Here is a 115,343-nt window from a genome sequence, read left to right as displayed (position 1 = left end):
GTCTGCCCTGGCTCCGGGCTGAGGTCTAGGGTTGATGGACATGATCTGACTGGAGTTTTCGATCCTTCACATGACAGGAGGTGACCGATGGCCGAAGAGACGCCTGGTTCTCTGACGCAGGCCCCGACCGGCGACAGCGTCGCCCCCGTGGCACCCCCGGCTGCGGACGTCGCCCCGGTCAAAGGGTCGAACGGTGCTGTCTCGACGTCGGCCTCCCGCCGTGTCAGGGCTCGCCTGGCCCGGCGGATGACCGCGACCAAGAGTTCGATCCGGCCGGTGCTCGAGCCCCTCGTCGCTCTTCACCGCGACGGCTACCCCAAAGCAGACGTCACCGTTCTCCAACGCGCCTATGACACCGCGGAGGCCAAACACAGCGGGCAGTTCCGCAAGTCCGGCGACCCGTACATCACGCACCCGCTCGCGGTTGCCACGATCCTCGCCGACCTCGGAATGGACACCACCACGCTGGTGGCGGCGCTGCTGCACGACACCGTCGAGGACACGGGGTACTCCCTGGAACAGCTGTCCGAGGACTTCGGGCAAGAGGTCGCCCACCTCGTCGACGGTGTGACCAAACTCGACAAGGTCGCTCTGGGCAACGCCGCCGAGGCCGAGACCATCCGCAAGATGATCATCGCGATGGCCCGTGATCCGCGGGTCCTGGTGATCAAGGTCGCCGACCGCCTGCACAACATGCGCACCATGCGGTTCCTGCCGCCGGAGAAGCAGGCGCGCAAAGCCCGCGAGACCCTGGAAGTCATTGCCCCACTTGCTCATCGACTGGGCATGGCGACCGTCAAGTGGGAACTCGAAGATCTCGCCTTCGCCATCCTGCATCCCAAGCGTTACGAGGAGATCGTCCGTCTCGTCGCCGACCGGGCCCCCTCCAGAGACACCTACCTGGCCAGGGTTCGTGCCGACATCATCAACGCGCTCACCGGATCTCGCATCACGGCGACCGTCGAAGGTCGCCCCAAGCACTATTGGTCGATCTATCAGAAGATGATCGTCAAGGGGCGCGAGTTCGACGACATCCACGACCTCGTGGGTATGCGCATCCTGTGCGACGACCTGCGGGACTGCTATGCCGCTGTGGGCGTGGTGCATTCACTCTGGCAACCGATGGCCGGCCGCTTCAAGGACTACATCGCCCAGCCCCGTTTCGGGGTTTACCAGTCGCTGCACACCACCGTGATCGGTCCCGAGGGCAAGCCCCTCGAGGTCCAGATCCGCACCCGCGACATGCACCGCACGGCGGAGTTCGGGATCGCGGCCCACTGGCGATACAAGGAGACGAAAGGCAAGCACAGCTCCGACTCCGCCGAGATCGACGACATGGCGTGGATGCGGCAGTTGCTCGATTGGCAGAGAGAGGCCGCCGATCCCGGCGAGTTCCTCGAGTCGCTGCGGTATGACCTCGCAGTCAAGGAGATCTTCGTCTTCACGCCCAAGGGCGACGTGATCACACTGCCCACCGGATCGACGCCGGTGGACTTCGCCTACGCGGTCCACACCGAGGTCGGCCACCGCTGTATCGGGGCGCGGGTCAACGGCCGTCTTGTCGCCCTCGAACGCACACTCGAGAACGGGGAAGTCGTAGAGGTCTTCACCTCGAAAGCTGCCACCGCGGGGCCATCGCGGGACTGGCAGTCGTTTGTGGTCAGTCCGCGCGCGAAGGCGAAGATCCGGCAGTGGTTCGCCAAGGAACGCCGAGAGGAAGCTCTCGAATCCGGCAAGGATGCCATCGCCAAAGAGGTTCGGCGGGGCGGACTTCCGATTCAGAGGCTGCTGAACAGCGACTCCATGGGTGCGATAGCCCATGAGCTGCGTTTCACGGATGTCTCGGCGCTCTACGCCGCTGTCGGTGAGGGGCATGTCTCCGCACGCCACGTGGTCAGTCGTCTCGTGGCCCAGCTCGGTGGACTCGAAGACGCCGAAGAAGAATTGGCCGAGCGGTCCACCCCGTCGACGATGCCATCTCCGGCCCGTCAGACGGGTGATGCCGGTGTGGTGGTCCCCGGCGCGGACGGCGTCCTGGCCAAGCTGGCGAAGTGCTGCACTCCCGTTCCGGGCGACGAGATCATGGGATTCGTGACCCGCGGTGGGGGAGTGAGCGTGCATCGCACCGATTGCACCAACGCCGGAGCACTGCGCGAGCAGTCCGAACGGATCATCGAGGTCAAATGGGCGCCGTCACCGTCGTCGGTGTTCCTGGTCGCCATCCAGGTCGAGGCCCTCGACCGGTCGCGTCTGCTGTCGGACGTCACCCGAGTCCTCGCAGACGAGCGGGTGAACATTCTGTCGGCGTCGGTGACCACATCACGTGATCGCGTGGCCATCAGCAAGTTCACCTTCGAGATGGGTGACCCGAAGCATCTCGGCCACGTCCTCAACGTGGTCCGCAATGTCGAAGGTGTCTACGACGTCTACCGGGTCACCTCGGCCGCGTAGTCGAACCCTGGTCGCTCTCCGGGTCGAGACGGCCGAGGTGGCTCTCAGCTTCCGATCGTGGCGGTGGTGATATCCACCGGGAGAACGGGTTTGCCGTCTGACGGGTTCTCGTCGAGCGACCCGGTGGACTGGTTCGGACGCAAGCCGGGCACGATGCCGCCGGCGAGCACTTTGTCCAGCACCTGCAGGCCGGGCTCTTCGACCTTGCCGATCACCGTGTAATCGGCAGGCAGTACGCCGTCCTGGATCACCATGAAGAACTGACTTCCGCCGGTTCCCGCGCCGGTTTCCTGGTTGGTGCCGCTGTTGGCCACCGCGATGGTGCCGCGGGGATACGTCACCGGTTGCGCTCCGGTGGTCGGGTCGGCTTCGCCGGCCGGCGCGAAGCCCGTCGGCAATTCGTCCGGACTCTGCCAGCCGGGCCCACCGCGACCGGTGGCGGTGGGGTCTCCGCATTGGAGCACCTTGAGTTGATCGCTGGTCAACCGGTGGCAGGAGGTGTCGTTGAAGTAGTTCTCTTTGATGAGGCTCTCGAACGCGCCGACGTTGCACGGGGCGTCCTTCCGGTTCAGCTGAACCGGGATTGCGCCCTGACTGGTGTCGAATACGACGTCGACCGTGCCTTCTTTGAGTTGCTTGTCGCCGGGCATGGGCGCTTTACGCTGTTTGGCGGCACCGGCTTTGAGCTCACCGAGGAACTGCTGGAACTTCGGCTGCTGGTCAGCCGGGACCTCTGCCGGCACGGTGTCGGGCAGGCCTTCGAACGGGTCGGCGGTGTCCTCGACGTAGCTGCACGCGGTCCAGCGGGCCTTCTCGTTGTCGTCGGCGACCTTTTTCACGATGAGCGTGGTCGCGACCGCGGCGACCGCGACGACCAGCACCACGGACGTCGAGACAATGATGATCTTGCGCTTGCGCGCGGCCTGCTGCTGCCGCTCCAACCGCCGCTCCAGCTTGCGTTTCGCCGCCTGCCGTCGTTGCTCGTTGCTCGACACTGCAGAGATCCTCCGTATACATCGTCCGTCTCGCCGCACCCCGGGCGTGGGGTATCCGGTGCGAGTCTGCCAGCAAATGCTGAGAACGCGTTATATGGGTGCGGCGTTGGCGCGCCGAGTTGGGCACGTGGCCGGGGCGATCACGTTTTGCCGTGCTGGGATGATGAAGGAACACCGTCCCCGACCCAGGAGTGCAGACCATGCTGATCACGGGCTTCCCCGCGGGCATGTTCGCCACCAACTGCTATGTGGTGGCGCCCGCCCCCGGCAGCGAGGCGATCATCATCGACCCAGGTCAGGACTCCGCTCCAGGAGTGCGCAAACTACTGGCCGAGCATTCACTGACCCCGGTGGCAGTGCTGCTGACCCATGGACACCTCGATCACACCTGGAACGCCACCGAGTTGTGCGACGAATACGCCATTCCGGCATTCATCCATCCGGCTGACAGGCACATGCTCGCCGACCCGGCGGCCGGAATCGGCCGGGCACTCGGAGCGATGATCGGCGACACCGTCTTTCAGGAGCCTGAGAAGGTGATCGATCTCGCCGATCGCGAAGATCTGGACGTCGCGGGGCTGTCCTTCTCGGTGGACCTCGCGCCGGGTCACACGCAGGGTTCGGTGCTGTTCGGCATCGATGTGGACACCCCGGAGGGGACTGTCCCGGTCTGTTTTGCCGGCGATGTGCTGTTTGCCGGTTCCATCGGCCGCACGGACCTGCCGGGCGGCGACCATCAACAACTGCTCGATTCCATCGCCGACCGGATGCTGGGGTTGCCGGACGAGACGTTGGTGCTACCAGGGCACGGCGAGCAGACGACCATCGGTCGCGAACGTGCCGGCAATCCATTTTTGGCCGATCTGTCCCACCCCGGGCAGGATGGACCGGCCACCAACCGATCGAAGGGACGTCACGGACTGTGAATGCCGGATTCCAGGCGCCGCGGGGCGTACCAGACTACGTTCCGCCGTCATCGGCCCAGTTCGTCGCCGTCCGCGACGCATTGACCAGGGCGGCGCGTTTGGCCGGATACTCACACATCGAGCTGCCGATTTTCGAGGACACCGCGTTGTTCGCCCGAGGCGTCGGAGAATCGACCGACGTCGTCTCGAAAGAGATGTACACGTTCGCCGATCGTGGTGACCGGTCGGTGACGTTGCGGCCGGAAGGAACCGCGGGCGTGATGCGGGCGGTGATCCAGCACGGTCTCGACCGGGGTCAGCTCCCGGTGAAGCTGTCCTACGCAGGGCCGTTCTTCCGTTACGAGAAGCCTCAGACGGGCCGGTACCGCCAGTTGCAGCAGGTGGGTGTCGAGGCGATCGGGATCGACGATCCGGCACTCGACGCGGAGGTCATCGCAATCGCAGACGAGGGCTTCCGCGCCCTGGGACTGAACGGCTTTCGCCTCGAGATCACCTCGCTCGGAGATGACACCTGCCGACCTCAGTATCGGGAAGCCTTGCAGCAGTTCCTCTTCGGACTCGATCTGGACGAAGAGACGCGGCGCCGCGCGGAGATCAACCCGTTGCGGGTGCTCGACGACAAGAGGCCGCACATCCGTGAGGCGACGGCCGGGGCCCCTTTGATGATCGACTACCTGTCGGACTCGGCTCGGGAACACTTCGATGCAGTGATCGGGCACCTGGACCGGCTCGGCGTGGCGTATGAGAAGAACCCGAGGCTGGTCCGCGGCCTGGACTACTACACGAAGACCACCTTCGAGTTCGTTCACGACGGGCTCGGTGCGCAGTCGGGCATCGGTGGCGGCGGTCGCTACGACGGCTTGATGAAGCAGTTGGGCGGCAAGCAGGAGCTGTCCGGTATCGGTTACGGGCTCGGCGTGGACCGCACCGTTCTGGCGTTGGAGGCCGAAGGGATCGCTGCGGCAACGGACGCACGGTGCGAGGTGTTCGGGGTGCCACTCGGTGACGCCGCCAAAGATGCCCTCGTCGAGGTTGCCGGTCGGCTCCGGGCGGCCGGGGTCAGGGTCGACATCGCCTACGGCGGTCGCGGACTCAAAGGAGCGATGAAGGCGGCGGACCGATCGGGCGCGCGGTTCGCACTGGTTCTCGGCGAGAACGAACTGGCTTCCGGTGAGGTCGAGCTCAAGGACCTGAGCAATGGGAACCAGGAGCGTCTGGCGCTCGATGATGTTGTGCAGCAACTGACTTCGCAGCTCGCCGCAGGCCGATGAGACGCCGGGTCCGGCTCTGGTGCGCGGCCGGGCTGACCGCACTGGTCATGACCGGCTCGGTCGCCTGCACCTTCACGGTGAGCGGAGACCCTGAACCGGCGCCGTTCACCGGACGCACATGGGGGAGTCAGGCCCACACCCCGAGTCTGCCGGTCGCCGAGAACCCGCCCGAGTAACCCCTCCAGCGGGCAATCCGAGCGGCGGAAGAGCACCGCCGGTGGCGGTCGGCGCCCGATCGGTGGTCAGGTCAGTTCGGACCGCAGGACATCCAGACTGACCCCGCCGAGCGCCAGTGCTTTGCGGTGGAAGTCCTTGAGCGAGCCGCCGGGGTTGAGGTGCAAGTAGTTGTCGCGGGCCTGCTGCCACACCCGTTGCCCGAGCGCGTACGACGGCGCCTGGCCGGGCCAGCCGAGGTAACGGTCCAATTCGAACCGGAGGACCGTGCGGTCCATCGCGACGGCCGAGGTGAGGAACGTCCACGCCTTGTCGGCATCCCATGTCCCTCCACCCACCGACTCCGGTGCGGTGAGACCGCAGTGCACCCCGATGTCCACGACAACCCGGGCGGCACGAAGTCGCTGCGAGTCGAGCATTCCCATCCGGTCACCCGGATCCTCGAGCCAGCCGAGTTCCCCCATCAGTCGTTCTGCGTAAAGGGCCCAGCCCTCACCATGACCGGAGGTGAACGACGCCAGTTTGCGCCACCGGTTCAGGTCGGGACTGACCATCGCCGAACCGAGCTGCAGGTGATGTCCTGGGACGCCCTCGTGGAAGACGGTGGTGGTCTCCTGCCAGGTGTGAAAGACCTTCTGCTGCGGCGGAACCGACCACCACATCCGCCCCGGCCTGCTGAGGTCTTCGCTCGGCGTCGTGTAGTAGATGATCCCGGTGGCCGCCGGTGCCAGGCGACATTCCAGTGCGGTGAGATCGGCAGGGATGTCGAAGTGCTCGCGGCCCACCTCGGCGGTGGCCCGGTCCGACAACTCCTGCATCCAGGCGACGAACGCATCCCGATCGGTCATCTGGTACCGCGGATCGGCGTTGAGGGCCTCGAGCGCACCGTTCACACCAGCTCCCGGCGCGATCACCTCGGCCAACGTCTGTTGTTCGGCAACAATGGAATCGAGCAGGTCCACGCCCCACGCGTACGCGTCGTCGACATCGATGTCGGCACCGACGAACTCCGCTGAGTGCAGGCGGTAGCGGTCGCGACCCACGCCGTCGGCGTCGGTCGTGCGGGGCAGCACGTCGTCGCGTAGGACGGCCGCCAGCTGCGTCATCGCTGCACCCACTCGTCCGCGCAGGTCGTCGAGCAGATCGACACGGTCGGTGGACTCGATTGCCGTCGCGTTGCTGAAGATCGACGAGGTGGCGGTATCGGCTTGAGCCGCAACCAATTCGACCTGACGTCTGGTCAGGGCGGGTCCGGACGACAGGCGGGCCCGGATGCCTTCGATGATGGTCTCCACGCAGCTCGGGACCTGATCCAGCCGGGCCAAGAACACGTCCTGGTCGGCGGGCGACTCGGTGCCCATCAGGTCGAAGACGTCGCGGACCGCCTGCAACGGCGATTCGATGACGTTCACCTCACCCGTCCGCAATCCGGCATCGTCGACGGCCAGCGACCGGCTCAACTGGTCGGTCATGGTCGCCACGGTCACCCGGTCGACATCGTCAGCGGGCGACTCGGCCGCGAGTGCCGCGATCGTGTCCCGCCTGGCGATGGCCCGCTCTTCCTCACCGGCAGGCGAGAGGTCGGTGAGCCGGTGATCGTGGCCGACCACACCGAGATGCGTGGCCTCGATGGGATTGAGTGCGCACGACCGTTCCAGAAATCCCTCCGCGATCCGGTCTATCCCCGTGGCCTCCCGGGTCACAGGCTGCCCGCCGCGAAGGTGTCGCATGCCGCTGCATCGCCGCGGTTGTATCCCACGTTGAACCATCGCACTCGCTGGTCCGATGAACCGTGTGTCCATCCCTCCGGATTGGAACTGTCGCCCGAGATGGCGTCGTCTCCGATGGCCTTTGCCGTCTGGATCACGTCGGAGATCTGCTGCTGGGTGAGCGGCGCGAGCATCGCGTCCGGACCCTTGTCCGCGTTGAACGCCCACACGCCGGCCAGACAATCGGCCTGCAGCTCGATTCGCACCGATCCCGACGTCGGGCCGGCGGCCCCCATGCGCTGACCCTTCTCCAGAGCGCCGGTGAGGTACTCGATGTGGTGGCCGTACTCATGGGCGACCACGTATTCCTGTGCCAGCGGGCCGTCGCTACCACCGAGCTGATCACTCAGCACGTCAAAGAAGGTCGGGTCGAAATAGGCGGTCTGATCACCCGGGCAGTAGAACGGTCCGACGTCGGAGGTGGCCGGCCCGCAAGCGGTGTCGACGCTGCCGGAGAAGATCTTTGTCTGCGGCGGTTCGTATCCCGGCATGATGTCGCTCCACACGCGGTCCAGACTGTTGGTGGTCGCAACGATTCGGCACACGGTGTCGACGTTGGCCTTCTCGATGGTGCAGCTCTGGATGTGCTCGTCGATCGCCGACTGCTGCGACGACGTGCTCGAACCGGTGTCGTCACCACCGAGGCCGATCGCGTTCGGATCGATCCCGAGCAGAGCGGCCACGACGATGACGATCAGTCCCGCCCCGCCACCGAGGGCCAGTCGGCCACGACCTCCGCCGCCGCTGGAAACGTTGCCTGTGTCGAGTGGACCGCCACCTTGGAAAGTCATTCGCCAAGCATGGCACGAGCAGGTGCGTTCTCTCTCGAATGCGGCGGCCGTAGGATGTTGCACGATACAAAACCCTTCAGCCACCGAAGTGTTTGACCGCAATCGAGAGGAACACTGTGCTGCGCACCCATTTCGCCGGATCGTTACGGGCCGAGAATGCCGGACAGACCGTGACGTTGACCGGCTGGGTGGCGCGACGCCGCGACCATGGCGGGGTCATATTCATCGATCTGCGCGACAGCTCCGGGCTCGCTCAGGTGGTCTTCCGGGACGAGGCGGTGGCCACGCCTGCGCACCGGCTCCGCGCAGAGTATTGCGTGCAGGTCACCGGGCTCGTCGAGCACCGACCGGAGGGCAGTGAGAACCCGAACCTGGAGTCGGGCTCGATTGAGATCAATGCCACCGAACTCGTCGTGCTCAACGAATCCGCGCCACTGCCGTTCCAACTCGACGAGAGCCCCGGCGAGGAAGCGCGTCTGAAGTACCGGTATCTCGACCTCCGCCGCGAAGGCCCGGGCGCGGCCCTGCGGCTCCGTTCGAAGGTGAACAACGCCGCGCGTACTGTCCTGCTCGATCAGGACTTCGTGGAGATCGAGACCCCGACGCTGACCCGATCCACTCCCGAAGGCGCCCGCGACTTCCTGGTGCCGGCACGGTTGCAGCCCGGCACCTTCTATGCGCTGCCGCAGAGTCCTCAGCTCTTCAAGCAGCTGCTGATGGTCGCCGGGATGGAGCGGTACTTCCAGATCGCCCGCTGCTACCGCGACGAGGATTTCCGCGCCGACCGACAGCCCGAGTTCACCCAGCTCGACGTCGAGATGAGCTTCGTCGAGCAGGACGACGTGATCGCCGTCGCAGAACAGATCCTCGTCGCGCTCTGGAAGCTGATCGGCTACGACCTCCCGACGCCGATCCCGCGGATCACCTATGCCGAGGCGATGCGCCGGTTCGGCAGCGACAAACCGGACCTGCGATTCGGACTCGAGCTGGTGGAGTGCACCGACTACTTCAGGGACACTCCGTTCCGGGTGTTCCAGGCTCCCTACGTGGGTGCCGTTGTCATGCCCGGCGGCGCAAGCCAGCCACGACGACAGCTCGATGCCTGGCAGGAGTGGGCGAAGCAGCGTGGCGCCAAAGGGTTGGCGTATGTGCTTGTGCAAGAAGACGGTTCGCTCGGTGGGCCGGTGGCCAAGAACTTGTCCGAGGACGAGCGGGCCGGTCTGGTCGCCCACGTCGGCGCGACCCCGGGCGACTGTGTGTTCTTCGCCGCCGGGCCCGCCAAGGCACAGCGCGCACTGCTCGGTGCAGCGCGCGGCGAGATCGCTCAACGTCTCGGCCTGATCAAGGACGGCGACTGGGCGTTCACGTGGGTGGTGGACGCGCCGCTGTTCGAGCCGGCCGACGATGCCACCGCCAGCGGTGACGTGGCGGTCGGTTCGGGCGCATGGACCGCTGTGCACCACGCCTTCACCTCTCCGAAGCCCGAATCGCTCGGGGTACTCGAATCCGATCCCGGGTCCGCGTTGGCGTACGCCTACGACATCGTCTGCAACGGCAACGAGATCGGCGGCGGATCGATACGTATCCACCGGCGCGAGGTCCAGGAACTCGTCTTCAAGATCATGGGCATCGGTGCCGAGGAAGCGCAGGAGAAGTTCGGATTCCTGCTGGACGCCTTCGCGTACGGAGCCCCGCCCCATGGCGGCATCGCTTTCGGATGGGACCGGATCACGGCACTGCTCGCCGGGCAACCGTCGATCCGCGACGTCATCGCGTTCCCGAAGTCCGGGGGTGGGATCGATCCGCTCACCGACGCGCCCGCTGCGATCACGCCGGCCCAACGCAAGGAGTCGGGAATCGACGCGAAACCTCCGGCGCCCAAGGACAAACAGGCCGTGAAGTCACCGACACCCGCCGAGTCCTGAACGCTGCCGACCCGTGCTCCACATCCGGATCATCAGCCCGCACGAGCGATCTGATGCCGTGGTGGAGACCTTGCGCGACTACGTCGGTGTCGCTCACGTGGTCCGGATTCCCGGGGTCGCAGTGGAACCGGCCGGGGACCTGATCGAAGCCGACGTCACCCGTGAGGCCGCGAACGAACTGCTCAAAGAGCTCAGGGCACTGGAACTTCGGACCGAAGGTGCCATCACCGTCGAGCTGCTCGACATGGTGCTGTCCGAGGCCGCCGATCGGGCTGAGCACGACGCCCCGGGAGATCCCGGGGACGCGGTGGTGTGGGACGAACTACTCGAGCGCACCAATGAGGATTCGACGCTGAGCGGTACGTTTCTGGCTTTCCTCTGCCTGGCTTGCCTGCTCGCGGCTGTCGGGGTGGTGACCGATTCCCCCGTCACGGTTGTCGGTGGCATGGTCGTCGGGCCCGAGTTCGGTCCACTCGGCGGCATCGCCGTGGCGATCGTGCGCCGCCGATACGCCCTGGCCCGGCGATCCGTGGTTGCTTTGGCGGTGGGTTTTCCGCTCGCCATGGTGGTGACCGGGCTCGGTGCGCTGGCCGCCCAGAGCCTCGGCTGGATGACGATGCGCGACGTGACCACAGCCGACCAGCTCGACTTCATCTATCAGGTCGGACCGTTCTCGCTGGTGGTCGCACTGCTCGCCGGCGCGGCAGGCATGTTGTCACTGGTGTCCGCGAAGTCGGCGGCGCTGGTCGGCGTCTTCATCTCGGTGACGACGGTGCCCGCTGCCGGGTATGCGGTGGTCGCCGCCACCTTGGGGCAGTGGCGGGTCGCCGCCGAATCCACCGCGCAGCTGGTGATCAACCTGATCGGGATCGTGGTTGCCGGAGTCGCGGTGCTCCTCATCCATCGGGCCCACAGCCGACGGCGCGGAAAGTCGGCACTCGTGCGCAAGTCCGCGCGCAGCGGTGACACGCAGTAGCGGGGCCACTGAGTGCCCACGATCGCGGGCCACGGCGGCGACCGGCCCGGGCGTACCGATGATGCCCGACCCGGGGCGCACACGTACAGTTCTGCGGTGACATCGCCCAAGGTCGAACCCGCCGGAGTCCTGGACCGATATCGGTCTGACCGGTACGGATTGTTCGATCTCGCTCGGATTCCCGGGGCTTCGTCCCCAGGCCCATACGACGAGTTGCTCGATGCCTCGGGGGCCGTTCGCAGGCAGTGGGAACCGCTCGTCGACGGGTATTCGCGTCTTGGCCGATCGGGACTGCACCGGGCCGAGCGGCGCGTACGCACGCTGGTCGACGACGACGGCATCACCTACAACGCCCCGGATGGTGATTCCACCCGGCGGCGACGCTGGGAGCTGGATTGTGTGCCGCTGCTCATCGACGGCGCGCAGTGGGCCGAACTCGACCGAAAGATCGCCCAGCGTTCCAGAGTTCTCGACGCGCTGCTCGCCGACATCTATTCGGGCCAACGGGTGATCACGGACGGGATCGTGCCACCGGAGATGGTCTATGGACACCCGGGGTACATCCGCAAGGCTGCGGGATTCCCTCAGGCCGGGCTGCACTCATTGTTCCTGCACGCGTGCGACGTCGGGCGGGGCCCGGGTGGGGCGCACACCGTATACGCCGACCGCGCTGGTGCCCCCTCTGGCGTCGGGTACGCGCTTGCCGATCGACGACTGATGTCGCGGGCGTTTCCGCGGTTGTTCCAGCGATGTGTACCCCGGCCCCTGACAGCGTTCTCGGCGACCCTTCGCCTGTCACTGTTCGAGTACGCGCCACAGGGGACCGAGGACCCGACGGTGGCGGTGCTGACACCGGGCTCGTTGTCCGAGACCGCATTCGATCAGGCCTACCTGGCTTCCGCACTGGGCTTCCCGCTTGTCGAAGCAGCCGACCTCGTCGTTCGCGGCGGCAGTGTTTACATGCGTTCGCTGGGCAAGTTCAAACGGCTCGACGTGATCCTCCGACGCGTCGACGCTGCCTATTGCGACCCGCTCGATCTGCGCACCGATTCGCGGCTCGGGGTTCCCGGGCTCGTCGAGGCCGTGTCGCGCGGGACGGTCTCGGTGGTGAACCACCTGGGCGCGGGAGTCCTCGAGAACCCGGCGTTGCACACCGTGTTGGGCACTGTCAGCCGACACCTGCTCGACGAGGACCTGCTTCTCGATTCTGTGGAGACATATTGGGCGGGAACAGATCTGGAACGGGCCAAGATGGTCGCCGACGTGGCGTACCTGCATCTCTCCAATTTCCGCACGGGAGAAGAGGTCTCGGGTGCAGGTCTGACCGCCGCAGCGCGCGATGAACTGATCGCCCGGATCGAAGCCGAGCCCTGGCCGTGGGCGGGGCGTCGGCTCGAGGACTATTCGGTGGCCCCGTCGGCCACCCCGGCCGCTACGCAATCCGGCTCCGGCGGGGCGGGCCTGCGGCCGGCGCCGGTGGGCCTTCGCGTGTTCAGCGTGGCCCAGGGTGCGGGTTATGCCGTGATGCCGGGCGGCCTGGGCCACGTGCTCGCCGATGGAACCGCCGGAGCCTCCTGGGATTCGATTGCCGGAAAAGATGTCTGGGTGACCACCACCGAGCCGGCCGGGCCCACGGCCCGTGTCCCCGAGTCGTCCGACCACCACGACCGAGTAACGACCGTCATGACGGCGGACGGCGACCAGGTGGACGGCCGATCCGCTCGCGCCCATCGACCGGTGACCGACAGCGCCGTCGTGAGCTCTCCGAGGGTGCTGTCGGATCTGTTCTGGTTCGGCCGATACGGAGAACGAGCAGAACTGACCACCCGAATGGTCAAGGTGGCCAGGGAACGTTACGAGGACTATCGCTACCGGCCGTGGATGTCGGGGACGGCGTCCATTCCGTTGTTCCTGTCCGCGATCGCGGCGGCCACCGGCAGCGAAGCCGCCCTCGAGGACGCCGAGGGTATCGCCGACTTCGACAGCAGCCGCCCGCCCGAGCCCGATGAGGTGATGGCGGCCACGGCACGCATGCACTCGATGACCAGCTCGCGCCGAGCATCGGGTTCGGTGGCCTTTGCCGTCGAGCGTCTGCAGCAACTCGCGCGCGCGGTCCGCGATCAGATGTCCACCAGCACATGGATGGTGCTCGGCGCGATCGACAGGGCAATCGCCGAACTGGGCAGTCCGCCGGCCATCTTGTCCGGTGCGGGCGCCGAGACGAGCGAGGAACTGGACGTCGACGGGTCCGAGCTCGGCCGTGCGCACGAGGAGATCCTGCACGGACTCCTGGCGCTGGCCGGGCTGCAGGCCGAATCGATGGTCCACGACGCGGGTTGGCTGTTCATGGACATCGGGCGGCGCATCGAACGGGCTCAGATGCTGGCCGCACTCACGTCCGCTGTTCTCGTCCAGCAGCACGACGCCGACACCGAGCAGGGTCTGCTCGAGGCATACCTCGTCGCCAACGAGTCCGCGATCATCTACCGTCGCCGCAACCGCGGCATCGTCAGGCTGGGCCCGGTCGCCGGTCTGTTGCTCTTCGACGAGGGCAACCCCAGGGCGATGATCTACCAATTGGACACTCTGCGTGCCGATCTGACGGCGCTACCCACCGACGTACGGTCCGCCGCTGCCGAGAGGCTGGTCGAAGACCTGGTCGCCGAGTTGCGCAGAGTCGACCCCGCGGATCTCGCCGCGATCGGTGCCGGTGGTCGTCGAGTCGAACTCGCCGAACTGATGAGCACTCTCGGCGCCGGATTGCGTGAGATATCCGACGTCCTCGGCCGGACCCGCTTTGCCTACCCGGTCGAGATGCAGCCGCTCTGGGGCGCCGGATCGGAGGACCAACTGTGAACCGTCCGAACGAGTTCGAGCCACCAGCACCGGCGGGGGAGAGCTCCGCGAGCCCCTCGCCGAGTCGGCGGTACGCCGTGCTGCACCGCACCCGTTACGACTACGACGACGTGGTCACCAGTTCGTACGGACGAGGACACCTGCAACCCCGTGACATGCCCGGGCAGCGGGTGCTGTCGAGCGAGATCGAGATCGACCCCGAACCCGCCGACCGGTCCACCGGTGTCGACACATACGGCAACCACGACTGCTATTTCCATGTCCGCGCCCCACATCGGCGGCTCGAGGTCACCGGCCGCTCGATTGTCGAGGTGGACCCGATCGACGACGATCTGCTGCAATCGCCTGCCGCGAAAGCCCCCTGGGAATCAGCCCGCCCGACCGGGATGGCCGGCGCCAGGGCGGCTGAATTCCGACTCGATCTCGATCCTCCCGAGATCACGCACGCGGTGAGGGATTACGCGTCGGCGATCTTCACCCCGGGCAGACCGCTCCTCGAAGCCGTGACCACCCTCACCACGCGTATTTTTCAGGACTTCACCTACCGTTCCGGGTCCACGGCCATCTCCACCCGTGTCAGCACCGTCATGGAGCGCCGCGAAGGCGTGTGCCAGGACTTCGCGCGGGTCGCGATCGCATGCCTGCGGTCCCAGGGTCTGGCTGCCCGGTATGTGTCGGGGTACCTCGCCACCGACCCGCCACCAGGAAAAGAACGGATCTTCGGTGCCGATGCCTCGCACGCATGGGCCGCGGTCTGGCTGCCCGGGGACACGTGGATCGCATTCGACCCCACCAACGACAAATTGGTCGACGAACATCACGTCACTGTGGCCTGGGGCAGGGACTACGACGACGTGCCGCCCCTGCGCGGGGTCATCTACACCGAATCGCGCAGGAGCAGGATCGAGGTCTCCGTCGATGTGTCGCCACAAATCTGACATGTCTCGTCGGGTGGGCCCGGGTACGTCCACCATTGGGTAAGTTGGAGGCGATGACTGTTCTTGCCGATAGCCAGATCACCGGCGCGGTGCAGGCAGCCGAGCGTATTCTTGCAGCTCGGGCCGGCTCCGCGGTGTCCTTAGCCGATCCTGAGGACCTCGGTGGCAGCGGTCGTACCGAGGTGGTGCGGGTCCGGGTCGCCCAGAATCCGTTCTCCGGCGACCGCACCCTGGTCATCAAGGTCCTCGGCGACGGTGACGACGCCGAGTCCAGCGAAGCATTCATTCGCGAGGTCGCATCGTACAAATACGCGACTGCGCTGCCCCTCGAGTCGCGTCCGGGTCCTCAACTGATCGCGTTCGACCTCTCCGCTCGTGTTCTGGTGTTGAGCGACCTCGGAGACGGTCGATCCATGACCGAGCTGCTGGGCAGTGACGACCGCGCCGCCACCAGCAACGCGGTGAGCGCATGGGGCCAGGCTCTCGGCCGCATGCACGCTGCCACCGTGGGCGGCGAAGGCGACTTTGCCGCACTGCTCCGCCAAGGTGCAGCGGGGATCGCCGTCGATGCTCTCCGGGCGCAGTTCGAGGCGGCGGTCAGTGCCGCGCCGCGGGTGATCGCAGACACTTTCGGGCTGACCGTGGACCCTGAAGTGCTCGATGCCCTGGGCAAAGCCAGGGCGCTGTTCGGCGAAGGGGAGCACCGCGCATTCAGCCCCTCTGACGTCGGTCCGGAGAACATCCTCATCAACGATGAGGGCGTCCAGTTCATGGACTACGAATGGGGCGGTTTCCGCGACGCCTCGCTCGACATCGCCTATGCGCTGGTGACGTTCCGGCCGTGGCTCGCCGCCGACAATGCCGCGCGCATAGTCGAACTCGAGACCGCGATGCTGGACGCGTGGCGCTCGGAAGTGCAGGGCATCTGGCCCAGCCTGGCGTCCGACCGTGAGCTGGCCCGCAAGGCCGTGCTCGCCCGGCTGGCGTGGGTATGGCTCTCCACCGTCTGGATGTTGCCTGCCGACGACACCGACGTCGGTGCTTCCGACGAGCCGCACGGGCTCGCGATCAGCACATCCGACCCGCGGGTGATCGTCGACCGCTGGGCCGGCCTCGCCGACGCCGCTCGCCGGACGGATGCACCGAATCTTGCCCAGTTCGCCGACACGGTCGGTCAGGCGCTGGACTCGTCCTGGCTGCACTGAAGGGGCGGCACGAGATGACCGACATCCGGCCTTGGCCATGACCGACGAACAGGGTGGGCTCTTCGCCGCACCCGAGGCACCGCCCGACACGATCACCAAGGGTCTGCCCGGCGCCTCCGCGGGATCGCCTCTGGCCGTGCGGATGCGCCCGCAGACACTGGAAGAGATTGTCGGACAGGAACATCTGTTGGAGGGCGGATCTCCGTTGCGCCGGCTGATCGATGGTTCGGGGGCCGCGTCGGTACTGCTGTTCGGCCCACCCGGTACCGGCAAGACGACGATGGCATCGCTCATCTCCACCGCAGCAGGCGGACGGTTCGAAGCACTGTCGGCCCTGTCGTCAGGGGTCAAGGAAGTCCGCGCGGTGATCGACGCGGCGCGCCGCCGTCTGATCGCGGGCACTCAAACCGTGCTCTTCATCGACGAGGTCCATCGCTTCTCCAAGACGCAACAGGATGCCTTGCTCGATGCGGTGGAGAACCGGATCGTGCTGCTCGTTGCGGCCACCACCGAGAATCCGTCGTTCTCCGTGGTGGCACCGTTGCTGTCGCGGTCCCTGGTGCTGCAACTGCGGTCCCTCGACGGGCCGGACATCCGGAAGTTGCTACAGCGGGCCGCATCGGACCCTCGCGGTTACAACGGGGCTGTCACGATCGACGACGACGCCCTCGACCACCTGGAGAAGATCTCGGCGGGCGACGCGCGTCGCGGCCTCACGGCACTGGAGGCGGCAGCCGATGCGGCACTTGCCGATTCGATGGCCGACGGCGGTTCCTCCCGCACACCGACGAAGGTCACCCTCGCGCATGTCGAGTCAGCCGTCGATCGCGCTGCCGTTCGATACGACCGCGATGGCGACCAGCACTACGACGTGATCAGCGCGTTCATCAAATCGATCCGCGGCTCGGATGTGGATGCCGCATTGCACTATCTGGCCCGCATGATCACGGCAGGCGAGGACCCACGGTTCATCGCACGCAGGTTGGTCGTGCACGCCAGTGAGGACATCGGGATGGCCGACCCCACGGCGCTGCAGACAGCAACCGCTGCGGCGCAGGCGGTTCAACTGATCGGTATGCCCGAGGCACGGCTCGCGTTGGCGCAGGCGACGATTCACCTGGCGACGGCCCCCAAATCCCCAGGTGTGGTGGCGGCCATCGGCGCAGCGATCGCCGATGTCGAGGGTGGCCGGGCAGGCGCGGTGCCCGCGCACCTGCGGGACGGGCACTATGCCGGCGCGGCAAAACTCGGCAATGCCGTGGGCTACCGCTACCCCCACGACGCACCCGGCGGCGTCGTCGGGCAGCAATACCCGCCGGACGAACTGGTCGGCGTCGACTACTACGAGCCCACCGATCATGGTTACGAGCGCGAGATCGGCCCACGTCTCGGACGGCTCCGCAACATCATTCGTGGCCGCAGCCGCTCCAACACCTGATTCCGGGGCCGGCACCGGTAGTGTGAACACGGCCGTTTACCGGCGACACGCCGAGCGGCACGCCCCGATGAGTAAGGACAGAACCAGTGCAGACGCATGAGATCAGGAAGCGCTTCCTGGATCACTTCATCAAGGCCGGGCACACCGAGGTACCCAGCGCGTCACTGATCCTCGACGACCCCAACCTGCTCTTCGTCAACGCCGGCATGGTGCCGTTCAAGCCTTACTTCCTCGGCGAGCAGAATCCGCCGTACACCCGGGCCACCAGTATCCAGAAGTGCGTCCGGACACTCGACATCGAAGAAGTGGGCATCACCACCCGCCACAACACCTTCTTCCAGATGGCGGGCAACTTCTCGTTCGGCGACTACTTCAAGCGCGAGGCCATCACGTTCGCGTGGACGTTGCTCACCAACCCGGTGGCCGATGGCGGATTCGGGATCGATCCGGTCCGGCTGTGGCCGACGGTGTACCTCGACGACGACGAGGCCGAGGCCATCTGGCGCGACGAGATCGGCGTACCCGCCGAACGCATCCAGCGCCGCGGGATGAAAGACAACTACTGGTCGATGGGTGTCCCGGGGCCCTGCGGACCCTGTTCGGAGATCTTCTATGACCGCGGGCCCGCCTACGGAGTCGAAGGTGGACCCGAAGCCGACGAGGACCGTTACATCGAGATCTGGAACCTGGTGTTCATGCAGAACCAGCGTGGACCTGGTGGCGGCAAGGACGGCTACGAGATCCTCGGGCCACTGCCGAAGCAGAACATCGACACCGGCATGGGCGTCGAGCGTGTCGCGTGCCTGCTGCAAGGGGTGGAGAACGTCTACGAGACCGACCTGCTCGCCCCCGTCATCGGGATCGCACAGCAGTTGACCGGCCGCACCTACGGCGCAGGCAACCACGAGGACGATGTCAGATTCCGGGTGATCGCCGACCACGCGCGCACCGCGGTGATGCTCATCGCCGACGGCATCACACCCGGTAACGACGGCCGCGGGTACGTCCTGCGCCGCCTCCTGCGCCGCATCGTGCGATCGGCCCGTCTCCTGGGTGCCTCGGGCGCCACGGTCGGCAGGTTCACCGAGGCCGTCATCGACACGATGTCGACGTCGTATCCCGAACTGGCCGAACAGCGTTCGCGCATCGTGTCCCTGGCCGTCGGGGAAGAAGACGCGTTCCTCAAGACCCTGACCGCCGGCTCCAAGTTGTTCGACGACGCCGCGGCGACGACAAAGGCGTCGGGCGCCACCCGGATCAGCGGACGAGATGCATTCGCGCTGCACGACACCTACGGCTTCCCGATCGACCTCACCTTGGAGATGGCCGCCGAAGCCGGACTGTCGGTGGACGAACAGGGCTTCACCGCACTGATGGCAGAACAGCGTCAGCGCGCCAAAGCCGATGCCACCGCACGCAAGTCGGGCCACGCCGACCTCAGTGTCTATCGGGAGTTCCTCGACCGCGGACCCACCGTCTTCACCGGTTTCGATGAATTGGTCTCTGAGGCAACGGTGTTGGGACTCGTGGCCGACGGAGGCAAGGTTCGCAGTGCCTCGGCGGGCCAAGAGGTCGAGGTCATTCTCGACCGCAGCCCCCTCTATGCCGAATCCGGTGGCCAGATCGCCGACATCGGTAGCATCACAACGTCGTCCGGACTCCGGATCAAGGTCAAGGATGTGCAAAAGCTCGGTAAGACGGTGTGGCTGCACCGGGCGGTGGTCGAGGAAGGTGAGGTCGCCGAAGGCGATGTGGTGCTCGCCCAGGTGGACACCGCCTGGCGTCACGGCGCCACCCAGGGACATTCCGGAACCCACCTCGTGCACGCAGCGCTCCGGCAGGTCCTGGGGCCCACCGCGACTCAGGCCGGGTCCCTCAACCGACCGGGTTATCTCCGTTTCGACTTCAGTGCGCAGGGCCCGGTCACCGAGGCCCAGCGCGGGGAGATCGAGGAAATCACCAACGCTGCGGTCGAGGCCAATTACCCGGTGAACACGTTCGAGACCAACCTGCCCGAGGCCAAGGCGATGGGCGCCATGGCCCTCTTCGGCGAGAACTACGGCGACGTGGTGCGAGTGGTGGAGATCGGCGGGCCGTTCTCGATGGAACTGTGCGGCGGCACCCACGTCGGTGCGTCAGCTCAGGTCGGTCCGGTCACGTTGCTGGGGGAGTCCTCGGTGGGGTCGGGTGTGCGGCGGATCGAGGCCTACGTCGGTTTGGATTCCTACCGCTACCTCGCCAAGGAGCGGGCGTTGTTGGCCGGTCTGGCCTCGAGCCTCAAGGTGCCGTCGGATCAGGTCCCAGCCAGGGTCGAGACCTTGGTCGGCAAACTGCGCGACGCGGAGAAGCAGATCGAGAAGATGCGCGCCGACGCCGCGAAGGCCTCGGTGGGCTCACTCATCGACGACGCCGTCCGGGTCGGTGGCGTGCTGGTGGTCTCCGGCAAACTCGACGGGATGAACGCCGGTGACCTGCGTACGCTCGCCGGCGACCTGCGTGGCCGTGTCGGCTCGGACACTGCGGTCGTCGCCCTCTTCTCGGTGTCGGACGACAAGGTCCCCTTCGCCATCGCCACCACCGCTGCAGCCCGTGACGCGGGTATCAAGGCCGGCGACCTGGTGAAGGATCTGGCGCCGTTGGTCTCAGGTCGCGGCGGCGGAAAGCCGGATCTCGCCCAGGGGTCGGGTACCGACGCCGCCGGCATCGACGCCGCGTTGTCTCGGCTGCGCGACCTGGTCGGCGCGAATCGATGACGCTCACGCCGCGGGGGCGGCGCGTGGCCATCGACGTCGGGAGTGTCCGGATCGGGGTCGCATCCTGCGATCCCGATGGCATCCTCGCGACTCCGGTGGAGACCGTGGCACGAACTACCGGCGGCGACGGGGACCTTCGTCGGTTGGAAGAGATCATCGCGGAGTATGAGGCGGTCGCGGTCATCGTCGGGCTACCGAAGACCCTGCGTGACGAGCACGGCCACGCTGCGAAACTGGCGACCGAGTTCGGAAACGCGCTGGCAGACCGGATTTCACCCATCCCGGTGCTCTACAGCGACGAACGCCTCTCGACGGTCACCGCACAGCAGGCCCTTCGCACCTCGGGTGTACGGGCGAAGGCGCAGAAATCGGTTGTCGACCAGGCGGCCGCCACAGCGATCTTGCAGGGATGGTTGGATTTGCAGGCGAACCGTCAAGACATGCAGGCGGGCCGTCAGGAAGGACGCGGGTGAGCGACGATCGATCCGATGAACGGGCCACCGGCCGCGGTCACGGCGACCGCCGGGAACAGCATCAGCCTCCCGGCCACCGTCGCAGCCGTTCGGCACAGGACTACGACCCCGAGCGGCTGAAGTACTTCACCCGCGGCGCAGACGGTGGTGGCAATCGTTCTGGGCGTCACGGGCCGCGGACCATCCCACCGGGCGGTGCCGACGCGGCGCCGACTGGGCAGCAGTGGCCCGGCCGTGGACCCTCGCCCGACCCGTCGTGGGCTCCACCCGATGCGACCAGTCCACCGGTCCCGCCGCCCACCGGGCGCGCGCCGGGCAGTGGCTCGCGGATGGACACGCCATTCGACGCTCCGCCATCGAGCCCGGTTCCGCCGCCCGATCCCCGTGGCTCCCGCCACCCACGTGCTTACGATCCTCTGGCAACACACGATGCGACCGGCCCGTATGTCGACCCCGGTCGTGACGATTTCGACAGGCGTCAACGCGGCGAACGCGACGGCGTGGCCGCGGGTGTGGATCCGGCATCTGCGCCGTCTCGGCGACGCCCTGATCCCAGATCGGCACTGCCCACCCGGGACCGCTCGCCCAAACGCAGTGCTGCAGCCGAACGGCGCCGCAAACGCAAGAGGGTTGTCATCGCCGCGGCGGTGGCGTTCATGGTGCTCCTCGTCGGCGGGATCGGCTATGCCGGACTCCGGCTGGCCGGGCAATTCGGCGGACCTGACAACTCGGACTTCTCGAACACCGCGGGCACGTCGGATGTGGTGGTACAGATCCCGCCCGACTCCTCGCTCACCGCATTCGGCGAGATCTTGAAGGAGAACAAGGTGGTGGCCAGTGTGGGCGCCTTCACCACCGCGGCCGACGGCAAGCCGATCTCGGCGGGTTTCTACAAGCTGCGCACCGAGATCCCCGCCAGCACAGCCGTTTCCATGCTCACCGACGACAATCGGGTGGGCCGGGTGGTCATTCCCGAGGGTCTGCAGCTCGACACCAAGGAAGGCATCGACGGCAAGACGACGCCGGGGGTCTTCGCTCGCGTCGCCGAAGCCACTTCGCTCACCCTCAACGGACAGGAGAGTGGGGTGACTGTCGAGGAATTGGCCCAAGCAGCAGCCACCGCGACACCTCAGGAACTGGGTGTCCCGGCGTGGGCGACCGACGCGGTCAGCGCGCTGGCCGGCGACCACCGCAGGATCGAGGGGCTCATCGCGCCCACGCTGTGGGAAGCGATAGACCCGAATCTGAGTCCGGTGCAGATGCTCAACTACCTGATCTCGCGCAGCGCCTCCCTGTTCGCACAGTGGGGTCTACCGGAATCGGGCACCACGTCGAGCAACATGACCCCGTATCAGACGCTGGTCACCGCCTCGATCGTCGAACGCGAGGTCAACCGCGCAGAAGACTACCCCAAGGTAGCTCGGGTCGTGGTGAATCGGCTCGACGACAATCAGGCACTGCAGATGGACTCCACGGTGAACTACACCTCGGCGATCCAGAACATCGACGTGGCCGGCGACGACTTCACCGCCGACACCAAGTGGAACACCTATCAGCAGAAGGGTCTGCCGCCCACACCGATCGGTGCGGTCGGTCAGCCGGCACTCGAGGCGTCGCTGAACCCGCCGGTGGGCAATTGGCTCTACTTCGTGTCCGTCGATCAGCAGGGCACAACCCTGTTCACCGACGACTTCGAGCAGCACAAGCGCAATCGGCAGCAGGCCTGCGACAACGGCGTGCTGCAGACGAACTGTGGTTAGTCGGGCCGCCGCGATCCTGGGGTCGCCGGTGAGCCATTCACGCTCGCCCGACCTCCATCTGGCGGCGTACCGGGCACTGGGCCTGGACGACTGGACGTACGAACGTATCGAGTGCACGGCAGAACAGCTACCCGCCCTGGTGGGCGGTCTCGACGACCGGTACATCGGTCTGTCGGTGACCATGCCCGGCAAACGGGCCGCCCTGGACGTGGCGCAGAGCCGGACCGAGCGGGCCGCGAAGGTCGGTTCGGCCAACACCCTGGTCAGGACCGATGGTGGCTGGCGCGCCGATTGCACCGACATCGATGGGGCGGCGGCAGCGTTGACCGAACTCGGTGTCGGCGACCTCGGCGGTGCGTCCGCCGTGGTCCTCGGCGCCGGCGGCACCGCTGCGCCCGTTCTCGCAGCGCTCGCGGGAGTCCACGTGGGACACGTGACGGTGGTTGCACGTAGTGCCGCACGGGCCGCGGAAGCCATTGCCGTCGCAGATGTGTTCGGCCTGCGGACCGAGGTGATCGCTTTTGAACCCGGGCCGGAACTGGCAAAGCGTTCGCGCGAGTGCGCGGTGCTGGTCAACACGGTCCCTGCGGCCGCCGCCGAGCCCCTCGTCGAAGTCGCCGGCGCCGCGCCCCGCCTCTTCGACGTGATCTACAGTCCGTGGCCCACCCCACTGGCAACCGCTGTCGCCGAACGGGGTGGCGCAGTTGTCGGTGGCCTGGTGATGCTGCTGAATCAGGCGTACGGCCAGGTAGAACAATTCACGGGCAGACCGGCACCCCGAGAGGCGATGGCCGCGGTACTGGCCTGATCTGTCCACAGAAGCCCTGATCTGTCCACAAAAGCGCAGCCATCCACAAGCCGCGCTCATTGGAGCCCGTCGCGGCCGGTGGCACCGTCCATTGTTGTCGCTGTGCAGATGTTCATGCCCGTGCTGGCGATCTGGTTCGTGGCTTTGTCAGTGTCCGATATCCGAGCGCGCCTGCTGCCGAACGCACTGACGGTGCCCGCCGCACTTGCCTCCCTCGTCGCGGTCGCGATGCACCCCGCCGCCACTCCGGGTCTGGTCGTCGCCCTCGGCATCTACCTCGTGGCTTTCTCGCTGCATGCCTGCGGGGGCGGGGACGTGAAGCTCGCCATCACCGTGGGCGCCCTGGCCGGCTCCGTCCCGGCCGTGCTGGCCGTGATCGTCCTGGCGCACATCCTCACCATGGTGCCTGCGGTGGTCACCGGAGATCGACGGCCGCAGCCTCACGGCCCGGCCCTGTGCGCGGCCACGGCGCTCGTCTGTGGGATCTGGTGAGGGCCTGGCGGGCGACGCGTGGAAGAATTGACCACTGTGTTGCGCTGGAGTACTGCCGGAGAATCCCATGGGCCCGCATTGGTTGCCGTTCTGGAAGGAATGGTGGCCGGTGTCGAGGTGACGTCGTCCGAGATCGCCGACCAATTGGCTCGTCGCCGTCTCGGTTACGGACGTGGTGCGCGGATGAAGTTCGAGGCCGACAAGGTCACCATGATCGGCGGTGTGCGCCACGGCATGACCATGGGTGGACCTGTCGCCATCGAGGTCGCCAACTCCGAGTGGCCCAAGTGGGAGTCGGTCATGTCGGCCGACCCGGTGCCCGCCGAGGAACTCGAGGGGATCGCCCGCAACGAGCCGCTCACCCGCCCGCGTCCGGGCCATGCCGACTACGCGGGCATGCTCAAGTATGGATTCGCCGACGCGCGGCCGGTGCTGGAACGGGCCAGTGCGCGCGAGACCGCGGCCCGGGTCGCGATCGGCACGGTTGCCCGAAACTTCCTGCGTCAGGTACTCGGCATCGAGGTGCTCTCGCACGTCATCTCCATCGGCGCCTCAGATCCATACGTCGGGGCGGCCCCGACCCACGCCGATCTCGCCCAGATCGACGCCAGCCCCGTGCGGGCGTACTCAACCGACGCCGAGACCGCGATGATCGCCGAGATCGAGGCCGCCAAGCGTGATGGTGACACGCTGGGCGGCGTCGTCGAGGTGGTCGCCACCGGAGTCCCGATCGGCCTTGGCTCACACGTCAGCGGAGACCGCCGACTCGATTCCCGTCTGGCCGGCGCACTCATGGGCATCCAGGCCATCAAAGGTGTCGAGGTGGGTGACGGGTTCGAAACCGCCCGTCGCCGGGGGAGTGCGGCTCACGACGAGATGGTGCCCGGACCCCATGGTGCCGTCCGGTCGACCAACCGGGCCGGCGGCCTCGAGGGCGGCATGAGCAATGGCGAGTTCATCCGGGTGCGGGCGGCGATGAAGCCGATCTCGACTGTGCCTCGCGCGCTGTCCACCATGGATATGACCACTGGCGAGCAGGCCACTGCGATACATCAGCGGTCGGATGTGTGTGCGGTTCCCGCAGCAGGAGTGGTTGCCGAGTCGATGGTCGCACTGGTCCTCGCTCAGGCGGCGCTCGAGAAGTTCGGTGGCGACTCGGCTCACGAGACCGCTGACAACCTGGCGGGCTACCTCAAACGCGTCGCCGCGCATCTACCGCAGCCGTGACTCCCGGGCCACGGGCGGTGCTGATCGGCTTCATGGGATCCGGCAAGACAACGGTCGGTCAGCAGCTGGCCCGCTTGCTCGGTGTCGACTGGATCGACAGCGACGGTGAGATCGAACGGCGAAGTGGCAGAACGATTCCCGAGATCTTCGCGGGAAACGGCGAGCCCGCGTTCCGGGCTCTGGAACAAGATGTGGTGGCGGACCTGCTCGCCCGTGAGCGGGGCGTCGTGTCGCTGGGCGGCGGCGCGGTGCTCTCCGAATCGACTCGGCAACGGCTCGCCGGTCACAACGTCATCTACCTTCACGTGACGCCGGCGCAGGGCTTCGCCCGTGTCTCGGGATCCAAGCGTCCACTGCTACAGGCTCCCGACCCGGCCCAGGTCTATGCCGATCTGCTCGCCGAACGAGACCCCGTCTACCGAGACATCGCAACGATCGTCGTGGACGCACAACCCCATCAACGGCTCGTGGCCGACGAGATCATCAGTCAACTCACCACGCAGGAAGCGAGACAATGACCGCGGACTCAACACCGATCCGGGTGCCGGTGAACAGCGAGAGCCCTTACGAGGTGATCATCGGAAAGGGCTTGCTCGGCGAACTCGTCGAGTCGGTCGCCGGCGCCGACTCGGTGGCCATCCTGTACCAGCCGACGCTCGCCGAGACCGCTGAAGTGATCCGAAAGACGTTGGCAGAAAACGACTTCGACGCGCACCGGGTCGAGATTCCCGATGCAGAGGACGGCAAGGACCTTTCCGTCGCCGCGTTCTGCTGGGAAGTGTTCGGCCGGATCGGAATGAAGCGCAACGACGTCGTGGTCAGCCTCGGTGGTGGAGCGGCCACCGACCTCGCCGGCTTTGTCGCCGCCACCTGGATGCGGGGCATCCCGATCGTTCATGTGCCCACCACGTTGCTGGCCATGGTCGACGCCGCGGTCGGCGGCAAGACCGGGATCAACACCGACGCCGGCAAGAACCTGGTCGGCTCCTTCCACGAACCGCGGGCGGTGCTGATCGACACGGCAACCCTGGAAACCGTGCCGCACAACGAGATCGTGGCCGGCATGGCAGAGGTGATCAAAACCGGATTCATCGCCGACCCGGTGATCCTCGACCTGATCGAGGCAGATCCCCAGGCAGCGCTCGACCCGACGGGGCCGATCCTGACCGAGCTGATCGAGCGGTCGGTGCGGGTCAAGGCAGAGGTCGTCGCGGCCGATCTGCGAGAGTCCGCGCTGCGGGAGATCCTCAATTACGGTCACACGCTGGGACACGCCATCGAACGCCGGGAGCGGTACCGCTGGCGCCACGGTGCCGCGGTGTCGGTCGGACTCGTCTTCGCTGCGGAACTCGGCCGACTGGCCGGACGACTCGATGACGCGACCGCAGACCGGCACAGGGCGGTTCTGGAAAGTGTGGGTTTGCCGGTCGCCTACGACCCGGACGCGCTTCCCGATCTGCTCGAAGGCATGGCGGGGGACAAGAAGAACCGGTCCGGCATGCTGCGTTTCGTGGTGCTCGACGGTCTGGCGAAACCGGGCCGTCTGGAAGCGCCCGACCCCGCACTGCTCGCGGCCGCGTACTCGACCGTCGCCAAGGATGAACCGTCCGGCGGGGCGATCTTCATCTAGGCGACCGATCGACCGGCCGGCCCCAACGGCGGGCCGGTCGGCCCACGCCGGGTACGTGCTAGACCGGCTACTTGTTCAGGCCGACTGGCTGGGTGCGCTGGTATGCGGCATCGTTGTCATCTGCATACCGCTGGTCACGGCGGTTGTCGTCCTGACGCTCGCGGTTCGCCTCGTTCTTGCGATGCTGACGACGCGTGAGATAGCGGCCGAGCGCGGCGCCGACAAGAGCGGGCACGAAGATCAGAAGCGTGGTGAACGCGCCGCCTGCGAAGATCTCGATCGCCAGCGAGTTCTGGCCCATTCCGGCCAACACCCAATTGCCGAGTACCCAGCCGACGATGGCTGCGATCAGCCCCGCGAGTAGGCCGGCCTTGAGCCACCGCATGGTCAGGTCGTCGTAGTCGTCAGGGTCAGCGTGCGCGCGGCCGTCGAGCAGGCCGTCGATTCCGCCCCAGATGATCGCCACGAGGACCACGGACGCGATGGCGATGGTCTTCCAATAGGTGGCTTCCAATGGCCACTGCACGATCGCCAGAGCAAGCAGAACCCGGGCACCGATGTGCACCGCCGACATCACCAAGCCACGAAGCAACCACGCAATCATGAGAGCAGCGTACCGATGCGCCACGTCTTTTTGTGGCAGGGCCCACAAAACCGACGTTTTCGGATGTCGGCGTCCCCGGTCGCGAGGGTGCATTGACCATCCCGGAGAGCAGAGTCGCACTAGCCTGGACGCCATGAGCGCTACATCCGACACCTCGGCGCAGACCGCCGCCCCCATCAGTCGAGTGGCCGCAGATCCCGCGAACGCGGCCCACGCAGGGCGGCGGGACCGCCTTCGAGCGGGACTCAGTGCAGCGGGCGTCGATGCGATTCTCGTCACGGACCTGGTCAATGTTCGCTACCTGTCCGGGTTCACCGGGTCCAATGCCGCTCTTGTGGTGACTGCATCCGGGGATGACCGGGTCAGCACCGACGGGCGCTATCTCACCCAAGTCGCTGAACAGGCCCCGGACCTCACCGCGATCATCGCCCGCAATTGCCCTTCCGCGCTCACCGAGTATTTGGTGGGGTCCGGCGCCCGGATCGGGTTCGAGAAACATGTGGTGACAGTCGGAACACATCAGCGACTGCTGCCGATCTTGACCGGTGCCGAGACGCTGAAGCCGGTGGGGGCGCTGGTCGAGGACCTCAGGATGGTCAAGGACGACGACGAGATCGAACAGATCCGGACCGCATGCCAGACGGCCGACCTGGCCCTCGCCGACATCCTCGGTGACGGCCTCGTGGTTCCGGGCAAAACAGAACGTCAGGTGGCGAGGGCGCTCGAATGGGCGATGTTCGAGCGCGGTGCCGAGGCCGTGTCGTTCGAGACGATCGTGGCGACAGGAGCGAACTCGGCCGTTCCCCACCACCGGCCGACCGATGCCGTGCTCGGCGCGGGCGACCTGCTCAAGATCGACTTCGGTGCAGTGGTCGGTGGTTACCACTCCGACATGACCCGCACGTACGTCTTGCAGAAAGCCGAGGCCTGGCAACGAGAGATCTACGACCTGGTCGCACAGGCACAGCAGGCTGGTCGGGAGGCGCTGGCACCCGGCGTCGATGCCGGCGAGGTGGATGCTGCGGCCCGATCGATCATCGACGCGGCGGGGTTCGGTGAGCAGTATGTGCACGGTCTCGGACACGGCGTCGGCCTGCAGATCCACGAAGCGCCGTCCATCGGGAAGCTGAGCACGGGTACACTACCTTGCGGTGCAGCGGTGACCGTAGAACCCGGTGTCTATCTGCCGGGCCGAGGTGGCGTTCGGATCGAGGACACCCTCGTGATCCGCGACGGCGAACCCGATCTGCTCACCACCACCGACAAGACATTCACCGTCATCTGACCGTGCGCCCCGGCGCGAGCAGGACGTCGCGCAATAAGATGCCCGGGGCGGGTGAGAGGAAGAACAGACGTGGCCAACACTTCGGATTTCAAAAACGGCTTGGTGCTCAACATGGAGGGTCAGCTCTGGCAGATCCTCGAGTTCCAGCATGTCAAGCCCGGTAAGGGTCCTGCCTTCGTGCGGACCAAGATCAAGAACGTGCTCTCGGGGAAGACCGTCGACAAGACGTTCAACGCGGGAGTCAAGGTGGAGACGGCGACGGTCGACCGTCGTGACATGACCTACCTGTACAACGACGGCAGCGACTACGTGTTCATGGACGGGCAGACCTTCGAGCAGTTGAACGTCAACCCGGAGACCGTGGGCGACGGAGCCAAGTTCATGCTCGAGAACATGACCGTGCAGGTGGCCACGCACGAAGGCGTGCCGCTGTACATAGAACTCCCGGTCACCGTCGAACTCCTGGTGTCCCAGACCGATCCCGGCGTCCAGGGCGACCGTTCCACCGGTGGCACCAAACCCGCGACTTTGGAGACCGGTGCCGAGATCCAGGTGCCGTTGTTCATCAACACAGGCGACAAGCTGAAGGTCGATTCGCGCGACGGCAGCTACCTCGGCCGCGTCAACTCGTGACATTGGTCAAGAAATCCGGCACCCGCCACAAGGCCCGCAAACGCGCGGTCGACCTGCTCTTCGAGGCCGAGGTCAAGAACGAGTCACCGATCGAGCTGATCGCTCAGCGGCGTGAGATCGCGCTCGGCGACGACAGTGTGGGCAAGATCCACGACTACACCGCTCAGATCATCGAGGGTGTCGCGGGCGATGCCCGCCAAATCGATTCGGTGATCGAGTCGCATCTGCGTGAGTGGACGCTGCCGCGGCTCCCCGCCGTGGATCGTGCGATCCTGCGGCTCGCCACCTGGGAGTTGTTCAACACCACCGACGTCCCGACCGCCGTTGTGGTCGACGAGGCCGTCGAATTGGCCAAGGAACTCTCGACCGACGATTCCCCTGGATTCGTCAACGGTGTGCTCGGTCGCATCGTGCTCCTCGCGCCGCAGGTACGTGCGTCGCTGGGGCAGCAGTCACCGTCCGAGGACGCGTGAGACCGGCCGGTGCCGTCGCGGTGCCGCGGCCCCGGCCTGATAACCTGATGCACGAACTGTTCTGGACGAAGGCATTTTGATGTCGGTGTCCACGGCAGTGACCGACATCCTTTAACGATCCGTCCAGAGAGGCGGAGAAGGAGGTCCCGATTACTGTGCCGACTCCCGAGGGCGACGGTACCGACACGGGTCGCGAACTACTCGACGACGCCGATGTCGGACGGACCATAGCGCGCATAGCGCATCAGATCATCGAGAAGACCGCATTGGACGACGCCGATGCGCCTCGAGTGGTCATCATCGGAATCCCTACCCGCGGTATCTTTCTCGCCCGCCGGCTCGCCGAGAACATCGCGGAGTTCGCCGGCGTCCACGTGCCGGTCGGGTACCTCGACATCACGCTCTACCGCGACGATCTACGTGCCAAACCGCACCGCGCCCTGGAACCGACCGCGGTTCCGGCCGGCGGCGTCGACGGTGCCCTGGTTGTCCTCGTGGACGACGTCCTCTACTCGGGTCGTACGGTGCGCGCAGCGCTCGACGCCCTGCGCGATCTCGGCCGACCTGCCGCGGTGCAACTGGCGGTGCTCGTAGACCGCGGGCATCGGGAGCTGCCCCTGCGGGCGGACTACGTGGGCAAGAACATCCCGACCGCCCGTACCGAAGACGTGCAGGTCCATCTGCGCGAGCACGACGGTGTGGACCGCGTGATCCTGCGAACCGGGAAGATCTGATGCGGCATCTGCTGTCGGTGTCCGACCTGACCCGCGAGTCGGCCACCGAGCTCCTCGACGAGGCCGAACGGTTCGAGCAGGCCCTGGTGGGCCGCGAGATCAAGAAGCTGCCGACGTTGCGCGGCCGGACCATCATGACCGTGTTCTACGAGAACTCCACCCGTACCCGCGTGTCCTTCGAGGTTGCGGGCAAGTGGATGAGCGCCGACGTGATCAACGTCAGCGCGTCGAGCTCCTCGGCGAACAAGGGGGAGTCGTTGCGCGACACGGCCAAGACCCTTCGCGCCGCCGGAGCGGACGCGTTGATCGTTCGACATCCCGCATCGGGTGCGGCCCATCAGATCGCGCAGTGGACATGGGAAGAGGGCACCGGACCATCGGTGATCAACGCCGGTGACGGAACCCACGAACACCCGACCCAGGCGCTGCTCGATGCTCTGACGCTGCGGCAGCGGCTCGGCTCGCTCGAAGGCCGCAGGATCGCGATCGTCGGCGATGTGCTGCATTCGCGGGTGGCCCGCTCCAACGCGCACCTCCTGGCCATGCTCGGGGCGCAGGTGGTTCTCGTCGCTCCGCCCACGCTGCTGCCCGTGGGTGTCGAGGCGTGGCCCGTCGAGGTGTCACACAGTCTCGATGCCGAACTCGCCGCCGTCGATGCCGTCATGCTGCTACGCGTTCAGGCCGAGCGGATGAACGGCGGTTTCTTCCCGTCTGCGCGCGAGTACTCCATTCGGTACGGGCTCAGCGACCGTCGGTCGGCGTTGCTCGCCGACCACGCCGTGGTGCTGCACCCGGGACCGATGCTGCGGGGCATGGAGATCGGGTTCTCGGTGGCGGATTCGCCCAAAGCAACTGTGCTGCAACAGGTCTCGAACGGAGTGCATATGCGGATGGCCGTGCTGTTCACGTTGCTGGTCGGAACCGAGAGCGAGGGCGTGGCATGACAGCGCAGCTCCTGATCCGCAATGTTCGGCCCTACGGCGACGACGCCGTCGACATCCTGATCGAGGGTGGCGAGATCGTCGAGATCGGTGCCTCGATCGCGCCTGATGCGGCGGCCGATGTGCTCGACGGAGCGGGCGCTGTGCTGCTGCCCGGTTTCGTCGACATGCACACCCACCTTCGTGAACCCGGCCGGGAAGACACCGAGACCATCGAGACCGGTTCGGCGGCAGCGGCTTTGGGTGGCTACACCGCGGTGTTCGCGATGGCCAACACCGACCCGGTCGCCGACAGTGCCGTCATCACCGATTTTGTCTGGCGCCGCGGCCAAGAAGTGGGCCTCGTGGATGTCCATCCGGTGGGCGCCGTCACGGTCGGGCTCGGGGGCACCCAACTCGCCGAGATGGGCGCGATGGCCGCCGGCGTCGGCGGGGTGCGGATGTTCAGCGACGACGGCAAGTGTGTCTACGATCCACTGATCATGCGCCGTGCGCTCGAGTACGCGAAGGGTCTCGGCGTACTCATCGCCCAGCACGCCGAGGAACCGCGGCTCACCGAGGGGGCCATCGCCCACGAAGGTGCCGTCGCGGCCAGGCTCGGACTCACCGGCTGGCCACGGGCGGCCGAGGAGTCGATCGTCGCGCGCGACGCGCTGCTCGCCCGCGACGCAGGCGCACGGGTGCACATCTGCCACGCATCCACCGAAGGCACGGTCGAGCTGCTCAAATGGGCTCGTGGACAGGGCATTTCGATCACGGCCGAGGTCACGCCACATCACTTGCTCCTCGATGACAGCCGCCTGGAGACCTACGACCCCGTCAACAAGGTCAATCCGCCCCTCCGTGAGGGTCGCGACAAGGCCGCCCTGCGGCAGGCACTCGCCGACGGGATCATCGACTGTGTGGCCACGGACCACGCGCCCCACGCCGCGCAGGATAAGTGCTGCGAGTTCGCCAACGCGAGGCCGGGCATGCTCGGACTGCAGACCGCCCTCTCGATCGTCGTGCAGACGATGGTCGAACCCGGTCTGCTCGACTGGCGCGGGGTCGCCAAGGTGATGAGCGAACGGCCCGCAGAGATCACCGGGCTGTCCGACCACGGCCGCCCGATCGTGGTCGGTGAACCGGCGAACCTGGCCCTGGTCGATCCGGATACGGAATGGACAGTGGAATCCGGTGCGCTGGCCAGCCTCTCGGAGAACTCACCGTTCGACGGTCTCACCCTGCCCGGCGTTGTGGTCGCGACGGTGTTGCGCGGCGAGGTGACCAACCACGGCGGCAAGGTCCGGGCGCCCCGATGACCGGTGTAGTCGTGATCCTGATCGTTGTTCTCGCCTGGGGCGGCATCGTCGGCCTGATGCTGCTCGGTTGGCGAGGCCGTGGCCGCCGACAAGAGTTGCTCCTCGGTGCGTTCCCCGAAGTGCCTGCCACTCTCGGACCACGTCGGCTGGGCCCGCACACGGGGTTGTACGTCGGATCGACCATCGCGCCCAGCTGGCAGGACCGGGTGGCCGTCGGTGACTACGGGGACCGTGCCGTTGCGGAGATCAGCCGCTTCGACGCCGGGATCCTCATCGACCGCACCGGTGCCAACCCGATCTGGATACCGGACGACCAAATCACCGCGATCCGCACCGAAAGGGGCCTGGCAGGGAAGGTGATGACCGCGGACGGCGTCCTCGTCATCCGCTGGCTCCTCCCGTCGGGAACCGAGATCGATTCGGGCATTCGCGCAGACGACAAGACCATCTACCCACAATGGGTCAAACCTCTCGAGCAGGACGGAAAGAAGAAGCAGTGACACAGCAACAACCGGCCACCACCGCGGTGCTGGTACTCGAGAACGGTGAACGTTACGTCGGGACGAGCTTCGGAGCGCTCGGCCAGACTCTCGGAGAAGCCGTCTTCTGCACGGCGATGACCGGATATCAGGAGACACTCACCGACCCCAGCTACCACCGGCAGATCGTGGTGGCCACCGCGCCGCAGATCGGCAACACCGGATGGAACACCGAGGACGGCGAAAGTCGTTACGGCGCGGATGATCCCAGCGCCACCAACGACGACACCGGCAAAATCTGGGTGAGTGGGTACGCCGTGCGCAACCCGAGCCGACGAGTGTCGAGTTGGCGCGCCACGGGCAGCCTGGAAGACGAGTTGATCAACCAGGGCATCGTCGGCATCGCAGGCATCGACACCCGTACTGTTGTGCGCACCCTGCGCGATCACGGGTCGATGCGGGCCGGGATCTTCTCCGGAGATGCGCTCGCCGGGTCGGACGAACTGCTCCGGCGGGTGGTCGAGGCGCCTGAGATGTCCGGTGCCGATTTGGCCGGTGAGGTGTCGACCACCGACGGATACGTCGTCGAACCCGAGGGCGAACCCCGGTTCACGGTGGCGGCGCTCGACCTGGGGATCAAGACCAACACCCCGCGCATGTTCGCCCAGCACGGTGTGCGGGTGCACGTACTGCCGGCGGGCACCTCGTACGACGCCATAGCCGACATCAAACCGGACGGCGTGTTCCTGTCCAACGGACCGGGCGACCCCGCGACCGCCGACCACCCGGTGGACTTCACCCGCAGCGTGCTCGGTGACGGGATCCCGCTGTTCGGCATCTGCTTCGGGAACCAGATCCTGGGCCGTGCACTCGGCCGGGGTACCTACAAGATGAAGTTCGGCCACCGCGGAATCAACATCCCGGTGGTCGACCATACGACCGGAGCCGTGTCGATCACCGCCCAGAATCACGGGTTCGCCCTGGAGGGTGAGGCCGGCGAAGAGTTCGACAGCGACCTCGGGCGTGCCCGGATCAGCCACACCTGCGCCAACGACGGCACGGTGGAAGGCATCGAGCTCATCGACGGCCGAGCGTTTTCCGTCCAATATCACCCCGAGGCCGCGGCAGGACCCCACGACGCCGCGTACCTCTTCGAGAAGTTCGTCTCTCTGCTGCAAGGAGCGCGTGCCTGATGCCCCGCCGTACCGACCTCAAGCACGTCCTGGTCATCGGATCCGGACCGATCGTCATCGGTCAGGCCTCCGAGTTCGACTATTCGGGCACACAGGCCTGCCGGGTCCTCAAGGCCGAAGGCCTGCGGGTGAGCCTGGTCAATTCCAATCCCGCGACGATCATGACCGATCCGGAGTTCGCCGACGCGACCTACGTCGAGCCCATCACCGCCGCCTACGTGGAGAAGGTGATCGAGGCCGAGCGTGATGCCGGATATCCCATCGACGCCGTGCTCGCGACGCTGGGCGGGCAGACCGCGCTCAACACCGCAGTGGATCTGCATGACCAGGGCATTCTCGCCAAGTACGACATCGAGCTCATCGGCGCCGACTTCGAGGCCATCCAGCGCGGCGAGGACCGACAGAAGTTCAAGGACATCGTTGCCAAGGTAGGCGGCGAAAGCGCCCGTTCCCGAGTGTGTTTCACCATGGAAGAGGTCCACGATACGGTGGCCGACCTCGGTTACCCGGTGGTGGTTCGCCCCTCGTTCACCATGGGTGGGCTCGGTTCGGGAATGGCCTATGACGCCGACGACCTCAACCGGATCGCCGGTGGCGGGCTGGCGGCGTCGCCGAGCGCCAACGTCCTGATCGAGGAGTCGATCTTGGGCTGGAAGGAATACGAGCTCGAGCTGATGCGTGACAACCGCGACAACGTCGTGGTGGTCTGTTCCATCGAGAACGTCGATCCCGTCGGTGTCCACACCGGTGACTCGGTCACGGTGGCGCCTGCGATGACGTTGACCGACCGCGAGTACCAGAAGATGCGCGACCTCTCCATCGAGATCATCCGTGAGGTCGGTGTCGCCACGGGCGGCTGCAACATCCAGTTCGCGATGGATCCCGCCGACGGCCGGATGGTGGTCATCGAGATGAACCCCAGGGTGTCCCGGTCGTCGGCGCTCGCGTCGAAGGCGACGGGGTTCCCGATCGCCAAGATCGCGGCCAAGCTGGCGGTCGGCTACAGCCTCGACGAGATCCTCAACGACATCACCAAGAAGACCCCGGCGTGCTTCGAACCCACTCTCGACTACGTCGTGGTGAAGGCGCCGCGGTTTGCGTTCGAGAAGTTCCCCGGCGCCGACGACACCCTCACCACCACGATGAAGTCGGTGGGTGAGGCCATGTCGCTGGGCCGATCGTTCGCCGAGGCACTCGGAAAGGTGATGCGTTCGCTGGAGACCAAGGCCGCCGGGTTCTGGACCGAACCCGAGACCGACGAACCGGCTCCGTTGCTCCCCGAACTGCTCGAACGGCTCCGCACGCCCAAGGACGGCCGGTTGTACGGCCTGATGCAGGCATTCGGCATGGGCGCGACCGTGGAGCAGCTGTTCGAGTCGACCGCCATCGATCCCTGGTTCCTCGCCGAGATCGAAGCCGTCCACCAACTCGGTCAGCGGGTCCGCGAGGCGGACACCCTGGACGAGAACCTGCTCCGCGAGGCCAAGAGCAACGGTCTGTCCGACCGGCAGATCGCCGCGCTGCGCGACGACGTGGACGACGAGACCGCGATCCGCGACCTCCGGCACTCGCTGGGCGTGCGTCCGGTCTACAAGACGGTCGACACCTGCGCCGCCGAGTTCGAGGCGGTCACGCCGTACCACTATTCGACCTATGAGCTCGACCCCGCCGCACAGAGTGAAGTCGCGCCACAACGCGAGCGGCCGAAGGTGCTGATCCTCGGGTCCGGCCCCAACCGGATCGGTCAGGGCATCGAGTTCGACTACTCGTGTGTGCACGCCGCCATGACGCTGTCGGAGGCGGGTTACGAGACGGTCATGGTCAACTGCAACCCGGAGACCGTGTCCACCGACTACGACACCGCCGACCGGCTGTACTTCGAGCCGTTGACCTTCGAAGACGTGCTGGAGGTGTTCCACTCCGAGTCGGAGTCGGGCACTGTCAAGGGCGTCATCGTGCAGCTCGGCGGGCAGACCCCGCTGGGTCTGGCCCATCGGCTCGAAGCTGCGGGTGTTCCGATCGTGGGCACAAGCCCGGCGGCGATCGATCTCGCCGAGGATCGCGGTGAGTTCGGCAACGTGCTCAGCGAGGCGGGTCTGCCCGCTGCGAAGTACGGCATGGCGACCACGTTCGATCAGGCCAAGGCCATCGCCGGTGACATCGGGTACCCGGTGCTGGTGAGGCCCTCATACGTGCTCGGCGGGCGGGGTATGGAGATCGTGTACGACGAGGATTCCCTCGCCAGCTACATCTCCCGGGCCACCGAGATCACGCCCGAGCATCCCGTTCTCGTCGACCGATTCCTGGAGGACGCGATCGAGATCGACGTCGACGCGCTCTACGACGGCACCGACTGCTACATCGGCGGGGTCATGGAACACATCGAAGAGGCAGGCATCCACTCGGGTGACTCCGCATGTGCGTTGCCGCCCATCACACTCGGCCGCTCGGACCTGGAGAACGTCCGCAAGTCCACCGAGGCGCTCGCCAAGGGCATCGGTGTCCGTGGTCTGCTCAACGTCCAGTACGCGCTCAAGGACGACATCCTGTACGTCCTCGAGGCCAATCCGCGGGCCAGCCGCACGGTTCCGTTCGTGTCCAAGGCCACCGCGGTCCAGTTGGCCAAGGCCTGTGCGCGGGTGATGCTGGGCGCCACCATCGCCGAGCTCCGTGCCGGCGGCATGTTGCCTGCCGAAGGGGACGGCTCCGAACTGCCCGACACCTCGCCGGTGTCGGTGAAGGAAGCCGTACTGCCCTTCAACCGGTTCCGCCGAGCCGACGGCACCGGTGTCGACTCTCTGCTCAGCCCGGAGATGAAGTCGACCGGTGAGGTGATGGGTATCGACGCGGACTTCGGCCGTGCCTTCGCCAAATCGCAGACGGCCGCCTACGGTTCACTGCCCGTGTCCGGCAAGGTGTTCGTGTCCGTCGCCAACAAGGACAAGCGCGCCCTGGTGTTCCCGGTCAAGCGGCTCGCTGATCTGGGGTTCGACATCCTGGCCACCGAGGGCACCGCCCATGTGTTGCGGCGCAACGGAATCGCGTGCACGCAGGTGTACAAGCACTCTGACAGCGAGCTGCCCGAGGGAGAGGTCAGTGTGGTCGAGCGGATCCGGGCCGGGGAGATCGGCATGGTGATCAACACCCCCTACGGCAATTCCGGGCCACGTATCGACGGTTACGAGATCCGTAGTGCCGCTGTGTCGGTGAACATTCCCTGTATCACCACGGTGCAGGGCGCGAGCGCGGCGATCCAGGGCATCGAAGCCGCGTTGGGCGGGGCCATGGGTGTGCAGTCGCTGCAGAAGCGGCACCGGACGATGCTGGGCGCGTAGGTGGACGCGGCATCGGGTGCGGTCGGCGACACATCGTTCGCCGACCGCTACCGGGCGGCGGTCACCGACCGCGGCCGGTTGTGCGCGGGTATCGACCCCCACCCGGAACTGCTCGAGGCGTGGGGACTGTCGGTCGACGCTGCGGGCGTCCGTGCGTTCGGTGACATCTGTGTCGAGGCCTTTGCCGGGTCCGTCGCGGTGATCAAACCCCAGGTGGCGTTTTTCGAGACGTTCGGTTCTGCAGGTTTCGCGGCTCTGGAGTCGGTGATCAGCGGTTGTCAGGCCGGTGGCGCGCTGGTCATCGCCGACGGGAAACGCGGCGACATCGGATCGACGATGGCCGCGTACGCGCGGGCTTGGCTCGAGCCGGCATCACCGCTGTGCGCAGATGCCCTGACCGTCTCGCCGTACCTCGGCTTCGGATCACTGAGCCCCGCCATCGAACTCGCGCGCTCGGAGGGAAGGGCCGTGTTCGCGCTGGCCCGCACCTCCAACCCTGAGGGGGAGTCGCTCCAGCTGGCCCGGGGCGACGGTGGCGTCACAGTGGCCCAGAGCATCGTCGATGCGGCTGCGGCAGAAAACTCCGATGGTCGCGCGACCGTCGGACTGGTGGTCGGCGCGACCCGGCACCACGGCCTGCAGCTGGCGGAACTGGGCGCGCCGATCCTGGCCCCGGGCCTTGGTGCCCAAGGAGCCGCGGCGAGCGATCTGCCCGCTGTGTTCGCCGACGCCGATCAACGGTGGGTGCTGCCGGCCAGCTCCCGCTCGGTGCTGCGTCACGGCCCCGATGTGACAGCACTGCGCGATGCCGCGCGCCGCACCCGGGACGAGATCGAGGCGGCGTTCGGGGACCAGGCCTAGCCCGAGACCTCCTGTTCGAGTGCCTCGGCCCGGGCGTCGCCGTGAGGTGTGGTCTCGTCTGCCGGCGCGGAGTTCACCGGCAATGACTCCAGGAACTGATCGATACGCGGCCACGTGCCGGAGATGGCGTCGGGCCCGGCGATCAATCCCAGATGGCTCGTCTCGACGGTGTCGAAGTGGACCTGTGGTGATCCCTCGAGCAGGTCGACACCGTGCCGGGCAGCTGCCCACGGCACGATGGCGTCGCGATGGCTCCCGAACAGCTGGACCGGGACCCCGATGCTCGTCAGGTCGATGCGGCGCCCGCCGAGGTCGAGCACGCCGGTCGCCAGTTCACCCCGATAGATGAAGCACTCCCACATCTGTTCGGCCAGGCGGCCCGGGTAGCCCGGGAACTCTCGCTGGAAGCGATTGACGATCTCCATCCGTGCGAGCTTCTCGGTGTCACCGAGGTTGGACAGGATGAAGGCCGGTTTCTTCAGCTCGCGTTGCCATGCAGTGCCGCGGTAGCCGATCTGCACCAGTGGCGCCGGGATGCCACCGAGCAGCCGGAGAATGCCGGTGACCGCCAGACCCTTGGTCGGCCGGGTCAATTGCCGCACGAGGGGATAAGGGGGTACCAGCGCGTAGTCCAGGGGAGTGCCCACGGCTGTGACCGATCGGACGGGCAGGGCGGGATCTGCGGCGACGGTGAGCAGGCTGATCGTTCCGCCGAGACTCCATGCCACCAGGTCCACCTCACCGGGACCATCGGTGCGTCTCGAGATGTCCTGATCCGCGGCATAAAAATCAGTCTGCGCGCGGGTGATCGCCTGCGGGACGATGTCGTCGAAGAAGTCTTCGAAACCGAGGTGTCGGTCGCTTCTCCGGATCTCGCCGATGTCGAGCACGTACGGGATGCGTCCGGTCTGGAGCAAGTGGTTGACCAACGAGTGATCGGGGTCGAGGTCGTAGCAGCTGGCGGGCGCGGCAATCGGCGGAACGAGTACCACCGGCGGGTGCCCGGCGCGGCGAGCGACACGGAGTCGCTCGGCGTTCCCGAACCGGCGCAGACGACGGTGCGGTTCGTCGTGCAGCAGGACGTTCTCGGTCGACACCTCATCGCGGATGCCGTCACCGATGGTCAGTGCGTAGAGGTTCCGGAGCCGATCGGGCAGCAGACTCTCTCGCGGAGTCTGTTGGTTGGTCACGATGATGAAACCCCGTCCCGGCTGAGAATTGTCAGTGTGTGCGATCCACATCTAACACGAGACAGTGAACGCGTTTCACGGGGCCATCGATGCGGTCGGGTGGGCATTCGCACAGGTCACACGGCCCTCCGACACGCGCGCACCGACAAAAAACTTCGAAAAATCCCTGCGCGGAACACCCGTCACAGCAGCACCAGGGATGTGACCTACGCCATGATGCTCGACATTTCCGTTGAGTGCTGCGAATGCCGTTGTCTGGCAACGTCATTCGTTTGATCAATCAGATACTAGACAGATTTAACTGCTACTTATGTGCGACGGCGGGGAAGCTCGTTCGAAAGGCTTACAACACCCGTTTTAGTGGGGGAATGCCGGGGTGGGGGTCGCAAAAGGCGACGTGCGTGGGTACGGTCGCTTTCGCTGCCTCCCCACAGAGGCGGACGCCCTGACGCCACCGGCGCGGGGCAGAGAATCACACAGACGAAATCGGAGGAACCGTGGCCCTTCCCCAGTTGACCGACGAGCAGCGCGCCGCTGCATTGGAGAAGGCAGCTGCCGCTCGCCGGGCCCGTGCGGAGCTCAAGGAGCGCCTGAAGCGAGGCGGCACCGATCTGAAGCAGGTTCTCAAGGACGCCGAGAACGACGAGATCTTGGGCAAGATGAAGGTGTCGGCGTTGCTCGAGGCCCTGCCCAAGGTGGGCAAGGTCAAGGCGCAGGAGATCATGACCGAGCTCGAGATCGCCCCGACCCGCCGTTTGCGTGGCCTGGGTGACCGGCAGCGTAAGGCGTTGTTGGCTAAGTTCGACTTTGCCTGATCGCCTCTAAGTGAGCCCAGAACAACGACAGAGGGGCCGGCTTCTCGTATTGGCCGGCCCTTCTGCTGTCGGAAAGTCCAGCGTGGTCCGGCGGCTGCGCGAACTGTTGCCCGACCTGATGTTCAGCGTCTCTGCGACCACCCGTGCCCCGCGCGCCGGTGAGGTCGATGGACGCGACTACTTTTTTGTCACCCCGGGTGAGTTCGACCGGTTGATCGCCGACGGCGAACTGCTGGAGTGGGCCGAGATCCACGGGGGGCTGCAACGTTCGGGCACACCCTCGCGGCCGGTGTTCGAGGCGATGGAGCAGGGTAGGCCCACGCTCGTCGAGGTCGATCTGGCCGGAGCCCGCAACATCAGGGCAGCGGTACCGGAGGCCGTGACAGTGTTCCTCGCGCCGCCGAGCTGGGACGAACTGGTGTCCCGGCTGCGCGGCCGCGGGACCGAATCCGACGAGGTGATCGAGCGGCGACTGCAGACCGCGAAGGCCGAATTGGACAGTGCCGACGAGTTCGACCACGTCGTGGTGAACGACGAAGTCGACTCGGTGGCCAAGCACTTGGTATCCTTGCTGGTTGAATCCCATTTGAATAATTCGTAGGAGCAATGTGAGCAGCTTGACCACCCCAGACGAGTTCATCGGCGAGGTCGACGCAACCGCGTATGACACACCCCTGGGCATCACGAACCCGCCGATCGACGAGCTGCTGGAACGCGCTTCTTCGAAGTACGCGCTGGTCATCTACGCCGCCAAGCGTGCGCGTCAGATCAACGACTACTACAACCAGCTCGGTGACGGCATCCTCGAGTACGTCGGACCCCTCGTCGAGCCGGGCCTCCAGGAGAAGCCTCTCTCCATCGCCATGCGCGAGATCCACGCGGACCTTCTCGAGCACACCGAAGGCGAGTAGCTTCCCTCAACCCGGTCCGGAGGCGAGAGTTCGTGGGCGAGAACGTCGGTACGACGCGTAAGAACATCGTCATCGGGGTCGGTGGCGGCATAGCCGCGTACAAGGTCGGCTCGGTGGTGCGTCACTTCACCGAGGCCGGCCATCACGTGCGTGTCATCCCCACCGAATCGGCGTTGAAGTTCGTCGGTGCGGCAACATTCGAGGCGCTCAGCGGTAACCCCGTCAGCACCGAGGTGTTCGCCGATGTGCCGCGCGTGCCTCACGTCCGTCTCGGTCAGGAAGCGGACCTGGTGTTGATCGCGCCGGCGACCGCCGATCTGATGGCTCGCGCTGCGAGTGGGCGCGCCGACGACCTGTTGACATCGACGTTGTTGACCGCGCGATGCCCGGTCCTGTTCGTCCCGGCGATGCACACCGAGATGTGGGAGCACCCGGCCACGCAAGCGAATGTGAGCACCCTCCGGGAGCATGGCGCCACCGTGATGACTCCCGCATCGGGCCGTTTGACCGGTGTCGACACCGGGGCCGGACGTCTGCCCGATCCGCAGGAGATATCGCTGCTGGGTGAACTGCTGCTCGATCGCCCCGACGCCCTCCCGTACGACCTCGCCGGGGTCAAATTCCTGATCAGTGCCGGCGGCACGCGCGAACCCCTCGATCCCGTCCGGTACCTCGGTAATCGCAGCTCCGGGAAGCAGGGGTACGCCCTCGCCCGTGCCGCTGCCCAGCGAGGGGCTCAGGTGACCATGGTCGCCGGGGCCACCTCCAACCTGCCCGATCCAGCGGGTGTGGAGATCATCCGCATCGCCACCGCAGCGCAGCTGGCCGATGAGATAGGAAAGCGGGCCCCCGAGACCGACGTGGTGATCATGGCCGCGGCCGTCGCCGATTTCCGGCCGGTCCAGGTCTCCGACGCCAAGATCAAGAAGTCCGACAGCGGACCGGCCCCCATCGAATTGACCACCAATCCGGACATCCTCGCCGGTCTGGTCGCCGCTCGCCGCAGTGGCTCGGTCCCACGGTCGACGGCCATCGTCGGCTTCGCTGCCGAGACCGGCGACCTCCAGCACGGGGTTCTCGACCACGGCCGGGCAAAACTGGCCCGCAAAGGATGCGACCTCTTGGTCGTCAACGCGGTGGGCGAGGGCAAGGCATTCGGCATGGACCACAACACCGGTTGGATCCTGGCCGCAGGGGGCGAAGAAACTGCCCTGCCACTCGGGTCGAAAACACTCATGGCGACCCGAATACTTGACGCGATCAACGCTGTACGCACAGATGGTGTTGGCGCAGACGGTCGATGTCCGTAGCTCGACCCACGTGTGTAATTTGAGGTCCGCGGGTAGTCGCGCACCGTACCGAACTCTTCAGGACCACCGCCTCCGAGAGGAAAACATGACCGATACCCGTTTGTTCACCAGCGAGTCCGTCACCGAGGGCCATCCCGACAAGATCTGTGACGCGATCAGCGACTCGATCCTCGACGCCCTGCTGACCGAGGATCCGCGTGCCCGGGTTGCGGTGGAGACCCTGGTCACCACCGGTCAGGTCCATGTGGCGGGTGAGGTGAACACGACGGCGTACGCCGACATTCCCAAGATCGTGCGGGAGAAGGTCCTGGAGATCGGCTACGACTCGTCGGCCAAGGGATTCGACGGCAACTCCTGTGGTGTCAACGTCGCCATCGGCGCGCAGTCCCCGGAGATCGCCCAGGGTGTCGACAACGCCTATGAGTCGCGCGTCGAGGGCATCACCGAGGATGAGATAGCGCGTCAGGGTGCCGGTGACCAGGGCCTGATGTTCGGATACGCCACCAATGAGACGCCTGAGTTCATGCCTGTCCCGATCGCGCTGGCGCACCGCCTCGCCCGTCGCCTCACCGAGGTGCGCAAAGAAGGCGTGCTGCCGTACCTGCGTCCCGACGGCAAGACCCAGGTGACCATCGAGTACAACGGCGACAAGCCGGTCCGACTCGACACCGTGGTCGTCTCCACCCAGCACGCCGCGGACATCGACCTGGAGAACCTGCTCACCCCCGACATCCGCAGCAAGGTCCTGGATTCGGTGTTCGCCGACCTCGACCTGCCGTTCCTGAACACCGACGATGTCCGTCTGCTGGTCAACCCCACCGGCAAGTTCGTCCTGGGCGGACCGATGGGCGATGCCGGCCTCACCGGCCGCAAGATCATCGTCGACACCTACGGCGGCATGTCACGACACGGTGGCGGTGCGTTCTCCGGCAAGGACCCGTCAAAGGTCGACCGGAGTGCCGCGTACGCGATGCGTTGGGTCGCGAAGAACGCCATTGCCGCCGGATTGGCGGGACGCATCGAGGTGCAGGTCGCCTACGCCATCGGCAAGGCAGCACCGGTCGGCTTGTTCGTCGAGACCTTCGGTACCGAGACGGTCGACCCGGCCAAGATCCAGTCGGCCATCACCGAGGTCTTCGACCTACGACCGGGAGCCATCATCCGCGACCTCGACCTGTTGCGGCCGATTTACGCACCGACGGCCGCGTACGGCCACTTCGGTCGCACCGACATCGATCTGCCGTGGGAGCACACCGACCGCGCTGACAAGCTGAAGGCCGCTGCCGGCGCGTGAAATCTGAGCGGCAGCTCGCACCTGAACTGCCGGTCGCCCGTGTTCTGCCGATGCTCGGGCTGGCCCATCTGGACCGGCCGTTCGATTACCAGGTACAAGATGCCCAGCACCTGGACGCCCAGCCCGGTGTCCGGGTGCGGGTGCGTTTCTCCGGCCGTCTCGTCGACGGGTACATACTCGACCGCATCGAGGCCAGCGACCATCCCGGCAAGCTCGGGTGGCTCGAGAGGGTGGTCTCGCCGGAACCGGTGCTGACCCCGGAGCTGGCCACGCTGGCGCGGGCGGTCGCCGACCGGTACGCGGGCACCATGACAGATGTCCTGCGGCTGGCCATCCCGCCCCGTCATGCGCGCACCGAGCAGGCCGTGGGTGCCCCGCCAGGCACCCCCAGGCCCCCGACCGTCGATGTAGACGGATGGAAGCCATACGAGCATGCAGAGTCGTACCTGGCTGCAGTTGCTGACGGCAAAGCCGCTCGCGCGGCATGGCAGGCGGTGCCCGGCGAAGACTGGCCCCGGCGACTGGCCGAGCTCGCATGCCACACGGTGGTCGCCGGCCGCAGCGCCATCATCGTGGTGCCCGACCAGCGCGATCTGGTACGACTCGAAGCAGCGTGCGAGCCGATCCTGGGTGATCGGGTGGTGTCGTTGTCCGCCGGATTGGGCCCTTCGGCACGGTATCGGCGGTGGTTGCGAGCACTGCGCGGGCAGGCCTCGGTGGTGATCGGCACCCGGAGTGCGGTGTTCACGCCGATTCCCGACCTCGGACTGATCTGCGTGTGGGACGACGGGGACGACAGCCTGTGCGATCCACGCGCGCCGTACCCACATACCCGCGAAGTGGCGGTCCTGCGGTCGCACAGCGACAAATGCGCACTGGTTCTCGGTGGTGTGGCTCGTACGGCGGAGACCCAAGCGCTCGTCGACGCCGGCTGGGCTCACGACCTCACCGCGTCACGTTCGATCGTGCGTGAACGATCCCCCCGCATCTCGGCCCTCTCCGACGAGGACAACCGGGTGGCCCGTGACCCGCTTGCCCGCTCGGCCCGAATCCCGGCCGTCGCGTTCGATGCGGCCCGCGCGGCCGTGGCCGCCGACGCCCCCGTGCTCTTCAGCGTGCCCAGGCGCGGTTATCTACCGTCGCTGGCCTGTGAACGGTGCCGGTCCCATGTACGTTGCCGTCGATGCCACGGACCGATGCAGGCAGACGGCCCGGTGCCGACCGATGGTGCCGGGTCCGACAGCAATTCGGTGGGATTGTTGAGCTGCCGGTGGTGCGGTCATCCCGAAGCCGACTTCCGCTGCATCGAATGTGGTTTCACCAAGGTGAGGGCGCTGACGACGGGGGCTCGCCGGACGGCCGAAGAACTGGGCCGCGCATTCCCGGGGGTTCCTGTCCTCACCTCGGGCGGAGACAAGATCGTCGACAGCATCGGCAGCGGTCCCCGTGTCGTGGTCAGCACCCCGGGCGCCGAGCCCGTTGCCGAAGACGGTTACGGCGCCGCCATCCTGCTGGACACGTGGGCGCAGCTCGATCGCACCGAACTGCGAGCCGGCGAAGAGGCGGTTCGGCGCTGGCTGTCCGCTGCCATGCTCGTACGTCCCCACGGACGTGGGGGAGCAGTGGTGATCGTCGCCGACGCGGGACTCGGCCCGGTGCAGTCGGTGATCCGTTGGGATCCCGTCGGCTTCGCCGAGAACGAGGTTGCGCAGCGGACTGAACTCGGGTTCCCGCCTGCAGTCACGATGGCCTCGATCGACGGCGCCGGTCCGGCCATCGTCGCCTTTGCCGAAACCGTCCACCTCCCGCCGGGTGGTGAGGTGCTGGGTCCGGTTGAATTACCAGCCGGCGTGCGGTTGCCCTCTGGCCTCAATCGCGACGAGATCTCCGACCCGCAGCGAATACTGCTGCGGTGTAAGAGATCTCAAGGTCGAGAACTGGCTGCGGCTCTTCATGCAGCGCAGGTCGGCCGGAATGCACAACACGATTCCCAGCCGATCAGGGTGCAGATGGATCCGCCCACCATCGGCTAGGGCTTCTGGGTGGCTAGGCTGTTGGTCGGCCGCGAACACGCGGACAAGACTCGGAGATTGGGGTACTACATGCGGGTGGTGTTCGCAGGCACGCCCGAACCCGCGGTTGCGTCTCTCAAGGCGTTGATCGAGTCGCCCCGCCATGAGGTCGTGGGCGTGATCAGTCGGCCCGATGCAGCAGCGGGCCGGGGACGGAAGATCACGCGGTCACCGGTGGCTGCCCTCGCCGACGAGCACGCCATCCCCGTGATCACCCCGCGAAGGCTCAAAGACGCAGAGGCAGTCGAGCAATTACGAGAGTGGGCGCCCGAGTGCGCCCCGGTGGTGGCCTACGGCGGACTGGTACCGCCGGAGCTGCTGGATCTACCCACCCACGGTTGGGTCAATCTGCATTTTTCGTTGTTACCGTCATGGCGCGGCGCTGCGCCGGTGCAGGCGGCGATCGGTGCGGGCGACGAGATGACCGGAGCGAGCACTTTTCGGCTCGAAGCAGGCCTCGACACCGGCCCGGTCTTCGGCGTGGTGACCGAACGGATCCGCGACACCGACACCGCAGGCGACCTGCTGGGTCGGCTGTCCGAGACAGGGGCGCACCTGCTGGTGACCACCCTCGACGGCATCGAGGACGGCTACCTGGAAGCCAAGCCGCAACCGGTCGATGGCATCAGCACGGCTCCGAAGATCACCATCGACGACGCACGCATTCGCTGGGACCTACCGGCGCACCTGACCGATCGGCACATCCGGGCGATGACACCCCACCCGGGTGCCTGGACCACTCTGGATGATCTGCGGGTCAAGGTGTTACGTGCGTCGATGGTCACCGATCCGGTCGATGTGACGCCAGCTCCGGGCGAGCTGGCCGTGACGAAAAAGGCCCTGTACGTGGGTACCAAGACGGTGCCGATTCGACTCGATTCCGTTCAGCCGCAAGGCAAGAAAGCAATGGCCGGTCCCGACTGGGCGCGCGGGGCCAGGCTCACCGATGGACAGGCACTCACATGAACCGCCCCGTGGACGATCAGGAACACACCCCGATAGATCCGGCCCGGCAGGCTGCCGTGGAGGTGCTGGCCGCTGTGCGTGAGCGCGACGCCTACGCCAACCTGGTACTGCCGAAGATGTTGCGGGACCGCAAGATCACCGGCCGCGACGCTGCCCTGGCCACCGAACTGACCTACGGCACCAGCCGCGCGGTGGGGTTGCTCGACCAGATCATCTCCGAAGTCGCGAAAAGGCCCGTCGAGGAGATCGACGGGGTGGTCCTCGATGTGCTGCGGTTGGGTGCATACCAACTGTTGCGGACGCGGATCGGCGCTCATGCCGCAGTCTCGACGTCGGTGGATCTCGTCCGGTCCCGCGCCGGTCACGGACCTGTGGGTTTCGCAAACGCAGTGTTACGCAAGATTTCTCAGCGCACCGAAGAGCTGTGGGTGGACGCGCTCGCACCGTCGATCAGTGAAGACCTGATCGGCCATCTGGCATTTCAGTATGCTCATCCGCGCTGGATAGCCGAGGTGTTCGACGACGCGCTCGGTGGTTCGGCGGGTGCTCTGCAGGCCGCACTGGCTGCGGACGACGAACGCCCGTCGACCCATCTGGTCGCCCGGCCGGGCATGATCACCGCCGACGAACTCGCCGCCGCCACCGGAGGTGACGTGGGCCGCTACTCGCCCTACTGCGTGTACCTCGACAGCGGCGATCCCGGCGACATCGAACCGATCCGTGAAGGTCTTGCCGGCGTCCAGGACGAAGGCAGTCAACTGGTGGCCCGCGCGCTGGCGATCGCACCACTCGACGGCGACGACGCCGGTCGATGGCTCGACCTGTGCGCCGGTCCTGGTGGCAAGGCGGCTTTGCTCGGTGCTCTTGCCGACATTGACGGTGCGCGGGTCACCGCGGTCGAGAAGGCCCCGCACCGCGCCGAATTGATCCGAAAGGCAACCAGGGAGCTACCCGTCGACGTGATCGTCGGCGACGGGCGTGACCCAGGCCTGGAGCCAGGGTTCGACCGTGTGCTGGTGGACGCCCCGTGCACCGGTCTCGGTGCCCTCCGGCGCCGGCCAGAGGCTCGGTGGCGGCGCAACCCAGGTGACGTTCCCGATCTCGTCGCGCTGCAGAAGCAGTTGCTGGCGTCGGCGGTGGACCAGCTGCGGCCGGGCGGTGTGGTGGTCTACTCCACGTGCTCACCACACCCGGCCGAAACCCGCGAGGTGGCGGATTGGGCGATCGCCGAGTTGCCGGTGACCGCACTGGACACCCCTGACCTGGTGCCCGTCGATGATCGGACCGAAGGGCCGTACGTGCAGCTCTGGCCTCACCTGCACGGCACCGACGCCATGTTCTTCGCGGCACTCCGCAAGAACTGATCGGCGGGGGACGACGCGCCAAAACGCGTGTGCAACAGTCCGGACCGGTCCGTTGGGTTGGGTCTGGGCCCGACATTAGGATGACTGCATGTCGAATCAGCCGATGATCGCGCCGTCCATCCTGTCCGCCGACTTCGCCAGGCTCGGAGCCGAAGCAGATGCGGTCACCGGTGCCGATTGGCTACACGTCGATGTGATGGACGGTCACTTCGTCCCGAACCTCACTCTCGGCCTACCGGTCGTACAAAGCCTGCTCAAGAGCACGGACATACCGATCGACTGCCACCTGATGATCGAGGACCCGAAGCGGTGGGCCCCAGGTTATGCCGAGGCGGGGGCACACAACGTCACCTTTCACGCGGAGGCCACCGACGATCCCGTGGCCGTGGGGCGCGATATCCGGGCCGCCGGCGCGAAGGCAGGTCTGAGTATCAAACCCGGCACGTCCCTCGACCCATACCTCGAGATCCTCAAAGAGTTCGACACGTTGCTGGTGATGAGTGTGGAACCCGGTTTCGGCGGGCAGTCGTTCATCCCCGACGTCCTCGACAAGGTCCGGCGCATCCGGAAGCTCGTCGATTCCGGAGAATTGCGGGTGCTGGTCGAGATCGACGGGGGCATCAACGCGGACACCATCGAACAAGCGGCCGCGGCCGGTGTCGATTGTTTTGTTGCGGGGTCGGCGGTCTACGGGGCCGATGACCCCGCGCACGCCGTCGAATCGCTTCGCGCACAGGCGCTCAGCGCTCGACAGTGACGGGCGCGGCGACTCCCGTGACCGGACCTGTCTCAGCGGCGATGCACCGCGCGATGAGCGAATCGATCGGCGCGCGCGGACTGAGCACGCCGAACCCGCCGGTAGGCGCGGTGATCCTGGACGCCGACGGACACGTCGCCGGGGTCGGACACACCAGGGAGGCCGGGGGCCCGCACGCCGAGGTGGTCGCTCTCGGGCAGGCAGGAGACAGAGCTGCGGGTGGGACCGCCGTGGTGACCCTCGAGCCGTGCAACCACACCGGGCGAACCGGGCCGTGTTCTGAGGCACTGATCGCCGCCGGAATCAGAGTTGTCCATTACGCGGTCGCCGACCCCAACCCCGTTGCCACGGGAGGACATCAGCGACTCGAGGCTGCGGGACTCGATGTGCACGGCGGCGTGTGCGCCGACACGGTGGCCACCGGCCCGCTTCGCGAGTGGTTGTTCCGTCAGGAGCACGGCCGTCCGATGGTGACCGCCAAGTTCGCCGCATCCGTCGACGGACGGGTCGCTGCGCCCGACGGCTCGAGCCAGTGGATCACGGGTCCGGCCGCACGTGAGCGTGTGCACGACGAACGTGCGCAGATCGACGCGATCGTCGTCGGCACGGGCACCGTACTGGCCGACGACCCGAGCCTCACCGCGAGGTACCCCGACGGCTCACTCCGGGAACACCAGCCATTGCGAGTCGTCGTCGGATCGTCGGCCATCCCGCCACAGGCCAAGGTGTTCGACGGTCGAGCGCGCACCATCCGCATTCATGAGCACGAACCGGCGGCCGTGGTGGAGGCCCTGGCCGAGCTGAGCAATGTGCAGATCGAGGGCGGATCACGGTTGCTCGGTGCGTTCTTCGCGGCGGGTCTGGTCGACCGGGTGCAGGCGTATGTCGCCCCGCTGGTGATCGGCGGGGGACTCCCGGCGATCACGGACGACACGGTCACCACCCTGCAACAGGCGAGGCGATTTTCGACCGATCGTGTGGAGACACTCGGTGACGACGTTCTGCTCACCCTGACCGCAACCCGCTGACCGGCCATTTCATGGTCTTCTCGCTGGTCAGCGGGATCGATGGATGTGCTAACTTCGTAAGTGGAAGTTCTCGGGGCGGGGTGCAATTCCCCACCGGCGGTAATCGTGGGCGACAGTTCGTCCGCGGAGCCCGCGAGCGCCCGCATCACACCCGATGCGGGGTCAGCAGATTCCGGTGAGATTCCGGAGCCGACGGTGATAGTCCGGATGAAAGAGAACACCACGGCCGGTCCGATGGATCGGCACGTGCGACGCCGCCCTGAGATCGCAGCAGCGATGTGAGGAGTTGGCGATGTTCACCGGAATCGTCGAAGAACGCGGCAGTATCGTCGCGCGTGAAGACCTGTCCGACGCGGCGCGGTTCACCGTTCGTGGGCCGCTGGTCACCAGCGATGCGGGTCACGGTGACTCGATCGCCGTCAACGGCGTCTGCCTGACCGTGGTCGAACTGCGGCCCGGCGGTGAGTTCACCGTCGACGTGATGGCCGAGACCCTCAATCGCAGCTCACTGGCCACCGTCAGTCCCGGCAGCCCGGTCAACCTGGAGCGTGCGATGCCCGCCGGTGGCCGTTTCGGCGGGCACATCGTGCAGGGGCATGTCGACGGTGTCGGCACTGTCCAGACCGTGAACGAGGCGGAGAACTGGACCGTGGTGCGCATCGGTACCACGACGGCGGTTGCGCGCTACATCGTCGAGAAGGGCTCGATCACCGTCGACGGCGTGTCACTGACCGTCTCGGCAATCGGACCCGACTGGTTCGAGATCTCGCTCATCCCAACCACTCTCGATCTGACGACGCTGGGTGCGGCCGTCCCGGGGGTGGTCGTTAACCTGGAGGTCGACGTGATCGCCAAATACGTCGAACGGCTAGCCGCGATCGGAGTACAGCGATGAACAGTCCAACGGACGAGGTCGACGGCCTGCGCCAGACCACCAGGTTCGACACGGTGGAGCGCGCCATCGCAGACATCGCTGCCGGAAAGGCCGTGGTCGTCGTGGACGACGAGGACCGGGAGAACGAGGGCGACCTGATCTTCGCGGCCGAGAAGGCCACCCCCGAACTCGTGGCCTTCATGGTCCGCTACACCTCGGGATACCTGTGTGTGCCACTCGACGGTGCCGACTGTGACCGCCTCGGGCTTCCGCCGATGTACTCGATGAACCAGGACAAGCACGGCACCGCCTACACCGTGACGGTTGATGCCCGCGAGGGAATCGGAACAGGCATCAGCGCATCGGACCGCGCCGCGACGATGCGCCTGCTGGCCGACCCGGCGAGCACGGCGGGGGACTTCACCAGGCCCGGCCACGTCGTTCCCCTGCGCGCCAAGGAGGGCGGCGTACTTCGCCGCCCCGGCCACACCGAGGCCGCGGTCGATCTGGCGCGGATGGCCGATCTGTCGCCTGCCGGGGTGATCTGCGAGATCGTCAGCCAGAAGGACGAGGGCGCGATGGCCCAGACCCCGGAACTGCGGGTGTTCGCCGACGAACACGACCTCGCGCTGATCTCCATCGCCGACCTGATCGCCTGGCGACGCCGCCATGAGAAGCATGTGGTGCGGGTGGCCGATGCCCGGATCCCGACGGCACACGGCACCTTCCGGGCTGTCGGTTACACCAGCATCTATGACGATGTCGAACACGTTGCGCTGGTACTGGGCGACATCGCCGGCGCAGACGGCGAGGGCAACGACGTGCTGGTACGCGTCCACTCCGAATGTCTGACCGGAGATGTCTTCGGGTCGCTGCGTTGTGATTGCGGTCCGCAGCTCGACGCCGCCCTGGAGATGGTGGCCGACGAAGGCCGCGGGATCGTCCTCTACATGCGGGGCCACGAGGGTCGCGGCATCGGGCTGCTGCACAAGCTGCAGGCATATCAGCTGCAGGATGCCGGGTCGGACACGGTCGACGCCAACCTCGAGCTGGGTCTGCCTGCCGACTCCCGCGACTACGGTCTGGGGGCGCAGATCCTCGTCGATCTGGGTGTGTCGTCGATGCGGTTGCTGACGAACAACCCGGCCAAGCGGGTGGGCCTCGACGGTTACGGCCTGCACGTCACCGAACGAGTGCCGATGCCCGTGCGTCCCAACGCCGAGAACCTGCGGTATCTGCGGACCAAGCGTGACCGGATGGGTCACGACCTGGTCGGACTCGAAGACGACCCGGGCCACCCTTTCAACGTGAGCGGAGGCAACCCCGCATGAGCGGCGCCGGAGAACCCGAACTCGAGCTCGGTGACGCGAGCAGTCTGCGCCTGGCGATCGTTGCCTCGCAATGGCATTCGACCATCTGCGAATCGCTGCTGAGCGGCGCCACCACGGCCGCGGGCAAGGCCGGGATCGATGCGCCGACGGTGATCCGAGTCGCCGGTGCCATCGAACTGCCCGTCATCGTGCAGGCGCTGGCACGTACCCATGACGCCGTCGTGGCCCTCGGAGTGGTGATCAAGGGCGAGACGCCTCACTTCGAATACGTCTGCGATGCGGTCACCGCAGGTCTGACCCGGGTGTCGCTCGACGAATCGACTCCCGTCGGCAACGGGGTGCTGACCACGCTGGACGAACAGCAGGCACTCGACCGTGCCGGACTTCCCGAGTCGAAAGAGGACAAGGGCGCCCAGGCCGCCACCGCGGCGATCGCTTCAGCGCTCACCTTGCGGACCCTCGCTCGAAACGACAACCCGGCCGAAATCCGATGAGACTGCGTTCGACCGTGACCACGAACACCTCTGGCAGCCGGGACGAGGACCGTTGGCAGCTGGTGTACAAACCACGGAAGTCGCCGCGCTACGCGATCGTCGCGGCGGCCGCCATCATCATCGTCTTCATCGTGATCGCAGCGCTGCTGCGGGTCTCGGACACGGGGGCGTACTTCCGTACCTCCGACCAGGTCGCCATGGCGTTGATCGGTTGTGTGATCGGTGGGTCACTCCTCACCCTGACCCGCGCCCGCATCAGGGTCGGGGCGGAGGGCGTCGCGGTCCGGAACCTGTTGCAGGAGCGTATCTTCGACTGGAGCATCGTGCGTGGTGTCTGGTATCCGGACAGTGCGAACTGGGCACGCCTGGAGCTCCCGGACGACGAGCACGTCCCGGTACTGGCCATCCAGGCCAACGACGGCGAGAAGGCGATCGCGGCCATGAACGAGTTCCGTGCCTTGCGCGACCGATATACCCGCGACCCTGAACACTGACCTGGGCACCGCGGGGCCTCACCGGGGGCGGCGGCCGCGTGTGCGGACTTGTCGGCGCGGGGTACTAGCCTGGAATCGTGCCTGACCCGTCTACGTACCGCCCGGCTCCGGGGAGCATTCCCACCGAGCCCGGTGTGTACAAATTCCGGGACATCCACCATCGGGTGATCTACGTGGGCAAGGCGAAAAGTCTGCGTTCGCGGCTGACGTCTTACTTCGCGGACCTGTCCTCGCTGCACCCCCGTACGCGCCAGATGGTGACCACGGCGGCGTCGGTCGAGTGGACCGTGGTGTCCACCGAAGTCGAGGCCCTGCAGCTCGAATACAACTGGATCAAAGAGTTCGATCCGCGTTTCAACGTCCGCTACCGCGACGACAAGAGCTACCCGATGCTCGCCGTCACGATGGCCGAGGAATACCCGCGGTTGTTCGTCTACCGCGGACCCCGTCGCAAGGGGGTCCGCTACTTCGGGCCCTATTCGCATGCCTGGGCGATTCGCGAGACCCTCGATCTGCTCACCCGGGTGTTTCCTGCTCGCACGTGCTCCTCCGGAGTGTTCAAGCGGCACAAGCAGATCGACCGACCGTGTCTGCTGGGTTACATCGACAAGTGCGCGGCCCCGTGCATCGGGCGCGTCAGCGCCGAAGAGCACCGGACCATCGTCGAGGACTTCTGCGACTTCCTCGCCGGGCGCACCGATCGCATGATCAACAACCTTCAGGGCCAGATGGAACGCGCATCGGCAGAGCTGGACTTCGAGCGCGCGGCCCGGCTGCGCGACGACATCGGGGCCCTGCGGCGGGCACTCGAAAGGCAGGCCGTGGTGCTCGGAGACGGCACCGATGCCGATCTCGTGGCCATGGACGGCGACCAACTCGAGGTGTCGGTGCAAGTCTTCCATGTCCGCGGCGGCCGCGTCCGTGGTCAGCGTGGGTGGATCGTGGAGAAATCCGGCGACGACCAGATGGCCGAGCAGGTCGGACAATTCCTCACGCAGTTCTACGGCGAGCAGGTCGATCAAGCCGACTCGATCGACGTGGAGGAGGGCCACGCGAAGGCTGACCCGGTACCCCGGGAGGTGCTGGTCCAGACGCTGCCCCCGAACGTGGACGAAGTCCGCGAGTGGCTCTCGAGCCTGCGGGGAAGCAATGTGGACCTGCGCATCCCTCAGCGCGGTGACAAAAGGGCGCTGATGGAGACCCTGGCGCGCAACGCCGCCGACGCCCTCAACCAGCACAAGCTCAAGCGTGCGGGTGACCTGACGACCCGGTCGGCCGCCCTCACCGAGATCCAGGACACCCTCGGCCTCGACACCGCGCCGCTGCGGATCGAATGTATCGACATCTCGCACGTGCAGGGCACAGACGTGGTTGCATCGTTGGTGGTGTTCGAAGACGGCTTGCCTCGCAAGTCCGACTATCGGCACTACGCGATCCGTGAGGCCGCCGGGGACGGCCGGTCCGACGATGTCGCCTCGATCGCCGAGGTCACGCGACGCCGGTTCCTGCGACACCGTGCCGATGTGGCGGCCGCAGCTCCGGTGACAACCGCGGCGATTGGTGGGGGCATCGCGGCTGACGGCGTCGTCGAGGTGGATCCGAACGGGGGAGACATGGCGCCGGAAGCGGCGATCGACCCGAAGACGGGGCGTCCGCGCAAGTTCGCCTACCCACCGAATCTGTTTGTCGTGGACGGCGGCGCGCCGCAGGTGCATGCGGCGGCGGCGGTGCTGGACGAGTTGAACATCACCGATGTCGCGGTGATCGGCCTGGCCAAACGGCTCGAAGAGGTATGGGTGCCCGGCGACGACGATCCGGTCATCTTCCCCCGGACCAGCGAAGCGCTCTTCCTCCTGCAGCGGGTACGCGACGAGGCGCACCGGTTCGCGATCAGTTTCCATCGCAGCAAGCGCAGCAAGCGGATGACCGCCTCGGCACTCGACGGCGTTCCCGGGTTGGGAGCAACCCGGCGTGCGGCACTCGTCGCGCACTTCGGGTCGGTGGCCAATCTCCGGCAGGCCACCATCGAACAGATCTCCGAGGTACCCGGGATCGGCCAGACCACCGCTCGGGCGGTGCAAGAGGCACTTGTCGAACATAATCAGAGCAGTGAACAGACAGGATCCGCCAGGTGAGTGAATCGCAGGCCGGCACCACAACCGGCGCCCCAGGGCTGACCGAGGTGTTGCTGGTCACCGGACTGTCCGGTGCCGGCAGCAGCACCGTTGCGAACCTGCTCGAAGACGCCGGCTGGTACGTGGTCGACAACGTCCCGCACACCTTGATCAGGTCGATGGTGGACGTGGCCCGCCGCGACGACTCCGCCATCTCCCGGATGGCCATCGTGATGCGTATCCAGATCGACTCCTACGCCTCGGCCCTCGATGCCCTGCGCTCCGAACTGGCCGTGACCGGTGTCGATCCCAAGGTGGTGTTCATCGAGGCATCGGACCAGGTGCTGGTGCAGCGGTTCGAGCAGGTACGTCGCCGACATCCGTTGCAAGGCAACGGCACTCTGATCTCGGCCATCGCGACCGAGCGGGCGATGCTGGCTGCGGTGAAGGAACGGGCGGATCTTGTCATCGACACCTCGAACCTGTCGGTGGCCAGGTTGCGGGTGATCATCGAGGGCGCATACGCGAACGCGTCGGTCGCGGACGTGAGCGTGGTGGTCGAGTCGTTCGGGTTCAAATACGGGCTGCCGATCGACGCGGACATGGTGGCCGACGTTCGTTTCCTGCCCAATCCACACTGGGTGCCGGAGCTCCGCGACCACAACGGACTCGAGGCGCCGGTGCGCGACTACGTCCTGGGTCAGGAGGGCGCCGATGAGTTCCTGGAGAAATACGAGCAGATCTTGAGACTGGTCGGTGCGGGATACCGACGCGAGGGCAAGAGGTACATGACGGTTGCCATCGGGTGCACCGGCGGAAAACACCGAAGCGTCGCGATGAGCGAGGCCATCGCCGCCCGGTTGTCGTGCCCGGCCGACGGCGCGGCCGCTTTTGCGGTACGGGTGGCCCATCGGGATCTGGGCCGCGAATGACCGGCCGCGACCCCTCGATCGTCGCGCTGGGTGGGGGGCATGGTCTGTACGCCACCCTCACCGCCATGCGCCGGTTGAGCAGCGACGTGACCGCCGTGGTGACGGTCGCCGACGACGGCGGATCGTCCGGACGTCTCCGGTCCGAACTCGGCGTGCTGCCGCCCGGTGACCTCCGGATGGCCATTGCCGCCTTGCTCGCTGCCACCGAACCAGAGAACCGGGATGTCGCCGGGGTCGCCGGTGCGCAGTCACCCGAGGAGTGGGCCGCGCTGTTGCAGCACCGTTTCGGCGGGCGGGGAGCTCTCGCGGGCCATCCGGTCGGAAATCTCTTGCTCGCCGGGCTCACCGAGGTCACCGGCGATGCGGTCAAGGCGCTGGAGATGATCACCACACTGTTCGGTGTGCAGGGCAGGGTGTTGCCGATGTCGGCCACCGCCCTCGACATCGAAGCAGATGTGTCCGGGCTCGAGGCCGACCCGCGGATCAGCCATTCGATCCGCGGTCAGGTCGCGGTCGCGACCACGCCGGGCAAGGTGCGCCGGGTCCGGTTGCTGCCGCACCAGCCGCCTGCGTGCCCGGAGGCCGTCGACGCCATCGACGGAGCCGACCTGGTGGTCCTCGGCCCGGGGTCCTGGTTCTCCAGCGTGATCCCGCACGTGTTGGTACCCGAGCAGCTCGCAGCCCTCAAACGAACGGCGGCCCGCAAGATCCTCATCGTCAACCTCGCCCCCGAACCCGGTGAGACAGCCGGTTTTTCGGTTGAACGCCACCTGCACGTCCTGCTCGCCCACGCCGACGATTTCCGGGTCGACCACGTGGTCGTCGACTCGGCGTCGGTGCCGTTCGGACGCGAACGCGAGCATGTGGAACGAGCTGCCGCGAAGTTCGGTGCCACCCTGCACGACGGCGAACTGGCAGTCCCTGGCACCCACACCCACGACCCCGCTCGCGTGGCGGCTCTCATCGCCGGCCTGTGCGATAGTGAAGCCGCCAGTTACAGATCGATAGTTCCAACAACCACAGAGGGAGACGGCGTCCGGTGGCGATGACATCCGCGGTCAAAGACGAATTGAGTCGTCTGGCGGTCACGCAGGTGAGCAGCCGGAAGGCCGAGGTCTCGGCTCTGCTGCGTTTCGCGGGCGGTCTCCACATCGTCGCGGGACGTGTGGTGGTCGAGGCCGAGGTCGACCTCGGCAACGTCGCGCGGCGGCTGCGCCAGGCGATCTTCGACCTCTATGGGTACAACTCCGAGTTCCACGTCCTCAGTGCCGGCGGCATCCGCAAGAGTGCCCGGTACATCGTCCGCGTCACCAAGGATGGCGAGGCCCTGGCCCGTCAGACCGGTCTGCTGGACATGCGTGGCAGGCCCGTGCGCGGCCTACCGGCCCAGGTCGTCGGCGGCACCATCGGTGATGCCGAAGCTGCTTGGCGTGGAGCATTTCTCGCGCACGGATCGTTGACCGAGCCCGGCCGTTCCTCGGCGCTGGAGGTCAGCTGCCCCGGGCCCGAGGCCGCGCTCGCCCTGGTGGGCGCAGCCCGGCGGCTCGGTGTCACCGCCAAGGCCCGTGAGGTCCGCGGCGCCGACCGCGTGGTGATCCGCGACGGCGAGGCCATCGGCGCGTTGCTGACCCGCATGGGAGCGCAGGACACCCGGCTCACCTGGGAAGAGCGCCGGATGCGCCGCGAGGTACGTGCCACCGCCAACCGCCTGGCCAACTTCGACGACGCCAACCTGCGTCGGTCGGCGCGCGCCGCTGTTGCGGCTGCCGCCCGGGTGGAGCGCGCGCTCGAGATCCTCGGCGACCAGGTCCCGGATCACCTAATCTCGGCCGGACAGCTCCGGATCACCCACCGGCAGGCATCGCTCGAGGAGTTGGGCCAGCTCGCCGATCCGCCGATGACGAAAGACGCTGTGGCGGGCCGTATCCGGCGTCTGCTGTCAATGGCCGACAAAAAGGCGCGAACCGAAGGCATCCCCGACACCGAGTCGGCGGTCACCGCCGACCTGCTCGACGACGACTGACGAGCTCGGCCGGGCGCTTCGGCGTCAAACCACGCCCGGTGCCAGGACCGGGCGTGCCTGGCTGTTCGGGGCCGACTAGGCTGATCACTGCCGCAGAGGCCGGGAGCCACACGATGGCCCAGCACACCGCATAGCTAAGGAGCTCACAGTGACCGTTCGGGTAGGCGTCAACGGATTCGGCCGGATCGGCCGCAACTTCTTCCGTGCCGTGGAAGCACAAAAGGCGTTGGGCACCACCGACGTCGAGATCGTCGCCGTCAACGACCTCACCGACAACGCGAGCCTGGCTCATCTGCTCAAGTACGACTCCATCCTGGGCCGCCTGCCGCAGGACGTCTCGCTCGAAGGTGACGACACCATCGTCGTCGGCGATCAGAAGATCAAGGCGCTGTCGCTGCGCGAAGGCCCGTCGGCGCTGCCGTGGGGTGACCTCGGCGTCGACGTCGTCGTCGAATCCACCGGAATCTTCACCGATGCTGCCAAGGCGAAGGGCCACCTGGATGCCGGCGCCAAGAAGGTCATCATCTCCGCGCCCGCAAAGGGCGAGGACATCACCATCGTGATGGGCGTCAACGACGACAAGTACGACGGCAGCCAGAACATCATCTCGAACGCTTCGTGCACCACCAACTGCCTCGGCCCCATCGCCAAGGTCCTCGACGACGAGTTCGGCATCGTCAAGGGTCTGATGACCACGATCCACGCCTACACACAGGACCAGAACCTGCAGGACGGACCGCACAGTGACCTCCGTCGTGCGCGCGCTGCCGCTCTGAACGTGGTCCCGACCGGCACCGGTGCCGCCAAGGCGATCGGGCTCGTGCTCCCGCAGCTGCTCGGCAAGCTCGATGGTTACGCACTCCGCGTGCCGATCCCGACCGGCTCGGTCACCGACCTCACCGCGAACCTCAAGAAGTCGGCGAGCGTCGACGAGATCAACGCCGCGATGAAGGCTGCCGCCGAGGGCCCCCTCAAGGGCATCCTGAAGTACAGCACCGACCCGATCGTGTCCTCCGACATCGTCACCGACCCGCACTCGAGCATCTTCGACGCGCCGCTGACCAAGGTGATCGAGGACCAGGTCAAGATCGTGTCGTGGTACGACAACGAGTGGGGCTACTCCAACCGCCTCGTCGACCTCATCGGCCTGGTCGGCAAGTCACTGTAATCCGGTCCTTTAAGCGCCAGGAGACGACGTACCCGTGACCACCTCGGTTCCCACCCTCGCCGATTTGCTCGAGACCGGAGTGGAAGGAAGGACCGTGCTGGTCCGCTCCGACCTCAACGTGCCTCTCGACGGCGGAAAGATCACCGACGCCGGACGCATTGTTGCGTCGGCGCCGACCATCAAGGCTCTGTCCGACGCAGGTGCCAAGGTCATCGTGACCGCACACCTGGGCCGTCCGAAGGGGGCGCCCGACCCGGCGTTCTCCCTCGCGCCGGTCGCCGAGCGTCTCGGCACCGAGCTGGGCCGTAACGTCCAGCTCGCCGGTGACGTGGTCGGCGGGGACGCGTTGGCCCGCTCGGAAGGTCTGACCGACGGCGATGTGCTGTTGGTCGAAAACGTGCGGTTCGATCCGCGTGAGACCTCCAAGGACGCAGCCGAGCGCGAAAAGCTCGCCAAGGCGCTGGTGGAGTTGACCGGTGATGAGGGCGCGTTCGTCTCCGACGGATTCGGTGTGGTGCACCGTGAACAGGCGTCGGTGTACGACGTGGCAAAGCTGTTGCCACACTACGCCGGTGGCCTGGTCGCAGCCGAGGTCGAGGTTCTGGCCAAGCTGACCACCGACACCGCCCGGCCTTACGCGGTGGTGCTCGGCGGCTCCAAGGTGTCGGACAAGATCGGCGTCATCGAGGCCCTGGCGCCCAAGGTCGACACCCTGGTGATCGGTGGCGGTATGGCGTTTACCTTCCTCGCCGCACGTGGGCTGTCGGTCGGTTCGTCGTTGCTGCAGGAGGATCAGATAGAGGTCTGCAAGGCCTTGCTCGAGCGGTTCGGAGACGTCATCCACCTTCCGGTGGACGTGGTCGTGGCCGACAAGTTCGCGGCCGACGCCGAGGCGAAAACCGTGTCGGCAGAAGAGATCCCCGATGGCTGGATGGGATTGGACATCGGTCCCGAGTCGGTCAAGCGCTTCGCGGCGGTGTTGCACGAGGCCAAGACCGTGTTCTGGAACGGTCCAGCCGGTGTCTTCGAGTTCGAGAAGTTCGCCGCCGGTACCAAGGGCCTGGCCCAGGCGATCATCGAAGCCACCAGCGGGGGAGCGTTCTCCGTGGTCGGCGGCGGCGACAGCGCGGCGGCGGTCCGAACCCTCGATCTCCCCGAGGACGGGTTCTCGCACATCTCGACCGGCGGCGGTGCGTCTCTGGAGTATCTCGAAGGCAAAGAGTTGCCCGGACTGAAGGTGTTGGAGAACTGAGATGGCCAATCGTAAGCCGCTGATCGCCGGCAACTGGAAGATGAACCTCAATCACCTCGAGGCCATCGGTCTGGTGCAGAAGATCGCATTCGCGTTGCCCGCCAAGTACTTCGACAAGGTCGACGTGACGGTGATCCCTCCGTTCACCGATATCCGAAGCGTGCAGACCGTCGTCGACGGCGACAAGTTGCTGTTGACCTATGGCGCGCAGGACCTGTCCGCGCACGATTCGGGTGCATACACCGGTGAGATCAGCGGCGCGTTTCTGGCCAAGCTCGGGTGCACATTCGTGGTGGTCGGGCATTCCGAGCGTCGCACGATGCACGCGGAGACCGACGACGTGGTGCTGGCGAAGACCAAGGCAGCGCTCAAGTACGAGCTGACCCCCATCGTCTGTGTCGGCGAGGGCCTCGAGGTGCGCGAGGCAGGCGACCACGTCGAGTACAACATCGCGCAGCTCAAGGGGTCGCTTGCAGGTCTGTCCGCCGACGAGATCAGCAAGGTTGTCATCGCCTACGAACCCGTGTGGGCCATCGGTACCGGCCGCGTTGCCAGTGCCGCCGACGCCCAGGAGGTGTGCGCGGCGCTGCGTGCCACGCTCGCCGAACTGGCCGACGCCAAGATCGCGGACTCTGTGCGCATCCTCTACGGCGGATCTGTGAATGCCAAGAACGTCGGTGAGATCGTCGGGCAGACCGACGTCGACGGTGCCCTGGTGGGTGGCGCGTCGCTCAAGTCCGACGAGTTCGCCACCCTGTCGGCGATCGCCGCCGGGGGACCGCTGCCCTGACCAACCGATTTTGTGCCCTTTTGGCGGTGCTGACCTGCGGGTTTGTTCGCCAAAAGGGCACAATTCTGGGATGGGGGACGCGGCCGGTACAGTTGAAGATCGGCCGTCAGTACAACTCTTTGATAGGAAACGACACGTGAAGCTTGCCCTGGACATCGGACTGGTGGTCACCAGCGTCTTGTTGATCGTGTTGGTCCTGCTGCACCGCGGCAAGGGCGGCGGACTCTCGTCGCTGTTCGGCGGCGGCGTGCAGTCGAGTTTGTCCGGCTCCAGTGTTGTGGAGCGAAATCTCGACCGCCTCACCGTGTTCGTCGGCGTCATCTGGCTGATCTTCATCCTCGGCATCGGTCTGGACATCAAACTCTCGTAACTTCGACGGACACGGGCCATGTCCGAGATGCGCGAGTGCGGACCGGCCAGAGATACTTGACGGGTGACTGACAAGCGCCCCAACGTGCCCCGTCCGGAAGCCGGCAGTACCGACCGCGAGCTCACCGAACCACTCCGCGAGGACATCCGGTTGCTCGGCGGCATCCTCGGGCAGATCGTCCGCAAACATGCCGGCGAAGAAACCTTCGAACTGGTCGAGAAAGCACGTGTCGAGTCGTTCCGGATCCGCCGCGACGAAATCGACCGCACCGAACTCGAAGAGCTCTTCCGCGACATCGACGTCCAGGACGCGATCTCGGTCATCCGGGCGTTCAGCCATTTCGCCTTGCTCGCCAACCTCGCCGAGGACATTCATCGTGAGCGTCGTCGCGCGATCCACGTGCGCGCCGGAGATCCTCCGCAGGACTCGAGTCTTGCCGCCACATATTCCAAGCTGTCTGCCGCCGGTCTCACCGACGAGCAGGTGGGATCTGCGTTGGCAGATGCGACCGTGGTGCCGGTGATCACCGCCCACCCCACCGAGACCCGACGTCGCACAGTCTTCGAGGTGCAGCGTCGCATCACCGACCTGATGCGCTTCGCCGGACGTACGGAATTGACACCCGCCGAGCGCGACGAGGTGCACACCGCGCTGAACCGGCAGATCCTCACGCTGTGGGAAACCGCGTTGATCCGACTAGAGCGTCTCCAGATCCAGGATGAGATCGAGGTGGGTCTGCGGTATTACGATGCCGGATTCTTCGAGGTCATTCCCCGGGTCAATGCCGAGCTACGGGCATGGCTCCAAGCGCACTATCCAACTGCGGGCATCGCCGACGATCCGATTCTCCGGATGGGCTCATGGATCGGTGGAGACCGCGACGGCAATCCTTTTGTCACCGGTGAGATCGTGGGCATGGCCACCCGGCGTGCCGCGGAAACCGCTGTGGCCCATCATCTTTCCGAATTGACCACTCTGGCACAGGAATTGAGCCTGACGTCTCGGCTGACCGAGGTCGACGACGAGGTGTTCGCCCTCGGTGGCGTGAAGCGTGGCACCCCCGACGCCGACGAACCCTATCGGCAGGCATTGCGGGCCGTGCGGCGTCGATTGGCGGCAACCGCCGGTTCTTTGTTCGACGATCGTTTCGTGGCCGTCAATGACGGGGGCTTCCCCAAAGACGGTGCCGAGACGTACGACGATGCCGAGCAGTTGCTGGCGGATCTCGACGTCATCGATGCGTCATTGCGCGCGAACGGCGACGACGAACTCGCCGATGACCGCTTGCTGACCCTTCGCGAAGCCGTGCGTGCGTTCGGATTCCACCTTTCCGGGCTGGACATGCGGCAGAACTCGGACATGCACGAGGAGGTGGTGGCCGAACTGCTCGCGTGGGCGGGCGTCCATCATGACTACACGTCGTTGTCCGAGCAGGAGCGGGTCGAGTTGCTGACGGCGGAACTGAGCAACCGTCGACCACTGGTCGGGCCCGGCGCCACACTGTCGGAGCTGGCCGACAAGGAACTGGCGATCGTTCGAGCCGCGGCCTCTGCGGTCGCCGCTTTCGGTCCACAGGCCGTTCCGAACTACGTCATCAGCATGTGCACATCGGTCAGCGATCTGTTCGAGGCGATCGTGTTGCTCAAGGAAGCAGGCCTGTTCGACCCCGGTGATGCGAAGACTCCTCCGACGTCGACCGTCCGGGTCGTCCCTCTCTTCGAGACCATCGAGGATCTACAGCAAGGTGCGGCCACTCTTCTTGCAGCACTGGATGTTCCGCTGTACCGCGCGTTGGTCGAACAGCAGGAAGGCATGCAGGAGATCATGCTCGGATACTCGGACTCCAACAAGGACGGAGGGTATCTCGCCGCGAACTGGGCGCTCTATCGCGCCGAACTCGACCTCGTCGAAGCTGCCAAGAAGGCCGGAATTCGGTTGCGGCTCTTCCACGGCCGGGGCGGCACCGTCGGCCGCGGGGGTGGGCCGAGTTACGACGCGATCCTCGCTCAGCCGCCGGGTGCCGTCCAGGGGTCGCTGCGCATCACCGAGCAGGGTGAGGTGATCGCGGCCAAATACGCCGAACCCGTTGTCGCCCGGCGGAACCTCGAGACGTTGCTGGCCGCGACGATCGAGTCGTCGCTCTTGGACACCGAGGGGCTCGGTGGCGAAGCGGAAGCGGCGTACGCGGTACTTGATGAACTCGCTGCGCTGGCTCGCCAGGCCTACAGCGAACTGGTCCACGAGACACCGGGATTCGTCGAGTATTTCGTGAACTCGACTCCTCTGTCGGAGATTGGGTCGCTGAACATCGGCAGCCGCCCGGCGTCTCGCAAACAAACCGAGAAGATCTCCGACCTCCGCGCCATCCCGTGGGTCCTGTCGTGGTCGCAGGCGCGCGTGATGCTGCCCGGCTGGTACGGCACGGGTTCGGCGTTCGAGCAGTGGGTGGGGGACGACAGCAGCCGGCTGGAGACGTTGTCGGACTACTACGAGCGCTGGCCGTTCTTCCGAACGGTGATGTCGAACATGGCGCAGGTGATGGCCAAGTCGGATCTCGGTCTGGCCGAACGTTATTCGCGACTCGTCCCCGATGAGGACCTGCGTGTCAAGGTCTTCGGGATGATATCTGCCGAGCATGAACGCACAACGTCCATGTACTTCAAGATCACCAAGACCGACGATCTCCTGGCCGACAACCCAGCGCTCAAACGGTCTGTCTTCAACCGGTTTCCGTACCTCGAGCCGCTGAACCATCTCCAGGTGGAGCTGCTGCGGCGTTACCGGGGCGGGGACGACTCCGAGCTGGTCCGCCGCGGCATCCAGCTCACGATGAACGGTCTCGCAACCGCGCTGCGCAACAGCGGCTGATGGCGCGCCGGGCCGGCCGGGCAGGCCGTGACCGGGCGTCCTTCAGTTGCGTGGGGCCGCGTTCAATCGTGCCGCCTGGCGCGTGAGGTGGTCGCGTTCGGGCATGCTGGGCGCCAGTCGCGCGGCGTCGGCGTACAGTCGCGCCGCGGTCGTGATGTCGCCGTCGCGTTCATGAAGGTAGGCGCAGACGGCCGTATACCGGGGCAGTGTGGTGTCGAGCCCAGCAAGAGCGGCCAGCCCGGCTCGGGGTCCGTCCGCTTCGCCTACCGCCACGGCGCGGTTGAGCTCGACGATTGGGCTGTCGGTGAGACGGACCAGTTCGTCGTACCACTCCACGATCTGTATCCAGTCGGTTTCCGAGGCCGATCGGGCGTCGGCGTGCAAGGCGGCGATGGCGGCCTGCGCCTGGAACTCGCCGAGGTTGTCACGGGCGAGCGCGTTCTGGAGCACCTCGACACCCTCGGCGATCATGCTGGTGTTCCAGAGACTCCGATCCTGATCGGCGAGTGGCACCAGGCCGCCGTCTGGGCCGGTGCGTGCCGGTCGCCGGGCGTGGTGGAGCAGCATGAGCGCGAGCAGCCCCGACACCTCCTCATGACGGGTCATCGCGGCGAGCTGGCGGGTCAGGCGAATCGCCTCGCCGGCCAGGTCGACGTCGCCGGAATATCCCTCGTTGAACACCAGGTAGAGAACTCGAAGAACTGTCGCCACGTCACCGGGCTGGTCGAAGCGGACGTCTGACACAGTCCTCTTCGCTCGGCTGATCCGCTGGGCCATCGTTGCCTCGGGGACAAGGTAGGCCTGCGCGATCTGTCGGGTACTCAGGCCGCCGACCGCTCGCAGGGTCAGCGCGACGGCTGACGCCGGCGTGAGAGACGGGTGGGCGCAGAGGAAGTACAGGTAAAGCGTGTCGTCGGCGTCCTGGCCAGGGCCGGGCGCCGGCTCGTTCTCCACGCGGATCTCACGGTCACGCCGAGCGTTTTCCGACCGCACCGAGTCGAGGAACTTGCGCCAGGCGACAGTGACCAGCCAGCCTTTGGGGTCCCGTGGAGGATCCGTCGGCCACAGCTTCGTCGCCTCCACCAAAGCGTCCTGCACGGCGTCCTCGGCCGTCGCGAAGTCGACCCCGCGACGTACGAGAACGCCGGTCACAGCAGGCGTGAGGTTCCGCAGGAGAGCCTCATCCACCGCGTGTCACTCCGTGATCGCGGTGGGTGCGGTGAGAAACGGGCGCACCTCGAGCCACTCGCGAAGGGGTTCACCGCCCGCACCAGGGGCCGCAGACAGTTCGGCGGCGAGCTCGAGAGCACGCTCATAGGTGTCGACGTCGATCGCCATCCAGCCTGCGATCAGGTCCTTGGTCTCAGCGAACGGGCCGTCGGTGACCGGCGGGCGACCCTCACCGTCATATCGCACGAATGTGCCCTCCATCGACAGCGCCTGGCTGTCGACGAACTCACCGTTGCGTTGCAGGCGGGTCGCGAAGTCTTCCATGAACTGCATGTGAGCGGACACCTCCTCGGGCTTCCACTGGTCCATCGGTGTGTCGAACAGCGGTGCCGGGCCACCCCGGTAGTGCTTGAGCAACAGGTACTTGGCCATTGTCTTCTCCCTGGTGGATACGGCCCATTGTGGCCGTTTCACTACGGGGACGGAGTCGGTCGGGTGGTTCTCGACATCGGCTTGTCCATGAATTCAGAAATTGTGCTGGACGGTGTGAGACGATTACGCAAAACAGTCTCAACGCTTGCTCTACCCCCGAGGAGAACCTGTGTCCGCGACACTGCCAGCCCAGCGTGTATCCGTCCCCGGTTTCCCGACGGCCGTCAAGTACGCAGCCGCTCAGAACAACCGGTGGCTCAGGACCGTCCGTCGAGCAGCCGTCAAGACAACTGGTCGCGACCTCTTTCCCACGGACGAACAAATCCGGACATTCGCCGAAGACATGTTCCGCAGCGACCCGGTGGCCGAACGATTTGTCGACGAGGTGTACGGCGAGCTGGGTGCGCCCGCTGCCCGCGCCCTTCTCGACAAGGCCTTGACGGAGGGGCTCGATTCCATCGAGGACCCTCCCGCAGCGATGAAGGCGCTGTTCGAGGAGTTCGAAGCCGTCCCCGACTGGGTGGATCCGGCGATGATCGCCGAAGGGGAGGCCATCTGGCGTCGATGGGGCACCTCGCTGTTCAGCGTGGCGGGCGGCATCACCTTGGAGATGTATACCGAAGCGGCTGTGGCCACCCCGCTGTCGCTGGCGGGCGGGTACGCCGGAGACAACGCCCTACGTAGGTTTCTCGAGACGGCGCGTTTCTGGATCGACGTGTCCGAACCGGACGCCCTGCTCACGCCAGGATCCGCGGGTCGCGCCACGGCCATGCGGGTGCGGGTGATGCACGTGTGGGTGCGCCGAAAGGTCGCCGAGCATCCGGAATGGGACACCGAGCGGTGGGGTGTGCCGATCAGTCAGTCGTACCAGTTGCTGACACTGCTCGGTGGGAGCGTTGTCCCGGCCATGGCCCTCTGGCTGGTGGGGGTGCAGACATCGCCCCGGGAGATCCGCGTGTTGTTGCACTACCAGCGCTATCTCGGCCACCTCCTGGGCGTTCGGATGCAGTGGTATCCCGAATCGATCGCCGATTCGCTTCGGCTCCTGGCGTTGGTCAACTCCACTCGCAGCTACGACGCGGGCGATCACGGCGCCGAACTCATCGAATCGTTTCCAGCCGCATTTGCACCTCGCGATGGTCACACGGGTGTTCGCCGCTTGCGTGAAAAATACAACGCCACAATGTATTCCGCCTACTCGGCGGTTTTCATGATGCCGTGGACGCGCCGCCGCTACAACATGCCGAGCGCGGTGCCCGGGATTGCGTGGATCATCGCGCGACTGCCCGTGGTGGTGCTGATCGAAACCGTCCGCCGGATCTGTCCTCCGTTCGCCCGTCTCCACGAGACGATCATGCGCGAACACCGGGTGAACTGGCACGACGCGCAAATGGAGGGTCGATCGGCCGAATTCGACGCCAGCGGGGGATTGCGCCGCTGATCAGGTGAGCTGCGACGCCGCGTCCGCGTCGACGAACCACACGGTTGCGTCCGTGCCGTGCGCCCCGGCACACGGCCAGTCCAGAGGATCGGCCCCACCGACTCCGGCGGCCACCGCCTCGGCCTTCTCGGCGCCGGACACCAGGAACCAGACCTCGCGGGCCCGGGCGACAGCCGGGAACGTCAGCGTGATCCGAAGCGGCGGTGGCTTGGGTGAGTCCGTGACGGCGACCACGGTGGCGTCGGCTTCGGCAGTTGCCGCACTGTGGGGGAACAGGGAGTTGATGTGCCCCTCACCGCCCATCCCGACCAGGTGGACGTCGAACTCCGGTACCAGATGGCCGTCGCCGGCCTTCGACGACAAGACGGCCGCATAGTCCGCCGCTGCCGCGTCGATGTCGTCGCCGAACTCGCCATCGGACGCAGCCATGACGAACACCCGATCCGGTTGCACCGGAACGTGATCCAGTAGCGCGGCGTAAGCCTGTCCGGCATTGCGTTCGGGGTCGTCGGCGGTGACGAACCGTTCGTCACCCCAGTAGATGTCCACCGCGGACCAGTCGATGTCGCCGGAGTCCTTGGCCAGAGCTTCCAGTAGTGCGATTCCGTTGCTACCCCCGGTCAGCACCACCGATGCGCTTCCGCGCGCTGCCTGCGCCGCGGTGACCGTGGCGATGAACCGGGCTGCCACAGACTCGACAAGCGCGGTCTTGTCAGCACAGTGGATGACCTGCGCATCGGTGGTCATGCGTGCACCTTGTCTTTCGCTCGGGTCAGGCCCTCGACGCCTTGCAGGGCGAGGTGGTAGATCTCGTCCGGATCGAGGCGCCGCAATTCTTCGGCAAGACAGTCACGGATGTCACGACCGGGTAGGGCCACCTTGCCGTCGGGTTTGCCGGGAATGGAGATGATGGCCTGATTGCTCATCCCGACACACAGCACCAATGGACCGGCCTCGCGTTCGAGGGTCACCTTGAAGCTGCCGACCGATCGCGTCACCGGGACCTGGAGAACGGCATGCAACCAGCCTGCGAGCAGGTCGACCGCGGGAGATCCTGCGGGGCCTTCCACCTCAGCCGACACCGCTGCACTGTGCGGCGGTTGATCGAGCGCCGAGGTGAGCAGGGCGCGCCACGGGGTGATCTGCGACCACGCGATGTCCGAGTCGCCGGGGGAGTACGTCCTCAGTCGTTCGGCGAGAGCGGCGGGCACATCGGGAGCCTTGTTGGTGTCGGTGATCCGGCGCCTCCCGAGCTGCCCCATAGGATCGGCGGCAGGATTCTCGGGCGGACGGCCCGGCCACCACGTCACCACCGGTGTGTCCGGCAGCATGAACGGGATGACCACGCTCTCACCGTGATTCGCCAGTTCGCCGTAGAGATGCAGGACCACCACCTCCGAAGCGCCTGCGTCGCCACCGACCCGGATCTGTGCGTCCAGCCGCGACCTCATCCGACGGTCGCCGCACGACACCACGATCACCCGGCAAGGATGCTCGCGACTGGCCTCGTTGGCCGCGTCGATCGCGCCTTCGGTGGGTTCGCCCTCGTCTGAGCAGACGAGCAGGGTCAGGACCCGGCCCGACGTGAAGGCTCCGCCGGCATCACGGATCTTGATGAGTTCCTTGCTGATCGCGGTGGTACTGGTATCGGGCAGTTCGACAATCACGACTGGAACTCCTTCGTCAACATGACTACAACTCCTTGGTCGCCCTCGCAGCGATGCTGCTCCATCTGCCCACGACGATCACGGACGTCGCCACGTCCGTCCGTGCCGGGCCAGCATCTCCTCGGCCGATCTCGGACCCCAGGTGCCCGATTCGTAGCCGTCGGGCTTTCCGTTCGCTGCCCAGTGTTCGAGCACCGGGTCGAGGATCTTCCAGGACAGTTCGACCTCGGCGTTCACCGGGAACAGTGATGGCTCGCCGAGCAGCACATCGAGGATCAGACGCTCGTACGCCTCGGGGGACGACTCGGTGAAGGCCTGTCCGTAACTGAAGTCCATGTTCACGTCTCGGACCTCCATGGACGACCCCGGCACCTTCGACCCGAAACGCAACGTGATGCCTTCGTCCGGTTGGACCCGGATCACCAGTGCATTCTGGCTGAGCTCTTCGGTCATCGTCTGATCGAACGGCAGGTGCGGTGCTCGCTTGAAGACCAAGGCGATCTCGGTGACCCTGCGGCCCAGGCGCTTTCCCGTCCGTAGGTAGAACGGCACGCCTGCCCACCGTCGGCTGTCGACCTCGAGTGCGATGGCAGCGAAGGTCTCGGTGGTCGAGTCCGCGGCAAAGCCCTTCTCGTCCTTGAGCCCCGGCACCTCATCGCTGCCCTGCCAGCCGGCCTCGTACTGTCCGCGTGCGGTGTTCTCGTCGAGCGGCAGGATGTTGCGGGTCGCGGAGAGAACCTTGATCTTCTCGGTCTGCAGCTCGTGTGGTTCGAACGAGATGGGTTCTTCCATCGCGATCAGGGCCATCAGCTGGATCAGGTGGTTCTGGATCACGTCCCGGGCGGCGCCGATGCCGTCGTAGTAGCCGGCGCGGCCTCCGAGTCCGATGTCCTCGGCCATCGTGATCTGCACGTGGTCCACGTAGTGCGAGCTCCACACCGGATCGAACAGTTGATTGGCAAAACGCAGCGCCAAGATGTTCTGCACGGTCTCTTTGCCGAGGTAGTGGTCGATGCGGAACACCGAGTGCTCGGGGAAGACGGTGTTCACCACCGAGTTCAGCTCTTTGGCGCTCTCCAGGTCGTGCCCGAACGGCTTCTCGATGACCACCCGCCGCCAATGGTCGTCGGACTGCTCGGCCAGCCCCGACTTCGACAGCTGCTCGCACACCACAGGGAAAGCCGCCGGTGGGATCGACAGGTAGAAGGCGTGATTGCCCTCGGTTCCGCGCTTCTCGTCGAGTTCGCCGAGGGTGTCCCGGAGCTTCTCGAAGGCCGTGTCATCGTCGAAGGTGCCCTGGACGAAACGGAAGCCTTCGCTGAGCCGTTCCCAGACGTCCTCGCGGAACGGCGTCCGGGAATGAGCACGCACGGCGTCGTGCACCACCTCGGAGAAATCCTCGTGGTCCCAGTCCCGGCGGGCGAAGCCGACCAGCGCGAAACCGGGGGGTAGAAGCCCCCGGTTCGCGAGGTCGTACACCGCGGGCATCAACTTGCGCTTCGCGAGGTCGCCGGTCACGCCGAAGATGACAAGACTGCTGGGCCCGGCGATGCGGGGCAGACGCTTGTCACGGTCGTCGCGCAGCGGATTTGTCCACTGCCCGGCTGCGTCCTTGGCCAATGGATCAGGCCTTCGAGCCGGCTGCCAACTGTTCCGCGGTCGCGTCGAGCAATTCGCCCCACGCCACCTCGAACTTCTCCACGCCCTCGTTCTCCAGCGTCAGGAAGACGTCGGTGAGGTCGATCCCGATCGCCGAGATCGCATCGAACACCTCTTGCGAGGCAGGACCCTGCCCGATGATCGAGTTCGGTTTGACCTTCCCGTGGTCGGCGAAGGCATCCATTGTCTTCTCGGGCATGGTGTTCACCGTTCCCGGGGCCACCAGCTCGCCGACGTAGAGGGTGTCCGGCAGGCTGGGGTCCTTCACGCCCGTCGAAGCCCACAGCGGGCGTTGGGCGTTGGCGCCGGCTGCGGCCAGCGCACGGAAGCGCGGCTGATCCTCGAACACCTTCTGGTAGGCGACGTAGGCGAGCCGGGCGTTGGCCAGTCCGGCCTTACCCTTGAGTGCCGTCGCCTCGTCGCTGCCGATGGCATCGAGTCGCTTGTCGATCTCGGTGTCCACGCGAGAGACGAAGAACGATGCGACCGAGTGGATCTTGGACAGGTCGTGTCCGGCGGCCGACGCCTTCTCGAGACCCTCGATGTAGGCGTCCATGACCAGCTCATAGCGTTCGACCGAGAAGATCAACGTCACGTTCACGCTGATGCCCTCAGCGATGACCTTGGTGATCGCCGGAATGCCCGCCTCGGTCGCCGGGATCTTGATCAGCAGGTTGGGGCGATCGACGATCTTCCACAGTTCCACTGCCTGTGCGACCGTCTGGTCGGCATCGTGGGCGAGGCGGGGGTCGACCTCGATCGACACCCGTCCGTCGACACCCTTGGATGCCTCGTACTGCGGGGCGAGCACGTCGCACGCATTGCGGACGTCGTCCGTGGTGACCGTACGGATGGTGGCATCCACATCGGCGCCCCGTGCCGCCAGCTCGTTGACCTGGTCGTCGTAGGCGTCGCCCTTGGACAATGCCGCCTGGAAGATCGACGGGTTGGTGGTGACACCCACCACCGACTTGGTGGCGATCAGCTCGGCGAGGTTGCCGGACTGGATACGGGTGCGAGAGAGATCGTCGAGCCAGACCGACACCCCGGCCTGGGACAGTGCGGCAAGATTGGCGTTCTGTTCGCTCATTTTGCGCTCCAAATCAATTGTTGTGCAGATCTCATTTGGTTTTTGCGACCGACCGCTCGGCGGCCGCGGTGACGGCCTCGGCGGTGATGCCGAACTTCTCGTAGAGCACCTTGTAGTCGGCCGAGGCGCCGTAGTGCTCGATGGACACGATCTCGCCGGCGTCGCCGACCAGGCGGTACCACGGCATTGCGATGCCGGCTTCGACCACCACTCGGGCCTTCACCGTGGGCGGCAGCACCGAATCGCGGTAGCTGCTGTCCTGCTCGTCGAACCACTCGACGCACGGCATGGACACGACTCGGGCGTTGATTCCCTTGTCCTTCAACGCCTTTTGCGCTTCCACCGCCAGATACACCTCAGAACCGGTGCCGATCAGGATGACCTGAGGATCGCCTTCGGGATCGGAGAGGACGTATCCACCCTTCGCCACGCCGTCCGCCGAGGTTCCCTCGAGGATCGGGATGTTCTGCCGGGTCAGTGCCAGCCCGACCGGATTGTGCCGCCTGGTCATGATGGCCTGCCAGGCGTAGGCCGTCTCGTTGGCATCGCCGGGACGCACCACGTCGAGGTCGGGGATTGCGCGCAGGGCCGCGAGATGCTCGATCGGCTGGTGGGTTGGCCCGTCTTCGCCCAGTCCGATCGAGTCGTGGGTCCACACGTAGATCGGATCGGTCTTCATCAGCGCTGCCAGACGCACGGCGGGGCGCATGTAATCGGCGAACTGGAGGAAGGTTCCGCCGTATGCGCGAGTGGGGCCGTGCCGCACGATGCCCGAGAGGATCGCGCCCATCGCGTGCTCACGGATACCGAAATGCAGCGTGCGCCCGTACGGGTTCGCGCTCCAGTTCTTGGTGCTGATCCCGGTGGGGCCGAAGGACGCGGCTCCGTCCATCGTGGTGTTGTTGCTGCCCGCGAGGTCAGCAGAGCCACCCCACAGTTCGGGCAGAACCGGTCCGAGTGCGGAGAGCACCTTGCCCGAGGCCGATCGGGTGGCCACGTCCTTGTCGCCGACCTCCCACTTGGGGAGGGCATCGGTCCATCCGTCCGGCAGCCCGTTGACGACGAGGCGGTCGAGCAGAGCCTTGCGGTCCGGGTTCACCTCGGCCCACTCGTCGAACGACTTCTCCCAGGCCTTGCGCCGTTCGGCGCCACGATCCACGAGCTGCCGGGTGTGCGCGATGACCTCGTCGGAGACCTCGAAGGTCTTGTCGGGGTCGAAGCCCAAGAGCTTCTTGGTCTCGGCGACCTCATCGTCGCCGAGCGCGCTGCCGTGAGCGCTGCCGGTGTTCATCTTGTTTGGCGCGGGGTAGCCGATGATGGTGCGCAGGACGATGATCGACGGCTTGTCGATCACTGCCTTTGCCTTCTCGACAGCCTCCTCGATCGCGGTGACGTTCTCGCCGCCCTCGACGTGTTGGACGTGCCAACCGTATGCCTCATAGCGAGCGGCGACGTCCTCGGACAGCGCGATGTCGGTGTCGTCCTCGATCGAGATGTGGTTCTTGTCGTAGAACACGATGAGGTTGCCGAGCTGCTGGGTGCCTGCCAGCGAGCTGGCCTCCGACGTGACGCCCTCTTCGATGTCGCCATCGGACGCGATCACGTAGATGTAGTGGTCGAACGCGCTCTGGCCGACCGGGGCATCCGGGTCGAACAGTCCACGCTCGTAGCGCGCGGCCATCGCCATCCCTACCGACGACGCCAATCCCTGACCGAGCGGCCCGGTGGTCATCTCCACACCGCGCGTGTGGCGGTACTCAGGATGGCCGGGCGTCTTGGACTCATAGGTGCGCAGCGCCTTGAGATCGTCGAGCTCGAGGCCGAATCCGCCGAGGTAGAGCTGGATGTACAGCGTCAGGCTCGAGTGACCGCAGGACAGGATGAAGCGGTCGCGGCCCATCCAGTCCGTATCCGTGGGGTCATGCCGCATCACACGCTGGAACAGCGTGTAGGCCAGGGGCGCCAGGCTCATGGCTGTTCCGGGGTGTCCACTGCCGCATTTCTGAACAGCGTCTGCGGCCAGAACGCGCACCGTGTCAACGGCTTTGGTGTCCACCTCGCTCCAGTCAGCAGGGTGTGAGGGCTGTGTTAGCTCGCGAATCTCATCTGTTGCTGACACGATCGTGTGAACTCCTCCAAGCTCGGCTTTCCGTACATGGCAGGCTGCGAACAGCCCACGTCAAGCCTAGACGTCTCCCGGTCCCAAGGCGCGATACGGGACTGAATAATCCTGCGGTTCACCTTCGGGGGCCTGACCGGCGAGGTCAGGCGCGGATCGGACCTCGATTGCCGTTCTGAGGTACCGGCCGTCTACCATTCCCTGTAGTAGATGAGCGAGTCAGGAGATCTAGTGCGGATTGGGGAACGTGTGAGCGGACACGGTTTCGCCTCCTCCCCAGCGTCAGGTGGTGGTCAGGCTCCGCCCATGCAGCGCCCCACCAGCAGGCGCGGGAGGATCTCGGGAACGGCATTGGCCTATCTCGCTCTCACCAAGCCACGGGTCATCGAGTTGCTCCTGGTGGCGACCATCCCCGTGATGCTGCTGGCCGACCGCGGCCGGGTGGACCTGGCCCTGATGGCCTGGACCCTGCTGGGCGGCTGGCTCGGCGCGGCGAGCGCCAACACGCTCAACATGGTGGTCGACGCCGACATCGACCAGAAGATGAAGCGCACCGAACGCCGACCTCTGGCCCGCCACGCGGTGTCCACCAGAAGTGCGCTCATCTTCGGGATCGTGCTGGGCGCGGCATCGTTTGCGGTGTTGTCGACGATGGCGAACCTGCTCAGCGCCCTGTTGGTGATGGCGACGATCGCGTTCTACGTCTTCGTCTACACGATGGTGCTCAAGCGCCGTACGTGGCAGAACGTGGTGTGGGGGGGAGCGGCCGGCTGTATGCCGACCCTGGTCGGCTGGGCTGCCGTCACCGGAAGTCTGAGCTGGCAGCCTGTTGTGCTGTTCATGGTGATCTTCTTCTGGACGCCACCGCACACCTGGGCGCTCGCGATGCGTTACAAGGAGGACTACCGGGCGGCGGGTGTGCCCATGCTCCCCGTCATCGCCACCGAGATCCAGGTCACCCGGCAGATGCTCTTCTACACGTGGGCAACGGTGCTCAGCACGCTGGTTTTGTGTCTGGCCACGGGCTGGATCTACACGGCGGTGGCCCTCGCCGCAGGCGGCTGGTTCATCTTCGTTGTCCACAAGCTCTACCGCGCCACCCTGCGCGGTGAGGAAGTCACCCCGCTCAAGGTCTTCTTGCAGTCCAACGAATACCTCGCGATAGTCTTCTGCGGACTGGCGATCGATTCGGTGATCGGATTGCCGACGCTGACAAGCCTGTTCTGACGGGCACCACCGGCCACTGGCCGGTGCGAGGTGATTTGGGGGAAACATGTCGTACCCGCCTGGGCAGGGTCAGGGGCCCGGTAACAACGACTGGCGGCCGTATTCGGAGCCGACCCAGGTCGGCCAACCCCAGTTCGGCCCGTCGCAGTACGGTCAGCAGCCGCCGCCCGACAACGGTCAGGGCGGCCAGTTCTACGGTCAGCCCGATCCGGGCTACAACCCGTATCAGCCCTACCCGGCTGCCGGCGGACAGTGGGGCCCGCCCCAGCCCCGCAAATCGCGCGCGCCGCTGATCATCGGTCTCGTCGCGGTCGCAGTGCTCGTTGTCGTGGCTGTTGTGGTTGCACTTGTCGTCGCGCTCGGCGGGGGAGGATCGAGTAGCGATCCGGAGTCAGCTGTGGAGGGGTATCTCACGGCGCTGTCCGACGGCGATGCGGCCAAGGCGCTGGACCTGTCCAAGTCGCCGGCATCCGAACTCCTGCTGACCGACGACATCCTGAAACAACAGCAGGAGATCGCCAAGATCTCGGACATCTCGATCGTGGACGTCCAGAAGATGGGCGAGATGGCCACGGTCCAGGCCACCTACCAATTCGGGGACCGCAAGGCCGACGAGAGTTTTGTCCTGCACAAGACCGGGGATTCCTGGCGGCTGGACGACGGCGTCGTCGCTGTGGACATCAGCAGCCTCGGAGGCATCCCAGGGCTCACCGCCTTCGACGTCCCTGTCGACGGCGAGGCCAAGGTGTATGTGTTCCCGGGGCCCGTGAAGTGGGGCAGCGCCGACGAGAACTTCGCGGTTGTGAACGGTAAGGAAAAGGACTTCCCGGTGGCGGGGACGAGTTACGGGTCGTTCCCGGACCTCACTGCTGAACTCAGCGGCAAGGGACAGAACGCGGTGAACACGGCGGTTCAGGCGCACCTCGACGAGTGCGCGCTGTCGGTGCAGGTCGATGCGGCATCGGACAAGCCGGACTGTGGCCAGCGGACCTACGCGTACAACGCCGAGCCCAACTCGGCGAAGTGGACTGCGCCGGCGCAGCTGCCGACGCTCGACTACCGCCTGGGATACGACAACCCGGAGGAAGTGTCGGTCGACGGTGAGATCGCGTGGTCGGTGACCTTCCGTACGAGCGCGTCGGGTTCGCGACCGGCCGAGACCAAGACCGAGACCGTCACCGACTACCTGTACGGCACTGTCGACCTGGCCCAGAACCCGCCGGTGTTCACACCCGAAGGCTGACCTGCCTGACGCCTCAGCTCGCCTGGGGCGTCAGGACCACCGACCCCGTGGTCGCGCGGGCGGCCAGATCGATGTGCGCCTGCCTCGCGTCGGCGAGCGGATACGAATGCGCAATCCGAACGGCGACGCTGCCGTTGGCGATCCCGTCCATCACCTCACCGGCGCGCCACGCAAACTCTTCGGGGTCGGAGGTGAAGTGTTTGAGGGTCGGCCGGGTGACCGACAACGACCCGGCTGCGTTGAGTCGTTGCAGGTCGAAGGGTGGGACCGGTCCGCTGGCCGCCCCGAAGAGAACGACAACTCCCCGGACCGCGGTTGCGGCAAGACTCTGCTCGAACGTGTCTGCACCCACGCCGTCGTAGGCGACGGAAACACCTGCGCCACCGGTGAGGGCGCGGACCTGTTCGGCCACGTGGTCCCCGTATCGCAGTACCTCATCGGCCCCGGCCCGTCGAGACAGGTCCTCCTTCGCGTCGTTCGACACGGTGGTGATGACTCGCAGTCCCCTGGCCTTGGCCATCTGGGTGAGCACCAGGCCTACGCCGCCGGCGCCGGCATGGACGAGGACGGTGTCGCCCGTGCGCGGGTGGGCCGCACCATCGAGCAGGTAATGCGCGGTGATTCCCTGCAGCAGGGCGGACGCCGCGACCTCGTCGGCGATGGTGTCGGGTACGGTCACGGCGCGCGCTGCCGGCACGACGACGAGCTCGGCGTAGCTCGAGGGTGCGTCGCACCACGCGACCCGCTGGCCGACCGATATCGACTCGACATCGGGCGCGACCGCCACGACCTCACCGGCGCCTTCACTGCCCGGGATGAACGGCAGCGTCATCGGATACATACCGGACCGCTGGTAGGTGTCGATGAAGTTCACGCCGATCGCGGCAACACGCACCAGGACCTCACCAGGGCCGGGTTCAGGGTCTGCGGTCTCGACCACATCCATCACTTCGGGCCCACCGTGCTGACTGACCTGGATCGCATGCATGACTCCAGTTGTACCGAGCCCATCAGAGTGTCCGGTTATCGGCCCCGCCGCGGTGCGCAATATGCTGTGACACATGAGCGACCACAAGGGTGTCATCTCGGCCATTTCGAAGTTCGTGGCCCGCGAGGGTGGTTCGGCCACCGCTGTCCTCCAGGGGATCGGCGCTTCAGGCGTCCGCATCACGCTGGTGGGCGGGGCCGGCGGAATCCTGGGCGATCAGGTGGTCCGGGACATGGAGACCGCAAAGCAGATCGTGGAACAGGTCGACGGGGTCGAGATCGGCGAGTGGGATCGCGACCTCACGTCGGCGGTCGATGTCCGTCCCGGGCACTACCGCAAGATGGCCGGCTGGGTGGCGAACACCTAGACGCAGCCGTCCCCTTCCGGAGGGGGCCTCAGACCGCTGCGGCCGTTCGTGGCTCGGCCGGCGACGCCGTCAGTGGATTCCCGGTTGATCGCGGTCGCATTCCCACCCAGAGGGCCGCTGTCGCGGCAACGCAGGCTCCTGCTCCGGCGACGTGCATGACCACCAGCGCCGCGGGGATGTCGGTGAGGTATTGGGTGATCCCGATGACCGCCTGCGCTGCGACCACAGCCACCACCACATAGAGCCGGCGTTTGAGACTGCTCGGAGCGCCGACCGCGAACAGCGCGAAACCGATCGCCAGCAGCAGTGACAGGTAGGCGATCAAGAGATCGGCGTGGAGGTGCACCAGTGTGGTCACCTCGATCTTCAGACGGGGAACCGGCTTGTCGATGCTCTTGTCACCGGCGTGCGGGCCGGCTCCGGTCACCATGGTTCCGGCGATCAGAACTCCGGTCATCACCACAGCTGACAGGACGGTGAGCCACCGGAGGGCAGCCGGCACCACCGGAACGGCTTGCACGTCATCTGGCTCGCGGACCTTCTCGAGCAGGAGTACGGACAGCCACACCATGGCCATCGACAGCAGAAGGTGGATGGCGACCGTCCACCACAGCAGTCCGGTGAGCACGGTGATGCCCCCGACAACGGCCTGAACCACGGTGGACGCCGGCATCAGCCAGGCGTACACGCGAACCTCGTACCTGCGTTGTGCCCTGGTGACCGCGATGACGATCAACGCGGCGGTGAGCACCACCGCGAACGTCAGGAGCCTGTTGCCGAACTCGACGGCCTGATGGATCGCTGCGACTTCAGGGTGCGCGGTGGGTGTGAAGCTTCCCGGGAAGCACTGGGGCCACGTCGGGCATCCCAACCCTGAGGACGTCACGCGAACCACCGATCCGGTGACCGCGATTCCCGCCTGGGTGAGCACCACCGCCAACGCCAGCAGGGTCTGGACGCGGAGCGAGGGGAGGGGGAGCCGGTCGACTAGCCGGACAAACAGGCGGTACACGCCTTCGATGGTAGGGGCAGGACGAATGTGACCTGGGTCCAGGTGAGCATTCAGGTGAAGCGGAAATACCGGACGGCGGCGATGCCTGCCGCGGCGCCCCAGATCGCCAGGACGGCGAGTCCGAACACGTCGACAGAGCCCGCGGTGGCCTGGTGCAGCGCCTCGCTGAGGGCTCCGGATGGAGTGCATCGGGCAAACCACTCGACGAGGTCGGGAACGCGGTCGCCGATCACCACGATGGATCCGATGCCGATGAATGCGAACCACAGCAGATTGGCCAGAGCCAGCACCACCTCGGCTTTGAGCGTGCCTCCGAGGAGCAGTCCCATCGCCGAGAACGCCAGCGTGCCGATCGCGATCGCGATGATGCCGAGCAACAGCCCGCCGATCGACGGTCGCCAGCCCAGTGCTGCACCGATCAGACCAAGCACCACGGCCTGTCCGCTGACCACGATGGCGACTGCGACGGACTTGCCGACGATGACACCCCATCGCGGGAGGGGTGTGGCGCCCAGCCGTTTCAGTGCGCCGTACCGACGGTCGAATCCGACGGCGATCGCCTGACCCGTGAACGCGGTGGACATCACGGCCACGGTCATGATGGCGGGTACGAAGGTGTCCGTACGAGATTCGTCGAAGTCTCCGATCGGCAGGAGACACAGCCCGATCAGCAACGTGATCGGGATGAACATCGTCAGGAGTTGCTGCTCGCCGTTGCGCAGCAGCAACATCAGCTCGATCCGGGACTGCGCCACGATCATCTGACGGATGGGGGCGGGTCTCGGACGTGGGCTGAATGTGCCGGCGGCGAAACGGTTCGGCGTGCTCATCCGCGCATGCCCCGGCCGGTCAGCTCGAGGAACACATCTTCCAGACTCCTGGTCTCGACCCGCAGGTCGGTCGCGAGGACATTGATCTTGGCGCACCACGACGTCACGGTGACCAGCACCTGCGGCGTCACCTGGCCGGTCACCAGGTAACCGCCGGGGGTCACCTCGGTGCACGAATACTCTTCGGGCAGAACAGTTCTGAGCAAAGTAAGGTCCAGTCCCCGTGGTGCTTGGAATCGCAGCTCGTTCTCGGCGCCGCGGCTGGTCAGTTCGGCGGGCGTGCCTTTGGCCACCTCGACACCGTGGTCGATGATGAGCACCTGGTCGGCCAGTTCCTCGGCTTCATCCATCAGGTGGGTCGTGATCAGCACCGAGACCCCGTCGGCGCGCAGGCGATCGATCAGTTCCCACACCATGATCCGGGCGTGGGCGTCCATGCCGGCAGTCGGTTCATCGAGGAACACCACTTCGGGTCGACCCACCAACGCGCAGGCCAGGGCGAGTCGTTGTTGCTGCCCACCGGACAGCCGCCGGTATGAGGTGCGCTGGGCGTCCACGAGTCCGAGGTTCTCCAGGAGCCAGTCCGTGTCGATGGGGTCGGCCGAGTACGACGCGCACAGGCGCAGCATCTCTCCGGCCCGGGCGCCTGGGTACGCTCCGCCACCCTGGAGCATCACACCGATCCGACTTCGCACCTGGTCGTTGTCGGCGAGCGGGTCCAGACCGAGGAGACTCACCTCGCCCTCGTCAGGGGCCTGAAAACCCTCGCAGATCTCGACGGTGGTGGTCTTGCCCGCTCCGTTCGGACCGAGAATTGCCAGGATCTCGCCGCGCTGCAGTTCGAGGTCGAGGCCGCCCACGGCAGTGGTGTCACCGAAGCGTTTGACGAGTCCCTTGACCGACAGCGCGGGTCCATCGACTCCGACGCCGGCGATACCGGGGGCGGACGACGGGCTGCTCACAACCACCAAGAGTAAGCGCCCGTTGGCCCGGCTCGGTACACGGGTGAGACGAATCCGTCGGCGTCGGCGATCAGTCGTCGACCGCGGCAGGTGTCGCCCGTGCGACCTTGGCGCGCCGTCGGCGCTGCCAGGGCATCTCCTCGAAGAACAGGGCTGTGAGAACCGCCACCAACAGGACCGCGGCGACAATCGCCTCGGCCAGCTGGAAGCCGCGGGTGCCCGCCCCGGTGGGCAGCACCACAACGGAGATGATCGCCGAAATCGACACCGAGATGATCCGGAACCACCGTCCCGTCGCCCATGCGGCGAGCGGGATGATGGCCCACAGCAGGTACCACGGCTGCACGAAGGGGAAGAACAGCACGACGGTCCCCATCGCCAACCCCAGTGCGCCGACCGGGTGCAATCGGCCGGCCAGGGCCGCCAGGAGCCAGCGCACGACGAGGACTGCAGCAACCGCCTGCGCGGCCGGGCGCGCGACGTCGAGCATTGCCTGGGTGTGGTCGCCCAGGCCGAGCAAGACCCCGATCCGTCCGGTCGTCACCGACAAGAACGTGGGCATGGACATCCACGAGCGCACCACGTCGCCGGTGGAAAGGGTTTTGGTCCATCCGAACCCGAGACCGGTGCCGACACAGATCGCCACCATCACCGCGACCAGGATGGTGCCGAGGAACGCGGCGGACGCCGACAACGCTCCGAGACTGCGTCTGGACCGCTGCCAGTACTCGCGGGGAGGCGCGTGCCGCAATGCCGGAAGGGTCGCCCCCCACCGGCGGGCCAGCGCGATGCCGACAAATCCGAAGGCCAGGATGGAGGCGATCTTGATCATGCAGGAGGCGGCGATCACGACGGCGCCCGCGATCAGCAGCAGCCCCGCCGGGCTGGGCCACACCGAACCGGGTCTTCGGAGCCGGTCGGGTGAGTCGAGTCCTCGGAAGCACAGTTCCATCCCCGCGAGCATCAGCCCGAGCATCAGGGCTTCGTTGTGGATGCCACCCACCAGATGCAGGATGAGCAGGGGATTCATCGCTCCGAGCCACAACGCGGCCACCGGCGACACCCCGCACCGCTTCGCCAGCCGCGGCAGGGCCCACACGATCAGGCCCACGCCGAACAAGGCAAGCGCCCGATGCGCCACCAGCGCCGCGGGGATGTACTCGCCGGTGACGTGGGTGATGTTGTCGCCGAGCCACAGGAACAGCGGCCCGTAGGGCGCAGGCGTCTCGCGCCACAGGTTGGGGACGGATCTGGTGAAGACGTGGTCGATGCCCAGTCCGGCGGCGGGACTGACGACGTAGGGATCGAGTCCGCGGGCGGCGATCTCGCTCTGCGCGAGGTAGGAGTAGACGTCTTTGCTGAGCATCGGCGGGGCCACGACGAAGGGCATCAGCCAGACCAGCAATGTGCGGTCGGCTTGCCTGCGGGTCATCCGTCGCGGCGGGGCATGCCCTTTCATGACGTCGCCACCCACTCGGCCGACGGCGAATCGGCCGAGGAGAAGCCATGCGAGGACGAGGATCACCGTGCCCGCGAGAGAGAAGGTCAGCGCTGTGGGCCACATTCGCGACGGCAGCGACAGCACGCGAGCACCTGCAAGTGGGTTCTGCAGCACCGGCAGTGCACCGGTCCCCAGTGAGCCGACCAGAACCAGCACCGCGCCGGTTGCGCCGAACAGACGAATCCGCAGCAGTCGCTTGGACTCCTCGCGGTTGAGTGGACCCACCTCGCCCTCGTCGCCGTGCAGTCGCGCGACGGTGAGCCCGTAGTCGCCGGTGGCGTCGCGGTCAGGCGGGCCGTCCCCGTTCCGAAGCCCCAGGTAATCGAGAGATCGGCGGAAACCCGTACGCACAGGGGTCGAGCGGGCCGGCGCGGTTGCCTTCGGCTCGAATTCGGTGACTGTGGTTTCCGGCACAGCAGAGACTGTAGTGGTCGCTCGTGGGCAGCGGCCCGGGCCTGCATGTTCGGTGATCATCGCCGCCTGGATGGTCGCCGAAAGTGGCCCTGGAAGGGTCGGCCCGACCAGGCAAGGGCACCCTTGGTGGAAATCGCCCCGTAATTCGGTAACACTTGTGTTGTGAAAACGGCTCACGACATCTCGCATGCCTCGGACGTGGCATCGATCGACGCTGCGCCGGCAATCCACATCTCGGACGACGTGCACAGCCCGGTGCCGGTCACCCACGACGGACAGACCCGGTCCGCGGTGGTCACCCTCATCCTCGAGCAGGGCCCGGTGACCGCAGGTCACATCTCAGAAGCTCTCGGGATCACTCCCACCGCGGTACGCCGCCATCTCGACGCCATGATCGCCTCGGGCGACGTCGTCGCGACCGCAGCCCCCCGCTACGCCCAACGGGGCCGGGGTCGCCCCGCCAAGCACTTCCAGCTCACCGCCGCAGGTCGTGGCCGTCTCAAGCACGCATACGACGACCTCGCAGGCGCGGTGATGCGGCGTCTGCGGCGGATCGGTGGCGACGCAGCGGTGGAGGACTTCGCCCTCGAGCGGGCCGAGCAGATCGTGGCCGATGTGCCGGTGGCAGGAGATTCTGCCGCCGATCGGGAGGGCACCGCGCAAGAAATCGCCGAAGCATTGACCGAAGCGGGATTTTCTGCGACCACCCGGCGCGTTGGTAATGGTGTGCAGATCTGTCAGCACCACTGCCCGGTCGCACACGTCGCAGCGGAATTCCCTGAGTTCTGCGAGGCCGAAACAGCGGTCTTCACCAAAGTCCTCGGTATACACGTGCAGCGTCTGGCGACCATCGCCAACGGCGACTGCGCATGCACCACTCATGTGCCGCTTGCGAATCCGCAGGTGGCAAATCAGGTCGACGCCCAGCCCGCGTCGGCACCGGCAGCCTCCGGAAGGAGTCACTCATGACGGTCACAGACCCGACACCCACACAGGCAACTGCCGCTGCGGCAGTGCTGACGCAGGAAGAGACGATCGATTCGTTCGGCGCGTACGGGTACGGCTGGGCGGATTCCGACGTCGCGGGCGCCAGCGCCAAGCGCGGCATCTCCGAAGCCGTGGTCGCCGACATCTCGGCGAAGAAGAGCGAGCCCGAATGGATGCTCGCCGCGCGTCTGAAGGCGTTGTCGATCTTCGAGCGCAAGCCCATGCCGAACTGGGGCTCGGACCTCGATGGCATCGACTTCGAGAACATCAAGTACTTCGTCCGCTCCAGCGAGAAGCAGGCAGCGACCTGGGACGACCTGCCCGCGGACATCAAGAACACCTACGACAAGCTCGGCATCCCCGAGGCCGAGAAGCAGCGCCTCGTGTCGGGTGTGGCAGCGCAGTACGAGTCCGAGGTCGTCTACCACTCGATCCGTGAGGATCTCGAGGCCCAGGGTGTGCTGTTCCTCGACACCGACACGGCCCTGCGTGAGCAGCCGGAACTGTTCCAGGAGTACTTCGGAACGGTCATCCCCGCCGGCGACAACAAGTTCTCCGCGCTGAACACCGCCGTCTGGTCCGGTGGCTCCTTCATCTACGTCCCCCCGGGTGTGCACGTCGACATCCCGCTGCAGGCCTACTTCCGGATCAACACCGAGAACATGGGTCAGTTCGAGCGCACCCTGATCATCGTCGACGAAGGTGCATACGTGCACTACGTCGAGGGTTGCACCGCGCCGATCTACAAGACCGACTCGCTGCACTCGGCCGTGGTCGAGATCATCGTGAAGAAGGGTGGTCGCTGCCGGTACACCACCATTCAGAACTGGTCGAACAACGTCTACAACCTGGTCACCAAGCGCGCCAAGGCCGAGGCGGGCGCCACCATGGAGTGGGTCGACGGGAACATCGGCTCGAAGGTCACCATGAAGTACCCGGCCGTATGGATGACCGGCGAGCACGCCAAGGGCGAGGTTCTGTCCGTGGCATTCGCCGGACCGGGCCAGCATCAGGACACCGGTTCCAAGATGGTGCACCTCGCGCCGAACACGTCGTCGAACATCGTCAGCAAGTCGGTTGCCCGCGGTGGTGGCCGGGCTTCCTACCGCGGGCTGGTCCAGATCAACAAGGGCGCGCACGGCAGCCGGTCGACCGTGAAATGCGACGCGTTGCTGGTCGACCAGATCTCGCGCAGCGACACCTACCCGTATGTCGACATCCGCGAGGACGACGTCACGATGGGTCACGAGGCGACCGTCTCCAAGGTCAGCGACGATCAGCTGTTCTACCTGATGAGCCGCGGCCTCACCGAGGACGAGGCCATGGCCATGGTGGTCCGTGGGTTCGTCGAGCCCATCGCCAAGGAACTGCCCATGGAGTACGCCCTCGAACTGAACCGCCTGATCGAGCTGCAGATGGAGGGTTCGGTCGGATGAGTTCTCCCACTGGTGTGGTCGGCGCTGTCTCCGGCGAGAATCAGGGCCCGGCGGTCAACAAGGGTGAGCAGTTCACCTCGTTCGACGTCAACGCATTCGAGATCCCGCGGTCGAAGGACGAGGCCTGGCGCTTCACGCCTTTCCGGCGCCTTCGCGGACTGCACGACGGCTCGGCGCGGCCGACCGGACAGGCCACGGTCGACGTGGACGGTCTGGTGGAGGGATCTCGCGTCGAGACCGTAGGGCGCGACGACGCCCGGCTGGGACAGGGTGGCGTTCCCTTCGATCGCATTGCTGCACAGGCGTATTCGTCGTTCACCGAAGCCACGGTCGTGACCGTGGACAAGGAGACCGAGATCGCCTCACCGATCACGGTCACCATCGACGGCCCGGGCGAGAGCGAGACCGCGTTCGGTCATGTCCAGGTCCGGCTCGGTGCGTTCGCCAAGGCAGTGGTGGTCATCGACCAGCGGGGCAGCGGCACGTACGCCGAGAACATCGAGTTCGTGATCGGCGACAGCGCGCACCTGACCGTGGTGAACATCCACGACTGGGCCGACGACATGGTCCACGTCGCAGCCCACCATTCCCGGCTCGGACGTGACGCGGTGCTCCGGCATTTCGCGGTCAGCCTCGGCGGAGACTTCATCCGGTTGAGCCCGGTGGTCCACTACGACGGTCCCGGCGGCGATGCGGAACTGTGGGGCCTGTACTTCGCCGACGCCGGGCAGCATCTCGAACAGCACCTGCTGGTGGACCACTCGCAGCCGCACTGCCGGTCGAATGTCGTCTACAAGGGCGCGTTGCAGGGTGTGGCAGGGGACCGCAGCCGCGAGGCCCATACCGTGTGGGTCGGCGACGTGCTGATCCGAGCCGAGGCCGAGGGCACCGACACCTTCGAACTCAATCGCAATCTGATCCTCACCGACGGCGCCCGCGCCGACTCCGTTCCCAACCTGGAGATCGAGACCGGCGAGATCGTCGGAGCCGGACACGCAAGTGCCACCGGCCGATTCGACGACGAGCAGCTCTTCTACCTCCAGGCTCGTGGAATTCCCGAGGACCAGGCCCGCCGACTGGTGGTCCGTGGGTTCTTCGGTGAGGTCATCGCCAAGATCGGTGTGCCGGAACTACGCGAGCGTCTCGAGGCGGCTGTGGAAGCCGAACTCGAGGTCGCAGGCGCCTGAGCCGCACCCAGCCCCAACACTTCAGCCCATACCAGCAAGGAATTTGATAACCGTGGCCACTTTGGAAATCCGCGATCTGCACGTCAACGTGAAGCAGACCGACACCGACGCCGAACCGATCTCCATTCTCAAGGGTGTGAACCTGACGGTGGAGTCGGGCAAGACGCACGCCATCATGGGCCCCAACGGGTCGGGCAAGTCGACGCTCTCGTACGCGATCGCCGGCCATCCCAAGTACGAGGTCACCCAGGGCTCGATCACTCTCGACGGTGAAGACGTGCTCGAGATGACCGTCGATGAGCGCGCCCGGGCCGGTCTTTTCCTCGCGATGCAGTACCCGGTCGAGGTTCCCGGTGTGTCGATGTCGAACTTCCTCCGGACCGCTGCCACCGCCGTCCGCGGCGAGGCACCGAAGTTGCGTCACTGGGTCAAAGAGACCAAAGAGGCCATGACCGAACTCGAGATCGATCCGTCGTTCAGCGAGCGCAGCGTGAACGAAGGCTTCTCCGGTGGCGAGAAGAAGCGCCACGAGATCCTGCAGCTCGGGCTGCTCAAGCCGAAGATCGCCATCCTCGACGAGACGGACTCCGGCCTCGACGTCGATGCGTTGCGCGTGGTCTCCGAGGGCGTGAACCGCTTCAAGGCGAACGAGAACGGTGGCGTGCTGCTCATCACCCACTACACCCGGATCCTGCGCTACATCCAGCCCGACCACGTGCATGTGTTCGTCGGTGGCCGGATCGTCGAATCCGGTGGACCCGAGCTCGCCGACGAGCTCGAAGAAAACGGATACATCCGATTCACCCAGGCTGCGAACGCCTGAGGTTCGAACTTCCAGGAGGCCAGACGTGACGAGCATCGATCAGGCTGTAGCCCCGACATCGCATGAGGTCACCGCGCTGGACGTGACCGCGGTTCGTGCCGACTTCCCGATCTTGGGACGGACCGTGCGGGACGACAAACCGCTCGTCTACCTCGACTCGGGGGCCACCAGCCAGCGACCGGTACAGGTCCTCGACGCCGAGCGCGAGTTCTTGGTGACCCGTAACGCTGCGGTTCACCGCGGTGCGCATCAGCTGGCCGAAGAGGCGACCGACGCGTACGAGAACGCACGCGCGATCATCGCCGAGTTCGTCGGCGCGCAGTTCGACGAGTTGGTCTTCACCAAGAACGCCACCGAGTCGCTGAATCTGGTGACGTACACCCTGGGTGACGAGCGGAGTGCGGGCGTCTTGGGGGGCAAACCACTCGGACCCGGCGACACCGTGGTGATCACCGAACTCGAGCACCACGCGAATCTCGTTCCGTGGCAAGAACTCTGCCGTCGGACTGGGGCGACGCTGCGCTGGTACGGCGTCACCGACGACGGCCGGATCGACCTCGACTCACTGGTGCTCGACGATTCGGTCAAGGTCGTCTCGTTCACCCATCAGTCGAACGTCACCGGTGCCATCGCCGATGTCCCGGAACTGGTTCGTCGGGCTCGCGCTGTCGGTGCCCTCGTGGTTCTTGATGCCTGCCAGTCGGTTCCGCACATGGTGGTGGACTTCACCGAGCTCGACGTGGATTTCGCCGCCTTCTCCGGTCACAAGATGTTCGGTCCCTCGGGTGTCGGTGTGCTGTTCGGCAAGCGTGCGTTGCTCGGCGAGCTACCGCCCTTCATCACCGGTGGCTCCATGATCGAGACCGTCACCATGGAGGTTTCCACGTACGCGCCGGCGCCCCAACGGTTCGAGGCCGGCGTCCCGATGACCTCTCAGGTCATCGGTTTGGGCGCCGCCGTGCGCTATCTGCAGGGACTGGGTATGGCAGCCGTTGCGGCACACGAACATTCGCTGACCGAAGCAGCCTTGAAGGCGCTGGCGGAGATCGACGGAGTACGCATCATCGGGCCGGCCACCGCTGACCGGCGCGGAGGTGCGGTGTCCTTTGTGGTCGACGGCATCCACGCGCACGATCTCGGGCAGATCCTCGATGACGAGGGTGTCGCGATCCGAGTTGGCCACCATTGCGCGTGGCCGCTGCACAAGCGTTTCGGGGTCGCCGCGACAGCGCGCGCTTCGTTCGCCGCGTACAACACCCTCGACGAGGTCGAGGCGCTCGCCAAGGCAATCGTCCGTGCCAAGGAGTTCTTCGGGGTCGGTGCCTGATGCGGATGGAGCAGATGTATCAGGAAGTGATCCTCGATCACTACAAACACCCCCAGGGGCGAGGTCTGCGTGACCCGTTCGGTGCCGAGGTTCACCACGTCAACCCGACGTGCGGGGACGAGGTCACCTTGCGCGTACAGCTCTCCGACGATGGAGACAAGATCACCGATGTCTCGTACGACGGCCAGGGATGTTCGATCTCTCAGGCGTCCACGTCGGTACTCTTCGAGCAGCTGGTCGGCCAGAACGTACAAGAAGCCTTGGCGACCGTCGATGCGTTCAACCAGATGATGACGTCGCGGGGCACTGTCGACGGTGACGAAGAGGTCATCGGCGACGGAGTGGCCTTCGCCGGAGTGAGCAAGTACCCGGCGCGCGTCAAGTGCGCGCTCCTGGGATGGATGGCATTCAAGGACGCGTTGGCACAGACGGTGGTCAACAGAGAAGCACCGGCCGACAACAACAATTCCGCTAGGGAGTCAGCATGAGCGATCAAGCCCCGCCGACCGAGATCAAGGCGCCTGAGGAAGTTCAGACGTCCCTGCCGAAGATCGAGGACATCGAGGAGGCCATGCGCGACGTGGTCGATCCGGAACTCGGCATCAATGTCGTAGACCTCGGCCTGGTCTACGGACTCGACGTCACCAATGATGCGGTCGCCAAGATCGACATGACACTGACCTCGGCGGCCTGCCCTTTGACCGACGTGATCGAGGATCAGACCCGGTCGGTCCTGGTGACATCCGGGCTGTGCACCGACATCGAACTGAACTGGGTGTGGCTGCCGCCGTGGGGCCCGGATAAGATCACCGACGACGGCCGCGAGCAGCTACGGGCGCTCGGCTTCACCGTCTGACCCTTCTGGGGCAGTGGCAGAAACGTTCGAGACCCGGATCGATCGGCTGATCCGGGAAGCACAAGAACGCGGTGAGTTCGACAACTTGCGCGGTGCCGGCCGGCCGCTTGATCTGAGCGATGCCGACGACCCCGAATGGTGGGCGAAGCGCAAGATCAAGGAAGAGAATCTCGACAGCTCGGCGCTGTTGCCTCCGACGCTTCAATTACGCCGGGAGGCCCAAGCGTTTCCGGAGTCTCTCGTGTCTCTCCGTGAGGAGTCCGCGGTGCGTCGTGTCCTCGAAGATTTCAACCGCCGGGTCCGGCGAGATCGGCTCGCGCCGACTCTCGGGCCGGCGTCCTATGTGATCGCCCGCACCGTGGATGTCGAGGCGATGGTGGAGCGATGGCGCGAACTCCGCCGACGCAGATGACGTCGATCGCCGAGTTCGGATCGTCGTAAATCGGTTGTGGTCACCGATACTGTTCTCAGAGTGTTGCTGACCATCGAAACGACCGGATCATCGTCTGATCACGGCATTCCTGCGACCGATCTCGGGTTCCTGCTGCACAAGCACCCCGACCGGGTCCAGCAATTCGCCACCTCCAGTGGAACCGCAACCGTTTTCTACCCGGTCGCGGACACCTCGCGATGCCGCGCGGTTCTCCATGTCGGGGGCGAAGACCCGTCGCGGTCCACGCTGGGGGCTGCTGACCGCTACGTGAATACGCTGCCGTACGCGGGATCGTCGCGTCTGATGGTCGCGATGGCCAAGGTGATGTCGGATGCGCTCGGTGGCCGCTGTGCACACCGCCCTGACCTGGTCGACACGGTGTGGCAGCTGCAGGTGACGGTTAGCTCGGTGCCCACCACCGGTGGCGCCGACCTCACCCACGACTTCTTCGAACCGCTGGGCTGGGCGGTGCTTTCCACTGCCACCGTGCTGCAGCCGAACGAGTGGGGCCCGTCCCGGTTTGTGCAGTTGCAGATGAGTGGTGAGTTCACGCTGCGCGACGCACTGTCGCACATTTACGTGCTGATCCCCGCGCTCGCGGCGGACAAGCACTACTTCATCGGCGAGGACGAGGTCGACAAGCTGTTGCGTCTGGGCTCCCGCTGGCTGTCGAACCATCCTGCGCGCGAACAGATCACAAGGCGGTACCTGAAGGGATTGCATTCGCTCACCAACGACGCGCTGGCACGGCTGATACCCGACACCGCGTCGCACGACCCATTGCCGAAACGCCGCACATCGATGCAGGATTTGCGCCGTACCGCAGTGGTCGATGCGCTTCGTATGGTCGGCGCGCGGTCGGTTCTCGACGCGGGATGCGGTGAAGGCAGCCTCTTGCGGGAGCTCGTCACCGAGCCGGGCTTGGGCCGACTGGCAGGCGTGGATGTGTCGGTTGCCGCGCTTGGCCGGGCCAATGACTCGTTGTCCAGGTTCGCATCGGTAGAACTGTGGCAATCGTCGCTGATGTACTCGGACAACCGGTGCCGAGGATTTGATGCCGTCGTGCTGATGGAGGTGATCGAGCACGTCGAGCCCGATCGCCTGGACACACTCGAGTCGTCCGTGTTCGAGACCATGGCTCCGTCATCGGTGATCGTCACGACTCCCAACCACGACTACAACGCGCTCTATGGGCTGGGCAGCAACGAGTTCCGCCATCCTGATCACCGATTCGAGTTCAGCCGCGCCGAGTTCGAGCGCTGGTGTGAACGCGTGGCCGACGAATACCGGTATTCGGTGACGGTGAGCGCGATCGGAGAGATGGACATGGATGTGGGCTCATCGAGTCAGCTGGCAGTCTTTCGGCGGATCGACGCAGAGGCATTGGAGGCCCAGCGATGACGGCACTGGAGATCCCCGAACTGTCGCTCGTGGTGCTCATCGGTGTCACCGGCGCCGGCAAGTCGACGTTCGCAGCCAACAACTTTCGTGAGACAGAGGTGTTGTCGTCCGATCGGTTCCGAGGCCTGGTTGCCGATGACCCCACGTCGCAGGAGGCGACCGGCGACGCGTTCGAGGTTCTCGAGTTGGTTGCGGGCAAACGATTGGCGGCCGGGCGCCTCACCGTGATCGATGCGACCAGCGTCCGCGTCGAGGACCGCAAACGGCTTGTCGCGCTCGCGAGGGCCCATGACGTCTTACCTGTCGCCATTGTCCTGGACGTCCCTCCGGACGAGCTGCGGGGGCGTGCCCGCGATCGAACAGACATCACGGTCGGTGTTGTCGAACGCCAGTACGCGCACCTGCAGCGCAATCGGAAGGGCCTGCGCAAAGAAGGGTTTCGACACGTCCATCAGCTCGATGGTGTTGCGGACATCGATGCCGCGACCATCGTGCGTACCCCCTTGTTCAGCAACCTCAACGATCGGCACGGCCCGTTCGACATCATCGGTGACGTCCACGGCTGCTTCACCGAGTTGACCACGCTGCTCGGCAAGATCGGGTGGCGTCTGCAGACCGACACGGACGGCACCGTTGTCGGCGCCGTACCGCCCGAGCCCGGACGGACAGCTATCTTCGTCGGGGATCTGGTGGACCGTGGCCCGGACACTCCGGCTGTCCTGCGACTGGTCATGTCGATGGTTCGCCAGGGCAGTGCGTTCTGCGTGCGCGGAAATCACGAGGACAAGTTGCTCCGCGTCCTTCGTCAGCGCAGCGGTCGCGCCCGAGACGCGCGGCCGATTGCGCTGACCCACGGTCTTGCGGAGTCCATGACGCAACTCGACGCGCAGCCACCCGAGTTCACCCGGGAGGTCGTAGACTTCCTCGATTCCCTTGTGTCGCACTACGTGTTCGACGACGGCCGGCTCGTCGTCGCCCACGCCGGGCTGGCAGAGAAATACCACGGGCGGGCATCGGGCCGTGTCCGCGACAAGGCGATGTACGGCGAGACGACCGGGGAGACCGATCGTTGGGGTTTCCCGGTCCGGCTCGATTGGGCAGCGGACTACCGAGGGTCGGCACGGGTGGTCTACGGCCACACCCCGGTCCCGGACGCGGCATGGATCAACAACACGATGTGTCTGGACACCGGGTGCGTGTTCGGGGGTCGATTGACGGCGCTGCACTACCCGGAGATGGTCGTGTCGGCCGTCCCTGCCGAGCAGACCTACTTCGACCCCGGCCGACCGATGGGTTTCGGGACCACACGCGCGGACGTCCGCGCGCGAACCGCGTTGAACCTGTCGGACGTGGTGGGTAAGCGGATCATCGACACCGGATTCGGGCCACCGATCACCGTCCGGGAGGACAACGCCGCCACCGCATTGGAGGTGATGTCGCGGTACGCGGTTGATCCACGCTGGATCCGGTACCTGCCGCCGACGATGGCCCCGGTTTCCCCCGGGCGGGCCGATCTGCTGGAGGACCCCCGTGCAGCGTTCGAGTCGTACGGACAACGCGGTGTCTCCCAGGTTGTCTGCGAGGAAAAGCACATGGGTTCCCGGGCGATCATCGTGGTCGCGAAAGACGACTCAGCAGCGGCGCAGGCGTTCGGCGTCACACAGGGCAGTGGCGCGATCTACACCCGGACAGGCCGCAGCTTCTTCGATCCATCGGTCACCGAGCAACTGATCGTACGGATTCGTCGAGCGTGCGCTGAGTTGTTCGATCAGCTCGACTCCGACTGGCTGATCCTCGATGCCGAGTTACTGCCATGGAACGTCAAGGGGGAAGGCCTGATCCGCGACCAGTTCGCCTCTGTCTCGGCAGCGGCGGGCCCCGAGCTGCATGCACTCGGCGCAGAACTGGCGAGGGCCGCAGACCGGGGTCTGGATGTTCAGACCATGATCGACGCGAACGCGAAACGGCGTGCGGATGTGGAGGCGTACACCGATGCGTATCTCCGCTATGTCGATGTCGACGCGCGGCCGGACACCGTGGCGCTCGCGCCGTTCGAGGTACTGGCAAGTGCCGCAAGCGAATACGGCGGGTCGTCGCACGGTTGGCACCTCGAGGTGGCCGCGCGGCTCGCTGCGGCCGACCCTGTTCTCTTCCGGCCCACGCGGCACATCGTGGTCGACACCGGCTCGGAGACCTCGTGTCTGGAAGGAGCTCGGTGGTGGGAGGAGCTGACCGCGGCCGGATCCGAAGGGATGGTCGTCAAACCGGCCGGGAACCTCACCCGTGTCGGCGGCAAGCTGATCGATCCTGGTGTGAAGGTTCGCGGTCGCGAGTACCTGCGGATGGTCTACGGTCCCAGCTACCTCGATGATCTGCCGACCCTCCGGTCACGCGACCTGCGGCACAAGCGGTCCATGTCGATGCGCGAGTACCAACTGGGGCGTGAGGCCCTCGCCCGCCAGGCGCGCTCGGAGCCACTCTGGCGCATCCACGAGTGTGTCTTCGCAATCCTGGCGCTGGAGAGTGAGCCGGTGGATCCCCGACTCTGACCTCACCGGGGGATGGAGCGCGGCTGATCTGCCGGGCTCGCAGGGTCAACCGGTTGGACGTCCACCCATGTGACGTCGACGCAGTCGGCCACCGTGATCCGAAGTGACCCGAGCCGGCCGCGGACGGCCTCACGGACCCGCTCGCTCATCGCGCCGATCTGATCGCCGTACCGGGCGACCATCTCCACGCGAATCCTGCGAACGGATCCGTGGTCGGTGGTGATGTGGATCGCGGCGACGTCGCGCCGACATGATCGGTCGATCGCGCGGGCAAGCAGCCGGCGGATCGCGCGCTCGTTGATCTCGATGCCGGGATCGTCGGTGGCGATCGGGACACCCAACCGCGTGGCCGACCGAAGCCTGGGTCCGAGCCGTTCCAGGACCACTCCCTCGTCGCCGTGCTCGAGGTGGGCGGCGGCATCGCTGATCCAGGTATCCGCTTCATCGGGGCGCTGGACTGTCATCTCGCCTTCCTTCCGTCGTCGGTCGCGGGATCTGATGCCGAATGCGTCCGGGTGATCGGGCCTCGTGAACATCGGAGCCGTCGGGTCCCCACGCGGCGAGGCGTACAGCCAACTGTGAGCGTGCACGCTGCAGATGTCCACGCACCGAGCCGCGCGAGATGGCGAGCGCCGTGGCGATTTCATCGTGTGACAGGCCTTCGACCTCCCGTAGCCACCAGCATGCGCGCGCCTGGTAACCGAGCCTGCCGAGCTCGGTCTGGAGTGCGACGAGAAACGAGTGTTCAACCGTGCGAGCAGCTGGGCCGGGGGTCCGCACTTCCATCGCATCGAAGGTGTTGTCGGAAATCACGATCGCGCTGTGCCGTCGCTGGAGATCGACCGTCTTGCGCGAGGCGATGGTGAACAGCCATGTGCGAAAGCTCGACCGGAAACCGAACCGGTCCAATCCGCGCCACGCGGCGAGGAACGTCTCCTGGGTGATGTCCTCCGCTGTTGTCGGAGACCCGGTCAGTCGGGTCGTGTATCGAAGGACGGGCGTCAGATGACAACGCATCAGCTTGTCGAACGCCTGGCGATCGCCCAGGGCAGCCGCGCGAATCAATGATTCTTCGGCGGGCGCATCCATTTGTTCAGCGTGCCAGAAAGTCGTGCGTGCAACATGCGGTTCTCGACCCGTCAAAGGGGTGGGAGAGCAGATCGCCCGGTCTGCCATCCGGACACCGAACCGACGAGGGAGCATCTTATGACCACCGCGACGTCCAGGCAGGATGACGAGCCGACCACCGGCAGGGATGAACACCGCGACACCGACGACTCCCGTGGTCCCGATCAGAGCGATGGAGGAGGCAAGACGTCGATCGCCGATGTCGTGGTGGCCAAGATCGCCGGGATCGCGACGCGTGAGATCGACGGCGTCTACGACCTCGGGGGTGGCGCTGCGCGTGCGGTCGGCAAACTACGCGAAACTCTGCCGGGGACCGCTGCCGACGTCACCCAGGGCGTGTCGGTGGAAGTCGGCGAGAAACAGGCCGCAGTCGATGTCGGATTGGTTGCCTACTACGGCGTGGCGATCCACCAGCTTGCCGAATCCATCCGGACCAACGTGATCGAGGCGATCGAGAAGATGACGGGTCTAGAGGTCACCGAGGTGAACGTGACCGTGCACGACGTCCACCTCGACACCGATGACCCGACCACCGCGCTCGACGGCCAGACACCGCGGGTCCAGTGACGATCACAGCGGCCTCCGCAGTGCTCATCCGTGAACGGGTGCTGTCTGTCGACGGCGTGGCAGACCTGCACGCGGGCACCTTCGGGGAGATCGCCACACATCTGCCCGGCCGGCGGGTGAACGGTGTGCGAGTCGGCCGTTCCGGCGTCGAAATCCACGTGGTCACCTACCTCGATGTCGACGTCGCGGGGGTCGCCCGCAACGTCCGTGCGGCCGCGGTGTCGGCCGCGCCGGGAGCGATCGGCTACACCGTCGTCGTCGAAGATGTCGTTGCGCGCCAGGACTTTCGAGTCGCAGTTGCAGATAGCGGCCGGGGTACATTCACAGAAACGAGTCAATCATGAACAATTCCGTGATCGGGCTGTTCGTCGGCCTGCTGTTCGCCTTGGCTGTCACCACCGGAGGTTTCTCCGGCCTGATGGTCGCGGTGGTGTTCGCGGCCATCGGCGTGGCCGTCGGCGCCCATCGTGACGGCCGCATCGACCTCGGTGCACTGTTACGGAGCAAAGGTCGTGGCTGAGGCGGCAACTGCCGAGCGCGTCGGCGGTTCCCACCGACCGGCGCCCGAGCACCGAGGCTCCCTGCAGATCGAATCGCGCGTGATCTCGTCGATCGCCCGCCAGGCGGCGCTCGAGGTCGACGGCGTGGTGCCGTACTCGGTGACGTTGGGGTCACTCACAGGTCGCAATCTCCCTCGGGCCCTTGCTGATTCCGATCCGCGGCATCCGGCGATCACTGTGGAGATCGCGGTGAGCTGGCCGAGTTCGGCAGTTGATGTCGCCGAGCGCGTTCAGCAACACGTCATCGAGGTTGTCACGCGGTTGACCGGACGGCGGCCGGCGAGAGTGGATGTCGAGGTCACCGAGGTCGTCCAATCGAGGATGCTGCTGGGGGAGGAGCTGGCTCAAGTGTCCGCTGCCGAACCCGGCCCGGACACAGGTACAGAGGCGGCGCCGACGCACGGCCGCACCAGGGCAGAGGGCGGGCCGCCGCGGAGCTTTCCAACTGCGGGATGGCTCGCGCCTGTGCTGGGGCTCGGACTGCTTGTACTCGCCGTCGTGGCGGGTCGGGAGTATGTCGTTGTCCAAGGCCACTACCGGTCCGAGGCCTGGATCGAACACTCTGCTCGCTGGGTGTCGGGAACCGAGTGGAGACCGTGGATGGTCGTGGTCTCTGTCGTGTGCGTACTGGTGGGGCTTTACTTCGTGTATGCCGCCGTGCGGCCCCGGCGTCGCACCCACCGACCACTACGGGCCACCGGTGTGTGGACGCGCGACACCGACGTCGCCCGCCGGCTCAGCGCCATCGCGCTCGACGACGACAACACAGTGTCGGCCACCACCAAGGTGACGTCGGGCCGCGCCCATGTACGTGTGTTCGTCACCTCACCGACGGACAGTGACCTCTCGGACCGCCTGGAGGCATCGACGGCAACGTTGGCCCGACCACCCCGTGTGAGCGTGGATCTTCGTGGCGTCTCCCACCCGAACATGACCGTGATCGACGAGAGGGAGCCTGATGCGGCGCACCTTGAACGCCCTTGACCGCCTCGCGGTGGGCCTTTTCGGCGTGCTTCTCGCCGCGGCCGGCCTGATCGCACTGCTCCGCTGGGCGGGCGTGGGGCCGGTGACCGATGCGGTCGGCAACATCGACACCGATCAGATCTACTCGGCGTCGGAACAATCGTGGTGGGATTGGGCACTGCTGGCCGCAACCGTCCTGCTGGGGATCTGTGGTGCGTGGCTGTTGTTGGCGAACATCTCGCCGAATCGCCTGCGGTCGGTGACCGTGCGACCGCAAGGTGAACCATTTGTCGGCGAGATCGACATCGCCGTGGCCGACGTGGCCCGCGCGGCGGCCAGGTCTCTCGAACGACATCGTCATGTTCGCTCCTCGGCGGTCCGGTCGTACGTCGACGGCGTGACCCCCGTCGTCGAGATCACGGTGACGGCTTCTCCGACCGCCGACGACGATGATCTCGGCGCCGCCGTGAGCGGGGTGAGAGAGCTGCTTCTGTCGTCACTGCGGGGCAGCGACGTCCAGGTACGCATGCTGCTGCATCGTGAACCCAATCACTGAGAAGCAGGAACCCGCCGGCGAACCGACGTCAGGTCCGGGAAAGCACAGCACCACGCATGATGCGCAGAGCGAGGGTGCGGTCGGTGAGCCCGATCATGCGACTCATCGACAAGGCCACCCCGGCGAGGTCGTCGCGCGAGCTGAGATATGTCCGCTGGCGTTCGGGTGACATCTCGAAGAACCCGTCGAAGAATCTGACCACGTCGGTGGGAGCCAGTCCGAGGAGCGAGGACAGGCCGCGACGACGCAACCGATGGACGGCGCGGGCCTGAGCGGTCCACAGTGCGGCCTTCGGATCACGTTCGCTCGCCATGGCGTCGACCACTGCGTCGGCCGCCGACAACGATGCCGCCACGCTGTATCCGGTCGCCGGATGGATCATTCCGCCCGCTGCGCCGAACAGGAGCGGATCGGACCGCCATGGCGGCACCGAGTCGTGACCGCACAACGCGAAGTACACCCGCTCGGTCGGCGCGGTGTCGACGGTCGGCCGGGTGATCCCCATGTGTTCGAGACGGCCCCGTAGTCGATCCTGGAGTTCGGCCAGCGGCACCGGCGGGGCGCCGGCGAGACAGGTCTCCTCCAGCAGCACCCGGCCATCGGCCACGGGAATCGCGTAGAGGAACGAGGGGGCTCGACCGGGCTCGACCCCTCGCCAGTCCATCAGCACAGCGTTGTCGGAGCCGAGGTAGGGCGCTGCGATCTCGCGGTCGACAAAGATACCGAACGCCGACTGCGCCGGCGCCTGTGGAGCCCGCAAACCGCGCGCATCGATGACTGTGCGTGCCGTCACTTTTCGGCCATCGTGCAGGCTGACGCTGTCGGAGCTCACGGATGTGGCCGTGTCTGCGAAGGTCGTCGCAGCCGAGATGTCGAGGCTCTGCTGCAGCGCACGGGTGTCCAGAGTGACGTACGCGCGCTCGATCAAGTGGCGGACCGGGGTGTACACGGTGACCGTGTTTGACTGTGCGGCAATGACTTTCGCGCCGACCCAGCTGGGGAGTTCGTCGGACCACGCCCCGTAGGTGACGTGCCAGGGCCGGTCCGGTGCCGGATCGACCAATGCGGTGTCGAGGCCGGCGGCCGTCGATCGTGCGGCGACCGCCCGACCGGCCGGACCCGCACCGACGACTGCCACGTCATATGTACGACCTTCGTGGTGGTCGTCGCCCGCCTCGCTCATAAGGGCACGGTATCGTTTTGGCGTACACTGGCGCGTCGTGATCACGGCAACCGACCTCGAGGTACGCGCGGGCGTACGCACCCTACTGAGCGCCCCTGGTCCGGCGCTACGGGTGCAACCCGGTGACCGCATCGGATTGGTCGGTCGAAACGGCGCCGGCAAGACCACGACGATGCGAATATTGGCCGGCGAAGGCGAACCCTACGCCGGTTCGGTGACCAACAGCGGCGAGATCGGATATCTCCCTCAGGATCCCCGGGAAGGTGACCTGGAGGTCATCGCCAAGGACCGTGTGCTCTCCGCGCGAGGTCTGGACACACTGCTGCGCGACCTGGAGAAACAGCAGGCACTGATGGCCGAGGCCGTCGACGACAAGGTGCTCGACAAGGCTGTCAATCGGTACGGACAGCTGGAAGACCGTTTCTCGGCGCTCGGCGGATACGTCGCAGAATCCGAAGCGGCTCGCATCTGCAACAGCCTCGGCCTTCCCGACCGGGTGCTCGCGCAGCCCCTGAAGACGTTGTCCGGTGGGCAACGGCGAAGGATCGAGTTGGCTCGCATCCTGTTCGCCGCCTCGGACGGCAGCGGCGGCAAATCGGGCACCACACTGTTGCTCGACGAACCGACCAACCACCTCGACGCCGACTCGATCGGCTGGCTGCGCGGTTTCCTGCAGAACCACGACGGTGGACTCATCGTGATCAGTCACGACGTGGAATTGCTTGCCGACGTGGTGAACCGGGTCTGGTTCCTCGACGCGGTCCGCGGCGAGCCCGACATCTACAACATGGGATGGAAGAAGTACCTCGACGCGCGGGCGACCGACGAACAGCGCCGCAAGCGTGAACGTGCGAACGCTGAGAAGAAGGCCGGCGCGCTGCGCGTGCAGGCGGCCAAGATGGGTGCCAAGGCAACCAAAGCCGTTGCGGCCCAGAACATGCTCAAGCGCGCCGAACGCATGCTCGACAACCTCGATGAGGAGCGGGTTGCCGACCGGACTGCGAAGATCCGGTTCCCCGAGCCGGCACCCTGCGGCAAGACGCCGCTGATGGCGTCGGGGCTGACGAAGATGTACGGATCGCTGGAGATCTTCGCCGGTGTGGACCTCGCGATCGACCGCGGAAGCCGGGTGGTGGTGCTCGGGCTCAACGGCGCAGGCAAGACCACGTTGCTGCGTTTGCTGGCAGGCACCGAGAAGGCCGAGCACGGCACACTCGAACCCGGCCATGGCCTCAAGATCGGCTACTTCGCGCAGGAGCACGACACCCTCGACGACAACGCGAGCGTGTGGGACAACATCCGGCATGCGGCGCCCGACGCCGGCGAGCAAGATCTACGAGGCCTGCTCGGCGCGTTCATGTTCACCGGGCCGCAGCTCGATCAGCCCGCCGGGACACTGTCCGGCGGTGAGAAGACCAGGTTGGCCCTCGCCGGGCTCGTCTCGTCGGCGGCAAATGTCCTGCTGCTCGACGAACCAACGAACAACCTCGACCCGATCTCGCGGGAACAGGTGCTCGACGCGCTGCGGAGCTACAAGGGCGCGGTGGTGCTGGTCACCCACGACCCCGGTGCAGCGGCAGCGCTCGACCCGCAACGGGTGATTTTGCTGCCCGACGGTACCGAGGACCATTGGTCCGCCGAGTACCAGGAGCTCATCGAACTCGCCTGACCCAAACCCGAAAATGGTGGGTTCGGGCGAACGTTTGCGCAGGTCGCGGCCGCCCAAACCCACCACTTCCGGGTCCGTGGTCAGACGTAGTTCTTCTGCAGTTCTCGCTTCACCAGTTTTCCGGTGGGCGTGCGGGGGAGTTCGTCCACGAAGTCGACCGACTTGGGTGCCTTGTAGTGCGCAAGGCGTTCCCGCACGAAGTCGATCATCTCCTGAGCCAGCTCAGGGGACGGGTTCACACCTGGCTCGAGCTGAACGCATGCCTTGGCGACCTCACCGAGATCTGGATCGGGCACCCCGATCACGCCGACGTCGAAGACGTCAGGGTGCCCGATGAGGACGTTCTCGGCTTCCTGTGGGTAGATGTTCACTCCGCCGGAGATGATCATGAACGATTTGCGGTCGGTGAGGTATAGGAAACCCTCCGCGTCGACGTAACCGACATCGCCGCTTGTCGTCCATGCCGGGTGCTCGGGGTGCTGCGCAGACTTCGTCTTCTCTGGATCGTTGTGATACTCGAACGGCAGTTCGTCGCGTTCCCAGAAGACCGTGCCGATCTCGCCCGTGGGCAGTTCGTTGCCGTCGTCGTCGCAGATGCGCACCACACCCAGCAGGGGTTTGCCCACCGAACCGGGGTGGGTCAGGGCTTCCTCGCTGTTGATGAACGTGGCGCCGGCACCCTCGGTGGAGGCGTAGTACTCGTGGATCACCGGGCCCCACCACTTGATCATGGCCTGCTTGACCTCGGGAGGACACGGCGCCGCCGCGTGGATTGCGATCTTCATGCTGCTGACGTCGTATTTGGCGCGGACATCCTCGGGCAGTTTGAGCATGCGGATGAACATCGTGGGCACCCACTGGCTGTGGGTGACCCGGTACTCGTCGATGAGGCTGAGCGCACCTTCGGCGTCGAACCTGTCCATCAGCACGATCGTGCCCCCGACGGAGTTGACCATGCCGCAATAACGCAGCGGCGCAGCGTGATACAGCGGAGCCGGGCACAGGTACACACATTCCTGGTCGAACCCGTACAGCAGTGAGAACACCGCCGTGTACGGGTCGGGGATCTCGTTCACCTGCCCGTCCTGCAGCGGTACCTTGATGCCCTTGGGCCGGCCGGTGGTACCGGACGAATACAGCATGTCCTGGCCGCGGGGCTGGTCGGTCAGGGCCTCGTCGGAGGCGTTGGCGAGGATCTCGTCGAACGACTCGAAGCCCGGTATGTCGCCGCCCCAAGCGATTCGGTGCGTCACTCCGGGCACCTGATCCGCGGCGCTGACCGCATCGGCCACCTCGGCGGAGGCGAACAGGGCGACCGCGCTGCAGTCGCCGAGGATGTAGTTGACCTCGTCGGGTGTGAGGTGGTTGTTGATCGCGGTGACGTACATCCCCGAACGCACTGCCGCCCAATAGATCACGAGCACCCGGATGTCGTTGTTGGAGACGATGGAAACGTTGTCGCCGCGGCCGAGGCCGAGGTCGTCACGCAGGTAGTGGGCGACTTTGGTCGATAGCCTGTCGAGCTCGGCGTAGGTGATCGACTCACCGGTCGCCGGTCGCACGACAGCGACCTTGTCAGGGGTGGTGGCGACAAAATTGCCCGGGAACATCAAGGACCTCCGGCTCAGCGAATCCACGAGGCGGCCCGAACGGCCGCGATATGTTAACCAGAACTATCACATTTCTCGCGGTCGCCGAGGAGTTATCCGGAGGAGTCATGAGGCCGGCGTAACAGATGTCGTGGACGCGGCACGCAAAAGCCCCCGTCCACCGCGCCGGGGCACGATGGACGGGGGCCAGGGTCGGCGCCGTCAGCGGGTACGGCGGACCGATTCCTCCACGAGGTCGAGAACCGCGTGCAGATCGTCGGTCGCGGCACCCGATGCCAGCCGGGTGGTGAGCCCGTCGAGGATGAGATCGAGGTAGGCCACCAGAACGCGTGTGGGCAGATCGTCGCGCAACCGTCCGGCTGTCCGCTGCCGCTCGAGGCGAGCCAGCGTGGCCGACTCGAGCTCGGCGGAACGTTCCTTCCAACCAGAACGAAATGCCGCGTCGGTGCGCAACTTACGGGCGATCTCCAGACGTGTTCCCAGCCAATCGAACTCCTCGGGATGGTTGAGCATGTCGCGCATCACCTGGACAAGACCTTCGTTCGCGGCCACGTCGGCCATCCGCTCGGCGTCCTCGTGCGCCAGCGCGAGAAAGAGCGCCTCCTTGTCCCGGAAGTGATGGAAAATCGCTCCCCGGGACAAGGAGGTTGCCTCCTCGAGCCGACGCACGGTGGCGCCGTCGTAGCCGAACTCGGCAAAACAACGGCGCGCACCGTCGAGGATCTGACGTCGCCGGGCTTCCAGGTGATCTTGGCTTACCTTGGGCACCCGCGGGGTCCTCTGATCAGCTCTTGAGCATGCTGCGCAGGACGTACTGCAGGATGCCGCCGTTACGGTAGTACTCCGCCTCACCCGGCGTGTCGATGCGAACCTTGGCATCGAACTCGATGGTGTTGCCGTCGTCCTTCGTGGCCGTCACCTTCACCGTCTGCGGAACGGTGCCGTTGTTGAGCTCTTCGATGCCGCTGATGTCGTACACCTCGGTGCCGTCCAGGCCGAGCGAGCCGTGCGACTCACCCTCGGGGAACTGGAGCGGGATGACACCCATACCGATGAGATTCGACCGGTGGATGCGTTCGAAGCTCTCGGTGATGACCGCACGCACACCGAGCAGCGAGGTGCCCTTTGCCGCCCAGTCACGAGACGATCCGGTGCCGTATTCCTTGCCGCCGAGCACCACCAGAGGGGTTTTCTGGGCCGCGTAGTTCTGCGCAGCGTCGTAGATGAACGACTGCGGCGCACCATCCTGGGTGAAGTCCCGGGTGTAGCCGCCGGAGACACCGTCGAGCAGCTGGTTCTGCAACCGGATGTTGCCGAACGTCGACCGGATCATCACCTCGTGGTTGCCGCGTCGGGCGCCGAGCGAGTTGTAATCCTTGCGCTCGACACCTTTGGAATCCAGGTACTGGGCGGCAGGAGTGCCCGGCTTGATGGTGGATGCGGGCGAGATGTGGTCGGTGGTGACCGAATCGCCCAGCTTGGCCAACACACGTGCACCCTTGATGTCGGTGACGGGCTCGGGATCTCGCTGCATGCCCTCGAAGTACGGAGGCTTACGCACGTAGGTGGAGTCCTCGTCCCACTCGAACGTCTTGCCGTCCGGGGTGGGCAGGTTCTGCCAGCGCTCGTCGCCCTTGAAGACGTCTGCGTAGTCCGATGCGTACTGCTCGGGTGAGATCGAGTCCGTGATGGTCTGCTCGATCTCCTCACCCGACGGCCAGATGTCCCTGAGGTAGACGGGGTTTCCGTCGGTGTCGTTGCCGAGGGGATCGGACTCGAAGTCGAAGTCCATCGTGCCCGCAAGTGCGTAGGCGATGACCAACGGCGGCGAGGCCAGGTAGTTCATCTTCACATCGGGGTTGATGCGACCCTCGAAGTTGCGGTTACCCGACAACACCGCGGTGGCGGTCAGGTCGTTCTCGTTGATGGCCTTGGAGATCGCCTCGGGCAGCGGACCGGAGTTGCCGATACACGTGGTGCAGCCGTAGCCGACCAGGAAGAAGCCGAGCTTCTCCAAGTACGGCCACAGTCCCGCCTTCTCGTAGTACCCGGTGACGACCTGCGACCCCGGGGCCATCGACGTCTTCACCCACGGCTTGGACGTCAGACCCTTTTCCACCGCGTTGCGGGCCAGGAGGCCGGCACCGAGCATCACCGACGGGTTGGAGGTGTTGGTGCAGCTGGTGATCGAGGCGATCGACACGATGCCGTGGTCGAGGACCATCTTGCCGTTCTCGGTTTCCACCTCGACAGGCTTGGTCGGCCGCCCCTCTGCACCCTTGGCCGCAGAGAGGATCTCCTGTTGGCTGCGCGGCAGATCGGAGCCATCGTCGGCGAATTGCAGAGTGGCCGGGTCAGAAGCCGGGAAGCTCTCTTCCACCGTCTCGTCCAGCTGGGTGTGATGCGCCGAGTCGCCGTTCTCGACGTAGTTGTAGATGTCCTTGCGGAACGCGGTCTTGGCGTCCCACAGTCCGATCCGGTCCTGCGGACGCTTCGGTCCGGCGATCGAAGGAACCACGTCGTTCAGGTCGAGTTCGAGGTACTCGGAGAAGACCGGTTCGGTGTCTGCGTCGAGCCACATGCCCTGCTCTTTGGCGTAGGCCTCGACGAGCGCGAGCTGATCCTCGGTACGACCGGTGAGCCGCAGGTACTTCATGGTCTCTTCATCGATCGGGAACATCGCGCAGGTGGAGCCGAACTCCGGGCTCATGTTGCCGATGGTGGCGCGGTTGGCCAGCGGGACCGCCGAGACACCCTTGCCGTAGAACTCGACGAACTTGCCGACCACGCCGTGCTTACGGAGCATCTCGGTGATGGTGAGCACCACGTCGGTGGCGGTTACGCCCGGCTTCGTCTCGCCGGTCAGCTTGAAGCCGACCACGCGGGGGATGAGCATCGAGATGGGCTGGCCGAGCATGGCTGCCTCTGCCTCGATGCCACCGACGCCCCAGCCGAGAACTCCGAGGCCGTTCTCCATGGTGGTGTGCGAGTCGGTGCCGACACAGGTGTCGGGGTAGGCCTGCTGTACGCCGTCGGCGTTCGGCCGCACCATGATCGAGCGTGCGAGGTGCTCGATGTTCACCTGGTGAACGATTCCGGTGCCGGGCGGGACGACCTTGAAGTCGTCGAAGGCGCCCTGGCCCCAGCGCAGGAACTGGTAGCGCTCGCCGTTGCGCTGGTATTCGATGTCCACGTTGCGCTCGAAGGCCTGGGCGTTGCCGAAGGCCTCGATGATCACCGAGTGGTCGATCACCATCTCCGCCGGAGCGAGCGGGTTCACCTTGTTCGGATCGCCGCCGAGCTCCTTGACCGCCTCGCGCATGGTGGCGAGGTCGACGATGCACGGGACGCCGGTGAAGTCCTGCATGATCACGCGCGCAGGCGTGAACTGGATCTCGATGCTGGGGTCGGCGGTGGCATCCCAGTTCGCGATCGCGGTGATGTGGTCTTTGGTGATGTTCGCGCCGTCCTCGGTGCGAAGCAGGTTCTCGGCGAGAACTTTGAGGGAGTAGGGGAGTTTGTCGGTTCCCTCGACAGCGTTCAGACGGAAGATCTCGTACGAGTTCTCACCGACCGTCAGCGTGCCGCGGGCGCCAAAGGAATCGATACTCATCGCTTTACGTCAGCTCCACTCTTCGTGTTGTCGGCCGGCGGGGGCTGTGCCGGTCCGGATAGTTGTCGGCAACTTCACCGATCTGGACGCAAGCAGTGGGCTGCACCGCATGCGCTCTACCGACGATTCTAGCAGTACGAGCGTACTGGTAAAGCCTCCGGGTCGGTTCCGGGCATGTCCGGTGTGTCGGACAGGCGCGGTGATGCTGGGACTCCCCAATTGTGTCGTAATGTGCAGCCGTAGGTTGGCTTCTGCCAGCAATGCCCCCGATCCACAGATTCGGAGAACCCGTGGCACCCACGCCGAGCTTGACCATCATCCCGCCGGACGTGAACCTGCCCGAGCTGCAGGCCGGACTGGCCGATGACGGAGTCGTGGCGCCATCGGAGATGATCCCTCGAATCCTGCAGGTCGTCGCTGAGGCGAAGGACAAGGGCTACGACGTGCATTTCGTGGTGACGGACAAGGTGTATCCCCGGATCACCTACTACCGCGACATCGCCACCGAATTGCAGCAGGACACAGGCGGCACCGTCATCGTTCTCGGCGGCAATTACGTCGGTTCGGCAAGTGACGAGTTCAGCCGAGTGCAATTGGAACAGGCCACAGACAATCTGACGATTTCGAATCCGCCCGTCGCAGCCGAGCAGATGTTGGACCGGATGACCGAGCAGACCCAGGTTCCGTGGACCGTTGTCACGCTCGTGCTGATCGCGGTGGTCGCCGTGGGCGCGGTGGTGGCCCGCAAGCTGCAGTTGCGCAAGGGAACTCCGAACGAGACCGATCCGGCGACGGTGCACACCGCCCCTGAGTCTTCGGCCACGCCGCGCGCCGGCGGCGGCTCTTCCACCACCGCGGTCTGAATTGACGCCAGAACTACACATTTGTAGTTCCGCGATATCCAATTTGTGACCTTCGGCATTGTTCGAGTTCACGGCGTTTCCGCAGGTAATGACGCTAATGTAATTTGTGACTCCTGTTTCCTTCGGGGTTCTTGTGGCGTACGGTTCCGTATGTCATCGGTGGTGCTAATGGGGAAGTTGATCACCATCGTGGCGATGGCCAGGTGTGCCGCTGATTCGGCGGCGACTGGCGCAATGTCAGATCTGCGAGGGAGTTCTTTGTGAGGCGACGCACTGCATTCGGCATACGCCGTCGACCTTTTTCCGTGTCCACCCGACGGCGTGGTGGTGCTCGAACATCGGTGGCAGTCGCGTTTGTCGCGGCTGTCGCGGTGGGTTTCGGGCAGTTGTCCGCAGGGACAGCGGTCGCCGAGCCACCCAGCAGTGCTGACAAGATCGCCACACTGATCAATCAGATCGCCGATACAAATCAGAACCTGGTGAACCTGGACGGCGACGTCGCGGTGAAGCGCGAAGCGGTCAACCGCGCTCTTGTCGACCTCCAGAACGCCAGGGAAGGGCAGCGACTAGCGGCCATTGCCGTGCGTGGCGCCCAAGAGGCGCTACAGGGCGCGGCCGGCGCAATTGCGCTCGCGGAGACCGACTTCGACGGGTTCATCCGAAGTCTGTACACCCAGGGCAACAGCCAGGGATCGATGGCTGCCTACCTCTCGGGTGATCCCGGAGCGGTCCTCGATCGGGCCTCGGTCATCGATCAGCTGAGCAAAGATCAGCAGGAGACCATCGCCCGGCTGCAGCAGGCCCGCAACGAAGAGGCCAACCGCGCGGCCACCGCGCAGGCCACCGAACAGCAGGCCTCGTTCGCCGCCACCACCGCCGAGAACCGCCAGGCCGACGCGCAGAGCGCGATCACCGAGGCGATGGAGGCGGTCAAAGCCGAGAACGCCCGGCGCCAGAAGCTCCAGGCCGATCGTGACGAGGCACAGCGGCAACTCGAGGCGCTCCGAGGACAGCCGACGCCTGTCACCTCACCGGGTGCACCGGGCTCGATTTTGCCCGATCAACAGGCCGCGATCGAGGATCAGGCCCACCAGGCTGCCTTGCGTGCTGCGGCCGATGCGGCAGGCAAGCTGGCGCTGAACACCAGCCAGCAGATGCTCGCTGCGCTGGTCGGATCGCTGACCCCGCCGCACACCGACATCGATGAGCCGACCACGCCGGTCGATCCGACGACCCCGACCACCCCAGTCGACCCGACCGATCCGACCACCCCGGTCGACCCGACCACCCCGACCGAGCCCACCACGCCGACGACCCCGTCACCGGGGACGGTCGACCCGGGCGCCGAAGGCCCCGCTGCGGTGGAGATCGTGGTCAACCGCGCGATGTCGCAGCTGGGTGTGAGTTATTCATGGGGTGGTGGTGACGCGAACGGCCCCACCCTCGGTATCCGTGACGGTGGCGTGGCCGACTCGTACGGCGACTACAACAAGGTCGGCTTCGACTGCTCAGGCCTGATGATCTACGCGTTCGCCGGCATCGGGATCTCGCTACCGCACTACACGGGTTATCAGTACACGTCGGGTCCGCAGTTCCCGCTCTCGGAGATGCAGCGCGGCGACATGATCTTCTACGGGCCCAACGCGAGCCAGCACGTCGCCCTCTACCTCGGGGACAACACGATGATCGAGGCCCCGCAGTCGGGTGACGTCGTGAAGATCTCGCCGTTGCGGACCAGCGGAGCGATGCCCTACGTGGTGCGTCTCGCCTGATCTGATCTGATCGATCCAGCCCGGGGCCGCATGTCGACCCGCCGCAGATGCCGGACGTGGCTGGCTCCACCGGCGGCCCAGTACCCTCGGTGCAGTCAGTACAACGATCGAACAGACCCCGGAGGGTATCGGTGACCTCAGCGCAGGACGACAGCAAGACCTCGGCGGAGGAATTCAAGCTCACGCAGTCCGACGTCGCCTTGCTCGAAAAGGCGATGTTCGAGGTCAAGAGGGTCATCGTCGGTCAGGACCGCCTGGTCGAACGCATCCTGGTCGGTCTCCTGGCCCGCGGTCACATCTTGCTCGAAGGTGTGCCGGGCGTGGCAAAAACCCTTGCGGTCGAGACGTACGCGACGGTCATCGGTGGCAGCTTCTCGCGAGTGCAGTTCACCCCCGACCTGGTGCCCACGGACCTCATCGGTACCCGTATCTATCGCCAGGGTCGTGAGGAGTTCGACACCGAACTCGGACCCGTGGTGGCCAACTTCCTTCTCGCCGACGAGATCAACCGTGCCCCCGCGAAAGTGCAGTCCGCCCTCTTGGAGGTGATGGCCGAGCGGCATGTCTCCATCGGCGGCACCACCTACCCGATGCCCGACCCGTTCCTGGTGATGGCGACGCAGAACCCCATCGAGAACGAAGGCGTGTACCCGCTGCCCGAGGCACAGCGTGACCGGTTCCTGTTCAAGATCCTGGTCGACTACCCGGCGGTGGAGGAAGAACGCGAGATCGTCTACCGGATGGGTAACGTCCCGCCCAAGGCATCCCGCGTTCTCGACGCGGAGACGATGGTCCGCCTGCAGAACACCGCAGCGAATGTCTTCGTGCATCACGCCCTCGTCGACTATGTGGTCCGCGTGATCAACGCGACTAGGCGACCGGCCGAGCTCGGCATGCACGATGTCGCGGGATGGCTGGCATACGGCGCATCCCCACGCGCCACGCTGGGTATCGTCGCGGCTTCGCGCGCACTCGCGTTGGTCCGTGGCCGCGACTACGTGATTCCCCAGGACGTCGTCGAGCTCATTCCCGACGTGCTCCGCCACCGGTTGGTCCTCAGTTACGACGCGCTGGCCGACGAGGTGGACGCCGATGCCGTCATCACCCGGGTGTTGCAGACGGTCGGTCTGCCCCAGGTCAGCGCGCAGCCGCTGGCCACCCCGCCCACCGTGGGTGGACAGGCCCCGCCGCAGCAGTCGCCACAGCAAGGCCAGCCGGCGTATTCGCAGGGGCCCGGTCCTCTGACCAAACCTGCTGCCCCGCAGGCCAACCCGGCGCAGGGCAACCAGTCGCACTATGGCGGATAACAGCACGCTCCCGTCGTTCGGCGCCGGTACTCTCGAAGACCCCAAGCTGACCGCAGCGCTCAAGACCCTGGAGATCGTGGTTCGCCGCAAGCTCGACGGGGTGCTGCAGGGTGAACACCTCGGGCTCATCCCGGGACCGGGGACCGAGCCGGGGGAGGCTCGCGAGTACCAGCCAGGCGACGACGTTCGCCGGATGGATTGGTCGGTGACGGCCCGGACGACCCATGCTCACGTCCGGCAGATGGTGGCCGATCGCGAACTCGAGACCTGGCTTGTCGTCGACATGTCGGCGAGTCTGGACTTCGGCACGGTCAACACCACCAAACGTGATCTGGCCGTGGCGGCCTGCGCGGCCATCGCCCACCTCACATTGGGCGGAGGCAACCGGTTGGGCGCGGTGGTGTGCACCGGCGATCAGGTGGTGCGAATTCCTGCCCGCGGAGGCCGGGCGCACGCCTTGAGCACCCTCAAGACCATCGCCACCACCACTCGTGCGAACGACGGTGTGCGCGGCGACCTGTTCGCCGGCGTCGACGCCCTGCGCCGGCCCGAGCGACGCCGGGGTCTGGCCGTGGTGGTCAGCGACTTCCTCGGGCCGATCAACTGGGACCGCCCACTGCGGGCCGTGTCCGGTCACCACGATGTCCTCGGTGTCGAAATCCTCGATCCGCGCGACATGGAATTGCCGGCGGTGGGTGAGGTGGTGCTGCGCGATGCCGAATCGGGGAACATCCGCGAATTGACGATCACCGACAAGGTGCGGGCCGATTTCGCCAGAGCCGCCGAAGACCACCGGATGGCGGTGCAGCGCGCGTTGAGGCAGTGTGGGGCACCGACATTGGCGCTGCGCACCGACCGCGACTGGATCGCCGACGTGGTGCGATTCATCGCACAGCGGAGGCGGGGAATGAACGCGGGGGCCACCCGATGAGCTGGTTCGACTTCGCGTCCCCCTGGTGGCTGCTGATCATCCTCGTCGTGGCCGCCGTGGTGGCGGGGTACATCTACATGCAGCGGAGACGGCAGAACCGCGCCCTGAAGTTCGCCAATCTGGACCTGCTGAACACGGTTGCCCCACAGACCCGCAACCGGACGCAGCACATTCCGATCGTGCTGATGGTGATCGCCCTGCTGGTGCTGACTGTGGCGATGGCCGGTCCTCAGGCCGATCGAAAAGTGCCGCGTAACAAGGCCACCGTGATGCTGGTCATCGACGTGTCCCGATCGATGGACGCGACCGACGTGGCCCCGTCGCGGCTCAAGGCCGCCCAAGAGGCCGGTAAGAAGTTCGCGGACGAACTCACCGAGGGCATCAACCTGGGGTTGATCTCATACGCCGGAACGGCGACCACTCTGGTGTCGCCGACACCCGATCGTGCCGCAACCAAGGACGCGATCGACAAATTGCGCCTCGACGACAAGACCGCCACCGGCGAAGGCATCCTCGCCGCGGTCACGCAGATCAAGACCCTCAATGCCGTGCTCGGTGGCGACAAGGGTGCTCCGCCCGCGCAGGTCGTGTTGCTCTCGGACGGCAAGGAAACGGTGCCCGACGACCCGGACGACCCCCGCGGAGCTTTTACCGCGGCCCGCAAGGCGAAAGAGGACCGGATTCCGGTCAACACCATTTCGTTCGGAACCCGCGGCGGCACAGTCGAACTGGAAGGTGACCGGATCCCGGTGCCAGTCGACGACGATTCGCTGCGCAAGATCGCGCAGCTGTCGGAAGGCAAGTTCTTCACCGCCTCGAGCCTCGACGAACTCAACCAGGTCTACGGCAATCTCCAGGATCAGATCGGTTACGAGACCCGGCGCGGCGACGCGTCCCGCCCGTGGCTGATCGCCGGCACGCTGCTCGTGCTCCTCGCGGTCGGCAGCGCCGTGGCAATCAATCGGCGCCTGCCCTGATGGGACCACGTACACCTCCACCGACAACAAGGCGATAGGTTGACCGTCATGGCTGACAGCAACGAACAGGTGTCCCGGTCGGTTCTGGTGACCGGGGGCAACCGTGGAATCGGATTGGCGATCGCGCAACGGCTGGCCGCGGACGGGCACAAAGTGGCCGTCACACATCGTGGTTCGGGCGCGCCCGAGGGTTTGTTCGGCGTCGAATGCGACGTCACCGACACCGAATCGATCACCCGAGCCTTCGCGGCGATCGAAGAACACCAGGGCCCGGTTGAGGTGCTGGTCTCCAACGCCGGCGTCACCGACGACACCCTGCTGATGCGCATGACCGAGGAGCAGTTCGAGAAAGTCGTGGACGCCAACCTCACCGGTTCGTTCCGCGTCGCCAAGGCCGCCTGTCGGTCCATGCTGCGCAAGCGATTCGGCCGCTTCATCTTCCTCGGATCCGCGGTGGCGATGATGGGCACCCCTGGCCAGATCAACTACGCGTCCTCCAAGGCGGGGCTGATCGGAATGGCCCGATCGCTCACCCGTGAACTCGGATCCCGATCGATCACCGCCAATGTCGTGGCGCCCGGACTGATCGACACCGACATGACCGCCGAACTGCCGGAAGAATACAAGGAACAGGCCGTGAAGTTGATCCCCGCGGCGCGTGTCGGCAGGCCTGAAGAAGTGGCCGCCGTGGTGAGCTGGCTGGCGTCCGACGATTCGGCGTACGTGTCCGGTGCCGTGATCCCTGTCGACGGCGGTCTGGGCATGGGCCACTGACCGTCTGACCTGTAACAGCCCACATCCAAAGCAAGGGAGCACCAGTGAGCGGACTTCTCGACGGCAAGACCATCCTGATCACCGGGATCATCACCGATTCCTCGATCGCGTTCCACGCGGCCGCGATGGCGCAGGAGCAGGGCGCACGGGTCATCATCACCGGTTTCGACCGCCTGCGGCTGATCGACCGGATCGCTCAGCGACTCCCCAAGGAGGTCCCTCCCGCCGTCGAGCTCGACATCACCGACGAGGAGCACCTGAGTACACTGGCCGATCGGCTCAAAGAACTTGCGCCCGAAGGTATCGACGGTGTCCTGCACTCGATCGCCTTCGCGCCCAGGACCCTGATGGGCCCCGAGGCCAAGCCGTTCCTGGAGGGTCCCGGGCCCGATGCGGCGCAGTCGTTCCAGGTGTCGGCCTGGAGTTATGCCGCACTTGCGCGAGCGGTGTTGCCTGCGATGAACGAGGGTGGCTCGATCGTGGGGATGGACTTCGATCCGCGCACGGCGATGCCGTACTACAACTGGATGGGTGTGGCCAAGGCCGCGCTCGAATCGGTCAATCGGTATGTGGCACGTGAGGTGGGTGAGGCCAAGCGGATCCGCTCCAACCTGGTGGCCGCAGGCCCCATCAAAACCCTTGCCGCCAAGGCGATCGCGGGTACGGCCACCGGCGACGCGAAGAAACTCAACCAGCTCAACGAGTACTGGGATGGTGCGTCCCCGATCGGCTGGGACGTCGATGACGCGACCGTTGTGGCGAAGTCGATCTGCGCGTTGCTGTCGGACTGGCTGCCGGGCACGACCGGGTCGATCGTCTACGTCGACGGCGGGGCCAGCCACAACACCTGGTTCCCGGAAGACATGTAGGGCCACCGGATGAGCGCAGACTTCGATGCTGTTCTGGTGTTGTCCTTCGGCGGGCCCGACAAGCCCGCCGACGTATGGCCCTTCCTCGAGAACGTCACGCGCGGTAGGGGTGTGCCACCGGAACGGCTCGACGAGGTTGCCGAGCACTACCACCACTTCGGTGGTGTCTCGCCGATCAATGCGCTCAACCGCGACCTGATCGCGTCGTTGGAGGCCGAACTCGCACGGTCGGGCATCGATCTGCCCGTCTATTTCGGCAACCGCAACTGGCACCCGATGATCGAGGACACGCTCGCGCGTATCCACTCGGACGGGCACCGTCGGGTACTGGTGTTCCCGACGTCGGCGTGGGGTGGGTACTCGGGCTGCCGACAGTACGACGAGGACATCGCCCGTGCCCTGGACTCGTTGGGGCCGGATGCGAAATCGATGGTGCTGCGCAAATTGCCACATTTCTGGAATCACCCGGCGATGACAGCTGCGTGTGCCGACGCGATCCGCGTTGCTCTCGGACGTCTACCGGAAGCCGAACGTGATGACGTGCGGCTGATCTTCACCGCCCACTCGATCCCCGACTCGGCCGACAAGGCGGCCGGGCCGCCCGAGGACGGGGGAAGGCTCTACAGCAAGCAGGTCGCCCAGGCGTCCCGATTGGCAGCGGCCGCTGCGGGTTTCGACGTTTTCGATCAGGTCTGGCAGTCGCGCTCGGGACCACCCCAGATCCCGTGGCTGGATCCCGATATCTGCGACCATCTCGAAGACGTTGCCGCCCAGGGCGTTCCATCGGTGATCGTCTGCCCGATCGGGTTTGTGTCAGATCATCTCGAAGTGCTCTGGGATCTGGACAACGAGGGCAAGGACAAAGCCGACGAACTCGGGCTGACGTACGAGCGAGCCGCCACCGTCGGCACCGATCCGCGGTTCATCTCCATGATCGTCTCGCTGATCAGCGAGCAGCTCGCCGGTGAAGTGCCGTTTCGGCCGGGGATGACCGAGAACGGGTCTCCCTGTGCGCAGGGATGTTGCGCGCCGGTGCGACGGCCGGCCTGACCTCAGACCCGGTTGTTCGACAACAACTCTGAGATCACCGCATTGGTCGCACTCATCCGGGCCACCCGGACGGTGCGGGCGAGATCGCGGAGGGCTGAATCGCCGGTGTGCTGTTCGCCGACGCTGTAGCCGAAATCCGGGGCCGCCTGCTGCGCCACGGAGAGAATGGCCGCCACGTGTGCCGCCTGTTCGAGGATGCGTTCCGCGCGCGCATTGACCCCCGGAGGCAACTGCTGAGCCGCCATCCGGGTCAGTTCTGCGACCTTCTTGCGTGGGTCGGTCGATGAGTCCGTTGCTGTGGACCGCGGCATCCGCAAACCGTCCAGAAGGTCGGCTGCAGAGCGGATACCCTCGCGTAGGTCGTATTCGACGGCGCCGAGGGAATGGATGACGGGGATCATCGCCGTCTCGACGGTGTGCACGCCCCAGCCGATCGTGTACCGGTCGAGCCGGCGGGGGACGAGGGCGTACTTCCCGGGGACGACAAGGAGTTCACCAGATTCGAGTGCTGCGTTGGTGATCGGTCCGCGAGGCGGCAGACCGAGCATGTCGCCGGGAGCCACGAGGAGTACCGCCAGCCCCTGCGCCGAGCTTCCACCTCGAACGAGCCTCAGCAGGGCGTCGCTCTCCTCGCCTCGGGGGTCGAGCGAAAGCGATTGCGCTGCAATGGCATCAGCAGCCAGTACACGATGTCGCGCGCTCCACCAGCCGAGCAC

104 protein-coding genes and 1 riboswitch (2 of these 105 cut by a window edge) are annotated in these 115,343 nt (G+C 66.0%); of the genes, 80 read left to right on the top strand and 24 right to left on the bottom strand.

The window, feature by feature from the left end; translation table 11 throughout:
• Both CSW57_RS08895 and CSW57_RS08890 read left to right on the top strand, forming a co-directional pair.
• Positions 1 to 22, top strand: partial view of an adenine phosphoribosyltransferase gene (locus CSW57_RS08895; RefSeq protein ID WP_099382416.1) — the 3' portion only. The gene continues 557 nt to the left of window position 1, outside the view; only the last 22 of its 579 coding nucleotides appear in the window; its start codon lies beyond the left edge, outside the window; its stop codon occupies positions 20 to 22.
• A 65-nt stretch (positions 23 to 87) separates the two neighbouring features.
• A complete protein-coding gene (locus tag CSW57_RS08890; protein WP_099382415.1) occupies positions 88 to 2,451 on the top strand; it encodes a RelA/SpoT family protein in 2,364 nt (787 codons plus the stop codon).
• A 44-nt stretch (positions 2,452 to 2,495) separates the two neighbouring features.
• On the opposite strand, the gene CSW57_RS08885 is transcribed toward CSW57_RS08890, so the two are convergent.
• Positions 2,496 to 3,446, bottom strand: a complete 951-nt coding sequence (locus CSW57_RS08885) for a peptidylprolyl isomerase (protein WP_030163213.1) — start codon at positions 3,444 to 3,446, stop codon at positions 2,496 to 2,498.
• 200 nt (positions 3,447 to 3,646) lie between these two features.
• On the opposite strand from CSW57_RS08885, the gene CSW57_RS08880 reads away from it, so the two are divergent.
• Genes CSW57_RS08880 through CSW57_RS08870 form a run of 3 tightly spaced genes read left to right on the top strand, consistent with a single transcriptional unit; the run spans position 3,647 to position 5,819 of the window.
• A complete protein-coding gene (locus tag CSW57_RS08880) occupies positions 3,647 to 4,372 on the top strand; it encodes an MBL fold metallo-hydrolase (protein ID WP_099382494.1) in 726 nt (241 codons plus the stop codon).
• The gene (hisS, locus tag CSW57_RS08875) at positions 4,369 to 5,643 is read left to right on the top strand and encodes a histidine--tRNA ligase (RefSeq protein WP_099382414.1); all 1,275 of its coding nucleotides are present in this window, start codon (positions 4,369 to 4,371) and stop codon (positions 5,641 to 5,643) included. The genes CSW57_RS08880 and hisS overlap by 4 nt, the downstream gene beginning before the upstream one ends.
• Entirely contained in the window at positions 5,640 to 5,819 is a 180-nt protein-coding gene (locus tag CSW57_RS08870) for a hypothetical protein (RefSeq protein WP_099382413.1), read from the top strand. The genes hisS and CSW57_RS08870 overlap by 4 nt, the downstream gene beginning before the upstream one ends.
• Before the next feature lie 66 nt (positions 5,820 to 5,885).
• Here the strand turns inward: CSW57_RS08870 and CSW57_RS08865 are convergent, their stop codons facing one another.
• Both CSW57_RS08865 and ypfJ read right to left on the bottom strand, forming a co-directional pair.
• Positions 5,886 to 7,547: a DUF885 domain-containing protein gene (locus tag CSW57_RS08865; protein WP_099382412.1), complete on the bottom strand. Its 1,662-nt coding sequence runs from the start codon at positions 7,545 to 7,547 to the stop codon at positions 5,886 to 5,888.
• Entirely contained in the window at positions 7,517 to 8,377 is an 861-nt protein-coding gene (gene ypfJ / locus CSW57_RS08860; protein ID WP_099382411.1) for a KPN_02809 family neutral zinc metallopeptidase, read from the bottom strand. Before ypfJ ends, CSW57_RS08865 begins: the two co-directional genes overlap by 31 nt.
• 116 nt (positions 8,378 to 8,493) lie before the next feature.
• Here ypfJ and aspS point away from each other — a divergent pair, with 116 nt between their 5' ends.
• The 14 genes from aspS (at position 8,494) to aroB (ending at position 26,858) form a co-directional block, all read left to right on the top strand.
• The gene (gene aspS / locus CSW57_RS08855) at positions 8,494 to 10,302 is read left to right on the top strand and encodes an aspartate--tRNA ligase (RefSeq protein ID WP_099382410.1); all 1,809 of its coding nucleotides are present in this window, start codon (positions 8,494 to 8,496) and stop codon (positions 10,300 to 10,302) included.
• A gap of 13 nt (positions 10,303 to 10,315) precedes the next feature.
• On the top strand, positions 10,316 to 11,278 hold the full coding sequence (locus CSW57_RS08850) for a DUF389 domain-containing protein (RefSeq protein ID WP_099382409.1): 963 nt from the start codon (positions 10,316 to 10,318) through the stop codon (positions 11,276 to 11,278).
• 96 nt (positions 11,279 to 11,374) lie between these two features.
• The gene (locus CSW57_RS08845; protein WP_223249130.1) at positions 11,375 to 14,134 is read left to right on the top strand and encodes a circularly permuted type 2 ATP-grasp protein; all 2,760 of its coding nucleotides are present in this window, start codon (positions 11,375 to 11,377) and stop codon (positions 14,132 to 14,134) included.
• A gap of 77 nt (positions 14,135 to 14,211) precedes the next feature.
• On the top strand, positions 14,212 to 15,072 hold the full coding sequence (locus CSW57_RS08840) for a transglutaminase family protein (RefSeq protein ID WP_223249143.1): 861 nt from the start codon (positions 14,212 to 14,214) through the stop codon (positions 15,070 to 15,072).
• A 53-nt stretch (positions 15,073 to 15,125) separates the two neighbouring features.
• Complete coding sequence (locus CSW57_RS08835; RefSeq protein WP_099382407.1) at positions 15,126 to 16,277, top strand: hypothetical protein; 1,152 nt, start codon at positions 15,126 to 15,128, stop codon at positions 16,275 to 16,277.
• 37 nt (positions 16,278 to 16,314) lie between these two features.
• The gene (locus CSW57_RS08830) at positions 16,315 to 17,715 is read left to right on the top strand and encodes a replication-associated recombination protein A (RefSeq protein ID WP_099382406.1); all 1,401 of its coding nucleotides are present in this window, start codon (positions 16,315 to 16,317) and stop codon (positions 17,713 to 17,715) included.
• A gap of 86 nt (positions 17,716 to 17,801) precedes the next feature.
• Entirely contained in the window at positions 17,802 to 20,468 is a 2,667-nt protein-coding gene (gene alaS / locus CSW57_RS08825; RefSeq protein WP_099382405.1) for an alanine--tRNA ligase, read from the top strand.
• A complete protein-coding gene (gene ruvX, locus CSW57_RS08820) occupies positions 20,465 to 20,941 on the top strand; it encodes a Holliday junction resolvase RuvX (protein WP_099382404.1) in 477 nt (158 codons plus the stop codon). Before alaS ends, ruvX begins: the two co-directional genes overlap by 4 nt.
• Complete coding sequence (mltG, locus tag CSW57_RS08815; protein WP_223249129.1) at positions 20,938 to 22,701, top strand: endolytic transglycosylase MltG; 1,764 nt, start codon at positions 20,938 to 20,940, stop codon at positions 22,699 to 22,701. Before ruvX ends, mltG begins: the two co-directional genes overlap by 4 nt.
• Before the next feature lie 28 nt (positions 22,702 to 22,729).
• A complete protein-coding gene (locus tag CSW57_RS08810) occupies positions 22,730 to 23,509 on the top strand; it encodes a shikimate dehydrogenase (RefSeq protein WP_370623928.1) in 780 nt (259 codons plus the stop codon).
• Between the two features lie 78 nt (positions 23,510 to 23,587).
• A complete protein-coding gene (locus CSW57_RS08805) occupies positions 23,588 to 24,001 on the top strand; it encodes a prepilin peptidase (RefSeq protein WP_099382402.1) in 414 nt (137 codons plus the stop codon).
• 18 nt (positions 24,002 to 24,019) lie between these two features.
• Positions 24,020 to 25,228, top strand: a complete 1,209-nt coding sequence (aroC, locus tag CSW57_RS08800; RefSeq protein ID WP_099382401.1) for a chorismate synthase — start codon at positions 24,020 to 24,022, stop codon at positions 25,226 to 25,228.
• The gene (locus tag CSW57_RS08795; RefSeq protein ID WP_223249128.1) at positions 25,225 to 25,746 is read left to right on the top strand and encodes a shikimate kinase; all 522 of its coding nucleotides are present in this window, start codon (positions 25,225 to 25,227) and stop codon (positions 25,744 to 25,746) included. The genes aroC and CSW57_RS08795 overlap by 4 nt, the downstream gene beginning before the upstream one ends.
• Positions 25,743 to 26,858 (top strand): 3-dehydroquinate synthase, encoded by a 1,116-nt coding sequence (gene aroB / locus CSW57_RS08790; protein ID WP_099382400.1) that lies wholly within the window; start codon positions 25,743 to 25,745, stop codon positions 26,856 to 26,858. Before CSW57_RS08795 ends, aroB begins: the two co-directional genes overlap by 4 nt.
• Positions 26,859 to 26,925: 67 nt before the next feature.
• Here aroB and CSW57_RS08785 read toward each other — a convergent pair whose 3' ends face one another.
• The gene (locus CSW57_RS08785; protein ID WP_189339182.1) at positions 26,926 to 27,462 is read right to left on the bottom strand and encodes a B-4DMT family transporter; all 537 of its coding nucleotides are present in this window, start codon (positions 27,460 to 27,462) and stop codon (positions 26,926 to 26,928) included.
• A 133-nt stretch (positions 27,463 to 27,595) separates the two neighbouring features.
• Between CSW57_RS08785 and CSW57_RS08780 the strand changes: the two genes are divergently transcribed.
• The 10 genes from CSW57_RS08780 (at position 27,596) to pyrF (ending at position 38,697) form a co-directional block, all read left to right on the top strand.
• A complete protein-coding gene (locus CSW57_RS08780) occupies positions 27,596 to 28,747 on the top strand; it encodes a M24 family metallopeptidase (RefSeq protein ID WP_099382399.1) in 1,152 nt (383 codons plus the stop codon).
• 69 nt (positions 28,748 to 28,816) lie between these two features.
• Complete coding sequence (gene efp, locus CSW57_RS08775) at positions 28,817 to 29,380, top strand: elongation factor P (protein WP_023959473.1); 564 nt, start codon at positions 28,817 to 28,819, stop codon at positions 29,378 to 29,380.
• A complete protein-coding gene (gene nusB, locus CSW57_RS08770) occupies positions 29,377 to 29,853 on the top strand; it encodes a transcription antitermination factor NusB (RefSeq protein ID WP_197037543.1) in 477 nt (158 codons plus the stop codon). The genes efp and nusB overlap by 4 nt, the downstream gene beginning before the upstream one ends.
• Positions 29,854 to 30,008: 155 nt before the next feature.
• Positions 30,009 to 30,587, top strand: a complete 579-nt coding sequence (gene pyrR, locus CSW57_RS08765; protein WP_099382398.1) for a bifunctional pyr operon transcriptional regulator/uracil phosphoribosyltransferase PyrR — start codon at positions 30,009 to 30,011, stop codon at positions 30,585 to 30,587.
• Positions 30,587 to 31,531, top strand: coding sequence for an aspartate carbamoyltransferase catalytic subunit (locus CSW57_RS08760; protein ID WP_023959467.1), 945 nt, complete (start codon positions 30,587 to 30,589; stop codon positions 31,529 to 31,531). Before pyrR ends, CSW57_RS08760 begins: the two co-directional genes overlap by 1 nt.
• Complete coding sequence (locus tag CSW57_RS08755) at positions 31,528 to 32,829, top strand: dihydroorotase (protein ID WP_099382397.1); 1,302 nt, start codon at positions 31,528 to 31,530, stop codon at positions 32,827 to 32,829. Before CSW57_RS08760 ends, CSW57_RS08755 begins: the two co-directional genes overlap by 4 nt.
• On the top strand, positions 32,826 to 33,329 hold the full coding sequence (locus CSW57_RS08750) for a PH-like domain-containing protein (RefSeq protein ID WP_099382396.1): 504 nt from the start codon (positions 32,826 to 32,828) through the stop codon (positions 33,327 to 33,329). The genes CSW57_RS08755 and CSW57_RS08750 overlap by 4 nt, the downstream gene beginning before the upstream one ends.
• The gene (gene carA, locus CSW57_RS08745; RefSeq protein WP_223249127.1) at positions 33,326 to 34,501 is read left to right on the top strand and encodes a glutamine-hydrolyzing carbamoyl-phosphate synthase small subunit; all 1,176 of its coding nucleotides are present in this window, start codon (positions 33,326 to 33,328) and stop codon (positions 34,499 to 34,501) included. The genes CSW57_RS08750 and carA overlap by 4 nt, the downstream gene beginning before the upstream one ends.
• On the top strand, positions 34,501 to 37,836 hold the full coding sequence (gene carB / locus CSW57_RS08740; protein WP_099382394.1) for a carbamoyl-phosphate synthase large subunit: 3,336 nt from the start codon (positions 34,501 to 34,503) through the stop codon (positions 37,834 to 37,836). The genes carA and carB overlap by 1 nt, the downstream gene beginning before the upstream one ends.
• The gene (gene pyrF, locus CSW57_RS08735; protein ID WP_099382393.1) at positions 37,837 to 38,697 is read left to right on the top strand and encodes an orotidine-5'-phosphate decarboxylase; all 861 of its coding nucleotides are present in this window, start codon (positions 37,837 to 37,839) and stop codon (positions 38,695 to 38,697) included. It begins immediately after the preceding gene.
• Here pyrF and CSW57_RS08730 read toward each other — a convergent pair.
• Positions 38,694 to 39,854 carry an alpha/beta hydrolase gene (locus CSW57_RS08730; protein ID WP_370623932.1) on the bottom strand — a complete coding sequence of 387 codons (1,161 nt, stop codon included), beginning with the start codon at positions 39,852 to 39,854 and terminating at the stop codon, positions 38,694 to 38,696. The two genes, pyrF and CSW57_RS08730, sit on opposite strands and share 4 nt — an antisense overlap.
• Positions 39,855 to 40,384: 530 nt before the next feature.
• Here CSW57_RS08730 and mihF point away from each other — a divergent pair.
• From mihF to ppc, 23 genes are all read left to right on the top strand, one after another.
• Positions 40,385 to 40,702, top strand: coding sequence for an integration host factor, actinobacterial type (mihF, locus tag CSW57_RS08725; RefSeq protein WP_099382392.1), 318 nt, complete (start codon positions 40,385 to 40,387; stop codon positions 40,700 to 40,702).
• 10 nt (positions 40,703 to 40,712) lie between these two features.
• Complete coding sequence (gene gmk, locus CSW57_RS08720; RefSeq protein WP_099382391.1) at positions 40,713 to 41,303, top strand: guanylate kinase; 591 nt, start codon at positions 40,713 to 40,715, stop codon at positions 41,301 to 41,303.
• A complete protein-coding gene (gene rpoZ, locus CSW57_RS08715; protein WP_369792635.1) occupies positions 41,296 to 41,613 on the top strand; it encodes a DNA-directed RNA polymerase subunit omega in 318 nt (105 codons plus the stop codon). Before gmk ends, rpoZ begins: the two co-directional genes overlap by 8 nt.
• 32 nt (positions 41,614 to 41,645) lie before the next feature.
• Complete coding sequence (gene coaBC / locus CSW57_RS08710) at positions 41,646 to 42,923, top strand: bifunctional phosphopantothenoylcysteine decarboxylase/phosphopantothenate--cysteine ligase CoaBC (protein ID WP_099382390.1); 1,278 nt, start codon at positions 41,646 to 41,648, stop codon at positions 42,921 to 42,923.
• A gap of 85 nt (positions 42,924 to 43,008) precedes the next feature.
• Positions 43,009 to 44,217 (top strand): methionine adenosyltransferase, encoded by a 1,209-nt coding sequence (metK, locus tag CSW57_RS08705; RefSeq protein ID WP_099382389.1) that lies wholly within the window; start codon positions 43,009 to 43,011, stop codon positions 44,215 to 44,217.
• A 50-nt stretch (positions 44,218 to 44,267) separates the two neighbouring features.
• On the top strand, positions 44,268 to 46,250 hold the full coding sequence (locus tag CSW57_RS08700; RefSeq protein WP_099382490.1) for a primosomal protein N': 1,983 nt from the start codon (positions 44,268 to 44,270) through the stop codon (positions 46,248 to 46,250).
• A 69-nt stretch (positions 46,251 to 46,319) separates the two neighbouring features.
• Positions 46,320 to 47,255, top strand: coding sequence for a methionyl-tRNA formyltransferase (gene fmt / locus CSW57_RS08695; protein WP_099382388.1), 936 nt, complete (start codon positions 46,320 to 46,322; stop codon positions 47,253 to 47,255).
• Positions 47,252 to 48,619 (top strand): RsmB/NOP family class I SAM-dependent RNA methyltransferase, encoded by a 1,368-nt coding sequence (locus CSW57_RS08690; protein WP_099382387.1) that lies wholly within the window; start codon positions 47,252 to 47,254, stop codon positions 48,617 to 48,619. The genes fmt and CSW57_RS08690 overlap by 4 nt, the downstream gene beginning before the upstream one ends.
• 88 nt (positions 48,620 to 48,707) lie before the next feature.
• Entirely contained in the window at positions 48,708 to 49,376 is a 669-nt protein-coding gene (gene rpe, locus CSW57_RS08685) for a ribulose-phosphate 3-epimerase (protein ID WP_099382386.1), read from the top strand.
• A 41-nt stretch (positions 49,377 to 49,417) separates the two neighbouring features.
• Positions 49,418 to 50,404 (top strand): bifunctional diaminohydroxyphosphoribosylaminopyrimidine deaminase/5-amino-6-(5-phosphoribosylamino)uracil reductase RibD, encoded by a 987-nt coding sequence (ribD, locus tag CSW57_RS08680; protein ID WP_189339190.1) that lies wholly within the window; start codon positions 49,418 to 49,420, stop codon positions 50,402 to 50,404.
• A gap of 62 nt (positions 50,405 to 50,466) precedes the next feature.
• A riboswitch (FMN riboswitch) is annotated at positions 50,467 to 50,627 on the top strand.
• Positions 50,628 to 50,696: 69 nt separating this feature from the next.
• Entirely contained in the window at positions 50,697 to 51,299 is a 603-nt protein-coding gene (locus CSW57_RS08675) for a riboflavin synthase (protein ID WP_099382385.1), read from the top strand.
• Positions 51,296 to 52,609, top strand: coding sequence for a bifunctional 3,4-dihydroxy-2-butanone-4-phosphate synthase/GTP cyclohydrolase II (locus tag CSW57_RS08670; RefSeq protein ID WP_023959431.1), 1,314 nt, complete (start codon positions 51,296 to 51,298; stop codon positions 52,607 to 52,609). The genes CSW57_RS08675 and CSW57_RS08670 overlap by 4 nt, the downstream gene beginning before the upstream one ends.
• Positions 52,606 to 53,103, top strand: a complete 498-nt coding sequence (gene ribH / locus CSW57_RS08665) for a 6,7-dimethyl-8-ribityllumazine synthase (protein ID WP_099382384.1) — start codon at positions 52,606 to 52,608, stop codon at positions 53,101 to 53,103. The genes CSW57_RS08670 and ribH overlap by 4 nt, the downstream gene beginning before the upstream one ends.
• A 14-nt stretch (positions 53,104 to 53,117) precedes the next feature.
• Positions 53,118 to 53,597, top strand: coding sequence for a PH domain-containing protein (locus CSW57_RS08660; protein WP_223249126.1), 480 nt, complete (start codon positions 53,118 to 53,120; stop codon positions 53,595 to 53,597).
• Positions 53,598 to 53,674: 77 nt separating this feature from the next.
• On the top strand, positions 53,675 to 55,732 hold the full coding sequence (gene uvrC / locus CSW57_RS08655; protein WP_099382382.1) for an excinuclease ABC subunit UvrC: 2,058 nt from the start codon (positions 53,675 to 53,677) through the stop codon (positions 55,730 to 55,732).
• Positions 55,720 to 56,643: an RNase adapter RapZ gene (gene rapZ / locus CSW57_RS08650; protein ID WP_099382381.1), complete on the top strand. Its 924-nt coding sequence runs from the start codon at positions 55,720 to 55,722 to the stop codon at positions 56,641 to 56,643. The genes uvrC and rapZ overlap by 13 nt, the downstream gene beginning before the upstream one ends.
• Positions 56,640 to 57,692: a gluconeogenesis factor YvcK family protein gene (locus CSW57_RS08645; protein WP_099382380.1), complete on the top strand. Its 1,053-nt coding sequence runs from the start codon at positions 56,640 to 56,642 to the stop codon at positions 57,690 to 57,692. Before rapZ ends, CSW57_RS08645 begins: the two co-directional genes overlap by 4 nt.
• Positions 57,683 to 58,666 (top strand): DNA-binding protein WhiA, encoded by a 984-nt coding sequence (whiA, locus tag CSW57_RS08640; RefSeq protein ID WP_023959419.1) that lies wholly within the window; start codon positions 57,683 to 57,685, stop codon positions 58,664 to 58,666. The genes CSW57_RS08645 and whiA overlap by 10 nt, the downstream gene beginning before the upstream one ends.
• A gap of 148 nt (positions 58,667 to 58,814) precedes the next feature.
• Entirely contained in the window at positions 58,815 to 59,834 is a 1,020-nt protein-coding gene (gene gap / locus CSW57_RS08635; RefSeq protein WP_023959417.1) for a type I glyceraldehyde-3-phosphate dehydrogenase, read from the top strand.
• A gap of 34 nt (positions 59,835 to 59,868) precedes the next feature.
• Positions 59,869 to 61,086, top strand: coding sequence for a phosphoglycerate kinase (locus CSW57_RS08630; RefSeq protein WP_099382379.1), 1,218 nt, complete (start codon positions 59,869 to 59,871; stop codon positions 61,084 to 61,086).
• 1 nt (position 61,087) lies between these two features.
• Positions 61,088 to 61,876 (top strand): triose-phosphate isomerase, encoded by a 789-nt coding sequence (tpiA, locus tag CSW57_RS08625; protein WP_099382378.1) that lies wholly within the window; start codon positions 61,088 to 61,090, stop codon positions 61,874 to 61,876.
• Between the two features lie 136 nt (positions 61,877 to 62,012).
• Positions 62,013 to 62,246: a preprotein translocase subunit SecG gene (gene secG / locus CSW57_RS08620; protein ID WP_023959413.1), complete on the top strand. Its 234-nt coding sequence runs from the start codon at positions 62,013 to 62,015 to the stop codon at positions 62,244 to 62,246.
• Between the two features lie 63 nt (positions 62,247 to 62,309).
• A complete protein-coding gene (ppc, locus tag CSW57_RS08615; protein ID WP_223249125.1) occupies positions 62,310 to 65,114 on the top strand; it encodes a phosphoenolpyruvate carboxylase in 2,805 nt (934 codons plus the stop codon).
• 42 nt (positions 65,115 to 65,156) lie between these two features.
• Here ppc and CSW57_RS08610 read toward each other — a convergent pair whose 3' ends face one another.
• Positions 65,157 to 66,302: an RNA polymerase sigma factor gene (locus CSW57_RS08610; RefSeq protein WP_099382377.1), complete on the bottom strand. Its 1,146-nt coding sequence runs from the start codon at positions 66,300 to 66,302 to the stop codon at positions 65,157 to 65,159.
• A 6-nt stretch (positions 66,303 to 66,308) separates the two neighbouring features.
• The gene (locus CSW57_RS08605) at positions 66,309 to 66,716 is read right to left on the bottom strand and encodes a YciI family protein (RefSeq protein WP_099382376.1); all 408 of its coding nucleotides are present in this window, start codon (positions 66,714 to 66,716) and stop codon (positions 66,309 to 66,311) included.
• Between the two features lie 169 nt (positions 66,717 to 66,885).
• On the opposite strand from CSW57_RS08605, the gene CSW57_RS08600 reads away from it, so the two are divergent.
• Complete coding sequence (locus CSW57_RS08600; protein WP_099382375.1) at positions 66,886 to 68,157, top strand: oxygenase MpaB family protein; 1,272 nt, start codon at positions 66,886 to 66,888, stop codon at positions 68,155 to 68,157.
• Here CSW57_RS08600 and pgl read toward each other — a convergent pair whose 3' ends face one another.
• The 5 genes from pgl to tkt form a co-directional block, all read right to left on the bottom strand.
• Positions 68,158 to 68,904, bottom strand: coding sequence for a 6-phosphogluconolactonase (pgl, locus tag CSW57_RS08595; RefSeq protein WP_099382374.1), 747 nt, complete (start codon positions 68,902 to 68,904; stop codon positions 68,158 to 68,160).
• A complete protein-coding gene (locus CSW57_RS08590; protein WP_099382373.1) occupies positions 68,901 to 69,824 on the bottom strand; it encodes a glucose-6-phosphate dehydrogenase assembly protein OpcA in 924 nt (307 codons plus the stop codon). The genes pgl and CSW57_RS08590 overlap by 4 nt, the downstream gene beginning before the upstream one ends.
• Positions 69,825 to 69,902: 78 nt before the next feature.
• Positions 69,903 to 71,444: a glucose-6-phosphate dehydrogenase gene (zwf, locus tag CSW57_RS08585; RefSeq protein WP_099382372.1), complete on the bottom strand. Its 1,542-nt coding sequence runs from the start codon at positions 71,442 to 71,444 to the stop codon at positions 69,903 to 69,905.
• A 4-nt stretch (positions 71,445 to 71,448) separates the two neighbouring features.
• On the bottom strand, positions 71,449 to 72,573 hold the full coding sequence (tal, locus tag CSW57_RS08580; RefSeq protein WP_099382371.1) for a transaldolase: 1,125 nt from the start codon (positions 72,571 to 72,573) through the stop codon (positions 71,449 to 71,451).
• Between the two features lie 31 nt (positions 72,574 to 72,604).
• Positions 72,605 to 74,692, bottom strand: a complete 2,088-nt coding sequence (gene tkt, locus CSW57_RS08575; protein ID WP_099382370.1) for a transketolase — start codon at positions 74,690 to 74,692, stop codon at positions 72,605 to 72,607.
• 306 nt (positions 74,693 to 74,998) lie between these two features.
• Between tkt and CSW57_RS08570 the strand changes: the two genes are divergently transcribed.
• Positions 74,999 to 75,919: a heme o synthase gene (locus CSW57_RS08570; RefSeq protein ID WP_099382369.1), complete on the top strand. Its 921-nt coding sequence runs from the start codon at positions 74,999 to 75,001 to the stop codon at positions 75,917 to 75,919.
• 46 nt (positions 75,920 to 75,965) lie between these two features.
• On the top strand, positions 75,966 to 77,162 hold the full coding sequence (locus CSW57_RS08565; RefSeq protein WP_099382368.1) for an Rv0361 family membrane protein: 1,197 nt from the start codon (positions 75,966 to 75,968) through the stop codon (positions 77,160 to 77,162).
• Between the two features lie 13 nt (positions 77,163 to 77,175).
• Here the strand turns inward: CSW57_RS08565 and CSW57_RS08560 are convergent, their stop codons facing one another.
• A complete protein-coding gene (locus CSW57_RS08560; RefSeq protein WP_099382367.1) occupies positions 77,176 to 78,150 on the bottom strand; it encodes a quinone oxidoreductase family protein in 975 nt (324 codons plus the stop codon).
• Between the two features lie 73 nt (positions 78,151 to 78,223).
• Between CSW57_RS08560 and CSW57_RS08555 the strand changes: the two genes are divergently transcribed.
• Positions 78,224 to 78,517, top strand: coding sequence for a hypothetical protein (locus tag CSW57_RS08555; RefSeq protein WP_099382366.1), 294 nt, complete (start codon positions 78,224 to 78,226; stop codon positions 78,515 to 78,517).
• A gap of 28 nt (positions 78,518 to 78,545) precedes the next feature.
• Here the strand turns inward: CSW57_RS08555 and CSW57_RS08550 are convergent, their stop codons facing one another.
• The 4 genes from CSW57_RS08550 to mptB all read right to left on the bottom strand — a co-directional run bounded on the left by CSW57_RS08550 (position 78,546) and on the right by mptB (position 83,173).
• Complete coding sequence (locus CSW57_RS08550; protein WP_099382365.1) at positions 78,546 to 79,529, bottom strand: COX15/CtaA family protein; 984 nt, start codon at positions 79,527 to 79,529, stop codon at positions 78,546 to 78,548.
• Positions 79,530 to 79,579: 50 nt separating this feature from the next.
• Complete coding sequence (locus CSW57_RS08545; RefSeq protein ID WP_023959384.1) at positions 79,580 to 80,359, bottom strand: ABC transporter permease; 780 nt, start codon at positions 80,357 to 80,359, stop codon at positions 79,580 to 79,582.
• Positions 80,356 to 81,321: an ABC transporter ATP-binding protein gene (locus CSW57_RS08540; RefSeq protein ID WP_062798047.1), complete on the bottom strand. Its 966-nt coding sequence runs from the start codon at positions 81,319 to 81,321 to the stop codon at positions 80,356 to 80,358. The genes CSW57_RS08545 and CSW57_RS08540 overlap by 4 nt, the downstream gene beginning before the upstream one ends.
• Positions 81,322 to 81,391: 70 nt before the next feature.
• Positions 81,392 to 83,173 (bottom strand): polyprenol phosphomannose-dependent alpha 1,6 mannosyltransferase MptB, encoded by a 1,782-nt coding sequence (gene mptB, locus CSW57_RS08535; RefSeq protein ID WP_099382487.1) that lies wholly within the window; start codon positions 83,171 to 83,173, stop codon positions 81,392 to 81,394.
• Between the two features lie 225 nt (positions 83,174 to 83,398).
• On the opposite strand from mptB, the gene CSW57_RS08530 reads away from it, so the two are divergent.
• The 10 genes from CSW57_RS08530 to CSW57_RS08485 are packed head-to-tail and all read left to right on the top strand — an operon-like array spanning position 83,399 to position 94,235.
• Positions 83,399 to 84,205, top strand: coding sequence for a helix-turn-helix transcriptional regulator (locus CSW57_RS08530; RefSeq protein ID WP_370623927.1), 807 nt, complete (start codon positions 83,399 to 83,401; stop codon positions 84,203 to 84,205).
• On the top strand, positions 84,202 to 85,659 hold the full coding sequence (gene sufB, locus CSW57_RS08525) for a Fe-S cluster assembly protein SufB (protein ID WP_099382364.1): 1,458 nt from the start codon (positions 84,202 to 84,204) through the stop codon (positions 85,657 to 85,659). Before CSW57_RS08530 ends, sufB begins: the two co-directional genes overlap by 4 nt.
• On the top strand, positions 85,656 to 86,846 hold the full coding sequence (sufD, locus tag CSW57_RS08520; protein ID WP_099382363.1) for a Fe-S cluster assembly protein SufD: 1,191 nt from the start codon (positions 85,656 to 85,658) through the stop codon (positions 86,844 to 86,846). The genes sufB and sufD overlap by 4 nt, the downstream gene beginning before the upstream one ends.
• A 52-nt stretch (positions 86,847 to 86,898) precedes the next feature.
• Positions 86,899 to 87,669: a Fe-S cluster assembly ATPase SufC gene (gene sufC / locus CSW57_RS08515; RefSeq protein ID WP_099382362.1), complete on the top strand. Its 771-nt coding sequence runs from the start codon at positions 86,899 to 86,901 to the stop codon at positions 87,667 to 87,669.
• A gap of 25 nt (positions 87,670 to 87,694) precedes the next feature.
• Positions 87,695 to 88,996: a SufS family cysteine desulfurase gene (locus CSW57_RS08510; protein WP_370623926.1), complete on the top strand. Its 1,302-nt coding sequence runs from the start codon at positions 87,695 to 87,697 to the stop codon at positions 88,994 to 88,996.
• Positions 88,996 to 89,484 (top strand): Fe-S cluster assembly sulfur transfer protein SufU, encoded by a 489-nt coding sequence (gene sufU / locus CSW57_RS08505; RefSeq protein WP_099382360.1) that lies wholly within the window; start codon positions 88,996 to 88,998, stop codon positions 89,482 to 89,484. The genes CSW57_RS08510 and sufU overlap by 1 nt, the downstream gene beginning before the upstream one ends.
• Positions 89,481 to 89,852 (top strand): metal-sulfur cluster assembly factor, encoded by a 372-nt coding sequence (locus tag CSW57_RS08500; RefSeq protein ID WP_023959366.1) that lies wholly within the window; start codon positions 89,481 to 89,483, stop codon positions 89,850 to 89,852. Before sufU ends, CSW57_RS08500 begins: the two co-directional genes overlap by 4 nt.
• Positions 89,853 to 89,865: 13 nt before the next feature.
• Positions 89,866 to 90,264, top strand: coding sequence for a J-domain-containing protein (locus CSW57_RS08495; protein ID WP_099382359.1), 399 nt, complete (start codon positions 89,866 to 89,868; stop codon positions 90,262 to 90,264).
• Between the two features lie 60 nt (positions 90,265 to 90,324).
• Positions 90,325 to 91,686 (top strand): 3' terminal RNA ribose 2'-O-methyltransferase Hen1, encoded by a 1,362-nt coding sequence (locus CSW57_RS08490; protein ID WP_099382358.1) that lies wholly within the window; start codon positions 90,325 to 90,327, stop codon positions 91,684 to 91,686.
• A complete protein-coding gene (locus tag CSW57_RS08485) occupies positions 91,683 to 94,235 on the top strand; it encodes a polynucleotide kinase-phosphatase (RefSeq protein ID WP_099382357.1) in 2,553 nt (850 codons plus the stop codon). Before CSW57_RS08490 ends, CSW57_RS08485 begins: the two co-directional genes overlap by 4 nt.
• A gap of 2 nt (positions 94,236 to 94,237) precedes the next feature.
• Here the strand turns inward: CSW57_RS08485 and CSW57_RS08480 are convergent, their stop codons facing one another.
• Both CSW57_RS08480 and CSW57_RS08475 read right to left on the bottom strand, forming a co-directional pair.
• Positions 94,238 to 94,699 carry a hypothetical protein gene (locus CSW57_RS08480; RefSeq protein ID WP_099382356.1) on the bottom strand — a complete coding sequence of 154 codons (462 nt, stop codon included), beginning with the start codon at positions 94,697 to 94,699 and terminating at the stop codon, positions 94,238 to 94,240.
• Positions 94,677 to 95,324 (bottom strand): RNA polymerase sigma factor, encoded by a 648-nt coding sequence (locus CSW57_RS08475; RefSeq protein WP_099382355.1) that lies wholly within the window; start codon positions 95,322 to 95,324, stop codon positions 94,677 to 94,679. The genes CSW57_RS08480 and CSW57_RS08475 overlap by 23 nt, the downstream gene beginning before the upstream one ends.
• A 117-nt stretch (positions 95,325 to 95,441) precedes the next feature.
• Here CSW57_RS08475 and CSW57_RS08470 point away from each other — a divergent pair, with 117 nt between their 5' ends.
• The 5 genes from CSW57_RS08470 to CSW57_RS08450 are packed head-to-tail and all read left to right on the top strand — an operon-like array spanning position 95,442 to position 98,009.
• Positions 95,442 to 95,930 carry an Asp23/Gls24 family envelope stress response protein gene (locus CSW57_RS08470; RefSeq protein ID WP_099382354.1) on the top strand — a complete coding sequence of 163 codons (489 nt, stop codon included), beginning with the start codon at positions 95,442 to 95,444 and terminating at the stop codon, positions 95,928 to 95,930.
• Positions 95,927 to 96,274 carry a hypothetical protein gene (locus CSW57_RS08465; protein WP_099382353.1) on the top strand — a complete coding sequence of 116 codons (348 nt, stop codon included), beginning with the start codon at positions 95,927 to 95,929 and terminating at the stop codon, positions 96,272 to 96,274. Before CSW57_RS08470 ends, CSW57_RS08465 begins: the two co-directional genes overlap by 4 nt.
• Positions 96,271 to 96,450 carry a DUF2273 domain-containing protein gene (locus tag CSW57_RS08460; protein WP_030163059.1) on the top strand — a complete coding sequence of 60 codons (180 nt, stop codon included), beginning with the start codon at positions 96,271 to 96,273 and terminating at the stop codon, positions 96,448 to 96,450. The genes CSW57_RS08465 and CSW57_RS08460 overlap by 4 nt, the downstream gene beginning before the upstream one ends.
• Positions 96,443 to 97,474 (top strand): DUF6286 domain-containing Asp23/Gls24 family envelope stress response protein, encoded by a 1,032-nt coding sequence (locus CSW57_RS08455; protein ID WP_189339178.1) that lies wholly within the window; start codon positions 96,443 to 96,445, stop codon positions 97,472 to 97,474. The genes CSW57_RS08460 and CSW57_RS08455 overlap by 8 nt, the downstream gene beginning before the upstream one ends.
• On the top strand, positions 97,449 to 98,009 hold the full coding sequence (locus tag CSW57_RS08450) for a hypothetical protein (RefSeq protein WP_099382351.1): 561 nt from the start codon (positions 97,449 to 97,451) through the stop codon (positions 98,007 to 98,009). The genes CSW57_RS08455 and CSW57_RS08450 overlap by 26 nt, the downstream gene beginning before the upstream one ends.
• Before the next feature lie 28 nt (positions 98,010 to 98,037).
• On the opposite strand, the gene CSW57_RS08445 is transcribed toward CSW57_RS08450, so the two are convergent.
• Positions 98,038 to 99,192 (bottom strand): lycopene cyclase family protein, encoded by a 1,155-nt coding sequence (locus CSW57_RS08445; protein WP_099382350.1) that lies wholly within the window; start codon positions 99,190 to 99,192, stop codon positions 98,038 to 98,040.
• Positions 99,193 to 99,229: 37 nt separating this feature from the next.
• Here CSW57_RS08445 and CSW57_RS08440 point away from each other — a divergent pair, with 37 nt between their 5' ends.
• The gene (locus CSW57_RS08440; RefSeq protein WP_030163052.1) at positions 99,230 to 100,861 is read left to right on the top strand and encodes an ABC-F family ATP-binding cassette domain-containing protein; all 1,632 of its coding nucleotides are present in this window, start codon (positions 99,230 to 99,232) and stop codon (positions 100,859 to 100,861) included.
• Positions 100,862 to 100,941: 80 nt separating this feature from the next.
• On the opposite strand, the gene CSW57_RS08435 is transcribed toward CSW57_RS08440, so the two are convergent.
• The 3 genes from CSW57_RS08435 to CSW57_RS08425 all read right to left on the bottom strand — a co-directional run bounded on the left by CSW57_RS08435 (position 100,942) and on the right by CSW57_RS08425 (position 106,084).
• Positions 100,942 to 102,471 (bottom strand): AMP-binding protein, encoded by a 1,530-nt coding sequence (locus tag CSW57_RS08435; protein ID WP_099382349.1) that lies wholly within the window; start codon positions 102,469 to 102,471, stop codon positions 100,942 to 100,944.
• A gap of 201 nt (positions 102,472 to 102,672) precedes the next feature.
• Positions 102,673 to 103,239, bottom strand: coding sequence for a TetR/AcrR family transcriptional regulator (locus tag CSW57_RS08430; RefSeq protein WP_023959339.1), 567 nt, complete (start codon positions 103,237 to 103,239; stop codon positions 102,673 to 102,675).
• 16 nt (positions 103,240 to 103,255) lie between these two features.
• The gene (locus CSW57_RS08425; RefSeq protein ID WP_099382348.1) at positions 103,256 to 106,084 is read right to left on the bottom strand and encodes an aconitate hydratase; all 2,829 of its coding nucleotides are present in this window, start codon (positions 106,082 to 106,084) and stop codon (positions 103,256 to 103,258) included.
• 290 nt (positions 106,085 to 106,374) lie between these two features.
• Between CSW57_RS08425 and CSW57_RS08420 the strand changes: the two genes are divergently transcribed.
• The 8 genes from CSW57_RS08420 to CSW57_RS08385 all read left to right on the top strand — a co-directional run bounded on the left by CSW57_RS08420 (position 106,375) and on the right by CSW57_RS08385 (position 114,627).
• Positions 106,375 to 106,947: an Rv1476 family membrane protein gene (locus CSW57_RS08420; protein ID WP_189339177.1), complete on the top strand. Its 573-nt coding sequence runs from the start codon at positions 106,375 to 106,377 to the stop codon at positions 106,945 to 106,947.
• 341 nt (positions 106,948 to 107,288) lie between these two features.
• Positions 107,289 to 108,719 carry an NlpC/P60 family protein gene (locus CSW57_RS08415; protein ID WP_223249124.1) on the top strand — a complete coding sequence of 477 codons (1,431 nt, stop codon included), beginning with the start codon at positions 107,289 to 107,291 and terminating at the stop codon, positions 108,717 to 108,719.
• A 47-nt stretch (positions 108,720 to 108,766) separates the two neighbouring features.
• Positions 108,767 to 110,026 (top strand): AAA family ATPase, encoded by a 1,260-nt coding sequence (locus CSW57_RS08410; protein WP_370623925.1) that lies wholly within the window; start codon positions 108,767 to 108,769, stop codon positions 110,024 to 110,026.
• Positions 110,016 to 110,957: a DUF58 domain-containing protein gene (locus tag CSW57_RS08405; protein ID WP_099382345.1), complete on the top strand. Its 942-nt coding sequence runs from the start codon at positions 110,016 to 110,018 to the stop codon at positions 110,955 to 110,957. Before CSW57_RS08410 ends, CSW57_RS08405 begins: the two co-directional genes overlap by 11 nt.
• Positions 110,954 to 111,934 carry a VWA domain-containing protein gene (locus CSW57_RS08400; protein ID WP_030163041.1) on the top strand — a complete coding sequence of 327 codons (981 nt, stop codon included), beginning with the start codon at positions 110,954 to 110,956 and terminating at the stop codon, positions 111,932 to 111,934. The genes CSW57_RS08405 and CSW57_RS08400 overlap by 4 nt, the downstream gene beginning before the upstream one ends.
• 48 nt (positions 111,935 to 111,982) lie before the next feature.
• Positions 111,983 to 112,708, top strand: coding sequence for a 3-oxoacyl-ACP reductase FabG1 (gene fabG1 / locus CSW57_RS08395; protein ID WP_099382344.1), 726 nt, complete (start codon positions 111,983 to 111,985; stop codon positions 112,706 to 112,708).
• Positions 112,709 to 112,752: 44 nt separating this feature from the next.
• Entirely contained in the window at positions 112,753 to 113,577 is an 825-nt protein-coding gene (inhA, locus tag CSW57_RS08390) for an NADH-dependent enoyl-ACP reductase InhA (RefSeq protein WP_099382343.1), read from the top strand.
• 9 nt (positions 113,578 to 113,586) lie between these two features.
• Complete coding sequence (locus tag CSW57_RS08385) at positions 113,587 to 114,627, top strand: ferrochelatase (protein WP_099382342.1); 1,041 nt, start codon at positions 113,587 to 113,589, stop codon at positions 114,625 to 114,627.
• Positions 114,628 to 114,629: 2 nt separating this feature from the next.
• Here the strand turns inward: CSW57_RS08385 and CSW57_RS08380 are convergent, their stop codons facing one another.
• Positions 114,630 to 115,343: the 3' portion of a hypothetical protein gene (locus CSW57_RS08380; RefSeq protein WP_099382341.1), read on the bottom strand. The gene runs 114 nt beyond the window's last position; 714 of the gene's 828 nt are visible here — the last part of the coding sequence; the start codon falls outside the window, past its right edge — the gene reads right to left on this strand; it ends in the stop codon at positions 114,630 to 114,632.

Source organism: Williamsia muralis (assembly GCF_002735905.1).
In the GTDB taxonomy this organism is placed as follows: domain Bacteria; phylum Actinomycetota; class Actinomycetes; order Mycobacteriales; family Mycobacteriaceae; genus Williamsia; species Williamsia muralis_A.
This window is presented reverse-complemented; position numbering and strand designations above follow the sequence as displayed.

Bases quoted from the DNA above. Each gene is read 5' to 3' on its own strand.
- CSW57_RS08880 (WP_099382494.1), top strand. From the start codon at position 3,647: ATGCTGATCACGGGCTTCCCCGCGGGCATGTTCGCCACCAACTGCTAT.
- CSW57_RS08385 (WP_099382342.1), top strand. From the start codon at position 113,587: ATGAGCGCAGACTTCGATGCTGTTCTGGTGTTGTCCTTCGGCGGGCCC.
- CSW57_RS08865 (WP_099382412.1), bottom strand. From the start codon at position 7,547: ATGCGACACCTTCGCGGCGGGCAGCCTGTGACCCGGGAGGCCACGGGG.
- CSW57_RS08570 (WP_099382369.1), top strand. From the start codon at position 74,999: ATGCAGCGCCCCACCAGCAGGCGCGGGAGGATCTCGGGAACGGCATTG.
- ruvX (WP_099382404.1), top strand. From the start codon at position 20,465: ATGACGCTCACGCCGCGGGGGCGGCGCGTGGCCATCGACGTCGGGAGT.
- CSW57_RS08545 (WP_023959384.1), bottom strand. From the start codon at position 80,359: ATGAGCACGCCGAACCGTTTCGCCGCCGGCACATTCAGCCCACGTCCG.
- CSW57_RS08560 (WP_099382367.1), bottom strand. From the start codon at position 78,150: ATGCATGCGATCCAGGTCAGTCAGCACGGTGGGCCCGAAGTGATGGAT.
- tpiA (WP_099382378.1), top strand. From the start codon at position 61,088: ATGGCCAATCGTAAGCCGCTGATCGCCGGCAACTGGAAGATGAACCTC.
- metK (WP_099382389.1), top strand. From the start codon at position 43,009: ATGACCGATACCCGTTTGTTCACCAGCGAGTCCGTCACCGAGGGCCAT.
- CSW57_RS08645 (WP_099382380.1), top strand. From the start codon at position 56,640: ATGACCGGCCGCGACCCCTCGATCGTCGCGCTGGGTGGGGGGCATGGT.
- CSW57_RS08435 (WP_099382349.1), bottom strand. From the start codon at position 102,471: ATGTTCCCGGGCAATTTTGTCGCCACCACCCCTGACAAGGTCGCTGTC.
- sufU (WP_099382360.1), top strand. From the start codon at position 88,996: ATGCGGATGGAGCAGATGTATCAGGAAGTGATCCTCGATCACTACAAA.
- ypfJ (WP_099382411.1), bottom strand. From the start codon at position 8,377: ATGACTTTCCAAGGTGGCGGTCCACTCGACACAGGCAACGTTTCCAGC.
- CSW57_RS08425 (WP_099382348.1), bottom strand. From the start codon at position 106,084: ATGAGTATCGATTCCTTTGGCGCCCGCGGCACGCTGACGGTCGGTGAG.
- fmt (WP_099382388.1), top strand. From the start codon at position 46,320: ATGCGGGTGGTGTTCGCAGGCACGCCCGAACCCGCGGTTGCGTCTCTC.
- rpe (WP_099382386.1), top strand. From the start codon at position 48,708: ATGTCGAATCAGCCGATGATCGCGCCGTCCATCCTGTCCGCCGACTTC.
- pgl (WP_099382374.1), bottom strand. From the start codon at position 68,904: ATGACCACCGATGCGCAGGTCATCCACTGTGCTGACAAGACCGCGCTT.
- CSW57_RS08400 (WP_030163041.1), top strand. From the start codon at position 110,954: ATGAGCTGGTTCGACTTCGCGTCCCCCTGGTGGCTGCTGATCATCCTC.
- CSW57_RS08830 (WP_099382406.1), top strand. From the start codon at position 16,315: ATGACCGACGAACAGGGTGGGCTCTTCGCCGCACCCGAGGCACCGCCC.
- ribD (WP_189339190.1), top strand. From the start codon at position 49,418: ATGCACCGCGCGATGAGCGAATCGATCGGCGCGCGCGGACTGAGCACG.
- tal (WP_099382371.1), bottom strand. From the start codon at position 72,573: ATGAGCGAACAGAACGCCAATCTTGCCGCACTGTCCCAGGCCGGGGTG.
- CSW57_RS08870 (WP_099382413.1), top strand. From the start codon at position 5,640: ATGAGACGCCGGGTCCGGCTCTGGTGCGCGGCCGGGCTGACCGCACTG.
- sufB (WP_099382364.1), top strand. From the start codon at position 84,202: ATGACGGTCACAGACCCGACACCCACACAGGCAACTGCCGCTGCGGCA.
- CSW57_RS08835 (WP_099382407.1), top strand. From the start codon at position 15,126: ATGACTGTTCTTGCCGATAGCCAGATCACCGGCGCGGTGCAGGCAGCC.
- CSW57_RS08485 (WP_099382357.1), top strand. From the start codon at position 91,683: ATGACGGCACTGGAGATCCCCGAACTGTCGCTCGTGGTGCTCATCGGT.
- CSW57_RS08555 (WP_099382366.1), top strand. From the start codon at position 78,224: ATGAGCGACCACAAGGGTGTCATCTCGGCCATTTCGAAGTTCGTGGCC.
- carB (WP_099382394.1), top strand. From the start codon at position 34,501: ATGCCCCGCCGTACCGACCTCAAGCACGTCCTGGTCATCGGATCCGGA.
- CSW57_RS08700 (WP_099382490.1), top strand. From the start codon at position 44,268: ATGCTCGGGCTGGCCCATCTGGACCGGCCGTTCGATTACCAGGTACAA.
- CSW57_RS08750 (WP_099382396.1), top strand. From the start codon at position 32,826: ATGACCGGTGTAGTCGTGATCCTGATCGTTGTTCTCGCCTGGGGCGGC.
- CSW57_RS08475 (WP_099382355.1), bottom strand. From the start codon at position 95,324: ATGGATGCGCCCGCCGAAGAATCATTGATTCGCGCGGCTGCCCTGGGC.
- CSW57_RS08480 (WP_099382356.1), bottom strand. From the start codon at position 94,699: ATGACAGTCCAGCGCCCCGATGAAGCGGATACCTGGATCAGCGATGCC.
- CSW57_RS08565 (WP_099382368.1), top strand. From the start codon at position 75,966: ATGTCGTACCCGCCTGGGCAGGGTCAGGGGCCCGGTAACAACGACTGG.
- CSW57_RS08675 (WP_099382385.1), top strand. From the start codon at position 50,697: ATGTTCACCGGAATCGTCGAAGAACGCGGCAGTATCGTCGCGCGTGAA.
- CSW57_RS08670 (WP_023959431.1), top strand. From the start codon at position 51,296: ATGAACAGTCCAACGGACGAGGTCGACGGCCTGCGCCAGACCACCAGG.
- CSW57_RS08890 (WP_099382415.1), top strand. From the start codon at position 88: ATGGCCGAAGAGACGCCTGGTTCTCTGACGCAGGCCCCGACCGGCGAC.
- fabG1 (WP_099382344.1), top strand. From the start codon at position 111,983: ATGGCTGACAGCAACGAACAGGTGTCCCGGTCGGTTCTGGTGACCGGG.
- CSW57_RS08785 (WP_189339182.1), bottom strand. From the start codon at position 27,462: ATGATTGCGTGGTTGCTTCGTGGCTTGGTGATGTCGGCGGTGCACATC.
- CSW57_RS08755 (WP_099382397.1), top strand. From the start codon at position 31,528: ATGACAGCGCAGCTCCTGATCCGCAATGTTCGGCCCTACGGCGACGAC.
- aroB (WP_099382400.1), top strand. From the start codon at position 25,743: ATGACCGCGGACTCAACACCGATCCGGGTGCCGGTGAACAGCGAGAGC.
- sufD (WP_099382363.1), top strand. From the start codon at position 85,656: ATGAGTTCTCCCACTGGTGTGGTCGGCGCTGTCTCCGGCGAGAATCAG.
- CSW57_RS08405 (WP_099382345.1), top strand. From the start codon at position 110,016: ATGGCGGATAACAGCACGCTCCCGTCGTTCGGCGCCGGTACTCTCGAA.
- CSW57_RS08450 (WP_099382351.1), top strand. From the start codon at position 97,449: ATGCGGCGCACCTTGAACGCCCTTGACCGCCTCGCGGTGGGCCTTTTC.
- CSW57_RS08460 (WP_030163059.1), top strand. From the start codon at position 96,271: ATGAACAATTCCGTGATCGGGCTGTTCGTCGGCCTGCTGTTCGCCTTG.
- CSW57_RS08445 (WP_099382350.1), bottom strand. From the start codon at position 99,192: ATGAGCGAGGCGGGCGACGACCACCACGAAGGTCGTACATATGACGTG.
- CSW57_RS08500 (WP_023959366.1), top strand. From the start codon at position 89,481: ATGAGCGATCAAGCCCCGCCGACCGAGATCAAGGCGCCTGAGGAAGTT.
- CSW57_RS08760 (WP_023959467.1), top strand. From the start codon at position 30,587: ATGCGGCATCTGCTGTCGGTGTCCGACCTGACCCGCGAGTCGGCCACC.
- ribH (WP_099382384.1), top strand. From the start codon at position 52,606: ATGAGCGGCGCCGGAGAACCCGAACTCGAGCTCGGTGACGCGAGCAGT.
- CSW57_RS08690 (WP_099382387.1), top strand. From the start codon at position 47,252: ATGAACCGCCCCGTGGACGATCAGGAACACACCCCGATAGATCCGGCC.
- CSW57_RS08470 (WP_099382354.1), top strand. From the start codon at position 95,442: ATGACCACCGCGACGTCCAGGCAGGATGACGAGCCGACCACCGGCAGG.
- CSW57_RS08780 (WP_099382399.1), top strand. From the start codon at position 27,596: ATGAGCGCTACATCCGACACCTCGGCGCAGACCGCCGCCCCCATCAGT.
- CSW57_RS08410 (WP_370623925.1), top strand. From the start codon at position 108,767: ATGCCGGACGTGGCTGGCTCCACCGGCGGCCCAGTACCCTCGGTGCAG.
- CSW57_RS08605 (WP_099382376.1), bottom strand. From the start codon at position 66,716: ATGGCCAAGTACCTGTTGCTCAAGCACTACCGGGGTGGCCCGGCACCG.